This is a genomic window from Bartonella sp. AP19HLJMH, assembly GCF_042196245.1.
Lineage (GTDB): Bacteria > Pseudomonadota > Alphaproteobacteria > Rhizobiales > Rhizobiaceae > Bartonella.
This window is the reverse complement of the sequence record NZ_JBHIPX010000001.1, coordinates 230,685-346,027: the sequence shown is the minus strand read 5'-3', so window position 1 is coordinate 346,027 and position 115,343 is coordinate 230,685. Positions and strand designations below refer to the sequence as shown.

At 37.2% G+C, this 115,343-nt stretch carries 90 protein-coding genes, 1 tRNA gene and 1 pseudogene (1 of these 92 only partly in view); 61 read left to right on the top strand and 31 right to left on the bottom strand.

Annotation, left to right across the window (positions count from 1 at the left end):
- A protein-coding gene (locus ACFINR_RS01385) for an ATP-binding protein (RefSeq protein ID WP_375652351.1) crosses the window boundary here: on the top strand, window positions 1-1,552 show its 3' portion. 155 nt of this gene lie to the left of the window's left edge; 1,552 of the gene's 1,707 nt are visible here — the last part of the coding sequence; its start codon lies off the left edge, out of view; the stop codon is at window positions 1,550-1,552.
- 18 nt (window positions 1,553-1,570) lie between these two features.
- Here ACFINR_RS01385 and mscL read toward each other — a convergent pair whose 3' ends face one another.
- Complete coding sequence (gene mscL, locus ACFINR_RS01380; RefSeq protein WP_026500234.1) at window positions 1,571-1,978, bottom strand: large conductance mechanosensitive channel protein MscL; 408 nt, start codon at window positions 1,976-1,978, stop codon at window positions 1,571-1,573.
- Window positions 1,979-3,294: 1,316 nt separating this feature from the next.
- Here mscL and ACFINR_RS01375 point away from each other — a divergent pair.
- The 4 genes from ACFINR_RS01375 (at window position 3,295) to ACFINR_RS01360 (ending at window position 6,754) form a co-directional block, all read left to right on the top strand.
- Complete coding sequence (locus ACFINR_RS01375) at window positions 3,295-4,377, top strand: quinone-dependent dihydroorotate dehydrogenase (RefSeq protein ID WP_375652350.1); 1,083 nt, start codon at window positions 3,295-3,297, stop codon at window positions 4,375-4,377.
- A 137-nt stretch (window positions 4,378-4,514) separates the two neighbouring features.
- Window positions 4,515-4,591: transfer RNA gene (locus ACFINR_RS01370), tRNA-His, on the top strand.
- A gap of 717 nt (window positions 4,592-5,308) precedes the next feature.
- Entirely contained in the window at window positions 5,309-5,812 is a 504-nt protein-coding gene (locus ACFINR_RS01365; protein ID WP_375631507.1) for a hypothetical protein, read from the top strand.
- An 813-nt stretch (window positions 5,813-6,625) separates the two neighbouring features.
- Window positions 6,626-6,754: a DUF2924 domain-containing protein gene (locus ACFINR_RS01360; protein WP_375631508.1), complete on the top strand. Its 129-nt coding sequence runs from the start codon at window positions 6,626-6,628 to the stop codon at window positions 6,752-6,754.
- Window positions 6,755-7,168: 414 nt separating this feature from the next.
- On the opposite strand, the gene ACFINR_RS01355 is transcribed toward ACFINR_RS01360, so the two are convergent.
- Window positions 7,169-7,495: a hypothetical protein gene (locus tag ACFINR_RS01355; RefSeq protein WP_375637995.1), complete on the bottom strand. Its 327-nt coding sequence runs from the start codon at window positions 7,493-7,495 to the stop codon at window positions 7,169-7,171.
- A gap of 371 nt (window positions 7,496-7,866) precedes the next feature.
- On the opposite strand from ACFINR_RS01355, the gene ACFINR_RS01350 reads away from it, so the two are divergent.
- The 8 genes from ACFINR_RS01350 (at window position 7,867) to ACFINR_RS01315 (ending at window position 18,331) form a co-directional block, all read left to right on the top strand.
- Window positions 7,867-9,783, top strand: a complete 1,917-nt coding sequence (locus ACFINR_RS01350; protein WP_375652349.1) for a site-specific DNA-methyltransferase — start codon at window positions 7,867-7,869, stop codon at window positions 9,781-9,783.
- Between the two features lie 28 nt (window positions 9,784-9,811).
- A complete protein-coding gene (locus ACFINR_RS01345; protein WP_375652348.1) occupies window positions 9,812-13,009 on the top strand; it encodes a DEAD/DEAH box helicase family protein in 3,198 nt (1,065 codons plus the stop codon).
- Window positions 13,010-13,419: 410 nt separating this feature from the next.
- Window positions 13,420-13,920, top strand: coding sequence for a hypothetical protein (locus ACFINR_RS01340; protein ID WP_375652347.1), 501 nt, complete (start codon window positions 13,420-13,422; stop codon window positions 13,918-13,920).
- Window positions 13,921-14,216: 296 nt separating this feature from the next.
- On the top strand, window positions 14,217-14,468 hold the full coding sequence (locus ACFINR_RS01335) for a hypothetical protein (RefSeq protein ID WP_375652346.1): 252 nt from the start codon (window positions 14,217-14,219) through the stop codon (window positions 14,466-14,468).
- 1,013 nt (window positions 14,469-15,481) lie between these two features.
- Window positions 15,482-16,825 carry an MATE family efflux transporter gene (locus ACFINR_RS01330; RefSeq protein WP_375652345.1) on the top strand — a complete coding sequence of 448 codons (1,344 nt, stop codon included), beginning with the start codon at window positions 15,482-15,484 and terminating at the stop codon, window positions 16,823-16,825.
- Between the two features lie 544 nt (window positions 16,826-17,369).
- On the top strand, window positions 17,370-17,543 hold the full coding sequence (locus tag ACFINR_RS01325) for a hypothetical protein (protein ID WP_273790372.1): 174 nt from the start codon (window positions 17,370-17,372) through the stop codon (window positions 17,541-17,543).
- Between the two features lie 423 nt (window positions 17,544-17,966).
- On the top strand, window positions 17,967-18,140 hold the full coding sequence (locus tag ACFINR_RS01320) for a hypothetical protein (RefSeq protein ID WP_375652344.1): 174 nt from the start codon (window positions 17,967-17,969) through the stop codon (window positions 18,138-18,140).
- Entirely contained in the window at window positions 18,125-18,331 is a 207-nt protein-coding gene (locus tag ACFINR_RS01315; protein WP_375652343.1) for a hypothetical protein, read from the top strand. The genes ACFINR_RS01320 and ACFINR_RS01315 overlap by 16 nt, the downstream gene beginning before the upstream one ends.
- Before the next feature lie 623 nt (window positions 18,332-18,954).
- Here the strand turns inward: ACFINR_RS01315 and ACFINR_RS01310 are convergent.
- The 4 genes from ACFINR_RS01310 to ACFINR_RS01295 all read right to left on the bottom strand — a co-directional run bounded on the left by ACFINR_RS01310 (window position 18,955) and on the right by ACFINR_RS01295 (window position 21,999).
- Window positions 18,955-19,251 carry a hypothetical protein gene (locus ACFINR_RS01310; RefSeq protein WP_375652342.1) on the bottom strand — a complete coding sequence of 99 codons (297 nt, stop codon included), beginning with the start codon at window positions 19,249-19,251 and terminating at the stop codon, window positions 18,955-18,957.
- A 95-nt stretch (window positions 19,252-19,346) separates the two neighbouring features.
- Window positions 19,347-20,567, bottom strand: coding sequence for an MFS transporter (locus tag ACFINR_RS01305; RefSeq protein WP_375652341.1), 1,221 nt, complete (start codon window positions 20,565-20,567; stop codon window positions 19,347-19,349).
- A gap of 10 nt (window positions 20,568-20,577) precedes the next feature.
- A complete protein-coding gene (locus tag ACFINR_RS01300; protein WP_375652340.1) occupies window positions 20,578-21,321 on the bottom strand; it encodes a hypothetical protein in 744 nt (247 codons plus the stop codon).
- Between the two features lie 24 nt (window positions 21,322-21,345).
- Entirely contained in the window at window positions 21,346-21,999 is a 654-nt protein-coding gene (locus ACFINR_RS01295; RefSeq protein ID WP_375652339.1) for a radical SAM protein, read from the bottom strand.
- A 460-nt stretch (window positions 22,000-22,459) separates the two neighbouring features.
- Here ACFINR_RS01295 and ACFINR_RS01290 point away from each other — a divergent pair, with 460 nt between their 5' ends.
- The 7 genes from ACFINR_RS01290 to edd all read left to right on the top strand — a co-directional run bounded on the left by ACFINR_RS01290 (window position 22,460) and on the right by edd (window position 30,894).
- Window positions 22,460-23,065, top strand: a complete 606-nt coding sequence (locus ACFINR_RS01290) for a hypothetical protein (protein WP_375652363.1) — start codon at window positions 22,460-22,462, stop codon at window positions 23,063-23,065.
- A gap of 116 nt (window positions 23,066-23,181) precedes the next feature.
- A complete protein-coding gene (locus ACFINR_RS01285; protein WP_375613552.1) occupies window positions 23,182-23,478 on the top strand; it encodes a class I SAM-dependent methyltransferase in 297 nt (98 codons plus the stop codon).
- Between the two features lie 458 nt (window positions 23,479-23,936).
- Window positions 23,937-25,364, top strand: coding sequence for a glutamine synthetase family protein (locus tag ACFINR_RS01280; RefSeq protein ID WP_273790377.1), 1,428 nt, complete (start codon window positions 23,937-23,939; stop codon window positions 25,362-25,364).
- Window positions 25,365-25,375: 11 nt separating this feature from the next.
- Window positions 25,376-26,659 carry an NAD(P)/FAD-dependent oxidoreductase gene (locus ACFINR_RS01275; RefSeq protein ID WP_375637536.1) on the top strand — a complete coding sequence of 428 codons (1,284 nt, stop codon included), beginning with the start codon at window positions 25,376-25,378 and terminating at the stop codon, window positions 26,657-26,659.
- Window positions 26,660-26,779: 120 nt separating this feature from the next.
- The gene (gene zwf / locus ACFINR_RS01270) at window positions 26,780-28,252 is read left to right on the top strand and encodes a glucose-6-phosphate dehydrogenase (protein WP_375652338.1); all 1,473 of its coding nucleotides are present in this window, start codon (window positions 26,780-26,782) and stop codon (window positions 28,250-28,252) included.
- A gap of 10 nt (window positions 28,253-28,262) precedes the next feature.
- The gene (gene pgl / locus ACFINR_RS01265; RefSeq protein WP_375631536.1) at window positions 28,263-29,015 is read left to right on the top strand and encodes a 6-phosphogluconolactonase; all 753 of its coding nucleotides are present in this window, start codon (window positions 28,263-28,265) and stop codon (window positions 29,013-29,015) included.
- Window positions 29,016-29,070: 55 nt separating this feature from the next.
- Window positions 29,071-30,894, top strand: a complete 1,824-nt coding sequence (gene edd, locus ACFINR_RS01260) for a phosphogluconate dehydratase (protein WP_375638021.1) — start codon at window positions 29,071-29,073, stop codon at window positions 30,892-30,894.
- A gap of 66 nt (window positions 30,895-30,960) precedes the next feature.
- On the opposite strand, the gene folD is transcribed toward edd, so the two are convergent.
- Window positions 30,961-31,860, bottom strand: a complete 900-nt coding sequence (gene folD, locus ACFINR_RS01255) for a bifunctional methylenetetrahydrofolate dehydrogenase/methenyltetrahydrofolate cyclohydrolase FolD (protein ID WP_375629801.1) — start codon at window positions 31,858-31,860, stop codon at window positions 30,961-30,963.
- Window positions 31,861-32,176: 316 nt separating this feature from the next.
- Here folD and ACFINR_RS01250 point away from each other — a divergent pair, with 316 nt between their 5' ends.
- Complete coding sequence (locus ACFINR_RS01250; protein WP_375652337.1) at window positions 32,177-34,057, top strand: AsmA family protein; 1,881 nt, start codon at window positions 32,177-32,179, stop codon at window positions 34,055-34,057.
- A gap of 315 nt (window positions 34,058-34,372) precedes the next feature.
- Here ACFINR_RS01250 and ACFINR_RS01245 read toward each other — a convergent pair whose 3' ends face one another.
- Window positions 34,373-34,516 (bottom strand): hypothetical protein, encoded by a 144-nt coding sequence (locus tag ACFINR_RS01245; protein WP_273790383.1) that lies wholly within the window; start codon window positions 34,514-34,516, stop codon window positions 34,373-34,375.
- A 235-nt stretch (window positions 34,517-34,751) separates the two neighbouring features.
- Here ACFINR_RS01245 and ACFINR_RS01240 point away from each other — a divergent pair, with 235 nt between their 5' ends.
- A complete protein-coding gene (locus ACFINR_RS01240; RefSeq protein WP_375613542.1) occupies window positions 34,752-35,495 on the top strand; it encodes a 16S rRNA (uracil(1498)-N(3))-methyltransferase in 744 nt (247 codons plus the stop codon).
- 68 nt (window positions 35,496-35,563) lie between these two features.
- Window positions 35,564-36,937: a glutamate--cysteine ligase gene (locus ACFINR_RS01235; RefSeq protein ID WP_375612076.1), complete on the top strand. Its 1,374-nt coding sequence runs from the start codon at window positions 35,564-35,566 to the stop codon at window positions 36,935-36,937.
- A 980-nt stretch (window positions 36,938-37,917) separates the two neighbouring features.
- Here ACFINR_RS01235 and ACFINR_RS01230 read toward each other — a convergent pair.
- Window positions 37,918-38,516 (bottom strand): annotated as a pseudogene (locus tag ACFINR_RS01230) (type ISP restriction/modification enzyme); the annotation flags it as partial.
- 797 nt (window positions 38,517-39,313) lie between these two features.
- On the opposite strand from ACFINR_RS01230, the gene ACFINR_RS01225 reads away from it, so the two are divergent.
- Complete coding sequence (locus ACFINR_RS01225; protein WP_375631545.1) at window positions 39,314-40,669, top strand: L-cystine transporter; 1,356 nt, start codon at window positions 39,314-39,316, stop codon at window positions 40,667-40,669.
- 7 nt (window positions 40,670-40,676) lie between these two features.
- On the opposite strand, the gene ACFINR_RS01220 is transcribed toward ACFINR_RS01225, so the two are convergent.
- Window positions 40,677-41,555 carry a methyltransferase gene (locus ACFINR_RS01220; RefSeq protein WP_375652336.1) on the bottom strand — a complete coding sequence of 293 codons (879 nt, stop codon included), beginning with the start codon at window positions 41,553-41,555 and terminating at the stop codon, window positions 40,677-40,679.
- 195 nt (window positions 41,556-41,750) lie between these two features.
- Between ACFINR_RS01220 and ACFINR_RS01215 the strand changes: the two genes are divergently transcribed.
- Both ACFINR_RS01215 and grxC read left to right on the top strand, forming a co-directional pair.
- Window positions 41,751-42,536, top strand: coding sequence for a ComF family protein (locus tag ACFINR_RS01215; RefSeq protein WP_375613539.1), 786 nt, complete (start codon window positions 41,751-41,753; stop codon window positions 42,534-42,536).
- 47 nt (window positions 42,537-42,583) lie between these two features.
- The gene (gene grxC, locus ACFINR_RS01210; protein ID WP_375652335.1) at window positions 42,584-42,838 is read left to right on the top strand and encodes a glutaredoxin 3; all 255 of its coding nucleotides are present in this window, start codon (window positions 42,584-42,586) and stop codon (window positions 42,836-42,838) included.
- A 20-nt stretch (window positions 42,839-42,858) separates the two neighbouring features.
- Here the strand turns inward: grxC and ubiG are convergent, their stop codons facing one another.
- On the bottom strand, window positions 42,859-43,602 hold the full coding sequence (ubiG, locus tag ACFINR_RS01205) for a bifunctional 2-polyprenyl-6-hydroxyphenol methylase/3-demethylubiquinol 3-O-methyltransferase UbiG (RefSeq protein WP_375652334.1): 744 nt from the start codon (window positions 43,600-43,602) through the stop codon (window positions 42,859-42,861).
- A 189-nt stretch (window positions 43,603-43,791) separates the two neighbouring features.
- Here ubiG and ACFINR_RS01200 point away from each other — a divergent pair, with 189 nt between their 5' ends.
- Window positions 43,792-45,048 (top strand): aspartate kinase, encoded by a 1,257-nt coding sequence (locus tag ACFINR_RS01200; RefSeq protein WP_375629782.1) that lies wholly within the window; start codon window positions 43,792-43,794, stop codon window positions 45,046-45,048.
- A gap of 2,624 nt (window positions 45,049-47,672) precedes the next feature.
- Here ACFINR_RS01200 and nhaA read toward each other — a convergent pair.
- Window positions 47,673-49,031: a Na+/H+ antiporter NhaA gene (nhaA, locus tag ACFINR_RS01195; RefSeq protein ID WP_375618444.1), complete on the bottom strand. Its 1,359-nt coding sequence runs from the start codon at window positions 49,029-49,031 to the stop codon at window positions 47,673-47,675.
- A 146-nt stretch (window positions 49,032-49,177) separates the two neighbouring features.
- Entirely contained in the window at window positions 49,178-50,884 is a 1,707-nt protein-coding gene (locus tag ACFINR_RS01190) for a hypothetical protein (RefSeq protein WP_375638035.1), read from the bottom strand.
- A 354-nt stretch (window positions 50,885-51,238) separates the two neighbouring features.
- On the opposite strand from ACFINR_RS01190, the gene ACFINR_RS01185 reads away from it, so the two are divergent.
- The 8 genes from ACFINR_RS01185 to ACFINR_RS01150 all read left to right on the top strand — a co-directional run bounded on the left by ACFINR_RS01185 (window position 51,239) and on the right by ACFINR_RS01150 (window position 59,477).
- Window positions 51,239-53,011 carry an SLC13 family permease gene (locus ACFINR_RS01185; protein ID WP_375652333.1) on the top strand — a complete coding sequence of 591 codons (1,773 nt, stop codon included), beginning with the start codon at window positions 51,239-51,241 and terminating at the stop codon, window positions 53,009-53,011.
- Between the two features lie 573 nt (window positions 53,012-53,584).
- Window positions 53,585-54,256: a tetratricopeptide repeat protein gene (locus ACFINR_RS01180; RefSeq protein ID WP_375612087.1), complete on the top strand. Its 672-nt coding sequence runs from the start codon at window positions 53,585-53,587 to the stop codon at window positions 54,254-54,256.
- A 4-nt stretch (window positions 54,257-54,260) separates the two neighbouring features.
- Entirely contained in the window at window positions 54,261-55,685 is a 1,425-nt protein-coding gene (der, locus tag ACFINR_RS01175) for a ribosome biogenesis GTPase Der (protein WP_375652332.1), read from the top strand.
- 1,090 nt (window positions 55,686-56,775) lie between these two features.
- Entirely contained in the window at window positions 56,776-57,210 is a 435-nt protein-coding gene (locus ACFINR_RS01170) for an AtpZ/AtpI family protein (RefSeq protein ID WP_375612110.1), read from the top strand.
- Window positions 57,211-57,217: 7 nt separating this feature from the next.
- The gene (locus tag ACFINR_RS01165) at window positions 57,218-57,976 is read left to right on the top strand and encodes a F0F1 ATP synthase subunit A (protein ID WP_375612111.1); all 759 of its coding nucleotides are present in this window, start codon (window positions 57,218-57,220) and stop codon (window positions 57,974-57,976) included.
- Between the two features lie 54 nt (window positions 57,977-58,030).
- Complete coding sequence (locus ACFINR_RS01160; RefSeq protein WP_005773968.1) at window positions 58,031-58,261, top strand: F0F1 ATP synthase subunit C; 231 nt, start codon at window positions 58,031-58,033, stop codon at window positions 58,259-58,261.
- A 143-nt stretch (window positions 58,262-58,404) separates the two neighbouring features.
- On the top strand, window positions 58,405-58,971 hold the full coding sequence (locus ACFINR_RS01155; RefSeq protein ID WP_273790398.1) for a F0F1 ATP synthase subunit B: 567 nt from the start codon (window positions 58,405-58,407) through the stop codon (window positions 58,969-58,971).
- Window positions 58,972-58,982: 11 nt separating this feature from the next.
- Entirely contained in the window at window positions 58,983-59,477 is a 495-nt protein-coding gene (locus ACFINR_RS01150) for a F0F1 ATP synthase subunit B (protein ID WP_375612090.1), read from the top strand.
- Between the two features lie 124 nt (window positions 59,478-59,601).
- On the opposite strand, the gene glyS is transcribed toward ACFINR_RS01150, so the two are convergent.
- The 4 genes from glyS to ACFINR_RS01130 form a co-directional block, all read right to left on the bottom strand.
- Complete coding sequence (gene glyS / locus ACFINR_RS01145) at window positions 59,602-61,824, bottom strand: glycine--tRNA ligase subunit beta (protein WP_375652331.1); 2,223 nt, start codon at window positions 61,822-61,824, stop codon at window positions 59,602-59,604.
- Entirely contained in the window at window positions 61,824-62,765 is a 942-nt protein-coding gene (locus ACFINR_RS01140; RefSeq protein ID WP_375621090.1) for a glycine--tRNA ligase subunit alpha, read from the bottom strand. The genes glyS and ACFINR_RS01140 overlap by 1 nt, the downstream gene beginning before the upstream one ends.
- Before the next feature lie 91 nt (window positions 62,766-62,856).
- The gene (locus ACFINR_RS01135) at window positions 62,857-64,551 is read right to left on the bottom strand and encodes a tetratricopeptide repeat protein (RefSeq protein WP_375612092.1); all 1,695 of its coding nucleotides are present in this window, start codon (window positions 64,549-64,551) and stop codon (window positions 62,857-62,859) included.
- A 95-nt stretch (window positions 64,552-64,646) separates the two neighbouring features.
- Complete coding sequence (locus ACFINR_RS01130; protein WP_375613529.1) at window positions 64,647-65,723, bottom strand: polyprenyl synthetase family protein; 1,077 nt, start codon at window positions 65,721-65,723, stop codon at window positions 64,647-64,649.
- A 179-nt stretch (window positions 65,724-65,902) separates the two neighbouring features.
- Between ACFINR_RS01130 and ACFINR_RS01125 the strand changes: the two genes are divergently transcribed.
- The 7 genes from ACFINR_RS01125 to ACFINR_RS01095 all read left to right on the top strand — a co-directional run bounded on the left by ACFINR_RS01125 (window position 65,903) and on the right by ACFINR_RS01095 (window position 72,762).
- Window positions 65,903-66,691, top strand: a complete 789-nt coding sequence (locus ACFINR_RS01125) for a tRNA1(Val) (adenine(37)-N6)-methyltransferase (protein ID WP_375612094.1) — start codon at window positions 65,903-65,905, stop codon at window positions 66,689-66,691.
- Window positions 66,692-66,883: 192 nt separating this feature from the next.
- The gene (locus ACFINR_RS01120; RefSeq protein WP_375612095.1) at window positions 66,884-67,732 is read left to right on the top strand and encodes a S49 family peptidase; all 849 of its coding nucleotides are present in this window, start codon (window positions 66,884-66,886) and stop codon (window positions 67,730-67,732) included.
- A 237-nt stretch (window positions 67,733-67,969) separates the two neighbouring features.
- Window positions 67,970-68,878 (top strand): 4-(cytidine 5'-diphospho)-2-C-methyl-D-erythritol kinase, encoded by a 909-nt coding sequence (locus ACFINR_RS01115; protein ID WP_375652330.1) that lies wholly within the window; start codon window positions 67,970-67,972, stop codon window positions 68,876-68,878.
- Between the two features lie 199 nt (window positions 68,879-69,077).
- A complete protein-coding gene (locus ACFINR_RS01110; RefSeq protein WP_375652329.1) occupies window positions 69,078-69,719 on the top strand; it encodes a ribonuclease HII in 642 nt (213 codons plus the stop codon).
- A complete protein-coding gene (locus ACFINR_RS01105) occupies window positions 69,716-70,678 on the top strand; it encodes an L-threonylcarbamoyladenylate synthase (RefSeq protein WP_375652328.1) in 963 nt (320 codons plus the stop codon). The genes ACFINR_RS01110 and ACFINR_RS01105 overlap by 4 nt, the downstream gene beginning before the upstream one ends.
- 2 nt (window positions 70,679-70,680) lie before the next feature.
- Window positions 70,681-72,090 carry an FAD-binding oxidoreductase gene (locus tag ACFINR_RS01100; protein ID WP_375613033.1) on the top strand — a complete coding sequence of 470 codons (1,410 nt, stop codon included), beginning with the start codon at window positions 70,681-70,683 and terminating at the stop codon, window positions 72,088-72,090.
- A gap of 144 nt (window positions 72,091-72,234) precedes the next feature.
- Window positions 72,235-72,762: a DUF6101 family protein gene (locus ACFINR_RS01095; RefSeq protein WP_375613032.1), complete on the top strand. Its 528-nt coding sequence runs from the start codon at window positions 72,235-72,237 to the stop codon at window positions 72,760-72,762.
- 1,083 nt (window positions 72,763-73,845) lie between these two features.
- Here the strand turns inward: ACFINR_RS01095 and purD are convergent.
- Complete coding sequence (purD, locus tag ACFINR_RS01090; RefSeq protein ID WP_375652327.1) at window positions 73,846-75,120, bottom strand: phosphoribosylamine--glycine ligase; 1,275 nt, start codon at window positions 75,118-75,120, stop codon at window positions 73,846-73,848.
- 90 nt (window positions 75,121-75,210) lie between these two features.
- Between purD and ubiA the strand changes: the two genes are divergently transcribed.
- Window positions 75,211-76,215, top strand: coding sequence for a 4-hydroxybenzoate octaprenyltransferase (ubiA, locus tag ACFINR_RS01085; protein ID WP_375652326.1), 1,005 nt, complete (start codon window positions 75,211-75,213; stop codon window positions 76,213-76,215).
- Between the two features lie 237 nt (window positions 76,216-76,452).
- Here ubiA and pdxH read toward each other — a convergent pair whose 3' ends face one another.
- Window positions 76,453-77,076, bottom strand: a complete 624-nt coding sequence (gene pdxH / locus ACFINR_RS01080) for a pyridoxamine 5'-phosphate oxidase (RefSeq protein WP_375631578.1) — start codon at window positions 77,074-77,076, stop codon at window positions 76,453-76,455.
- Window positions 77,077-77,401: 325 nt separating this feature from the next.
- On the opposite strand from pdxH, the gene ACFINR_RS01075 reads away from it, so the two are divergent.
- The 8 genes from ACFINR_RS01075 (at window position 77,402) to ACFINR_RS01040 (ending at window position 86,030) form a co-directional block, all read left to right on the top strand.
- Window positions 77,402-78,307, top strand: a complete 906-nt coding sequence (locus ACFINR_RS01075) for a DnaJ C-terminal domain-containing protein (protein ID WP_375620646.1) — start codon at window positions 77,402-77,404, stop codon at window positions 78,305-78,307.
- A gap of 127 nt (window positions 78,308-78,434) precedes the next feature.
- Entirely contained in the window at window positions 78,435-79,253 is an 819-nt protein-coding gene (gene fabI, locus ACFINR_RS01070) for an enoyl-ACP reductase FabI (protein WP_375619738.1), read from the top strand.
- Window positions 79,254-79,401: 148 nt separating this feature from the next.
- Entirely contained in the window at window positions 79,402-80,490 is a 1,089-nt protein-coding gene (aroC, locus tag ACFINR_RS01065) for a chorismate synthase (RefSeq protein ID WP_375652325.1), read from the top strand.
- Between the two features lie 15 nt (window positions 80,491-80,505).
- On the top strand, window positions 80,506-81,609 hold the full coding sequence (gene ribB / locus ACFINR_RS01060) for a 3,4-dihydroxy-2-butanone-4-phosphate synthase (protein ID WP_375631583.1): 1,104 nt from the start codon (window positions 80,506-80,508) through the stop codon (window positions 81,607-81,609).
- 7 nt (window positions 81,610-81,616) lie between these two features.
- Window positions 81,617-81,871: an exodeoxyribonuclease VII small subunit gene (locus ACFINR_RS01055; RefSeq protein WP_375611123.1), complete on the top strand. Its 255-nt coding sequence runs from the start codon at window positions 81,617-81,619 to the stop codon at window positions 81,869-81,871.
- 241 nt (window positions 81,872-82,112) lie between these two features.
- Window positions 82,113-84,020 (top strand): 1-deoxy-D-xylulose-5-phosphate synthase, encoded by a 1,908-nt coding sequence (dxs, locus tag ACFINR_RS01050; protein ID WP_375631585.1) that lies wholly within the window; start codon window positions 82,113-82,115, stop codon window positions 84,018-84,020.
- Window positions 84,021-84,036: 16 nt separating this feature from the next.
- Window positions 84,037-84,780 (top strand): TlyA family RNA methyltransferase, encoded by a 744-nt coding sequence (locus ACFINR_RS01045; protein WP_375613026.1) that lies wholly within the window; start codon window positions 84,037-84,039, stop codon window positions 84,778-84,780.
- Window positions 84,777-86,030, top strand: a complete 1,254-nt coding sequence (locus ACFINR_RS01040) for a class I SAM-dependent RNA methyltransferase (RefSeq protein WP_375652324.1) — start codon at window positions 84,777-84,779, stop codon at window positions 86,028-86,030. Before ACFINR_RS01045 ends, ACFINR_RS01040 begins: the two co-directional genes overlap by 4 nt.
- A gap of 559 nt (window positions 86,031-86,589) precedes the next feature.
- On the opposite strand, the gene tldD is transcribed toward ACFINR_RS01040, so the two are convergent.
- Window positions 86,590-88,014 carry a metalloprotease TldD gene (gene tldD / locus ACFINR_RS01035; RefSeq protein ID WP_375611127.1) on the bottom strand — a complete coding sequence of 475 codons (1,425 nt, stop codon included), beginning with the start codon at window positions 88,012-88,014 and terminating at the stop codon, window positions 86,590-86,592.
- Window positions 88,015-88,124: 110 nt separating this feature from the next.
- On the bottom strand, window positions 88,125-88,664 hold the full coding sequence (locus ACFINR_RS01030; protein WP_375611128.1) for an invasion associated locus B family protein: 540 nt from the start codon (window positions 88,662-88,664) through the stop codon (window positions 88,125-88,127).
- Between the two features lie 344 nt (window positions 88,665-89,008).
- Between ACFINR_RS01030 and cyoE the strand changes: the two genes are divergently transcribed.
- From cyoE to rnhA, 4 genes are all read left to right on the top strand, one after another.
- The gene (cyoE, locus tag ACFINR_RS01025) at window positions 89,009-89,944 is read left to right on the top strand and encodes a heme o synthase (RefSeq protein ID WP_375652323.1); all 936 of its coding nucleotides are present in this window, start codon (window positions 89,009-89,011) and stop codon (window positions 89,942-89,944) included.
- Between the two features lie 182 nt (window positions 89,945-90,126).
- Window positions 90,127-91,182, top strand: a complete 1,056-nt coding sequence (gene ispH, locus ACFINR_RS01020) for a 4-hydroxy-3-methylbut-2-enyl diphosphate reductase (RefSeq protein ID WP_375611130.1) — start codon at window positions 90,127-90,129, stop codon at window positions 91,180-91,182.
- Complete coding sequence (locus ACFINR_RS01015) at window positions 91,182-92,141, top strand: homoserine kinase (protein ID WP_375631592.1); 960 nt, start codon at window positions 91,182-91,184, stop codon at window positions 92,139-92,141. The genes ispH and ACFINR_RS01015 overlap by 1 nt, the downstream gene beginning before the upstream one ends.
- A gap of 5 nt (window positions 92,142-92,146) precedes the next feature.
- On the top strand, window positions 92,147-92,614 hold the full coding sequence (rnhA, locus tag ACFINR_RS01010; protein ID WP_375652322.1) for a ribonuclease HI: 468 nt from the start codon (window positions 92,147-92,149) through the stop codon (window positions 92,612-92,614).
- Window positions 92,615-92,640: 26 nt separating this feature from the next.
- Here the strand turns inward: rnhA and ACFINR_RS01005 are convergent, their stop codons facing one another.
- On the bottom strand, window positions 92,641-93,519 hold the full coding sequence (locus ACFINR_RS01005) for a protein-disulfide reductase DsbD domain-containing protein (RefSeq protein ID WP_375628302.1): 879 nt from the start codon (window positions 93,517-93,519) through the stop codon (window positions 92,641-92,643).
- Between the two features lie 71 nt (window positions 93,520-93,590).
- On the opposite strand from ACFINR_RS01005, the gene ACFINR_RS01000 reads away from it, so the two are divergent.
- Window positions 93,591-94,175 (top strand): YqgE/AlgH family protein, encoded by a 585-nt coding sequence (locus ACFINR_RS01000; RefSeq protein WP_375631595.1) that lies wholly within the window; start codon window positions 93,591-93,593, stop codon window positions 94,173-94,175.
- 42 nt (window positions 94,176-94,217) lie between these two features.
- Here the strand turns inward: ACFINR_RS01000 and ACFINR_RS00995 are convergent, their stop codons facing one another.
- The 7 genes from ACFINR_RS00995 to ACFINR_RS00965 all read right to left on the bottom strand — a co-directional run bounded on the left by ACFINR_RS00995 (window position 94,218) and on the right by ACFINR_RS00965 (window position 105,065).
- Complete coding sequence (locus tag ACFINR_RS00995; RefSeq protein WP_375652321.1) at window positions 94,218-97,103, bottom strand: EAL domain-containing protein; 2,886 nt, start codon at window positions 97,101-97,103, stop codon at window positions 94,218-94,220.
- Window positions 97,104-97,501: 398 nt separating this feature from the next.
- Complete coding sequence (locus tag ACFINR_RS00990) at window positions 97,502-98,776, bottom strand: M16 family metallopeptidase (RefSeq protein ID WP_375652320.1); 1,275 nt, start codon at window positions 98,774-98,776, stop codon at window positions 97,502-97,504.
- A gap of 83 nt (window positions 98,777-98,859) precedes the next feature.
- Window positions 98,860-100,257: a threonine synthase gene (gene thrC / locus ACFINR_RS00985; protein ID WP_375631597.1), complete on the bottom strand. Its 1,398-nt coding sequence runs from the start codon at window positions 100,255-100,257 to the stop codon at window positions 98,860-98,862.
- A gap of 636 nt (window positions 100,258-100,893) precedes the next feature.
- A complete protein-coding gene (locus ACFINR_RS00980) occupies window positions 100,894-101,256 on the bottom strand; it encodes a hypothetical protein (protein ID WP_375652319.1) in 363 nt (120 codons plus the stop codon).
- Between the two features lie 209 nt (window positions 101,257-101,465).
- Entirely contained in the window at window positions 101,466-101,828 is a 363-nt protein-coding gene (locus ACFINR_RS00975; protein WP_375631599.1) for a hypothetical protein, read from the bottom strand.
- 189 nt (window positions 101,829-102,017) lie between these two features.
- On the bottom strand, window positions 102,018-102,374 hold the full coding sequence (locus ACFINR_RS00970; RefSeq protein WP_375628294.1) for a hypothetical protein: 357 nt from the start codon (window positions 102,372-102,374) through the stop codon (window positions 102,018-102,020).
- A gap of 1,995 nt (window positions 102,375-104,369) precedes the next feature.
- Entirely contained in the window at window positions 104,370-105,065 is a 696-nt protein-coding gene (locus tag ACFINR_RS00965) for an HAD family hydrolase (protein WP_375620663.1), read from the bottom strand.
- 371 nt (window positions 105,066-105,436) lie between these two features.
- Between ACFINR_RS00965 and ACFINR_RS00960 the strand changes: the two genes are divergently transcribed.
- Window positions 105,437-106,525 carry a site-specific DNA-methyltransferase gene (locus ACFINR_RS00960; RefSeq protein ID WP_375613050.1) on the top strand — a complete coding sequence of 363 codons (1,089 nt, stop codon included), beginning with the start codon at window positions 105,437-105,439 and terminating at the stop codon, window positions 106,523-106,525.
- 756 nt (window positions 106,526-107,281) lie between these two features.
- Here ACFINR_RS00960 and mutY read toward each other — a convergent pair.
- Complete coding sequence (gene mutY / locus ACFINR_RS00955) at window positions 107,282-108,340, bottom strand: A/G-specific adenine glycosylase (protein WP_375631602.1); 1,059 nt, start codon at window positions 108,338-108,340, stop codon at window positions 107,282-107,284.
- Window positions 108,341-108,543: 203 nt separating this feature from the next.
- Here mutY and ACFINR_RS00950 point away from each other — a divergent pair, with 203 nt between their 5' ends.
- The 4 genes from ACFINR_RS00950 to ACFINR_RS00935 all read left to right on the top strand — a co-directional run bounded on the left by ACFINR_RS00950 (window position 108,544) and on the right by ACFINR_RS00935 (window position 113,531).
- The gene (locus ACFINR_RS00950) at window positions 108,544-109,044 is read left to right on the top strand and encodes a DUF721 domain-containing protein (RefSeq protein WP_375611142.1); all 501 of its coding nucleotides are present in this window, start codon (window positions 108,544-108,546) and stop codon (window positions 109,042-109,044) included.
- An 82-nt stretch (window positions 109,045-109,126) separates the two neighbouring features.
- Complete coding sequence (locus ACFINR_RS00945; RefSeq protein ID WP_375611143.1) at window positions 109,127-109,783, top strand: DsbA family protein; 657 nt, start codon at window positions 109,127-109,129, stop codon at window positions 109,781-109,783.
- A gap of 176 nt (window positions 109,784-109,959) precedes the next feature.
- On the top strand, window positions 109,960-112,626 hold the full coding sequence (ppdK, locus tag ACFINR_RS00940) for a pyruvate, phosphate dikinase (RefSeq protein WP_375631606.1): 2,667 nt from the start codon (window positions 109,960-109,962) through the stop codon (window positions 112,624-112,626).
- Between the two features lie 704 nt (window positions 112,627-113,330).
- Complete coding sequence (locus tag ACFINR_RS00935; RefSeq protein WP_375652318.1) at window positions 113,331-113,531, top strand: hypothetical protein; 201 nt, start codon at window positions 113,331-113,333, stop codon at window positions 113,529-113,531.
- A gap of 847 nt (window positions 113,532-114,378) precedes the next feature.
- Here ACFINR_RS00935 and ACFINR_RS00930 read toward each other — a convergent pair.
- Entirely contained in the window at window positions 114,379-115,212 is an 834-nt protein-coding gene (locus tag ACFINR_RS00930) for a peptidoglycan-binding domain-containing protein (protein ID WP_375613011.1), read from the bottom strand.
- Window positions 115,213-115,343: the final 131 nt, after the last annotated feature.

The following is a 115,343-nucleotide window of genomic DNA, read 5'->3' as shown; positions in this document are numbered from 1 at the left end:
AGTTGTTGGTCCTCTCTCTTCTTCTATTTTAGGGTGTAGTTTTCATGAGCTTGCTCATCAATTTAATGATGATCGATATCTGGTTCTCAGTCGTTTTATTGAAGCGGCTATGCCTTGGAGTAAAGAGATTGTTCAATGGCCTGTTGATGGTTGCTTACAATGGCTTGATGTTGAATTGTCGGCTTTGCCAATTTTTGATGTTAAAAAGCAGCTTAAGGGGTTTCGTGGCTTTGGTGTTTTAAAAATACAAAAAAAAGTCCAAGAAAAAAGAAATGAAAAGCTAGAAACAGAAATGCTATGTCTTACGGAGATAGAACGCTCAGCTTTTCGTGAAATTGCAGAGCAATTGCGTGATGAATTGAATTCATCGGTAAAAGAAGAAAATTTAGTTGAAGAAACAGCTATTCAGTTACCATATGCACAAACATTGCCGGTAAATGCTATAGAACAAGCTCTCGTAAAAGAGCCCGCTGCAGTTTTATCATTGTTGGATACAGCAACAGATGGTGTTTTATGGTTGGATGAAGAGGGCTTTGTTCAATCAGCGAGTAGGGCAGCCTTAGCATTAATGGGTTATGAAATAAATGAACTACGAGGACAACCATTCTCTTCATTATTTACTTTGCAAAGCCGACTTTTGGTTGAAAAGTATTTTAAATCAATCCGTATGGAGGAAAAAAATCAGGTTTTAAATCGCAGTGAAACCGCTGATTTAATGACAAAAAATCATAAAAATATAACCGTTTTGATAACGATTGTATTTTTGGCAAAGCAAGGCAATTATGCTGTTATGTTGCGTGATAGGACACAAACAGTTCCATCAGGAGAAAAAAAAGCAGAAGAGGATAAAATCGTTGGAGTTGTTCATGAAATACGAACACCTTTGAATGCTCTTATTGGTTTTGCAGAAATTATGAGAGAAGGCCGTTTTGGTTCGATAGAAAATGAGCGCTATCATGGATATTTACGCGATATTATTTCCTCTGGAAAACATATATTATTGCTGATTAATCAATTACTAGAGTGCTCGAAGATAAATTATTCTGGTTCCGATAACCAGATTGATTCTTCCCTTATTTCTGAAACATTTGATGTAATATCTTGTTTACGTGCGACGATAGCTTTTCTTGAAACTCAAGCCAATCAGAACGGCATTATCATGCGTATTGTTGCTCCACCTCACGTTCCATTTATTCCTGTATCACAACAAGTGTTTCGCCAGATTATATGGAATCTTCTTTCCAATGCTATTCGTTTTACACCTTTGGGTGGACAGATTATTGTTCACGTTTCTTATAGAAAAGAACGTGTAAAAATTTCAGTGAGTGATAATGGTATAGGGATGAACGAAGAAGAGATTATACAGGCACTGCAACCTTATGGTCAAGTAGAGCGCAAAGATGGACGATCTGGTGATAGCGCTTTTATGGGAACAGGTTTAGGCCTCCCAATGTGTAAAGCAATGGTGGAAGAAAGAGGGGGACAATTTTTACTGTTCTCAAAACCCAATCATGGAACAACTGTGGAAATGTTTTTTCCTCGTGTTCCATGATGTAAATCTTGCATAAAATTATTTTTTCTTAGCCAAAAGATCTCTAATTTCTGTTAAAAGTTGTTCTTCTGAAGACGTTTTTTTGGGGCTTTCTTCTTCTTTTCTACGAATTTTATTCATAGCCTTAACGAATAAAAAAAGAACCCAAGCAATAATGAGAAAATTGATAAGTAAAGTAATAAAGTGTCCATAGCTAATGGTTGCTCCAGCTGCTTTGGCGGCACTCAATGTTGCTTGTTTTTCGCCAGCAAGTTGAATAAACATATTAGAAAAATCAATCCCACCTGTAATCAGCCCAATGATTGGCATAAAAATATCATTGACAATTGAGTTGACCAAGCTACCAAAAGCACCCCCTATAATCACACCGATAGCAAGATCAATCATATTACCTTTTAGGGCAAATTCTTTGAATTCTTTAAGCATTGCATTTTCCCCTTTATATAAGCGATATACGGTAATTTACTTACCGCTTTTGATGAAAAAGGAAAGGGCAGATTTTATTTTTAGGATTATATTACGATATTAATATTATTTTCAAAGAACTTTATAAGGTTTAATAAAGAGCTTTAGGGCTCTATTTGAATGTACATAGAATATTTCCTAGAAAAAAGCTTTTTTGATAAAAACTATATCTGCTTTTTCAACAGAAAGTAGAAAACTGTAGCTTAATTTATATAATTGCCTCAAGATTTTTATGTTAACATTAAAAAGAGAGGTTTTTACACAATACCACAAAATAAGTAGTGTAGAAAGTTGAGCTATCAGAAAGCTTTTCAAATGAAGTACATATATTAGCATAACATTTTGTCATAAAAAGAGAATTTAGGAATAAAAAATATATTTCAGCACTGATAGAAGAAATAGATAGATGAGACAGGAGTAAAACTTATAATTTAATTCCTCTTAATTTAGTAAGCGATAATAGCAATTAGGAGGGCATTATGGCTTATCTAAAAGCTATTTGTATTGGGTTACATGAGCTAAAATGGCGATAATTCGGATGGAAGAAACACATTTCATCTGCTGGAAGATTGTATCAGTTTATAAATAGCAGAGCTCTAGGGTTTGCAAGATCATTTTGGTTTGGAAGTCGTTGGTATGATGTTTGAGTTCAATAATCAACTGTCATTACTTAAAATATATGTTAGGCAGAGCACTTAATAGATGCAAAATTGTATTTAATACATCAGAAATGGCAAAGAAAACAACGCAGATTATCAATAGAGTACAAATTGATTGAACATTCTGTTGCTCATAAATAGTGCAACAATAGTATGAATTTAGATGATTTTATGAACTATGTATCCTATAAATGCTAGGAAAAAATAGCTTTATAGAACAAGCTTTGTTTCTATTGAAAACAATATTACACAAAGGAACTTTGGGAATAGAGATAATTTGCCTGCATTTTTAAGAAAATTATGAGCGTGCCTGCATGAGATGTCACAAAACCATGGTTATGGTGAAGAGCCATTGATGTTTCAATTCATGCTGCATTCTATAAGATTAGAATTCACATTTTAATCTTTAAAAAATGTCGAAAAAGAGAAACGTTTTTTAAGAATAAAAATTTTTTACACAGTATACATCAAATAAACATGTATGGCTATTGTGTAATGAATTTTCTTCTAGAAGGGGAATATTATTTGGATAATATGCTCTCTTTGATTGGAAATCTTTTGTGTTAAAAGATATAGGTGAGGTGCGATGGATTATTTTTATGTTGTGGAGAAGGATTGATGAGTTTGTTTCGTTGTATTGGCCGTTCTGCCTTATTTATGTTGGATCCAGAGCAAGCACACAGTTTAGCGATTCTCGGGCTGAAAAGTGGATTAAATGGCTGTCAAAAGGTTATCGATAAACGTTTGTGTGTAACTGTTGCTGGGCTTGCGTTTGAAAATTTTATTGGTCTCGCAGCGGGATTTGATAAAAATGCAGAGGTTGTGGATGGTATTTTTCGTTTAGGATTTGGTTTTACTGAGATTGGGACAGTGACACCAAAGCCTCAGATTGGAAATCCTAAACCACGGCTTTTTCGTTTAAAAGAAGATGAAGCGATTATTAATAGAATGGGCTTTAATAATGATGGACATCAAGTTGTTTACAACAGATTGCGTGCGCGTAAAAAAACTGGTGTTGTAGGAGTCAACATTGGAGCCAATAAGGATACGGTCGATAAGATTGATGATTATACTGTTGGTATTGCTCATTTTTATGATGTTGCTGATTATTTTACGGTTAATATTTCTTCTCCCAATACACCAGGTTTACGTGATTTACAGGCCCGTGACAGTTTGCATCTTTTGTTGAGTGCAGTTTCGAAAGCGCGAAATGAGCAAGAGAACAAGCATGGATTCTCCATTCCTATTTTTTTAAAAATTGCTCCCGATTTATCAGAGAAAGAATTAGATGATATTGCTGAAGAAATAAAACTTTCTGATTTTAATGGATTGATTGTTTCTAACACAACTCTTTCACGCCAGGGGCTTAGCAATAGTCACTTCAGTAATGAACAGGGTGGGCTTTCTGGACGTCCACTTTTTGAGCGTTCTACTATTGTGCTTGCAAAAATGCGTCAAAAATTAGGGAAGGAGATTGCCATTATTGGTGTTGGCGGTGTAAAGGACGCACAAACCGCTTTGGAAAAAGTAAAAGCTGGTGCAGATTTAATTCAATTATATAGTGGGATGGTTTATGAAGGTCCAAATCTTGTCATAACTATTCTGCAAGAGATTTTGCAGATGATGCAACAAGACGGTGTTGATAACATAAAAGACTATCGTGATCATAGTCTTGAGCATTGGGCAAAATTTCCTTTGTAAAAAACGCTTTTTTCTTCACAAAAAATTGCGAGATTTTTTTAAAGGGGCTTGCAAACTTTGTTGATCTTCCTTATGTCACATAAGCAAAGAATAAATGTTTACGAAATCGTGAATAGTTATGATACATTTGATTTTATGCGGTTGTAGCTCAGTTGGTTAGAGCGCTGGTTTGTGGCACCAGAGGTCGTAGGTTCAAATCCCACCAACCGTACCATTGATTTCCTTACAACTTTTCTCATTCTCCTTTCCAGTGTTTTGTAAAGCGGTTAAAAGACGCAGTTTTCGGCGTTTTTTGCCTTTGACTGATAACAGAGCCGAGGCCTTGCGCGGGTGTATTTTCCTCTTTTTCGCCCAAAATGGCCAAAACGTCTCATTGAGCGGAGACTTTTTTAAAAAGGTCTCCGCTCAATTTGTATTTATTTTTCAATATGTTATAAAATTGCTCATTTTATGGTCGGTATGCATCTTGTGGGTGGCGCGCGTGATACGAACCTAAGGCCTCTGTTTAAGTAGAATCGCTATAATTCCCCTATAAGGTTTTGTTTTTTTACAGTAAGCTTGCAATATGCATGAAAATAAATATTCTATTCTTCTATACTGAGCATAAGGGGAAATGCAGTGATGAGTATAATAGCGGGTGAAGATAAAATTGATTAGCCTTTTACTAAAGAAACCCTTTACTATTTTTTATGCCAGTGCTGGTGTCTGTGAGGAAAAACGTAGACATATTATGTTGTATCTCATCAATAAATATATTACATGGATTTGGGTTATCATATTTTTTGCTAATGGGCTGCCCAATGTTTTTTTGAAGGGACTCCCCAGCTTTGGTGGATCAATATGGGTTTAGTTTGTGTTGGTATCTTTTTTTCTAAATATTTTCCTAACATGATGCGATATTTTTATCGCATCAAACATCATGGAGCATAATATGTCATTGTTTAACATTCTGACTGGAACTCCTTTATGGGCCTGGATTTTGCTTATTTTTCTCATTGCGAGGGGAATAATCGCATTGAAAGATAGGGAAATGAAGGTTAACCGCCTTTTTCTATTGCCGTTAGTCTTTCTTTTTTTGGGCGCAAGCGATGTGATTAAAGAGCTGGCGTTCCTGCGCTGGGGAGCAGTCTCAATGTTGGCAGGGCTGATGATCGGCGTTGGCGTTGGCTGGTTGCTCTGGCGTGCTACTGCGCGTTTAAAAATCAAAGAAGGAACGGATTTCATTATTCTGCCTGGTACGCCGTTGACGCTGACATTTATTCTTATCGCTTTTGTCATCAAATTCACATTGATTGTTTTTCTCAAGGTTGTACCTGATTTGAAATATGCATTTGATTTTAACCTTCTTTTTGGTCTTTTAAGTGGGTTCACTGGTGGTGTGTTTTGGGGCGGCACATTAAATTTATATATAACATTTCGAAAAAATATAAATTAGTTCCTATATCCTTAGCTGTTGATGCTTCTGTCAAGTATTATGATACAGAAGCGTCCGCTGTTTTACGTTGAAACTGCGGCTGCTATACGACTAAGTGGCCTTACGTCTGAGTATGCAAGAGCGGCAGAGTTTATACAGTCTACGCCATAATATGTGGAGCACTCTTGCGGGAATGAGTGCATTATTATTGCGATATACATGTAACCCTCTAGCTAATATTATATTAGTAAGGCTGTTTTTTGAAGCCGCTTGTAATTACGGTGTGTTTTTAAAGAGAACGTTCGAACCGATGTATCGCTTGCAGTACCATTTCTCTTTATAAAACTATTCTCATTTTTTTTAGAAATCTGCACTTCTCAGCTTTTTTTGCGTATGATCGATAACGTAGTTAAGATCCTTGAGATAGTGAATTTTTATCTCTTTTTGCTAAAAATGCTCAAACCATCTTATTTAGTCGAGACTTTGTTTAAGAAGGGATCTTCTAAATTTATTTTTTCAATAGGATATAAATTTCTCGTTTTGGGTGCGCGGTAAACTTATAGCAGCAATAAGCTTAGGTTTATTGGTTCTAAGCGTGGAGGGAGTTGAGCTATCCAATGAAAAAGAATAAATTGCATTTTTGTCTAACTTTGTGAACACACACTATTTTCTGGACTAATCGAGGAAATAGAACATTCCTGTGTTGAGAGGATTAGACAATGAGTTGTAAACAATTAGAGCAAGAAATAGCCACTGTAAAGTATACGTTAATGTAGGAGCCCAAAGCCTTATGGCACACTTATTTCAGTGACGATTATTTAGGACAAACGCATCATGTGCTTGTGGTGTCAAAAGGCTATCAATGAGGGCAAGATTTACAAAAGCTTGAAAGCTATTGCTAAGCATATTACCGGCATCAATTGGAATGGCCATTTGTTTTTTGGCCTTGTAAGGCGGGGATGAGAGGATGACTGGGGACAAGAAAGGTGCTTAAACAAGCGATAAAACCAATACGCGGCGCTATATATAGACGTAAAACCGAAGAAGGTTTAAAGCAAGAGTTTAACTAACGGGACGACAAAAAGAAGCAGACGAAAGCTTTGTTAAAGCTTACCGTCATGAAGGTTGGCAATTAATACCAACGTTGCTGATAATGTAAAAATCATGCCGCAATATATTTAAGGAGCGAGTGCAAGAGATTAATACATTCCTATGGCAGATTGTAAAAGCATGGTTTGTACATGAGCCTAATTATATGATTGATAAGGCAATACAAATCACTCAGGGACAAAATGATAAGAGCTATATTTTATTATGAATCTGACACACAGTATAAAACCTATAAAGGCAAAGCGTTTTATGGCATGGGAAGGATTTTCAGCTTGCTGGTGGGCGTTTGAGGGTGTTTTTACACACCGTGAAAGGTATTTTAGCAAATCTTGCTTGTGCGGACAAGGGAGAACTAGAAGTGGATGCTGACATAATCCCTTGTGAAATGGTTTTTATTGCGTCAAAATAAATGATGAAGAAATTTATGTTTTCGTTGGCAGTGATAGTACTTGTATGTGCTTGACCAAGCCACATGTGACGCAATTTTAAAATTACCCATGGTGGCATGTCGTCAAATTGACGATACAGCTCTTCGATTTGTAAGAAATATGACAAGGCTAAAAGATAGACATATTTTGGATGTGCTTGTGCCAATTGATAAGCTTATTGATAATATTTGTAAGTGCCATAATAGCACACAAGAAAAAATATAAAATAACCGCCTTTATTATGCCAAACAGTACGCCAATTTAGAGCGCGAAATTATTGCTTTTGCAAAGTAAATCAAAGAAAAGCAAAATGATCAAAATGTGGTAATGCGAATTGATCTAGCTGACTTGCGTAAGCAAAAAGAAATAAAACAAGCACAAGAAACTTTAAAAAATAAAGAGAACAGCTTATACGACATTTTTCATGAAAGTAAATTTGCAGAGGATATAGAAATAAATAGGATAAAAGGAATTGCGACGTACAAAAGAAATATTCATAGACATATTTTATACTAAGCGTAACGGAGAAGCGCAAAGATGAGTATAATAGCGGGTGAAGATAAAATAGAGGGCATGAGTCAAAGCCCTATTAATCCAAACATAGAAAAGTTAAAAGCAGCCTTTCCGCAATGTTTTGCTGAGGGAAAGCTGGATATAGATCAGCTTCTTAATCTATGCGGCGAATATATTGATAATGATTTTGAGAAGTTCAAATTTGAATGGAAGGGCAAAGGAGCAAGTTTAAAGCTTGCGCAAAAGCCTTCACTTGCGACATTGCGCCCGAAGCGCGAGGAGAGCGTAAACTTTGATAATACACATAATCTTTATATTAAGGGCGATAATCTTGAAGTGTTAAAACTTATCCAGCGGGCTTATTTTGGCCAAGTGAAGATGATCTATATCGACCCGCCCTATAATACGGGGAATGATTTTATCTATGATGATGATTTTAAAGACCCATTGGCGCGATATAAGGAAGTGACCAAGCAGACAACGAAGTCAAACCCTGAAACAATGGGGCGGTTTCATACGGCGTGGCTCAATATGATTTATCCGCGCTTGCGTTTGGCTCAGACCTTATTGCGTGACGATGGGGTGATATTTATCTCAATAGATGATCACGAGGCGCATAATTTGCGCAAAGTGTGCGACGAGGTTTTTGGCGAAGAGAATTTTGTTGCTCAATTAGTGTGGGAGAAGGTTCACACGCGCAAGAATTCAGCGAAATATTTTTCTGTCAGCCATGAATATATTATATGCTACGCAAAGTATAAGGAAAATTTTAAGAGGAATTTACTACCACGGCAGGATAGCTCTGCGTATAAGAATCCAGATAATCACCCCAAGGGTCCTTGGAAAGCAGACCCTATTACTGCGCATAAGCCTTATGCTGCAGATTATACAATTACCAAGCCGAATGGAGTGGTTCTGAAAAGGCCGCAAGGCCGTTACTGGGCTTTTAGCGAAAAAGTTTTGAAAGAAAAAATTGCTAATGATGAGATCATATGGGGCGAAGGCGAATCCTATCCTATGATTAAAAGATTTTTAAATGAGACTCAAGATGGGTTGGTTCCTACGACTTTTTTCGGCAAGGAGATCGATGCCAATTTTGATGAAGAATTTGCAGGAATTTTTAAACGAGAGTTTTCAGGTGATACCGCTTTTTCCAAACGTGAAATTGATCAATTAATGCATGTTCAAGGATTGTTTGAATATATTAAACCTACCAAACTCATAAAATTGCTCATGCAAATCGGCATGAACAAAGACGACATCATTCTCGATTTTTTTGCTGGCTCTAGTACAACAGCGCATGCAGTGATGGCTTTGAATTCCGAAGATGGTGGCAATCGCAAATTCATCATGGTGCAATTGCCTGAATTGTGTGATGAGAAGAGCGAAGCTTATAAGGCTGGTTATAAAACTATCTGCGATATAGGTAGCGAACGTATTCGCCGCGCTGGTGCACAAATCAAGCAAAAGCATGAAGCAGAATTCACAAGCAAGCAGCCTTTAGACATCGGATTTCGCGTGCTAGAGCTCGATAGTTCCAACTTTTCCATATGGGACGATAGCCCGATTGATCCGAATGCACTTGATGTTAAAGAACAATTGCAAATGCGTTTGGATCATATTTTACGGGGGGTGAATTCCGAGCGCTCTCATCAAGATATTATCTTCGAGATCATACTTAAATATGGTTGGCCATTGGATTTAAAAATTTATCCTTTACCAATCAATGGCAAAAAATTCTATTATATAGGTGAGAGCGAAGGCGATGTCTTAGTGATTATAGCCATAGACCCGCCCTTTGACCCCGAAGATGCGGAAGAGATGATAAAGTATTTGCCCGTAAAAATCGTAGCGCTTGATGCGGCCTTTAAAAGTGATGAGGCGCTTATTAATTGCGACTTTATCTTTAAAGACAATGAAGTAAGTTTTGATAAAATTTAAACTATAGAGAGACGATTGGGGCGGCGATATGAAACTTAAATTTAAACAACAAGAATTTCAAAATGATGCCGTTAAAAGCGTCATTGATTTATTTAAAGGCCAACCACGACGAGATTCTTCTATTTTCTTGTGTTCAGAACAAGGACAATTAGCGTTAAATGAATTTGGTTATGGTAATCAATTATTGATTAGTGATGAAACTATATTAGCAAATTTACAAGAGGTGCAACAGAACAATAAACTCGTGGCGAGTAAGGCGCTAGAGCAAAAGCAGTTTTCTATTGAGATGGAAACGGGAACAGGCAAAACTTATGTTTATAGCAAGACGATTTTTGAGTTAAATCAACGCTATGGCTTTATCAAATTTATTATCGTCGTACCAAGTGTTGCTATTCGCGAAGGGGTATATAAATCACTTCAAGTAACAAGGGAGCATTTTCAAGCAGAGTTTGATAATCTGCCCTATCGTTATTTTATTTATAATTCAAAAGATCTTTCGCAAATTCGCCAATTTGCAAGCTCTACCAATATTGAAATTATGATTATCAATATTGATGCATTTAAAAAAGCAGAAAATATTATCAACCTTCCGCAAGATAGACTGAATGGCGAAAGTGCTATGCGCTATATCCAAGATACAAATCCGATTGTGATCATAGATGAACCGCAATCGGTGGATAATACAGCAAAAGCGAAGGAGGCTATTGCGAGCCTTAATCCACTTTGTGTTTTCCGCTATAGTGCCACGCATAAAGATGAGATTAATCTTTTATATCGTTTAACACCTGTTGATGCTTATAAAAAAGGACTGGTAAAGCAAATTTGTGTCTCTTCTAATCAGATAGAGCAAAATTTTAACCGTCCCTATATTGCCTTGAAATCCGTATCACACAAACATGGCTTTAAGGCGCGCTTAGAGTTGGATATTGCGGGAAAGAATGGCATTGTGAGCCGCAAAACAGTTACAGTGAGACAAGGCGATGATCTGTATCGCGTTACGGGCGGGCGTGAGCTTTATAGGGGTTATATTGTTTCGGGTATCAATTGCATGGCGGGGGATGAAGCCGTTGAGTTTTCTGATACTGAAATTGTCAAATTTGGCCACGCCCTTGGTGATGTGAGTACAATAGAGCTTAAACGCGCGCAAATTTATCGCACTATAGAAACACATTTAGATAAAGAATTGCGGCTTGCGCCTTTAGGGATTAAAGTTTTATCACTTTTTTTTATTGATGAGGTGGCTAAATATCGTAGCTCTGATGAAGAGCCAGCACTTTATGAGCGTATGTTTGAAGAATGTTACGAAGAGCTGTTGGCGAAAAAGAAATATGCCTCCTTGCGAACTAAGTTTGCGCAAAATGTTCGAAACGTGCACGGCGGTTATTTCTCGCAAGACAAAAAAGGCGTCTATAAGGATACAAAGGGCGACAGCCAAGCTGATGATGACACTTATAACACGATTATGCGTGATAAGGAGTGGTTATTATCTTTTGCATGCCCCTTGCGTTTTATCTTTTCGCATTCGGCCTTGAGAGAAGGCTGGGATAATCCGAATGTGTTTCAAGTGTGTATGTTGATTGAGCAAAAATCGAATTTTACCGCACGGCAAAAGATTGGTCGCGGTTTGCGCTTGTGCGTAAACCAGCACGGTGAACAGGTAGAAGATAAAGATATAAATGTGCTGCATGTTATGGTGAATGAAAGCTTTGCTGAGTTTGTGAGTACATTGCAAAAAGAATTAGAGGCGGATATTGGTTATAAACTTGGTACATTGCAGATGGAGCATTTGGTTGGCCGTATTTATGAAGATGTAAAATATGTGGCCGCTAAAGTGGAAGTATCGCAAGCACAAAAAATTGTTAAAATACTTGTTGCAAAAGATTTTATTGATGAGGCGGGTGTCGTTAAAGTAGATCAAGATTTAGTGGCGAGCGAATTTGAGGCTATAGGGGCGGAGGAAATGCCACGCGAATTGCGTCAAGAAATTGTGAAAAAAACTGATGCGGGCGCGCTTATTAATGTTGAGACGCTGCAAGATCTGATTTATATGACAGCTGTGACGGAAACAAAAATTCTGTCTTCGCAAGAGGCTGCTGATATATTGGTTGAGTTGCGTGAAAAAGCCTTGCTTACATCAGCAGGAAAAATCACAGATACATTAAAAGCGCAATGGGCGACTGGGACGTTAGATTTAAGTGAACGTTTTAGTAAAGGGCAGAAGCAGGCTGTGCTGCAGGCGCTAGAAGCGAGCCAAGCCATGCCGATTATTCGTAATGCTACGCGCGAGGTGCGGGTTAAGCTTAAAAAGCAAACAGTGGCTTCACCAGAGTTTTTGGCCTTGTGGGAGAAGATCAATAAAAAGACCACTTATCGTGCAAAGCTTGATCGCACAGAGTTTGTTGCCAAAGCAGTGGATGCAGTGGAGAAAATGGCGCCAGTTGCGCCCGCGCATTTGGTTTATCAGACAGCAGAGATAGAACTGGATAGTGCTGGTGTGACCTATGAAGAGCAGTTATTAAAGCAGAGTGCGCTTGATTATAGTTTTTGTGCACTGCCGAACATTGTACATTATTTGACCTTAAAGCTGAAATTAACCACAAAGACAATTATTGGTATTTTGACCAAGAGTGGCCGTGAGCATGAGTTTGTAAAAAATCCACAAGCTTTTTTAGAGCGCATAGAAGAAATACTCAATAAAACCCATGTTAATCTTACAATTGATGGCATTAAATATTTAAAGCTGGTCGGGCAAGAATATAGTGTGCAAGAGCTTTTTACCAGTGAAGAGCTTGTGGCAAATTTAGAGCGTACAGCTGTTGTGAGTGAGAAGAGTGTGTATGATCATGTGGTTTATGAAAGCAGTGTGGAGAAAGAGTTTGCACAAAGTCTTGAAAATGATCCTGAAGTCAGATTGTTTTTTAAACTACCAAGAAGTTTTAAAATAGCCACTCCCATTGGTTCTTATACGCCTGATTGGGCAGTTTTTTTAGAGCGAGATGGCGAACAAAAGCTTTACTTTGTGCTGGAGACAAAAGGGGCAAACAGCGAGTTTGATTTGCGACTTAAAGAAATACTGAAGATTAAATGCGGCAAAGCGCATTTTGCTGCACTGCAAACGAGCGTTGCGTTTAACGACCAGCCGGTGATAAATTGGCGTGAATATAAGCGTACTTTGCCCGAAGGGGCGCATGAGTTTCCAAGTGCTGCGGTGGTTGTTACAGAATGATTGGAGCATGAAATACTTAAGGGGGAAGGGAGAAAAGCTTTTTATATCAAAATAATAAATTGATAAAAGGTAGTTATAATGTACACTTCATGTTGAATTTAATTGTTTTCATTTAATACAGGAGGTAAAGTTATGAAAACTAAAGATATGTATAAACCACTGAAAAAAAATTAAACAGGTTGATGTTGCTGCGCTCAAAGCCCGAGCAAGTGAGCAGAAAATGGCTGCTTGAGGCGCTTCTATGAATTGAAGTTTTAAAATATACAAAGCTGGCGGCAAAAAAAGCTGCCAGCTTTATAGCTTTTGGATATATTAATGACGATAGATTATGAAGTTAAAAAGTTGCTCTATGGCTGTGGGGCAATGAGCGGGGTTCGGTTGATTACAGGTTCCTTCCATGCTTTTTTTTCTTGTCTATGGGTGTTAGTATAGCACAGTTATCCTTATTACAAATTGTATTTAGCGCGGCTATTTGTATTTTTGAAGTGCCTTGTGGGATTTTAGGAGATAAAATTGGCGTTAAAAAAAATGTTATCTTATCATGTTTCTTTTTTTCGCTCTTCTTCTTTTTATGTATTTACGCGCCTAATCTTTCTGTCTTAATTCCGGCAGAAATTATATATGCTTTAGGCTTTGCTTTATGCTTTGGCGCTGATAGTACATGGATTAAAGGCTTAATCGACGGCGGTGGATACAAGGGTAGTTTGATCTACCACCAAGTAAACGTCTATAAGCGGGAACTGATGGCATTCATGAATATGGTTGCTGGTGCGCTAGGTGTTCTTATTGTTTTGTGTATGGATAATTATCAGTCGGCATATTATTTTTGTTCTTTCGGGTTTTTCGTGCTTGTATTCTTGTTTAGTCGGGTGACGGGGATAGGTATTGCATCCGCTTCGGATAGTCAGTAAATAGACTCGGGTTCTTTGTTGCATGCAACAGAAGCTTTTACTTATTTAGTTACCTCAAAAATCGGGTTATATTACATATTGATATGTGGTTTTATTGTTGCTGCATTGCAGCCAATATTTCATTTTTGGCAACCTTTTATTTTGGGACAGACAGGAGTATTAGACAATGCGACAGGAAAGACTAAAATTCTTATTCTTGGCCTGTGCTTTGTGTCTTATACTCTCGTAAAATACTTATTTAATCGCTTTGTGATTAAATATCTTATGCAAAAATATGCTCCTATGGCGATAACTTTGTGCTCACTCGTCCTAAGTGCTGTTGTTATGCTTGCTCTGCTTCTCGTTGCAAACAGTTGGGCTCCTATTATTTTATTCACCGTATTTCACAGTTTTTTTCTGTTCCTATGACGCAGTTTGAAGCAGAATTTTTTAAACATATTCAACAAAAGAATGCAAATACGGTTTTATCCATTGTTAGTTTTTTTGCGCGTATTTTGGGTATTTTAGCGCTTGTGCTGATTGTTGGTTGGCAAATAATGTTTGTATAGAAGCAGCTTTTTGTTTTGCCTTGGTTTGTATATGTTCAATTATCCCGCTTAATTTGGCCTAGCTTTATACTGATAAAAAGTTAATAAAAAACGAAGAGGTCTGAGAGTGAAGATACAGTTGAATAGGGACTTGCCTATGACTTACATAAAGACACAGGAAAAAATAGTGTGTGGGTCATCTTATATGGATTGAGTCGAAATTAATAGCTGTCCATCGTTTTTAGCAGAGATGCTTACCGATTTGAATGCGCCAAATGATTGTGCTGTTATTCTCCAGAAATATCGCGAACGAGTATATCAAGAGGATATGATATTGATGTGTTGTTAAATGAATACTTCAGATTGGATTCGGAGGAGGCCAAAATTATTATTTTTGGGGAGGGCAATCATTCATATGAAGCCTCTATAGGTTTTGTGATGTGGACATGGTGCGTATAGTTATAGAATGCTCTCCTAGTGAGTGCTAGATGGTGCTTTTGCGTTCGTAAAATATTGTGCGTTGGTTGTTGAACTAAAGTTTCATAATTTTAGATCGTAGAGCGGTGGGGCATCGAGGTGCCTTATGTATCATAAACGCTCTTTTTTAATTGGTGTATAGGCACAATGGATTGTAAAAATGCTAATACCTGTGTTTTTTGACAACTTGGTCGGCTTTGTTTTTTTTACGTATGTAAGCAGCGAGTAAGCAAAGGTTAGCACAGGTGTATTACTTGCAGTACCAAAAAGTTTGATTAAAAATACTAAAAATGGATATACAAGACGAACAAACGGCTCGCTGAGGATCTTTTATCAATGACTGTAGTTGCTTGGGGGCATAATATTGTACAAAAAACCAATAAAGGTGCATTGCGCTTCTTTTTTAAGAACTGGGCATCTCCTCTTACCTTAATGCGTTCTCATTATGCAGCCTTTACACAAGACTTGCGATGGAAAGACTTTACGGAAAAAATCAATGTGTTTTGTTTAAAAGATCTGAGCTTAATATGCCCTTCAATATGGAAGGGTATTTCACAATGTTTGTTGTGATGAAGCAATTGCTCTCTCTTGGCATGCCACTGGCTGTTGGGTTGATCTCTCAGATGATGATTTCCTTCACAGATGCAGCGCTTGTAGCGCATTTAGGCGTGCAAGCCTTGAGTGGTACAATGTTAGCTCTGAGTATATTTAGTTTTGTTATGTTGTTTGGGCTAGGTATTATTACCGCGGTTGCACCAAAACTTGCGGAAAGTTTTCGCAGACAAGATAGATATGCATTAAAGGCATGGTTTGATCAAGGAATATGGCTTTCCCTTGTGATTGGAATGATGAGTGCAATCATTTTACTCAATACGAGGAATATTTTGTGTCTTCTCGGCCAAGATGAGACAATTGCCAATATAGCACAGGAATATAATAGTGGCGCTGCTATAGGAGTGGTGTTTTTTTATCTTTATGTGAATAGCCGAGGATTGCTGTCAGCAATTGGTAATCCAAAGCCCTTAACTTGGGTTATGCTTGCGGCTATCCTTGTGAATTTTCTTATCTCTTGGCCGCTTATTTTTGGTATAGGTTCTGCAAGCGGATTAGGTGTCTTTGGTGCAGGAATTGCGAGCAGTTTGATCCGTATTTTAATTGTTATTGCAGCAGCAATAATTTTGTCCCGCAATTCTGCTTTTCATTCTTTTCGCTTTAATTATTTGAGACCAAAGTTAGAGATTTCACGAATAATAAAATTGCTGCGAGTAGGGCTACCCATTGGTATACGTATTCTTATTGCGGAGGGCTTTCCTTCGGTCATTGCATTTATGATTACGGCTTATGGGGTCGAATCTTTGGCCGCGCATACGATAGGGATGCGTCTCGATATGCTTATTTCTGTGGTGGCTTTGGGGATTTCCAGCGCAGCCGCGACAATAGCAGCGTGGTATAGAGCAGATAGGAATAATATGGCTCTAAAACAGCTGCGTATGAGTGTCACTGTTTTTGCTGTAGCTTATGTCTTGTTTTTATCAGGGATTGTTTATCTCTCTTATGGATTCATCCTTACAACCATCTTTAATATTTCTTCAGAACGCGTTGTTGTTTTCTCTTGGAAGTTGCTTCCGTTCATTTTATTGTCTTTTGCTTTTGGCACTTTAGGAGCTATGCTCAATGGCATACTTGTGGGTTTGCTTGATACGTTTTGGTCAACAATTGTTGTAGCAATAAGTTATTGGGGGTTAGGCCTATTTGGGGGAGCACTAATGGCGCATTTTTTTGAATATGACTTTATTGGCTATTGGCTTGGCATGATTGGTGCAAGCTTAATCGTTTCTCTCTTTAATTATATGCGCGTGGGTTATTTAATAAAATGCAATCCTATATTTGGGGCAGAGTGAGTGTTATAAAAGCGCTTGTAAAGCACTAGCTGTGAAGGCTTAGCTACTCATCGTCCATAGAGGCTGTTTTACTTCTATGGAGATAACAATATAGGTTACAAAACTTGCTTAATATTGAAAAGAAGTGTCTTTGATTGTAGCCTCAATATTATTTGTTGAGTTTTTAAAATAATATGGGTTTATTAAAATCATTCGGCTACAATTTAAGAGTAAGTTCGGTAGATTGGAAGAGTTTAATACCTTAAAAAATGACGAGAAAAAACGTGCTTATATTCATACGCCGTTGAGGAGGCATTTAAAAAAGTTGTTGTTTTTATAAGTCATTACCATTGTGATGCTAAAACGCATGCATTTGTCAAAACAATCGCAGACGCTCACGATGTTATTCTTGCAAGCCCTGTTTATCACGGGTCTTATTCAGGGTGATTGAAGAATGCTCTTGATAATTTAGAGTATAATGCTTTTGGGATAAAGTTTTTGGTCATCTCTCTCATGACAATATAACCCAAAATGCGCACTGCCCTGTGTATATTTGGTACCAATTGTGCATACGCTTTATGGACAGGCGCTGCAATATCAAGTTGCTTCGGCTAAAGATGATTTTGCGTTTGAGAATGAAAACCGTACACGGAGACTTAGCAGCGTAAATGTACGGGCTTGCTGCGCACATCTTGCTGATAAAATGTACAATAAGGGTGGAGGATATGATCAAAAATGATAGGAAATACCGTTAGTTAGTCGTTGGTGGTACAGGAATATTGGCTCCCTTCGCCGGTTATTAGGGCTGAGCAACGTGATTATCGCAGCGCGTTTTCGTTTTCATCAATCCAAAATTGAGTTATTTCAGACAAGGGCTAAATATATACTTTGGAGATTATTATAAGCCATAGGCACAATTTTTAAAAGGGGTACCCCTATGGACGGGCTTGAAATATTGCATATTATGGGGGGCATTCGCCTGCACATGTATTTTCGTGTAGGTTGAGATTGAGCGGTTGGCCTTCTTACCGAAGCCTCTGCGTATTGTTCATGTTTTTGGTTCTAATGCAGAGGATAAAATAATCTCTGGATGTGCGCATCACAATAAGATTGATTCTACATCTGTAAAATTAGGTCGGAAAAGGCGATCATAGGGCCGACGGTGGTCAATGAGAAAAGTATTTATGATCATGAGATTTGTGAGAGCCGTATTGAGAAAGAGTTTGCGCAAAATCTCGATAATGACTCTGATGTAAGATTGTTTTTTAAACTGCCAAGAAATTTAAAAATAGCCACTCCCATTGGTTCTTATACGCCTGATTGGGCGGTTTTTTAGAGAGGGATGGCGAACAAAAGCTTTACTTTGTGCTGGAAACAAAAGGAACGAATAGCGATTTTGATTTGCGCCTTAAAGAAATGCTGAAGATTAAATGCGGCAAGGCGCATTTTACCGCTCTTGAAACTGGTGTGGTGTTTAACGAGGCACCGGTGATGAGTTGGCGCGATTCTAAGCGGGGATGGTGGTAGAGAGAGTGGTGGCTGTGGTAAGAGTGGGCGGCACGAATGACGCTGTCTTTAGTTGCGTACCGCCCCAAGCTAATTTTGTGCTTTGCGAAATTCGCTAAGGCTTTTGGACGTACCGCGTTTACCGCGTAATAAAATCTTATGAATATCATGCAGAAGGCACGCAGAAATGGGTGATTGCGTGTCTAGCTTCCCAATGCCGTAATTAGGTACAGCTACATAATGAGATAGCTCTTCAATATCATCAGTTACACTGATACTTTTTCTTTATTTTCAAACAATAATAGGTCAGATGGTAACGATTATGTCCTTTCTATCTAAGAAAAGAGTAGCACCGCTTGCGTATATGTACGAGTAAAAGTCAATCAACATTGGTCTGAGGTAAAAACCGTCAATTATTTCTAATACACCTAAGGATTTCATAGCTTGCTCTAACGGTTTATATAAAGCCGCCCTTTTAAAAGGTGGATTGGGTGGAAAATTTATTGGAATATAGGCTTTATGAATCTCTCGAACTAAGCTTTCTACTATGCAGGCCCTAAGGCGTGATTGCATATATGGTCGCATCTGTTGCTGCGTTGTGTAGGCAAAGATCCTAAACTAGGAAAGGAGGGCTGCTCTTTTGATTACAAAGGAAGAATACGGCTAATTACAAAGGAAGAATACGGCGCGTAAGTGCAGCAAAATGTATTTTGAGGAGCAGAGGGGTGAGGCATTTGATGTCCAGCGGGTAACGGATTAACTGGAGTATAAGTGGGTATTGCTAGGGCGGAGTTTTTGGTTAAGAATTGCACTTCGTACGCTATAAGCTCTCTGCATCCTTCATATAGGCGTTGGATCATCGCCCAATCAACGTAAAGGGGCTGTTTTGTCTTTAGCGTTTGTTTGGCTGCTTCTATAGTGCCGCTGGCTCTATCAGCCATTATGGTGATAATTTTCTCGTCCAAAGAATAGATCAATTGATTGCGTAATAGGGTATGTGTGCCTTTTTGACCGTGTCTTTTTTTTAAAGCAGCTGTTACCTCGTGGAAGGATTGGGTGTGTCTATATGATCAGCCTGCCAAAGAAAAGGAAGCGTTATTGCGATAGCCACCAATAGGAGTCCAGCGATAAAGGTGGCAGCAAACTGCAATGATATAAAAGAACCAAGGACGCCGACCAAAAAGCTTCCGACCGGCGTTCCAGCATAGCCTATCACTCGAAAAGCAGAATTAGCTCGCCCGAGAAGTTGCTTTGGTGTGAGGCGCTGCCTGAAGGCGGTAACACCAATAAACCATAAGCTTGCTCCAACGCCAGCAATAAAGGTGACGCCCCATACGACGACAGCACTTTTTGAAAAGGCTGGAATCAGCAACAAGACAACAGTTCCTAAACCGTCAGTGAGAACAGCTAGGCGCACCGGTGCATAACGTATACGCGGTGCAAATAGGGCACCTGCCATTGTTCCAAGCGCGTAGGCTGCAAACATCACGCCATATTGGCTGCTATGTAGGCCCAGATACCGACTGTCGGTAACGAAGAAGATGAATGAGGTTAGGAATGCTCCAAATACCACCGATAGAAAGAATGTGAGTAATGTAAGGGAGGTAAGATGCCGATTTGAAAAAATAAAATGAAAGCCGGCAATGATATAACGGAAAGTGATGTTTTCTTTATCAAGTGCTGGCGATGTCGGAACAGCACGGCGAGCGGTAAAAATCAATGCGATAAAAAGCACGATTAACAGGCCGAGAAATAGCAGGGTGCTATGCGCTAAAATGCTGCTTGTTATGACAGGGGCAAGAAAATAGGAGACCCCGAAATCTAAGAACAAGACAATAGAGTAGAAGGTCATCAATCGCTCTCCCTCCATGATAAGTGGTGGAATCGTCATTATATAAGCTTCGGCAGAAACGACGATGAATCCAGCAATGGTTGCATAGAAGAAAATTTGTTCGGCTGGAGTAATCTGTATCATAAGTAGTATGAACAGGACAATATGCAGTAGCATGAAGATGAAGAGAGCTGTGGTGGCAAGTTTTATTTTGTCGCAGCGATCAAGTAAAACGCCTGCAAGGATGCCGAAAATTGGCCACGCTAATGAGAAGAGACCTTGCGCCCAACTTACTCCGACTACGCCATATCCAGATTGTCTTGCTAATAGCGGGATGGCAGTGCGCAAAGCACCGCTGAGTAAGGCGAGCAGACTAACGGTTAGGCAAAAATAGCGTATGTTCTTGTTGGCAAAAAGCGTGAACATTCTGTTCTCCTTAAGATGCCACACAGGTTTCCGCTGGTCCATCAAGTACGGCGGTTGTATTCAGCATGTTTGCGACATAGCCGTCCAAGATATTCCTATCTGCCTGAGGTAGAAGAAAATACATAAGGTTGGAATACCATTGCCAACCACGCTGAGTCAGCTGGAGATCGTTATCACTTTCTGCGATGAGACCTGCACCTATGAGCTGTTGTAGGTTATTGTAAACGAAAGAGGGGAGTGCGGTCCAGTCAATTCTTTCTTTTTTGGCATAACCGTTATAAGGTAGCCTCATACACAAAGCCTTGGAGGCTTGTTGCTCTGCTGATACCCAATTGTAGTATACTTTGGATTTTCCTTTAAGTTGTATGTCGGTAATGTATCCGCTTCGACTGGGATTGGCTCGTGTGACGAGTGAGCTGGGAATCGACAGTGCTGACGCCCCAAAGCCAACGACATAATCGTCATGATAACCATGCAAATATTTGTGATAGCGGAAATAATTAGCTGAACTCGTTTTAGCGAGCGTTAGAGGAGTGTTATTGGCAATATTGATATAGGAATGCCCATTACACGGCGCATAGCCGCAGCTGCGCATAACGATATCGCTAAATAATCGAAGCATTTGTCGATGCTGTAGGCTGGACGGTTTTAGCCCTTTTTGTGCGTAAGACTTATGCAGTTGCGACGTGATAGCCAGATTGTTGATTGCATGAAGGTTGATGGTTTCAGGGTGAAGCTCGCTGGCTTGCTTCAAATCGTATAATAGTTCTTCGGCTTGCTAGCTGTGCATGCCATATAGTAGGTCGAAACCGACATGTCCAATTATCTCTTGTGACAAAGCCACGGTATTGTTGATTTGTTCACGTGTTGAGGTGAGGTTAAACAATGATCGGAAACGCTCAATGAAACTCTGTACACCGAAGTTCATCCGGTTAACGCCGATCTCACGGGCAGCATAAAGTTTATCACGTGTGACGCTCTTCGGTTCGCTTTCCAGTGTAAATTCGGTTAAGGAAGAGAGCTCAAATTCGGCATGCAATACTTTTCCGATGTGTCGGATATTATCTGCCGACAAAAGCGATGGTGTGCTGCCCCCTATATAGATGCTGCGGATGGGCCCTCTAAGCGAGCGAATGAAATTTCCTTTGGTTCTGATCTCTGTGGTAAGCGCTGACATATAAGATTCGATTTGTTTAACGTGCTTGTAGTCCCCTTTCTGAAAGGGACAAAAGGAACAGATGGTTTCACAAAAGGGAATATGCAAATAAAGAGAAATAGTATGCGCTTGTGGAATCTGCTTACTGTGCGCTAGTTTATTAAAGTCTAGGTAATCGTAAAATTCATTTGAAATAGTGCGAAATAACGGATATGTGAAGTTGTAAATCAGCTTGAGTTGATCGAATTTCACAAAAGGATGATCCACGAGTTGCATAGCTTATCTCCCCCAATTTCTTAACGCGCACTATATTATTGACGGGCGACTGGTGATCCAATTATCCGAGTGTATTACCAAAGATTTTCACGGAACATAATGAATCCTCCTTTTGTAGAAGTTATATGTATTATACATATAACTCATTATATGAACAGATGAGCTTGTTTAAGAGGCAATGGAAAGATAAAAAAATGTCTATTTATAAAAAAACTTTCTCTTGCAGTCTTATGGTCTGATATTGTAATTGGTATCCTGTTTTACGTGGTCGGGCTATGGATGCCTAGGGCGAGAAAAAGCAGGGTATTTTAATGGACGTGCGGGGCATCATTGTTATGTTGCTGGGACTTGGAATTTGCGTCTGGTTATGAGATATCATTAGCGCAAAAAGATGGTTTTAAAGGTAGAGATACATTTTTTAATATCCCTGTAAAACTTCGAGAAGAGATAGAGTTATCCTATTAGAAAACATATAAATATCCAGTGTGATAATATTATCGAATTACATGACATCATCACTCTTGCACGCCATTTTGATATACTACCTAAAATCTCATTGAGATTGTGCCATGTACTGGCAAACAGGGATAGATCGTGTTTTGGTATGACTGCGGCGAAGTTACGTGCCGCATTATCTTTGCTAGAATCCAATAGGATTAGGCTTAATGGGGTGCCTTTGCATGTGGGCTCTAATTTGAATTCGACTGAGTTAATAGTATCCACCTTAACTAAGGCTGGAAAGGATATTTACGCATTGAAGGATCAAAAAAGTTTTATCAGTCTAGGCGGGGGATATTCGACTTCCACAGCGTTCTGCGATGCCATGACGGTCAATGACGAATACCCTCGTAAAATTTATGAGGCATTGTCACAATTGGGTTGTGATTTACATAAGCTTACGGTAATTATTGAATCTAGGCGTATTATATCTGAAGATTATGGTTATTTATTTTCAAATATTAGCTCTATAAAAGAGCAGAATGGTACGAACTTAATTATAATCTGGGCTCTGGGGATGTGTACTCAATCTGCACAGTATCACGAGATCATAAGTCAAAGTATGTGAAAGAAACTGATACAAAATAGATTTTACGATGGTGGAAGACCGACGATAAAGGACGTTAGTTCAAAGGAAATTGATATTATTGTGTTCTCATATCCTGATTTTTTGGCTTTTTAGATATAAACAACACACCTCCTAGTGGGCTGGAGACTATCAGATGTTGGATCACGCATGGCGCAATTAGCAAAAAATCCTATCTATTGGATTTGGTATGCTCTACTGGATTCTCAACTCTAAATATTGTGTGTGAAGTGCAATGTCAAGCGGTGGGAATTGATATAAGTGCAGAGTTTGTACCATCCGCTCAGAACAAGGTTGATAGCTCTGTTATGCAGGCGATGGTTAAGTTTCATATTGGAAATGCTGAGCGTATGTCTTATCCTGAAAATACATTTACGCATATTATGGCGGGGTGAGTGTTTGTAAGCACTAGCTGTAAAGGCTACTCACCATCCTAGGGTGTTTACTTCTATGTGGATAATAATAGAGTTACAAAACTTGCTTCATAATATTAAAAGAAAAGTTGCCTTTCTTTTAATTAAGCATTGCTACAACCAAAAGGAAATTAAATATCTCGCCTTTATTATTCTCGCCAATGTTTGTTTATATATGATTATTTGAATCGGAATTAGGTTACGTACAATATGGTATTTCTCGCTGTTTTATATAAGGAGAAGGTTCGCACCGATGTATCGCGTGCAATATCAATTTTTTCACTATGGTGATAGGATAGCTTGTTGAGCGTAAAGTTCTTTTACCTTGATGGATCTTATAGTATTATTCAAAATATCAGTTGATAAATTTTTTTCGTGTCGTTTATGCATGGGCTGATACAATAAGAATAGGACTTGATTGTTTTTAAAGTTGGTATGTTATGGATGTAAAAAATGGTAAACAAACGAAAAGTAAGAATTTTAAACCTGTTTCTCGTTTTCTCAAAAGTTTACGTGGTGTGCACAATTGGGAACAAGTTTCACAATGGCTTGCTTTCCGTAAGGTAGAGGATATTGAATGTATTACGCCTGATCAAGCAGGGGTACCACGGGGCAAGATGATGCTTTCTAAAAAATTTACATCGGAAACATCATTGGCATTGCCTTCAGCAGTTTTTATGGCAACAATTTCAGGGGATTATCCGGAAGATGGTCATGGTTTTGAATATCCTAAAGCAGATGGTGATTTACGCCTTGAGCCTGATCTTTCTACGTTAAGCATTGTTCCATGGGAAGATGCTCCTACGGCACAGGTGATTTGTGATCTTGTGTATCAAAATGGTCAGGTTGTAGATTACACACCACGCAATGTTTTACGAACGGTGGTTCACTTTTACACAAAAATGGGTTTAAGCCCTGTTGTTTCACCAGAAATTGAGTTTTATTTGGTACAAAAAAATCCCGATCCTGATTATCCGTTAGTTCCACCGGTTGGTCGTTCTGGGCGTTCAATTGGTGGTGGACAGGGGTACTCCATTGCTGGTGTTAATGAATTTGATGATTTGATTGATGATATTTATCAATTTTCAGAGGCACAAGGATTGGAAATTGATACCCTCATTCATGAAGAAGGAGCAGGTCAGTTTGAAATTAATTTACGTCATGGTGATCCTATTGAGTTAGCGGATCAAGTTTTTATGTTTAAACGAACAATTCGTGAAGCAGCACTAAAACATAATATGTATGCAACTTTTATGGCAAAACCCATTCAAGGGCAGCCGGGTTCTGCTATGCATATTCACCAATCGGTTGTTGATAAGAAAACCGGTATGAATATTTTTACACAGGAAAATGGTGAAGAAAGTATCTGTTTTCGCCATTTTATTGGTGGATTGCAAAAACATATGCCAGGGGTACTTGTGATGCTTGCACCTTATGTGAATTCTTATCGACGTCTTGTCCCTGATAATTCGGCTCCTGTTAATTTGCGATGGGGATATGATAATCGTACTACAGCTTTTCGAGTTCCCCGTTCTGCTCCTCAAGCGCGGCGTGTTGAGAATAGACTTCCTTCATCAGATGCGAATCCTTATTTAGCCCTTGCAGCTTCTTTAGCGTGTGGTCTTATTGGTTTGCAACAAAAAATTGAGCCGGATGAGCCAGCGACAAATAATGTAAACGCTGATAATATTGAGTTGCCGCGTGGACTCATTGAGGCAGTCAATTTGTTTGAACAAGATACAGTGATACGTGCTATTTTAGGGGATGTGTTTGTCAGTACTTATGCTGCAATCAAACGCCAAGAGTTTGAAACTTTTATGGAAGTAATCAGTCCGTGGGAGCGTGAATATCTCCTGCTGAATGTTTAAATTTTATGACGATGATTGATTATAATTCAATTTCTCCAGGAATTTCTTGGTATGAGGATGCTTTAAGAGAACGTCCATCGTATCCTTCTTTTTGTGAAAACAGACAGTGTGATGTGGTCATTATTGGAGGCGGATTTACGGGTCTTTCGGCTGCTTATCATTTAGCCAAAGCTGGAGTAGATGTTGTTTTATTTGAAGCATCACGTTTTGGTGATGGTGCTTCAGGGCGCAATGGTGGACAGCTGGGAACAGGGCAACGGCAATGGGTAGAAACATTAGAAAAAAAGTATGGTTTTGAGCGGAGTAAGGCTCTGTTTGATTTGGCAGAAGAAGCTAAAAGAGATATTTTAGCTTTATGCGCAATGCCTAATTGTCCGTGTGATTTGATAGGAGGACAGCTTTCTGTAACTCATAAAAGGCGTGAGCTTCTCTCTTATCAACGGCATATTGAGGCGATGCAGCGTTATGGCTATCACGCGCTTACTTTTATGGATAAGGCTGAAACATTTGAGCGACTTGGATCAACTTTTTATTGTGGTGGTATTTATGATGCGGATACCGGTCATATAAATCCCTTAAAATTGATTATTGGGTTGGCAAAAAGAGCACAAGATGCTGGTGCTAAGCTTTATGAGAAGTCACAAGTAACGACCGTAAGGCGCAAGGGAGCACATTGGAAAGTAATAACAGAAAAAGGTAGTGTAACAGCAGAGCATGTTTTACTTGCAACAAATGGGTATAAACTTGGTCTGGAGCGTTTTATTGAAAAAAATATTGTTTCTATTCGCTCTTATATTGGAGCAACGGACCCATTACCAAAGCATAGTTCAATTCTTATAGGGGGGGAATCGGTTGATGATTCCCGTTTTATGGTTCGCTATTTTCGCAAAAGCATTGATAATCGTCTCTTATTTGGTGGTGTAGAAAGTTATGATAATAAGCATCCTCTAAATTTAGATGAACGTATAAAACGGCAAATTGTTGAAATTTATCCTCAATTACATTCTATCAATTTAAGCCATCGGTGGGGAGCAACGGTTGCCATCACAGTTGAACGCATGCCCTATGTTCGCCAAATTTTTTCAAGGATGACTTATTGTGGTGGTTATTCAGGGCATGGCGTTATGCTGGCTCCTTTCGTGGGAAAATTATACGCAGAATGGTTAACTGGAAAATATGAACGTTTTTCCTATTTCCAAGACTTAAAGATTTCATCTTTTCCGGGGGGAAGAGTTTTGCGTTATCCGCTTATATTTTTAGCAATGCGTTGGTTTTCTTTATTGGATCGCCTTTAATGTAAACATTGCTTGAAATGAAGAAAATTAATGGCTTATTTAGTATCTGTCTGCTTTAATGATGAAAGCTTTTATAAGTGATATGGGATTTCATAATCGAATAGAAAAATAAACAAGTTCATGGTGCGTAAAATTATTCCAGTTTCTTCCTTTGATTGTATTGTTTTTGGTGGCAATGGTGATCTGGCGTTGCGCAAGCTTTTGCCGGCTTTGTATCATTGTCAGTGTGCTGGGCAATTCAGTGAGCCAACACGTATTATTGGGGTTTCGCGCACTTCCTTAAGTTGTGAAGAATATCAAAATTTTGTCCGCATTTCTTTAGAAAAACATATCCATCCAAAAGATCTAAATTCAACAGAACTCAATCGTTTTCTTGCACGTTTAACTTACGTTTCTGTTGATGTTACCTCAAATCGAGGGTGGGAGGATTTAGCCCTTCTTCTGTCACAAGATTCAGCGGATGTTCGAGCTTTTTATTTGGCTGTTGGTTCGTCACTTTTTGCTGATATTGCGATGAAGTTGGAAAAAAATGATTTGGTGACACCACAAACACGGATTATCATTGAAAAACCAATTGGTTGCGATGTAAAAACAGCGGTTTCACTTAATGATGTATTTGCAAGCGCCTTTAATGAAGAACAGATCTTTCGTATTGATCATTATCTTGGGAAGGAAACTGTTCAAAATTTAATGGCATTGCGGTTTGTTAATACACTTTATGAACCGCTATGGAACTCCAATTATATTGATCATGTTCAAATAACCGTTGCTGAATCTTTAGGGTTAGAGGGCCGTACAGAATATTATGAAAGCACTGGTGCTCTACGCGATATGGTTCAAAACCATATGCTACAATTACTTTGTTTGGTTGCGATGGAAATACCATTTACCAACAGTGCTAATGCTGTGCGCGATGAAAAACTTAAAGTTTTACATTCTTTAACACCGCTTGATGTCCATAATGTAGGGCAGCATACTGTACGTGGGCAGTATCTTTCTGGTCTATCAAATGGTATATCGGTAGAGTCTTATTTTGATGATCTGGGAAGAGTGAGTAAGAGTGAAACATTTGTAGCACTTAAGGTTAAGATTGATAACTGGCGTTGGGCTAATACGCCTTTTTATTTACGAACAGGTAAGCGCATGTTCACGCGAATGTCTGAAATTGTTGTGGTTTTTAAACCTATTCCTCATAATATTTTTAATGTGGATTTAGATGAAATTTTTTCTAATCGGCTTGTAATTCGTCTCCAACCTGATGAAGGTGTAAAACAATGGTTGATGATTAAGGATCCAAGTTATGGCGGTATGCGATTTCGTCACATTCCATTAGACATGAGTTTTGCTTCCGCATTTTCTGAACGTAATCCTGATGCTTATGAACGTTTATTAATGGATGTTATTCGTGGAGATCAAACACTGTTTATGCGTCGTGATGAAGTTGAGGCTGCTTGGCGTTGGATTGATCCAATCATTGAGGGATGGGAAGCAATAAAACAGCCTGTTCACAGTTATAACGCTGGTTCGTGGGGGCCGTCTGCTTCGATGAGCCTCATGGAACGTGATGGGCGTATATGGAACAATTTAGTTTAGAGCAATAAGTATGTATAGAATGAATATTGACCGTTTAGATTTTGAAACCCCTCAGACTTTAGCCTTGGCATTAGCAGATCGAGTAGCCGCAGAGCTTAGTGTATCTGTTCTTGAGCGCAAGAGAGCAGTTTTAGCGGTGTCTGGTGGTAAAACACCAGAATTGTTTTTTCATTATTTGTCAAAAGCGGATATTGATTGGCAAAATATTATTATCACTTTGGTCGATGAACGTTTTGTCCCTACACACGATGAACGTTCAAATGAACATATGGTACGGTGTCATTTGTTACAAAATTTTGCCGAAAAAGCACGTTTTGTAGGGCTTTATCATAAAGCAATTACTGCTGAACTTGCTGCTTTTTCAGCGGCGAGTCGTGTTAATACTTTGCCTAAACCCTTTGATGTTGTTGTTTTAGGAATGGGGGAGGATGGACATACAGCTTCCTTTTTTCCTGATGCTGATCGTTTAAAGCAAGCGCTTGATCTTCGAACGCAAGCACTTGTTTTACCCCTTCATGCCAAGAGCGCTGTTGAGCCAAGACTCTCACTAACTTTGCCAGTTATTATGCAATCTCGTTGCGTTATTCTCCATTTCGAAGGTTTTCAGAAACGCGATTGTTTTGAAGAAGCTTGTCAAGACGGGTCTGAAATAGAAATGCCTATTCGGGCAATTCTGCGTAATTCCCCTCATCTCGTTCAGGTTTATTGGTCGCCTGCAGAAAATGAAATAAGTGAATCAAAATATGTGACACAAAGTGAATAAAACGTAATCTCTCTCAATGAATGAGGGGAAGAAACAATGAAAGGGGGAGAGAAATATGGCACTTTCCAAGACAATTGCCACAGTTACACGAAGAATTTATGAACGTTCTCGATCAACACGAGAAATTTACTTAGATCGTATTGCGAAAGCACAAGTTCATCGCCCCAAACGGAGTTTTTTAGGATGTGCCAATCAGGCTCATGGGTTTGCTGCTTGTGGTGCAATAGATAAAGAGCGTTTGAAGGGAAATATCGTTGGGAATATTGGCATTATCACGGCATATAACGATATACTTTCAGCACATCAACCTTTTGAAAAATTTCCTCACTTAATTAAAGAGTCGGCCCGTATGGTTGGTGGTGTTGCACAGGTTGCAGGTGGTGTTCCCGCGATGTGCGATGGTGTTACGCAGGGAAATGCGGGGATGGAGCTTTCCCTTTTTTCGCGTGAAGTAATTGCAATGGCAACAGCTATAAGCTTATCACACGATGTCTTTGATGCAGCATTGTATCTTGGGGTGTGTGATAAAATTGTGCCAGGTTTATTGATTGGTGCCCTAACATTTGGTCATTTACCAGGAATTTTTATAGCTGCTGGTCCTATGACAAGTGGTCAAGGTAATGATGAAAAAGCGAAGATACGTCAACTTTACGCGGAAAATAAAATAGATCGTCAAACACTTCTAGCATCAGAAGCACGTTCTTATCATGGACCAGGAACATGTACATTTTATGGAACAGCTAACTCTAATCAGGTGATACTGGAGATGATGGGGCTTCATATGCCGGGAGCTTCTTTTATTAATGCGAATACACCGTTGCGTGATGCTTTAACAAAAGAAGCCACGAAACGTGTACTTGAAATGACAGATCTTGGTGATCATTATAGTCCACTTGGTATGATCATTGATGAGCGTTCTTTTGTGAATGCCATTGTAGGATTAAATGCAACAGGAGGTTCTACCAATCATGCGATTCATTTGATTGCTATGGCTGCTGTTTGCGGTATTAAATTGACATGGCATGATATTGCAGAAATTTCATCCGTTGTGCCTCTTTTAGCGCGCATTTATCCTAACGGTTTAGCAGATATTAATCATTTTTACGCTGCGGGGGGAATGGGATTTATTATTCGCGAGCTTATCGAGGCAGGTTTGGTACATGAAGATGTTTCTACGGTTTTTGGTAAAGATCTCAATGCTTATGCAATTGAAGCAAAGCTTTCTGCTGATGGTCATGTGGTGCGTGAAGCGGCTCTTAAGGAAAGTGGTGATCATAAGGTGTTAGCGGGGTGGAGAAAGCCATTTCAGCTTGATGGTGGTCTTCGTGTTTTATCAGGAGATTTGGGAACAGCTATTATAAAAGTTTCCTCTGTTAAACCAGAGTATTGGCAGATTAAAGCACCAGTCTTTGTTTTTAATGATCAAGAGGAACTACAAAAATCTTTTAAATCTGGAGTGTTGCATAATAAAGACTTTATCGCTGTCATTCGCTATCAAGGACCAAAAGCCAATGGTATGCCAGAGCTTCATAAATTAACGACCATTTTAGGCGTTTTACAAGATCGCGGTCAAAAGGTAGCATTGATAACCGATGGGCGTATGTCAGGAGCGTCAGGAAAAATTCCTGCTGCTCTCCATGTGACACCAGAAGCAGTGGATAATGGCCCCATTGCACGTTTGCAGGATGGTGATATTGTTTTTCTTGATGCTCATGAGGGTAAATTAACTCTTTTGGAGGATTTAGCAAAATTTAACGCGCGAAAAATCATACCTCCGGATCTTTCAAAAAACGAACATGGTGTTGGACGCGAACTTTTTCATGTTTTTCGTCAATCCGTTAATCGTGCAGATCAAGGGGCATCTGTTTTTATGACATGAAAAATGCAAAAATAAATAAGCTGAATCATATACAATGAAACCATATACAAGGAATTGTTACAATTTTTAGAATTTTGGTATCGGCAGATTGTGTGATCGCGCGGCGGCTTTGAGTGTATTAACCATAAGCATGGCAATTGTCATTGGTCCAACGCCTCCTGGAACAGGGGTGATCGCAGCAGCTTTTTCTTTTACGTTTTCAAAATCGACATCACCAACAAGACGTGTTTTCCCTATACCTTTTTCTGGTGCAGCAACGCGGTTAATACCGACATCAATAACAATTGCACCATCTTTTATCCAGTCTTTTTTAATCATTTGTGGGCGGCCTACAGCTGCTACTAGAATATCAGCGCTTCGACACACATCATCAAGGTCACGGGTACGACTATGGGCAATTGTCACAGTGGCATTGGCTGCTGTTAAAAGGGCAGCCATAGGTTTTCCAACAATATTAGAGCGTCCAACAACGACAGCATCAAGTCCAGATAAGTCTCGTCCACAGTGTTGTTCAATCATCATCATGGCACCAGCTGGAGTGCAGGGAATAATTGCATCTTCAAGTGCATTTGCCGCGAGTTTTCCTACATTAATATAATGAAAACCATCAACATCTTTTTGGAAAGCAACGGCTTGTGTTATGCGATTTGTATTCATATGAGCAGGGAGAGGCAGCTGTACCAAAATACCATGAATTTTGGGATCAGAATTTAATGTTGCAATAAGTTGAAGGAGTTCTTTTTCTTGCGTTTCTTTGGAAACGACATGTTTGATTGAAAGAAACCCACATTCTTCGGCTTTTTTATTTTTTGAGGTGACATATACTTGACTTGCAGGATCATCTCCAACGATAATAACAGCGATACTAGGTTGTATATTATAGTGATGGCGGAGCTTTGCTGTTTCGGCCTTAACTTTCACAATAATCTCTTCAGCAAGTTTTTTTCCGTCGATAATATTATTCATTCAGAGATCCTTTCGGTAAGGCTGTTTGTTTTTTTTTGTAAAGCATTTTCTAATAATACGATAGAGTTTTATAGCAATATTCATATGAGAACAGTAAGAATGGTTTTATAATGTTGTGGATTTATAGTTTTGAAGACTTTTAAATAATTGCTTTATAAAGAAGCAGCAACATTGCTGTTTGAATAAATTTTGGATAAAGAACAAAAATAATGAAGATACAAAGTGGATATAGTGAATTATAGGGTTATAAAAACTTTTTATGATCATTTAAGTTTGTTTTTAATCTGTTATAGGGGGATAAGTATAGAGGGATAATGTGCGCATCAGAATAATAAAATTTTTGAGCGGAGTTTTTATTACAATTATCTTTTTATTTGGAGTGGGGATTCTCGTTTTACCTTATCTTATTTCTACAGATGCGATTCGTATTCGTTTAGCGCAGGATTTAAGTGCATGGACGGGTTACAATGTGCAATTGCGTGATCCACCGCGGTTACATCTTTTTCCTTATCCTAAAGCATTTCTTTCTGGCGTTACTTTAACATCAAAAATGGATGATGTTGCGCCATTAATGGAAGCTGAATCAATAGAAGTTGATCTTTCTGTCGTCGATCTTCTTTGGGGACATATTTCTTTTTCAGAGACGCGGATTATGCGTCCTCAATTTGTTATGGAAAAGCCTGTTAAAACAATAGCAGATTTTTTTGATCGGTTTTCTCGCTCACAAGGTGCATTAGGGGTGGCAATACGTAATACGCGTGAAATATTAAAACATAATCCTGAGCATCCAGAGATAGAGCACCTTTTAAAACAACCTTTTGGACGGATTGTCATTAAAAATGGTGTTCTTGTGTATCACGATAGTTTTTCAGGAGTAGCAGAAAAAATAACAGGATTAAATGCAACTTTAGATTGGCCGGAATCAACTCAGGAAGTACGGTTACGTGCAGATGCGCGTTGGCGCGGAGAGTTTACAAAATTATCACTTGATGCTTCTCAAGCATTACTGCTTCTTGCTGGAGGCAAAAGTCATATTAGGGCAAGTCTCAATTCTGTACGTGGGGGAATAACTTTTACAGGAAAGGCTCGATTATCTGAATATTATATTTTTGACGGAAAAGTGTCAATGCGTTCTCCTGGATGGAATCAGACATTGTCTTGGGTTGGTGGAAATCAGTTTTGGGGACATAAATTAAAAATACCCATTGTATGGGAATCTCATTTTTTAGCGCAGCCAATGCATATCCAAATGAACAATGTTACATTTACGATGGGGAAAGCCAATGCGCGAGGAGCTTTAAAACTCGATTTTCAAGATTATGTACCAAATGTCATGGGCTCTTTAGCCTTTGATAATCTAGACCTTAGCCTCTTGGGTTCAATGTTTTTTTCAGGTAAAAAGAAAAATGCCTGCTTTGACATGAGAACTTTTGATTGTATTGGCGTGGATATACGACTTTCTGCGCCACAAGCTAAAATAGGAAATATTTCACTCACAAATTTAGCTGCTGCAATACAAATAAGAGATGGTCATGGTATTTTTGATCTTGGACATGCGAATATTTTTGGTGGATCTGTGCAAAGTAATATTGAAGTTACCTCAGCTGGACAGAAAGTGCGTATTGGAGGAAATATTTCAGGTGCTTCTATTGATATGCAGGAGACTTTAGAAATCTTGGGATTTATTCCATTTATACAAAGCAAAACGAATTTTACTGCAACGGTACGAACACTTGCTGATTCTTGGCCAGAAATTTTTACGAAAATGCAGGGTGAGTTAACACTGAAGATGTCTTCTGGTCGGCTATTAGGGTATGATCTGAATGAATTACAAACAAGACTTTCAAATAAACAACAATTTCTTTTAATGAATAATGATACTTTTTCAACAACATTTGATCACTGGGATATTCAGACAAGCTTTTCAGAAGGTATGATGAAGGTAACAGAGTCATTAATGCGTACAGCAGACTTGAGCTTATCCATTCAAGGAACCATTGCAACTGCTATTGCGCAAGGGAAGGAAAATGAACTGATATTACAGGCACAACTACGCAAAAACTATAGATCAGAAACTTTATGTAAAGATGTCCAATGTCTTGCTAATAGCCTTGCATGGCCTTTTACATTTTCTCTAAGCTCTAAAGGACAAAATCATGGTGATTTTTGGGTTACAAAAGATATTAACGCAGATTGAGTATCGTTTTTCATCTGTATAATATTCTATCCTATAATGGTAATTCGTCTTTTTGCAACTTAAAATTGTCTTTTAAATTTAAATCAGAGCTCCCATTATCGGAAGATTCTCTCATTTTAAATCCGTTCGTCGTGAAGCAGTAAAAACCATCCTCACCGTCATAATAAGTGAGGTTGGTATAGATAAATGACTGAAGAGAGGAATAAAAAACCTTCTTATGGAATCTTTCAAATACAAGAGATTCATAATATCGGTGCTAATCTTATAAAAATTGCTAAAAAACATTAAAATTTTAAGGAGGATGTTGGCCAGTGCTTATTGAATCGCAGAAGAAATACCATAGCCATCTTTGGTAATTGTATGCTTCCCGTCGGCTCCAACAGAACCAATTCCCACTGTAATCAAAATAAAGGCTAAGAGGGTTGTAATCGTAATAATTGTAGCTTTTTTAGCAGACATATTTTTCCTCCACGGATGCATCAATGACTGAATGCAAAGATGAATGGTGCATTATTTAAACTTTTATGAAAGCAGAATCACTTAAGGATCTATAAGTTCCTATTATTATCTCATAAAGCTAAAAAAACTCTATAATTCTTTAATATATTATAGTTCTATAGATATAATTTTTTCTTTTTGCTATATATTTTTCTTCATTTTCTCGATGACGATAGTGAGCATTGGCAAAATTTTTATGCGCATAAATTATAAACTTAAAAGATTATTTATCCGACAGACATTGGCTTTGAATGAAGAAATAAAGATAGAGGGGGCACAAGCTTCTTATCTTATGCATGTTTTGCGTATGAAAGAAGGAGCAGAAATTTTACTTTTTAATGGACAGGATGGTGAGTGGCTTGCTAAACTTATCACTGTTAAGAAAAAATTTGTTGTGGTTCAGCTTATCCATCAAGAAAGATTACAAACGACGCATTCCAATCTTATTTATTGCTTTGCTCCACTCAAAAATGCGCGGTTGGATTATATGGTGCAGAAAGCTGTTGAAATGGGGGTATCGATTTTGCAGCCTGTTATAACGCATCATACGCAGGTTACGCGTATCAATATGGCGCGTATGGAAGCCAATGTTATTGAAGCTTCTGAACAGTGTGGAATTTTATCTCTTCCTGAATGCGTATCGGCTCTATCATTAGCAGAACTTTTAGCACAGTGGGATGAGACACAGCCTTTATTCTTTTGTGATGAAGAGCATAAATCGCATAATCCATTACCTTCTTTTAAAAAGCGTGACGTTACAACACCTGGTATTCTTATTGGACCGGAAGGTGGCTTTAGTGAAGAAGAGCGGAGCTTTTTAAAAAAACATCCTTTTGTGGTTCCAATATCACTAGGTCCGCGTATTTTACGCGCTGATACTGCCGCTGTTGCTGCTTTGGCTCTTCTTAATGCTACCGTGGGGGATTGGGCAATGGATTGAGAAATCTGTAAAATCATTCTAAACAATTTATTTAAGATGATGATACCAATTATAGGATACGGTAAGTTATGGCGCTTGATATAACTGATGAAAGTGAAATTTATAACTTAGATTCTTTGGTTAGCTATTTCCAAGGGGGGTATAAAGCAGAAGATGATTGGCGCATTGGTACAGAACATGAAAAATTTCCGTTTTATAGAGATGGTTTTCACCCTGTTCCTTATGAAGGAGAGAGGGGAATCCGAGCGCTTTTAGAGAGGATGCAAAGCGCCTTAGGATGGAAACCTATTTTAGATGAAGAGAATATTATTGGGCTCGTAGGATCAGTTGATCAGGGAGCCATTTCTTTGGAACCTGGGGGACAATTTGAATTATCTGGTGCACCATTAAAATCAGTAAGCCATACATATTACGAGTTGATGGAGCATTTAACTCTTCTCAAAAAAATTGCAGAACCATTAGGTATAGGTTTTTTAGGTCTTGGAGCTAGTCCAAAGTGGACTTTAGCTGAAACGCCGCGAATGCCTAAATCACGTTATCAGATTATGACTGATTATATGCCTAAAGTGGGGTATAATGGTCTTAATATGATGTATCGCACATCAACAGTTCAGGTTAATCTTGATTTTTCATCTGAAAGTGATATGCGGCGAAAAATGCAAGTATCCATGAAGTTACAGTCCATTGCAACGGCATTATTTGCAAGTTCGCCCTTTACAGAAGGGCGCCCAAATGGCTTTTTATCGTGGCGTTCTGAAATTTGGCGTAATACGGATAATCAGAGGACAGGCGTTCTGCCCTTTGTATTTTCTGAGCGTTTTGGTTTTGCTGATTATGTTGAATGGGCCCTTGATGTTCCAATGTATTTTGTTGTGCGTGATGGTCGTTATTATGATTGTACACACATAACGTTTCGTCAGTTTATGAATGGAGCATTAAAAGGACAAGTTGCAAATTCAATTCCAAACATGGGAGATTGGATTAATCACTTATCAACGTTATTTCCTGAAGTCCGCTTAAAAAGATTTTTAGAAATGAGGGGAGCTGATTGTGGTTCTTGGAAGCGCATTTGTGCGTTGTCGGCTTTTTGGGTTGGGCTTCTTTATGATAGGGAAGCACTTAATGAGGCAGAGGCTTTGACAAAAGATTGGTGTTTTGAAGAAGTTTTAGAGTTGCGCCAACGCGTTCCTAAAGAAGGGTTAAGAACTCCTTTTCGTCAAACTATTCTTTTAGAGTTAGCACGTCAAGCTCTCGCTATTGCTCGCAAAGGCTTAAAAAATCGCAAACAGTATGATACGAATGGTTTTGATGAAACAAATTTTCTTAATCCTCTAGAAGAGGTTGTTGCAATGGGGCAAACAGATGCTGAAAAATTTTTGTCCCATTACTATTCTATTTGGAATGAGTCGGTAGAACCTTTATTTTTAGAATGTGCCTATTAAATTTGAAGCAAAGATACTTCCTACTTTTTTAAAAATGCATATCACCGTGGTGGTTCATTCACTCATTTTCTCTAGAGAGCATATCCTACCTTGCTTTTAACATTTCTCATAACGGAAAGGATACAATACAAAAATCTCTTGGGCAGTGTGATTTTTATACCCAATAATATCACGATATTTCCGTAATCGTAATGTTGTCCCTTTGTACTAAAGATAGTTCATAAGAGATAAAGCTTATTATCAAACATTTTTTATTCACTTGGCTAAGCCTACTTATGAATAGGTCTGAAAATTATATTTTTTACTTTTAAAAGGGATAAAAAATATAATTTGCGGCTAATAGTCAATTATTATAATTCAATATACGATGCTTATATGAAAGAGTATTTTATTATACAAAAATTACGATATCAATCTTTCAGTGCGCTAAAAAGACAGTAGAAAAAATACCGATAGATCTATGTATGTATAACTCAATTTTATTTTTATAAAAAAAGAAATATATTATGTAAATAGATAGAAATAAAGATTATTATATATAATGAATGTGTTAATTACATCATTAAATATTGATAAATAAAAAATATTATCTTCATAGAGTTATATGAAATTATAAGCTATTCATAGATAAGAAATAACTATTTGTATGCAAAGGGGTATTATATTAAAATACTATTATTCTTGATAAAGAGGCACGAGATAAAGAGATTGAGCTTGTAACGAATGAGTGTTTGAATACGCACAAAAATTCAAAAAAGCACAACATTTCTATAGCAGAATAATCTTTATCAGTATGAGCGCAACTTATTATAGGCAATTAATTATCCCCATACATTGTAAATCTGCTGTAAGACTGCTTTTAATGCTTTAAACTGTACTATTCATAAAATTTATAATATTTGTAGGCTTAAAGCCTCTCATTTTAATCATATATCCTCAGTCTTTTCCATTGTTTTCATTATCTAGAAATTTGTAATCGTCTTTGTTATGCTCTCACTAGGATAAGCAGCTTTAAAATGTGCTCGTCCTTCATCCGTAATGGCATCACGCCTCTGTAAACCAGATGTTTTTCTTTCCTTTATTGAATTTGCAAACAAATGGGATTGTTTTTCATCATGAACAGTTACAGAGATTCAACGTTTTTATAAAGATACCGTGGAAAGCATTGACCTGTATCTATTGCATCTAGATTAGGCAAATTCTTAGCTATCAATACAGAAAAAACGCTTCGTGCTCCTATGCCTGTAATTTGTATCATCCTATTTTCAACTTTTTGTCCTATCAGGACTATACGAGGCATTTGGTAAATTCCATCGTTGAGATTCCGATTATAATAAAACCACTGTTGCGTAAAAGGATGATATGAACTCTGAGTGAGGCATGCCTCTTCAAATTCAAAAACCTTTCCTCTTATTAGTTCTTGCGTAACATTATAACTCCAACTTATCTTTTTTATATCTAAAGTGACAAAATTATCTATAGCACGTGCACGTGTTGTTCGATCAGCATATGAATAGGTATCGTTAAAACGTTTTACTGCGCTATTATAAAAAGCAATCATATTATTTATATTTTCTGCTCAAGCTCCGCCCTCCAATGTTACGGCAACTCTTGCATTAAGATGTTTCATAAGAGGTCTTTCTACTCCTTTCTTATACATTTTTACTCATACGCCAGCCCTGCTTGTGACGTGCAAGCAAATGATTTTGATTGATTCAAGATAAACAGGTTTGAAATGAGAGAATCTTACGTTATTCGGGACTCTCATTTAATATGCAAAACAGTAAATTATGATTATAAATCAACATGTTGTATTTCAAAGCCTTTTTATGATTATAAAAAGAGTTTTGAAAAATAAAAAAGCTTTCATTGAGAGCAAAGAAAGAATGTATAAAAAGTATTTTCAATAAAATAATTATATTTGAAGTGCTGATCAAAGCTATTGAGAGTGCAGTCCATAAAATGAGCAGAAGTAGCTTGTTGGTGTATTTTCTAGAAAAATCATGAATGTTCGATTGTTAATTCATCCTTGCTTGGAAAGCTCGCTTCAGTTCAAATAGAAAAAGAGAGAGGTAAGGAGATTTATAGGATAAGATATGCTGGAATTATTCAGTATTAAGATGCAATGAATGCTGCTTATATTTCTCTTTTTTAACTATTTTATGAGAGTGAAAATTTAAATAATAAGAAAATAATTTTATTTATTTTCTTTAAACAGTTATTAGTAGATAAAAAATTCTCTTTTAATCTATAAATTAAAAAAATAATGATTTTGTAAAAGCCTTGTAAGCTTTATAGGTTAATTTTAAATATCATGCATTGATTTTGAATTATGCAGATTATTTATGTCAACCATAATAATAGTGAGCATAGACAATGACATTTAATTTTTTCGTCAATTTATTTCTATTTGTTATTTTTTTATTGTTGGTTTTTCAAAGTAAGAAAATGCAATGGAGTCTTTCACTACGTGTTATGCTATGGCTTATCCTTGGCTTGATTTTTGGAAGTGTTTTGCAGTTTATTTATGGAGAGGGTGAAAGCACTTTATTGAAATCCGTTGAATGGTTTAACATTGTCGGTGAGGGCTATATTTTATTGTTGCAAATGATTGTTATGCCACTGGTTTTTATCTCTATCGTTTCAGCAGTTGCTCATTTACATTCTGTTTATGCTGTCGGAAAGATGAGTATAATAACAATTTCAATATTGCTTTTTACAACGGCTCTTTCAGCATTGGTTGGTGTGCTTGTGGTTAATTTTTTTGGATTAACAACCGATGGTTTGGTGCATGAAGGGCAAAATGTTTCTGCTCTTCTTGAAGGTCATATTTCTAAACTTGGAGATATGAATATACCAAAGATGATTTTGTCTATGATTCCTAAAAATCCATTTGCTGAGTTGAGTGGAGCTAAACGTACGTCAATTATTAGTGTTGTGATTTTTGCGTCATTTTTAGGTGCATCGGTTCTTCTTTTAAAGAAAGATGAGCCAGAAAAAGGAGAAAAAGCGCTTTTATTTATTCAAGTGGCACAAGCTTGGATTATGCGGTTAGTCCGTATTGTGATTGCTTTGACGCCTTATGGTATTTTTGCACTTATGACGAAAGTAGGAGCAATATCGCGTATTGCAGATATTTTAAATTTACTGGTTTTTATTATTGCTTCTTATGTCGGTATTATTTTAATTTTTGGAATTCATGGTGTATTGCTTGGTATTTCTGGGATTAATCCCTTTCGTTTTTTCAAAAAGGTTTTACCAGTTTTAACATTTGCTTTTAGCAGTCGTTCAAGTGCTGCAAGTATTCCTTTGAATATTGAAGCGCAAACACAGTGGATAGGTGTACCACAATCCATTGCGAGTTTTGCAGCTTCTTTTGGGGCAACAATTGGACAAAATGGTTGTGCTGGTCTTTATCCAGCGATGCTTGCGACCATGATTGCACCCTCTATGGGTATTAATCCTCTTGATCCTACTTGGATTGCTACGCTTATTGGTGTTGTAACGTTGAGTTCTATTGGTGTTGCTGGTGTGGGGGGAGGTGCTATTTTCGCTGCATTGATTGTGTTACCAATTATGGGGCTTCCTGTTACTTTGGTTGCTGTACTTATCTCTATTGAACCGCTAATTGATATGGGACGGACTGCTCTAAACGTGAGCGATTCAATGATAGCTGGAACGGTCACCAGTCAAATATTACGGACAACAGATAAAAGTATTTTTAAAAAATAATTTTAGATTATATTTTTTGGGGCTGTAAAACATCTGTAAGAGATATTTGCGCTGAACCAGGTTGTAGCGGTTTTTGTTGATTGGGATGAGGAGCCCAACCAGAGAGCCAGATGAAAGAAAAATGTGCACGAATACGTCCATCAGGATCACTAAATCGTTGTGCATAGATTTCAGCTGCGCGGAGAAAAAAACGTTTGGATACAGGGCGTCGTGAACGATTGATGAGTGCATTTTGCATTCCCATAGCTTTAAGATCGTGCATAAGGTCAAACATTGTATTATAACGTATTGTGATATCTTCAACGTCTGCTACAGGCAGGGCAAAGCCAACACGCTGTAAAAGAGCGCCTGCATCACGAATGTCGGCAAAAGGGTAGATTCTAGGGCTTGCTCCATCATAAATTTCACTTTCAGCTTGCAGCAGGCTTTCGCGCAATTCTCTTAATGTACCAGCTCCTGCCATAACAGCAAGAAATAAGCCATCTGGTTTAAGGGTATTTTTTATCTGGCTTAGAACACCAGGGGTATCATTGGTCAATTGTAATGAAAGAAGTGAAACAATAAGGTCACAGTAACTTTGAGGTAAATCAAGAAATTCTCGATGACGTAAATGAAATTTTTTATCATGGCTTTGATAAAGCGTATCGGTCTCAATGCGTTCTATGGAACAAACTTTTCCAGATTTCATTAAAGCTTGCGCAGCAAGGTCTGTATGGCTGTGTAAATCGAGAGCTAATGTAAAGAGGCGATCAACAGTGCTAAGGCGTTTATAGAGATCTTCTGCCATGTGAGAGAGTAAAAAGTCACATCCTTTTTTTGCTTTTTGAAAGGCACGTTTTCGGAATTGTTCAATGCGGTTATGATCAAAAATTAAAGGATGCGACATATTGTAGAACACTTTCGATCTATGAAAGAATATATTTTGAAAAGGTTCATTATTTGTGCAAGCTCTGTCAAGTTTATAATATGAAAGAAATAAATTTATAGAAGGTAAGAGTTTTTAAAGGAATTAAAATTATAAATTGAGGAAATACAAAGGAACTTTTGTTCTGAGGGAAACTTGTAAAAGCCTAAATTTATAATGTTGTATTTTCGAGAAGCGGCGTTAAATAGTGGGGATATACTAAGTAAGTTCGTTGAACGCTTGAAAACGATGCTTTATCCACCAATTTGTCCTGGATGTAAGCAAAATGTTTCTACTTATGGTACGATTTGCTCCGAATGTTGGAAAGATCTTCAATTTATCACGAAACCTTATTGTCCTGTTATGGGGACTCCTTTTGTTTGTGATATGGGGGATGGTTTTCTTAGTGGTGAAGCACTCCGTAACTCCCATCCTTTTTCACGTGTTCGCTCAGTCATTGTTCATAAAGGGCTTGCACGAACTTTAGTAACGCGCTTAAAATATGGTGATCATATAGAATTGGCATCATTTATGGCCAATTGGATGATGTTTGCTGGACGCGAGGTTATTGATGATTGTGATGTTATTATTCCCATTCCATTGCATTTTCGTCGTTTTTGGGAGAGGCGTTATAATCAATCTGCTGAGCTTGCACGTTATATTGCAGCATCACAAAAAAAGCTTTTAAAACCGAGTTGGCTTGTTCGTTGTCGGCATACCCGTCCGCAGGTTAGTCTTTCTTCGAGAGAGAGAAAACTTAACGTAAAAAATGCTTTTAAGGTTTCGCATAAAGTTAAAAAATATCTCAAAGGATGTTCTGTTTTGCTGATTGATGATGTATTTACAACGGGTGCAACAGTTACAGCAGCAGCTGCTGCATTAAAAGATGCAGGTGCACGACAGGTTGATGTGCTAACATTTTCGCGTGTTCTCAAAGAAGATTCTATTTTTCCCTCTTCTTAAGAGGAATTTAAAATGAATATTATTAAAAAATATTGGAGGATAATACTATGAAAGAGGTAATAATTTATACACGCCCTAACTGTCCTTATTGTACAAAAGCACGTGATTTGCTTAATAAAAAAGGCGTAAAGTATACAGATATTGATGCTTCCACATCCCTTCGCCAAGAAATGGTACAGCGTGCAAATGGACGTAATACATTTCCACAAATTTTCATAGATGATTATCACGTTGGCGGTTGTGATGATCTTTATGCTTTAGAAGCTGAGGGAAAGCTCAATTCTTTATTACAAGGCATATAATATTTGTAAATTACATATTCTTAAGACCGTTTTGCAAGAAGGAGATAGTTAACGCCCATGTCTTTTGAGCGATTCCAGCTGTCGTTTAATGGGTTATAAGTAATACCTATCTCATCAATGACAGTCAGAGCGTTTTTTGATAAGAAGTTTTTAAGTTCTAGAGGTTTTAGGAATTTTTTATAATCATGGGTTCCTTTAGGAAGCCAACGTAGAATATATTCAGCGCCTACAATAGCAAGCCCCCATGCTTTCCATGTGCGGTTGAGTGTTGAGACAAACATCAACCCTTGTGGTTTCAGCATTTTTGCTGTAGCTTCTATGAAGAGATTAACGTCAGCGACATGTTCAACAACTTCCATATTAAGGATGATATCAAATTTCTCTCCTTCGTTGGCAAGTACTTCTGCTGTCGTCGTGCGGTAATCAATGGAAAGGTCATTTTGGGCTGCATGAATTTTTGCGACTTCAATATTTGTTTGTGCAGCATCAACGCCTACAACCATAGCACCAAGACGTGCCATTGGTTCAGATAACAAGCCTCCTCCACAGCCAATATCAAGAATTTTCAAATTGTGAAAGGGCGTAAGTGAAGAAGGGTCACGATTAAACTCTAAACAGATTTTTTCTCTGATGTAAGCAAGGCGTGTTGGGTTAAATTGGTGAAGAGGTCGAAATTTTCCTTGTGGATTCCACCATTCTGTAGCAATACGTGAAAAGTGATCAATTTCACTTTGATCAATAGTTGTCGGCGTTTTATCTATCATTTTGCTTTCCTTTTATTTTTAATGATCAGGTCAAGTAGATTTTATACAAAGTCAAGAGAAATTAATATAATCATAATGAAACTTGCACAAATGATAGATATTCGCTATGTCGAGAAAATGGTTAGTTGATACAGCATCTAATTCTCATTACTGTTTGAGATAAGAGATGTAAAGGTAAGAGTGTTATTAATGGCGCGCATTGTCATGAAATTTGGTGGAACATCTGTAGCAAACATGGAATGTATTCATAATGTTGCAAGGCATGTCAAAAGAGAGGTTGATGCAGGCAATGAGGTAGCCGTTGTCGTATCTGCGATGGCTGGTAAAACAAATGAACTTGTTCAGTGGACAAGTGATGCTTCCTCTATGCATAGAGATGCTCGTGAATATGATGTTGTGGTTGCTTCTGGTGAACAGGTTACGTCAGGTTTGTTGGCTTTGACACTTCGAGAAATGGGGGTGAATGCACGTTCATGGCTTGGTTGGCAAATTCCTATTCATACAGACAATGCGCATGGCCGTGCACGTATTACTAATATTGATGGATCTTTTTTAATCGAGTGTTTTCAGGAAGGTCAGGTTGCCGTTATTGCTGGTTTTCAGGGGTTATCTCCGGATAACCGGATTTCTACCTTAGGGCGTGGGGGATCAGATACAAGTGCTGTTGCTATAGCCGCTGCTGTACAAGCTGATCGCTGTGATATTTATACGGATGTGGATGGTGTTTATACAACGGATCCACGTATAGAGCCGAAAGCGCGTCGTTTACCAAAAGTAGCTTTTGAAGAAATGCTAGAAATGGCTTCTCTTGGTGCAAAGGTTTTACAGGTTCGTTCTGTTGAATTGGCAATGGTTCATAAGGTTCGTACCTTTGTGCGTTCAAGTTTTGAGGATCCTGATGCGTTAGGCATGGAGGATCCAATGAGTTCTTCTGGAACACTTATTTGCGATGAGGATGAAATTGTGGAACAACAAAATGTTACTGGTATTGCTTTTGCTAAGGATGAAGCACAAATTTCCCTTCGTCGACTTGCCGATCGTCCAGGGATTTCGGCAGCAATTTTTGGTCCCTTGGCTGAAGAAAGCATTAATGTTGATATGATTGTGCAAAATATTTCTGAAGATGGCTCAAAAACTGATATGACTTTTACTGTACCATCATCAGATGTAGAAAAAGCCGTTACACTTCTTGAAAAGAATCGCAAAGAAATTGGATTTGATGTTCTCCAGTTTGAAAGCGATCTCGCCAAGGTATCTGTGATTGGTATTGGAATGCGTAGCCATGCAGGTGTTGCCGCTACAGCATTTAAGGCTTTGGCTGAAAAGGGTATTAACATTCAAGCAATTACGACCTCAGAAATTAAAATTTCTATTTTGATTGATAGTGCTTACACTGAACTTGCGGTTAGAACATTACATGCTGTTTATGCACTTGATAAGGGATAAGTATTTTTTAGTTTCAACAGAGTTTCAATAACGTAAAGCTTTAATATATATTAATAATTTTTGTTAAGGATATTTATATTTTTAATTTAAATGGAATATTTAATACAGCAGGACTCTCTCATTTTAAACTTGTTCATGATGAATTTAAAATGGTCACTTATACATTACAAGAGAAAGATGTTTGGGTAAAAAACGGTTTAAGAAGGGATATAAAATATGCCGTCTATAAACGTTTTAGAGCCTATAGAGAGGGATGGAGAAGTCTTTACGATAAGCCTTAATAGAACTAAGGAACAATGCACTGCGTTTATTCAAAAGATGCATGTTACATGAGGGACAGCCTCGTGAATACAGATTTAATATTATAAATCTTAGAGAAATTAGAGCTCATTAGATTAGTGACGGAATTACCAAAATAGAATTGATGATGTATTTTCTAGAGATGTTTAGTTTGTTATCAAATGATTGTTTATGACTTTATGTATATCTTGAAAATTTAATTTTTTCCATATTACGAGGCAATAAAAAAATATATCTCTATAGATAATATTTATGTTGCACTATAAGTTATAAAATTACCATGTCTTATGCGTTTATAGCTTTTTCAGAAGTACTTTTCATAAAATCATGTAAATATAGATCAAAATTAATGATAATGTTATAGTGTGTTGCTTTTATGATTTTATTACTTAAATTTTTTTCATGTCTATTTCTTTTTTTTGAATTATGATTAAGATTTTCAAAGTTTTTGATACCTCCATATGTTTTTTAGGTTAACTTTCTTCCCTTAACTACTCTATTATAAGTATTTTCTGTGTCATACTGCCAATCACACATGAAATACATTCTTTCGTTTTTGCAGTATATTGTGCTAGTTTCTTATCATGTTTACATATTTTGCAAATGGTGGTCTTTGTAAGTAAAGCTCTTCTTGTGAGAAATATAGCCATATTATTTTACTCTTCTTGTATTTTATGTGGCGTTGTATAAATTCGAAAGTCTCGGAAATATTGCTTTTTAAATTATCTATGAAGAGTATTTTATGGTATCAAGAAATATAGAGTGAGCTCTTTAAACAAAAAGAAAATAAATATCAAATAAGAGCGGGAAAAGGGGAGAACAACGATATACATGCTCTATTTTTCCACCAATCATATGTTTTAGAATAGTCTAAATGACTAGGGTTTTCTTTTTTTCCGCGAGTTAATTACGTAAACTAGAGTGCTCCCTATGGAAGCATGCTTCAAGTTTAATTCTTTCATGGAGTGAGACAAGCGATGTGTCGATGATAAAAAACGGGAATATTTTTCCACTCCATTGTCAATCTAGTAGTGATGTTATGACGTTGTTATTCCAAATAAATCTTTTGTTTTTTGTTACCTGTATCAATATCTAATGTCAGTGCAGATGCATATTTGATGGTATATTGAGACGGATAAGGGGCCTACGAGCAACTCCTGTTTTTGTATACCAGATAGGAATAAGGATGTTGCGTATACCTGGTGGGGTAATTTCTGAAATGGAGATAAAACCTAATTGGGTGAGATGAAGCCATAAAAGTGAAAACCAACTTCCATTTTACAACTTCCTTTTAATTCTGCTTTACAATTTTCAAAGGTATTGACAGCAATATCTTTTAAATAATGGATATTACACATTGGTTCACGTTTTTGTTTATTTGCGTTATTTAAATCTATATGCCTTTCACGTAAAACAAAACGCTATTATAGAGCCAATTTACGCGCTTGTTTTGAAAAAATATCTCTCTCCCCAAGCCCCCACATTATGGCGCCTGTGGATGGCGTAACGTAAAGTTTATGGGGGACCACCATCTCCTTTACTTAGATCAAAGGTGTCAGCTGGTCGTCATCATTTAATTTTTAGTTTTCCTGTTGAACAGCGCTTATATGGATATGATGAAGCATTCTTATTTCTTTCTTCAAATAATCCATACTTCTCCTCGGCTTGTGACGTGTAAGAGAATAGTCTTGATTGATTCATCATGTACAGATTTGAAATGAGGAAATCATACGATATTTAGACTCCATTCAAGATTTATAATGATAAATCAAATATTTTTTATCCAAAAATAATGTGCTTTTAAGAAGATAAAAATTAAAGTTATTTAGAATACCGCAATAAAATCAGTAACGAGGAGGGTGGTTTATTGGAAAAAAATAAACCATGGAATTACTTAACTGATTATTGAATTTTGCTTATTCTTATCTGTTTCGTATGATTAAACATAAGATATTGATTTATAATAATTAATTTTTTCTTTATAGTGAATAATAGTCCCGACGAAAGGCAGCTTTTCTGAAACCACGAAGCCTTTCATATTGAAACAATTAAAATCATTTTTGTGCACACCATGAGTGGAGCTGGTGCATGAGTAAAAGAATATTGAAGAAAGGAATAAAAATATCTCTTATAAGTCTTCTTAAGAGTCAAAGGTGTTGTAACATTAGAGGCTCGTAAATAGTATGATGATGTTAGTTTTCTCCTTCATAAGTGTAAAGATGAGGCGAGACAACAGCTTTTACATTAAATATCGTCCGAACCCAACAAATGAGCGAAATCGCTTTTTAAAAGTTCTGCATAAAAATGTATTTTCAGTTAGTTTGTTAGGAACTATGAGAAATTCCTTTATTGCGCTTAATATAAATAAATCCATATCCCAGACCGATAAGGGCAGATAAACCTGAGCCACAAAGGACCCCAATTTTTGCCGCATCAAGCAGAATAATATCTTTAAAAGCGAGCATTGAAACAAAAATAGACATTGTAAAGCCAATTCCTGCTAAAAAACCAATGAGTAAAACGCCTGTCCAGGTCATATGAGGGGGGAGGCGGCATAGCCCTGATTTTACAGCTATATAACTGGCAGTGATAATACCAAGAGGCTTACCGATGAAAAGACCAATGACAACACCCAAAACAATCAAGAATGATTTGTCAGAAGAAAGATCAAAGTTTGCAAAACTTACTCCTGCATTTGCGAAGGCAAAAACTGGCATGATACCGTATGCAACCCATGGATGCAATGCTTTTTGAACACGTGTTACTGGGGCGATCATGGCCCGTTGTCCTTTGCGCATCTTTTTCAATGCTGTTGAAATATGATGCAGATCTGTTTTTGTATTTTTTTCTTGAAGAATTTGCATAGCGTTACTGAGCATGGTGAGTGGCGCTACAAGAGTACGGGTAGGAAGAACGGGAGTCATCATCCCTAAGATTACGCCAGCAAGCGATGGGTGAACGCCTGTTACCATTAAACCCCACCAAATGATTGCACCAGGTAAAATGTAAAGCCATGCTGATGCAAGCCCGATCCACTGAAAAAATAGTACCAAAGCAATACCCGCTCCTGCAATCATTAAACCGCTAGGATCAATGTTTGTTGAGTAGAAAAAAGCAATAATAAGAACAGCGATAATATCGTCAATAATTGCTAATGATAGAAGAATAATATGAAGATTAGAAGGAATTTTTTTCCCTAGAAGAGCAAGAATACCTAGAGCAAAGGCAATATCTGTTGCTGTTGGCACAGCCCAACCGCGGATATGTCCCTCGTTAAAATTGAAGATAAAGTAAATAATTGCAGGAACACAAACGCCCCCTATTGCAGCAACAATTGGTAAGATTGCTTGTTTAAAATCGGCAAGAGCCCCTTCATGAATTTCGCGTCGAATTTCCATTCCTGCGACGAGAAAGAAAATGGTCATAAGGGCATCATTAACCCAGAAATGTAAATCCCATGAAAGAGTGAAATGACCCAAATTAAAGCCAAGAGGTGTATGCCAAAAAGATTCATAGAAAGCAGCATATTTAGAATTGGCAAAAATAAGTGCAGAAGCAGCAGCTAATAAAAGAACAACACCACTAAGAGCTTCAATATGGAGAAAACGCTCGATAGCAGAAAGCGCTTGATTAGTGACACGAGAAGCGCGATTAGGCAGGCGATTTGAAGATAAATCAGACATGAACAACTCCAAGCATCGTCAATTTTAGATTCTATACTCTCTGTATAAATGACTTTGTATGATACCTTCTGTATCATACAAAAGAAAAAAGAGGAATAAAGTTCTTAATTTATAGACAAGATCATCATGTTTAAAGCACAAAATGTTTAACGCGACGCTTCATTTTTAATAGTGAGATGTACTTTGCTTAAAGCCTTAGATAGATCATTTTGTAGAGCAGATTCGAGATCAACTATTGCGAGACCTTTATTATCTTTTGCTTTAATTTTAACGATCAATGTTTGTGGATTTTTAGCAAATTCTCCTAAGGATTTTGAAATTTTTTCTGCTTCGTCATGATTTTTTAGCAGAATTTTTGGGGTCTGCGTCATCATTAGATAGAAATCGTCATAAAGTTCCTTTTTTAGATCATGTTGGCTGTCATTAAGATTTTGCGCAAGATAAGAAAAAAGCTTATCAATGAAACCTGCATCCGTATATTGTATATCAATTTCATTGATGCCAAGGTCTTGAGACGCAGCAATCATTATATTTTTCTGACCAGAAAAAAGCTTTTCATCAACATCAATAACCTTAGCCGAGATGTTCCCAGATCCAACGTTTTTCATATTGAAAGACATTGTATCAAGAAAGAGCATACGTTTTTTTTCATCGTAAGAAATATCAATTTTTCCTGAAACATTAAAGCGCTCAAAGTTCAGATTTTTGAAGAACTCTAAGTCTTTTTCATTCATTTTTTTAGGTAAAACGGAAAGGTTATTGAGAGAAAGAAAAAGCTTTTTAGGGATAGGTTGTTTCCACAAACTTGGTTTGAATTGGAATGATTCGAGCGTTGCTTTCAACTGCGGTATATCAACGGTGATATTATCAACTTTGGCATCCGCTGAGGTAATGGCGAGCAGTATGTTTAGAAGAAGACCATTTTGTGCTACTTTTTCAGCGATTTTATTATTCTCTTTTCTTGCATTAAGATAAGCTTTGATTAATTTTTCAGGAGTTTGCTCAAGCGGTTTCATCTTTAAACCAGATGTTTTAAACTGCCCAAGGAAGAAAGAGCTGTTTTTTTCTGCTTCTTCAAAAATATCGACACTTATATTATTCAAAGAAATGGGGCCAGTAACGGTTTTACCTTGATTGAGAGCATTGTTTTTTCCAAAAATGATAGAGTAGGCATAGTTGATGTCGATATCATGGGCTTTTATTGTATTACTTTTAGCCATAAGTTGCATCTGTTTGGCACCATTTGCTACGATCGTTTTAAGATCCATATTTTTGATACTAACTGAATGGATATGGTTATTTCTAAAATCAGAAAGCTGGAAATTCTTGATTTCAACCGTTTCTGTTCGGTTATTTTTATTTTCTATAGAAAGTTGTATATTGGGAGCAATAATTGAGGAAAGCTCAATACGCATCATTGATTGTAAAAGACGTGATGTTATCGTTCTATCTTTTTCTTTTAAGGATACATTCCGAAGGGAAATTTGGGGAATTTGCACATGAATATTATTATACTTTAAATCAACATTATAAAATGTAAAAGTTCCGGGAATAAAGGAAAGAGGAGGACGGGCAGAAATGGCACCAATTTTAAGTGATGTACCAGCTGGAACAGGTATTGTCACATTCTTCAAATTGATTTTACCTAGAATGCTTACTTCAGATGTTTCGGCTTTTATGGAATGACGGGCTATTTCTTTTCTTACAAAACCGTCAAGATAGGGTTTTGCAATATAAAATCCACCAACAATTATAATTGCCAAGATAGCAACAAATCCAATAATGCAAGTGAGCCAATATCTGAGGTTACTTTGATACCCACTATTAAGATTGACCATTCTTTCTTCTTTCATTTTTATCACTCTTTGAATTGAGAGTGAAGATAAATTCTTTTAAGCAACGACAAAGGTTTAAATATAGCGTGTACCAGTTTCAACAATTATCTACTCTCTATATTAGAGTTATTCTCATCTTTTTTGCAATATAGCTTTATCAACTTTTATCAATTTTCTTTGGGTTCAGCACTTTATAGAAAAGCACGCATAATAAGGAGAGGCAAGTTTATGCGCATCATAATTTTTTATCACTTTAAAATTATCCTAAAATATTTCGATGTCTGCTTTTATCTTGCTGCTGTTTATAGGAATATTTAAAACATAAAAAATATGTTCTTGTTCATTATAATTTAATGGGGAGAGGTAAGTGTTATGACAGAAAATCAAATAATGGCTTTTTCGATCATTGGTCTCATGATGGTTGTTTTTATTTGGGATCGATTTCGTTATGATCTTGTTGCTATTTGTACTTTATTAATAGCTTGTGCCCTTGGTCTTGTCAGTCCGAAGGAAGCTTTTAGCGGTTTTAGTAATGATATCGTTATTATCGTGGGGAGTGTGTTTGTTGTCAGTACGGCTGTATCTCGCTCTGGTATAATGGAATTTATTATTCAACGGATATGGCCAGACGTGAAATCGGTGCGTCTTCAATTAGCGTTTTTGGTTCTTTCTGTTGTCGTATTATCAATGTTTGTTAAAAACATTGGTGCTTTGGCGATTATGCTTCCGATAGCTTTTCAGTTTGCACGTCGTTCTCAGGTTTCTCCTTCTGTCTTTTTGATGCCCATGGCCTTTGGTTCTTTGTTGGGGGGGCTTATGACACAGATAGGAACATCTCCCAATGTTGTTATTTCAGCGATGCAAGAACGTTTAGCAGGAACACCTTTTACTATGTTTGATTTTACACCAGTTGGTGCGGTTGTTGCGACGGCTGGTGTTGTATATTTGGTTCTTTTTTATTGGCTTTTGCCTGTGCGTGTGCGTTCAGGTGTATCATTTGATGATGCCATTGATATTCGTAATTATGTTGCAGAAGTACATATTCCAATAAATTCACCGATTGTGGGAAAAAATATTGTTGATTTGGTTAAGCCATCAAGTGGTGATGTTATGGTGATTCAAATCATCAGAAACAAAGTATCTATTTCACCATTACCAGATTTTGTTTTGTCTGAAAATGATATTATTTTGCTGGAAGGATCACATACAGGGTTAGATAGCGTGATGAATTCTGCTCGTTTAGAGTTTTCTAAGGGGCGAACTATTGTTGCAGGTGATAAGGACAGTGATATTGATATTATTGAAGCAGTCATTACCCATAATTCACCTCTTATCGGTATTAGTGCGAAAGAGTTTTCCTTATTTGATCGCTATAATGTAAATTTGCTTGCGTTAAGTCGTCAACATGAAAGGGTGCGGGGAAGACTTGATGATATTATTTTCCATCTTGGAGATGTGATTGTTTTGCAAGGACAGGATGCAGTTATTCCAAATTTATTAAGAGAATTGAAATGCTTGCCCCTAGCAAAACGAAATATTGTGTTTGGAAATTTACGACATGGTTTCATCTCTTTAGCTGTTTTATTTATAGCAATTATTTTTACAGCTTTTCATATTGTTCCAGTTGCTTTTTCTTTCTTTTCTGCTGCTGCTGCAATGGTGATCTTTCGTGTTTTGCCCGCGCGTGATCTGTATCAGGCATTAGAAGGCTCAATATTAGTGCTATTAGCGGCTCTTATTCCAGTGAGTGAAGCGTTAGAGAAAACAGGATGTACGGATCTCATTGGTCAATGGCTGAGCCAATTGGCAATATTTTTCCCGCCATCCGGTGCTTTAGCGCTTATGTTGGTGACAGCTATGTTGGTTACGCCATTTTTGAATAATGCAGCAACAGTGATGATGGTAGCACCAATTGCGTCAAGTTTTGCTCATTCCCTTCATTATAAGCCTGAAGCTTTTTTGATGGCTGTTGCAATTGGTGCGGGCTGTGAGTTTCTTACACCTATTGGACATCAAAGTAATATGCTCGTGATGGCGCCAGGAGGATATCGTTTTAGTGATTATCCACGTTTAGGTGCTCCATTGGCGGTGTTGATCGTTATTATTGCTGTTCCAATGCTTATGTGGGTTTGGCCTTTACAATAGGATATTTTTAGAAACTTTAAGAATCAATTATAAAAGGTTGTTAATCGTATGAAGATAAGTTGAAGGGATATACTTTATATAAAGAGCTTTAACTGAAGATTTGGAATTATACCACACTGTAATCATGGCGCTTCGGTATTTTTGATACAGATAAAAATTTATCTATTTGGTTTTAGTAGATATTCATGGAAATTTACTGTTTATTCAAGTTTTTTCAAGAATTGGTTTTTCTATTATAATTGTATAATCCAATACAACCAACGATTGCGGTTGAAGACTTTAAAAGATTATTCCTCTATATAATGGAGAGAAAGTTCGCTTGAGATGATAGGCAATCATGATAAATATTAAGGCAGTGAATTTTTCATAATATGTAAAAGCTGTAATGTGAACAAACAGGGTGCTTACATCATTTTCGATTAAGACTGTTGCAAAAATCTGATTGAATTGGCTACATGTTGATTTAAAATAAATAAACGAGCAATTTAAAGATTTTTAGTTAATTAGGGCTACCATCTTTATCCATTTATGCGTAAAAGCACAGGTGAAGTAACTTTTTTCAAGGTATGATATATGTCGTATGATAGTTTTATTGCTGAAGTGAATGCAGAATTTCGTCAGGAAAAGGCGCTTGCTTTTTGGAGACGGTATGGTTTTTCAATTATTGGAGCGGCTGTTCTTTTTATATTCATGATAGTTGCTTATCAAGTTTATCATCATACACAAATAAAGAAAGCTGGTTATATTGGTGATGCATTTGTAAAGAGTCTTGATCTTGCGGATACACGTGATTTTGATAAAGCGATAAAGCAATTAGAAACTGTTAAAACCTCTCATTTTGGGGGGTATCCTTTTCTTGCTCGTTTACGTGAGGCTTCTTTACTCATGGAGAAAGGTGATATTATTAAGTCAGTGGAGATCTTTGATTCTGTTGCAGCGGATGAGAAAGCACCGCAGATTTTGCAGAAAGTTGCAAAAATTCGGGCGGCTTATATTCTGGTTGATACAGGGACATTAGCTGATGTTGAAAAGCGCATCAAAGATATGGCAAGTGATACCGATCCTATGCGTATGTCTGCAAGAGAAGCTTTAGGCTTAGCTGCTTATAAGGCGGATAAAATGGATGAGGCGGTTTATTATTTTAAGAAAATTTCTGAAGAAGGTTCTTTGGGTTTAAAAATAACAGATCGGGCTCGAATGATGCTTGAGCTTATACAAGCTGAGGGCAAGGCAAATAAGGAATAAATCGATGAGCCTTACCATTGCTATCGTTGGTCGTCCCAATGTTGGGAAGTCAACACTATTTAATCGTTTGGTTGGGCAAAAATTGGCTTTGGTTGATGATAAGCCTGGTGTAACACGTGATCGGCGTATTCATGCGGCAAAACTTCAAGATCTACGTTTTGATGTGATTGATACGGCTGGGCTGGAAGAAGCAGGTGATCATACACTTGAGGGGCGTATGCGTTCTCATACAAAAGTTGCAATTGATGAAGCGGATCTTATTTTATTTGTATTTGATGCAAAGAGCGGAATAACACCAAGTGATTTAAATTTTTCTTCATTGGTTCGCAAATCAGGAAAGCCAATTGTGCTTGTTGCCAATAAGTCTGAGTCAAGAGCGGCAACAGGAGGAGAGTATGAGGCGTGGTCATTAGGTTTGGGAGAGCCATGCCCAATATCGGCTGAACATGGTTTGGGACTTAGTGATCTGCGTGATGCAATTATAGATGCTGTTGGGTCAGAGCATGTTTTTGGCAACAACAAAGAAGAAGATAGAATGATACAACCTGCATCTGTTGGTGATGATGTAAAGGATTTGGAAGAAGAGGAGCTTATTTACGATGAAAGTAAGCCCATTAGGATTGCAATTGCGGGGCGTCCCAATACAGGAAAATCCACTCTTATCAATAGTATGTTGAAACAAGAGCGATTGTTAACAGGACCAGAAGCAGGACTCACGCGTGATTCTATTTCTGTAGATTGGGAATGGCGTGGTCGTCATATTAAACTTTTTGATACTGCAGGTTTACGTCGAAAGTCGAGAATTCAAGAAAAATTAGAAAAACTATCTGTTGCAGATACTTTGCGTGCTATTCGTTTTGCAGAAGTGGTGGTCATTGTTTTTGATGCAACGATACCTTTTGAAAAGCAGGATTTACAAATTGCTGATCTTGTGATTCGTGAAGGGCGTGTTCCAGTTATTGCTTTCAATAAGTGGGATCTTATTGAAAACAGTCAGACCACATTGATTGATTTGCATGAAAAATGTGCGCGATTTCTTCCTCAAGTTCGTGGTTTGAGAGCTGTTCCTTTATCAGGACAATATGGTCAAGGGTTTGATAAACTGATGGAAAATATCATGATGATGCACCGTGTATGGAATCGTCGCATTTCGACGGCTAAATTGAACCAATGGCTTGGAACTGTTGTGGCACATCATCCACCTCCTGCGGTTTCTGGACGTCGACTTAAGGTTAAATACATCACACAGGTTAAGACACGTCCTCCTGGATTTATGATTTCCTGCTCGCGCCCCAAAAGTATGCCTCAGTCGTATTTGCGTTATCTTGTCAATGGGTTACGTGAAACATTTGATATGTCTGGTATACCCGTTCGCATATCATTACGAGCCTCTGATAATCCTTTTGCGACACGTTCCAAGAAGAAATGATAACTCTTTAATTTTTTAAGTGAATGAAATCTATACTTAAGAATCTTAAAAATAAGTTTTTTAAATGATCGTTCTTTTCATAAAAGAAAAAGTTTTATTTGCTAAAGTTTTAATTTTATTGATAATCATTTATCATGAGCGCTATTGAATAGAGTTCTCTCATCTTGATAAAGATCATTTATTTGCATGTCATGAGAAGAGTTTAATAGGGAGTATTTAAGAAAGAGTACATAATCCTCTTAATGGGTTATTAAAGTGCAAGAATAGATGCAATATGAGGGTAGGGGAATGTAATTATGATGCTTGTTTGAAAAGCAGCATTAGATTATCGTTTCATAAAAATAAAGCTTATGAATAAGCGCTTTTGCTTACGATAGTTTGTCTGAATAAAAAGCAAAAATATTTGCTGAATCTACGGATATTCAATTGTAAAGAGCGAAATTCAAAAAAGTGGATTAAAATTGTATAAAGTAGTATGGTGATCTTATTTAAAATTTATTGTGTTCTATTGGCTTGACCTATTTGAAATTTTAGATTTATTAATATCTCGTATTTAAAGAAACCTCTCTTAATACCCTCAAGCTCATTGAGTGATGGGTTCTGTGATGGCATATGTAAAATACTTTGCGAATAGGATCATATAAAAACCATTGATTATTATCATTTTCATAAAATAAAAAGTGCAAGTTTATTTGAATAAAAGGAACAAAAAACGCTCTCATACTGTTTTTAGCTTTCTATGTTCTCTTTCAAAACTAGGACTGATATAACATTGGGAGTCGGAAAATAAGATGGTATTGGTTTACACCTTTTGTTAAGTGTAAAAATGGTTGTTCTATGAGTTTTATATTATTCACGTGAACTTTTCGTTATACATTCACGGGTGCTGTCGTGAAATCGGTTTAGGTGCTTGGAATATCTTTTTAAGAAAGCATGTAAATTGAAAAATACGTTATTTCTGCAATAAAATTTATACGATAATTTGTGATAGATTTCTTTTAGTATCTTGACGAATAAATTCGGGAACAATATGATGCACACGGTTTTATGAAATGTATTCTTACGTTGCTTTTTAATTAAGGAGCCAATGATGGCGATGGGCGAGAAACCCGTTATGAGCCGTAAGGAGGCTGAAGAGGAAAAGCAAGGAGAGTGTCTTCATTCAGAGGATTTGGAATGTCGTAGTAGGAACTTAAGCGTAGCTTTAGTGCGCAAGCAAGCATTAAAGAAGCGGGAGCATAGGAATAAGCGGGAAAAATCACAAGGAAGGATGGCAGGTGCAATTAAGCTTTCCAGTGAGTTTCTGGCAAGTATTATAGTTGGTATTGTTTTGGGGTTGGGGTTTGATAAGTTAGCAGGTTCATGGCCTTGGGGATTGGTATTTTTTCTCTTCTTTGGATTTGCTGCTGGTGTATTGAGTATTCTTCGGTCTGTGGGGTATGTTTCCTCCAGTCAATTAGGAAAAAAAGGCGTATTGCGCCAAGATAAACAAAATAAAGGGGCCAATGAGAGGTCCGATAAATGAGGTTGAAGTGACAGCGCACGCTCCAGATCCTATTCATCAGTTTGAGGTTTTAAGGCTGATTAAGATTTCCATAGGAAATATGGATTTATCGTTTACAAATGTATCATTGTTTACAGTTCTCACGGTTGTTGTAACTTCTATTTTTCTCTTTATTTCATCATCGAGTCGTGGATTGGTTCCAACGCGGATGCAGTCTCTTTCGGAAATGGCATATGAATTTGTAGCATCGACTCTGCGGGAATCATCTGGTGTGCAGGGAATGCAGTTTTTTCCTTTAGTTTTTTCTCTGTTTACTTTTATTTTGGTTGCTAACTTTATTGGTCTCTTTCCTTATTTTTATACGGTTACGTCTCAAATCATGATCACGTTTTCGTTAGCAATGGTGGTAATTTTGACGGTGATTGGTTATGGCTTTTATAAGCATGGGGTCAGTTTTTTGAAACTGTTCGTTCCCAGTGGAGTTCCTGTTGTGGTTTTACCTCTGGTGACAATGATTGAGGTTATTTCTTTTCTCTCCCGTCCAATTAGTCTTTCTCTTCGTCTTTTTGCGAATATGCTTGCTGGTCATATTACGCTTAAAGTGTTTTCTGGGTTTGTTGTTTCAATGATTGGGGTAGGAATCGTAGGTGTGGGTGGTTCGATTTTACCGCTTATTATGACTGTAGCAATTACTGCTCTTGAGTTTTTGGTCGCATTTCTTCAGGCTTACGTCTTTACGGTTTTAACTTGTATGTATCTTAATGATGCAATTCATCCAGGACATTAATAGAACTGGCGGTTTTCCGTCGAATAATGCAATTTCGCTTTAAAGGAGAATAACATGGAAATGGTGCTTGCAGCAAAATATATTGGCGCTGGTCTTGCTTGCTTTGGTATGGCTGGAACAGCTTTAGGACTTGGTAATATTTTTGGTAGCTATCTTTCTGGTGCATTACGAAATCCATCAGCAGCAGATAGTCAGTTTGGACGTCTCGTCTTTGGTTTTGCTGTAACAGAAGCTTTGGGAATTTTTTCATTGCTCATTGCTTTATTACTTCTTTTTGGGGTTTAATCATTATCAAAAGGGTATATCTGTTCTTGCATGAGGAAAGATTTACCCTTTTAGGCTCTTAACTAGAGAGATGCCAGAGAGATGTTTGTCAGTTATCATCGGTTATAGAGGGCTTTAATAAGCTATTTAAAGGATGAAAGAAGATGTTTGTTTCAAGCGCTTATGCACAGAACACTGAAACGTCGATAGAACATATTAAAAAGGTAGCAGAGCATGCAAATCGTGTGTTTCCGCCTTTTGATTTTGTGCATTTTGGTTCGCATTTTTTCTGGTTGGCAATTTCTTTCGGACTGTTTTATCTTTTTATCTCCCGTGTAATTGTACCACGTATTGGCGGTGTTATTGAAACACGGCGAGATCGAATCGCATCTGATTTAGATCAGGCAATGCGCATGAAGCAAGAAGCAGACATTGTTGTTGAAACTTATGAGCGGAAATTAGCAGAAGCGCGTTTGAACGCGCAGGCTATAGCGCAGGTAGCTAGTGAAGAATTAAAAGAAAAGGCAGAGCTTGAACGGAAAGAAATTGAAGAGAGTCTAGAGAAAAAACTCGCAGATGCTGAAAAACAGATAGCAAAAATTCGGGATAAAGCGATGCAAAATGTTGGTTCTATCGCTGAAGAAGTAGCTCTTGAAATTGTGAAAAAATTGATTGACGTTGATATCAGCAAAGAGGCTGTTCGTTCAGTTGTTAAAACTGCGGATTATTGAGGAAGACAAAGATGACTGATACTTTTTGGGCATTTGTTGGGTTAGTTCTTTTTTTGGCTCTTTTAGTCTATTTCCAAATTCCACAGAGGGTTATACACCATCTTGATGCGCGCGCGAAACGTATCAAAGATGAACTGGATGAGGCTCTGCGTCTTCGTGAAGAGGCACAGGAAATATTGGCTGAATATCAACGCAAACATGCAGAAGCAGAAAAAGATGCGCAAGAAATTATTGCAGCAGCAAAGCATGAAGTTGAATCTGTTATTGCTGAGGCCCGTGCAAAAGCAGAAGAATATGTAAAAAACCGCAATAAATTGGCAGAACAAAAAATTGCCCAAGCAGAAGCGGATGCAATACGCATGGTTTCTTCATCGGCGATTGATTTGGCAATTTCTACAGCACGTACCCTTATTGCAAGGGAAATAGATTCTAACAAGGCAGATGAACTTATCAAAGAGTCTCTTGAGAAAGAATCATTTATCAAAATGAAAACATATCTTAATTAATGATATTTGAGAGATAAAGAACAGTCTCTTTGGTTGCATAATTTTCTCAATATTAATTAATAAAAGTCATAAAAAAGAAAAAATTATCTTCATTGTTTTTATCAGTTAATAGGGTATTTTGATTTTAAATGACAAGTTTTGAGAAGTCTGCAACCGATTGTGTAACAATGTGAGTGCGTTTGAGAAGAGCAAGACGGTTAGCACGAACATCAGTTTTTTTATCATTCACCAATACTTTTTCAAAAAATATATCAATCAATTTTCCAAGTGGCGCTAGCACACTGAGTGCAAATGATAAATTTGTTGCATTGATGGGAGCAAGAACCTTTCTTTCTACTTCACAGATTGCATGATAGAGCTGCTTTTCTTCTTTCTCGACAAAGAGCTCAGGATTAATTTCATTCGCTATTGTTGTGCTTTTTTGAAATTCATTTTCAAGAATATTGGCAGTACGTTTTACAGAGGCTACAAAGTTCATTCCATCGTGGGTATTGATAAAAGCGATAAGCGATTCGACACGACGTGCAACCAATAAAAAATCATCAGAATCTTTATTTAAAACGGCTTCAAGGGCATCGTAACGAGCGCCTTCCTCTTTTAGATAGATTTTCAAACGGTCATGAAAAAAGAATAACAGATCTGATAAAATATATTCTGTTTTTTCTGGAAGCAGATTCTGCAATTGTGAATTTTCTCTTTGAGAGATTTCATATTTATTTTTTTGTTGTAAGAAAAGATTCGTTGCTAACTGGAACAGCGGCATAAGATTGATTTTCCAATCTCGCGAAAGTACAAGCCTAATAATTCCCAATGCTGCTCGTCTTAACGCATAGGGATCTTTTGAGCCCGTTGGTTTTTCATTAATGAGCCAAAAGCCAACGAGCATGTCAATTTTGTCGGCGAGCATAACGGTTATAGCAAGTGGTTCTTGTGGAAGACGATCTGTTGGTCCTTGAGGTTTATAATGGTCTTCGATTGCTACAGCTACGCGAGGATCTTCCCCTTGAAGAAGGGCGTATTTTTGCCCCATAACACCTTGTAGTTCAGGAAATTCTCCGACAATTTCTGTTTGCAAATCAGCTTTTGCAAGGATGGCTGCACGTTTTGCTAAAAGAGGATCTGTTTGTATCAAAGGGGCAATTTCTTGTGCGAGTGTAGCAATGCGTTCTACTCTTTCACCTTGTGTACCTAATTTAGCATGAAAGGTTACATTCAAATGATCAAGTCGCGCCATTCTTTGATCGAGAGGTTTTTTTATATCAAGCTCAAATTTTTTTATAGAAGATTCCAATTGTTGAAGATCAGGCAAATCATGCTGATCGGTTTGCCAAAAATGAAGTGCATCAGAAAGACGGGCACGGACAACCTTACTATTTCCTTTCGAAATTTCTTTGCCTTCATCATTTGCAAGAATATTAGAAACGAGAATAAAATGATGAGAAAGTTTTACTTTTTCTCCTTGTTTGCGGGTGACAAAACATTTTTGATTGGCTCGAATGGTCAAGCGAATAATTTCTGGAGGAATATCAAGGAATGATTTGTCAAAATCACCCATCAGGATAACAGGCCATTCAACAAGACCAGCAACTTCTTCTAGGAGGGGATTATCTTGAACCAGTTCTAAACCGTTTGCAAAGCAGAGATTTTGGGCATCAGCTAAAATAATATTCTTTCGTCTTTCGGCATCCAGAATGACTTTATGGGTTTCAAGTTGAGTAACATAGTCATCAAAGCGGCGCACTTGAAATGGCTCTCCATCACTTAAGAAACGATGACCATAAGTTAAATTATTGCTTTTAAGAGAACCAATTGTAAACGGAATAACATGTGTTTCACCAATTTCTGGTCCGAAGATGCAAAGAATGTTTTGTAAAGGTCTAATCCACTTCAAAGTACCACTTTGTGCTGAATCTTTTCCCCAACGCATAGATTTCGGCCACGGAAAGTTGCGGATAATATCCGGTAAAATATCGGCAATAATTTCTTCTGCAGCTCGACCTTTTTTAACAATTTTAGCAATATAAAAATGACCTTTTTTATCATCATGTCCAATATGCGCTTCAGAAACATCATTTAATCCTGTTGCACGTAGAAAACCATCAATTACATGCTGTGGTGATTTTATACTGGGACCTTTGCGTTCTTCATGGACATCTTTGGAGCGTGTGGAAAGTCCGCGTATGTCCAATGTTAGCCGCCGAGGTGTCCAATATTCACGAGCAGCTTCATAGATCAATCCAGCATTCACAAGTTGATCTGTAACAGATTTCTTAAGATCAGCAGCAGCTTTTCGTTGCATACGTGCGGGGATTTCTTCACTGAAAAGTTCAAGAAGAAGATCAGACATTAGGCTTCTCCAGTATATATTTGTCCAGCTTCTGTGAGTAAGAAGGCTTCCCCACAACGGCGCGCGAGATTACGAACGCGAAGAATGTAATTTTGTCGTTCGGTTACAGAAATAACGCCACGTGCTTGCAAAAGATTAAAGATATGGCTCGCTTTAATACATTGATCATAGGCAGGAAAAACACAGCGATGGAATACATTTTCTTTATTTGGTTTTCCAGCATCAAGAAGTGCGCTGCATTCACGTTCTGCATCGATAAAGTGCTGATGGAGCAGTTTTGTATCAGCAAATTCGAAGTTATAATATGAGTATTCCTGTTCTGCTTGTAAAAAAATATCTCTATAACTTATTTTGTTTTCTCCCTCCAAACCATTAAAGTTAAGGTCATAGACGTTATCAACCCCTTGGATATACATCGCTAGACGCTCAAGACCGTATGTGAGTTCCCCTGAAACAGGAGTGCATTCAATGCCGCACACTTGTTGAAAATAAGTAAATTGAGAGACTTCCATTCCATCGCACCAACATTCCCATCCAAGCCCCCAAGCACCAAGAGTGGGACTTTCCCAATCATCTTCAACAAAGCGAATATCATGCAGTTTTGTATCAAGCCCGATAGCTTGTAGCGACTTTATATAAAGTTCTTGTAGATTGAGCGGAGAGGGTTTGAGAAGCACTTGGAATTGATAATAGTGTTGTAAACGATTTGGATTCTTACCATATCGGCCATCTGTTGGACGTCGAGAGGGTTGGACATAAGCAACTTTCCAAGGGCGTGGTCCTAGAGAGCGTAATGTTGTTGCTGGATGAAAAGTCCCAGCTCCGACTTCCATATCGTAAGGTTGCAAAATTGCACACCCATAGTGTGCCCAATAATTTTGCAAAGTTAATATTAGTCCCTGAAAAGAACGTTTGGGGTTAAGATGTTCAGGCAGTTTCACGCTTTATACTCTTTATATTGAACTAAACAAAAAACAAAGTAATTTTAGTTTCTCTATTTATTATTTCATGTGGTTTATGGTTAAGCATCGTTTATTGCAAACCAAATTTCAACTTTTCTTGAATTTGTTCAGAATTTTCTGGTTTTCCGTCAATTGCGTGGTTCCATTGAAAGATTGCTTCACGTTTACGCCCAACTTTCCAATAGGCATCCCCTAAATGATCATTTAGTGTTGGGTCCTCAGGTTGTAATCTGACAGCATTTTCTAATATTTGCACTGCTTTATTATATTCTTTTAGTTTATAATAAGCCCACCCTAAAGAATCGAGAATATGACTGTTGTGAGCTTGTAAAGCAGAGGCTTTTTGTAGCATACGGAGCGATTCTTCAAGCTTCTCACCACGTTCCACAAGGGAATAGGCTAAATAATTAAGAACCTGCGGTTGATTTGGGAAAAATTCAAGAGATTTTCGCAAGTCAAGTTCTGCTTTTGGCCATTGCTTTAAACGTTCAAAAGCAATACCACGCTGATAAAAGAGTTTCCAATCGTCCTGCTGAAAGTTTTTTATCTTTGTAATAGCGTAGTCTAGAGTTTTAATGGCTTCAAGAAATTTATTATCCTGCATATAAAAAGCAACGAGCGTTATCAAAATATTACGATCATTGGGAAATTTTTTATTTAACAATGTGAGTAATTTTATTGCTTCTTTGTAATTGTTGTTATTGGCAAGAAGGAATGCAAGATGAAGTTGTCCATCTTTATAATAAGGAGATTTAGGGGATAAAGCGCGATAAAGTTTAATTGCTTGATGTGGATCGTTCAATTTAGCAGAAATGTGTGCGAGCTGAAACAGTGTTGCGTCATTTTGAGGGTATAATGCGAAAGATAATTGCTTAAAAATACGTGCAATTCGCCCTGAGTTTTTGTAGTTGAGGGCTGTTCCAAAATTATATAATACCTCGGCTGCTCCTTGTTGAGGTGTTTTAATAACTCTCTCTAAGAAAGAATTTTTTTCAATTTTTTCTTGAAAGTTTTTAAGGACTTCTCGACCTGACAACATTTGTTCGCCATGCTGGATTGTTTGAAGAGCTTGGTTGCGCATATTATGGCGCAATTGGAATGAGGCATAGGCTATGATAATACGCTCATAAGTATTAGGAGCGATAAGAGTTCCCTGTTTGTTACTCAGTGCTTTAATGAAATATTTTTTTGCATCCTTTGGCCGTTCTGCAAGGTCGCTCATAAGTGCTAGATGATAAGATATAAAAAGATCATACCAGACAGGACCTTTGAGTTTCTTAAGATCATCGATTGCCTGAGATTTTTGTCCAGATCCAAATGTAATCCAAGCGCCGATGAGTTCAGGTATTGGATTATTGGACGTAGGAAGTTCCTTTAATTTCAGAAGAGCCTTGGCATTCTTATAATCTTTTTTGATGAGACTTTCTACTGACAAAGTTAAGGAAACAAAGGGAGTTATAACATCGTTCTCTTTGAGTTTTTGGGCTTGTTGGACAGCTTCTTTAAAGTTTCCGACCGAGAGCATAGCTTCAAGGAGCTCTTTTTGTGTTTCAATGTTATCAGGTTGATAAACCAGTGCTTGTTTAAAATAATTGATAGCAAGTTCTGTTTTATTTTCATGATTTGCAACCCTTCCAGCTAAATAAGCACCTGTAAATGAGCTTGTATGAGTTGCTGCACTTATTTTACTGTAGGTGAGGGATGGCATCAGCATGATACCCACGATAAAGAGGGCAAAAAGTCGAGATACCGTTGCAGAGCACATGGAGCTAATCCTTTTCAAGATAATCAATTGATGGTGTTGTTTATAGATCATATCTCATTACTTTGTTGAGAAATACTGCGATTCTTGCAAAGAATTCAGTTTACGCGCGCAATACAAAATTCAACAGTCTCAACGAGAGCATTATAAGCAAGATTTTCATTCATGGGAACAAGAGCATCAATTGCATATTTTCCATAGATGCGTGCTTGTTCTATTGTATCTGTGATACTATCATACTTTTCCATTAAGTGTTGCGCGTGTGCGAAGGATTCATCATTATTATTGCCATCTTCAAGCGCTTTTTTCCAGAAATCTTTTTCTACCATATTCCCACGCTCATATGCGAGAATAACAGGCATTGTGATTTTTCCTTCTCTAAAATCATCCCCTATATTTTTTCCTAAGTTTTGAGCACTACCGCTATAGTCAAGTGCATCATCAATTAATTGGAAAGCTAAACCTAAGGATGTTCCATATTCACGTAATGAAGAACGCTCTTTATTTCCATAGCCAGCAATAATGGGTCCTACTTCAGCGGCTGCTGAAAAAAGTGCTGCTGTTTTTGCATCGATGATTTTGAGATATTCTGAAGGGCTGGTTTTTATATTTTTTGCGGCAGAAAGTTGCATAACTTCTCCTTCAGCAATAATTGCAGCAGCGTTGGCTAGGACAGAGAGCGCTTCTATGGAACCGACATCGACCATCATTTTAAAGGCCTGGCCCAATAGGAAATCACCAACAAGTACACTTGCTTGATTCCCCCAAATCATCCGTGCTGTAGATTTTCCACGTCGTAAATTACTTTCGTCAATCACATCATCGTGTAGCAATGTTGCTGTATGCATAAATTCAACAGCTGTTGCGAGTTTTATATGCCCGTCACTTTGATAACCAAACATATGAGCAGAAGCGAGCGTAATCATTGGGCGTAATCGCTTTCCACCTGATGAAATAAGATGGTTAGAAATTTCAGGGATCATCTCAACCTCTGATTTTGCCATAGAGAGAATAAATTGATTTACGCAATCCATATCTTTTTGAGTAAGATTGACAAGAGATTGAAGAGAAATTTGATTATTTCTTATTTGTTTTGGTTTGATAGCTGCACTCAATGTGTTTACTCCTAGAGTATTGCAATGGACATATATAAAATTTACTTTATTCATTAGCATAAAGGGGGTTTGGTTTTGACTCAAGCTTTTGATGTCGTTTAAAAGTGTTAGCTTGGAATGTTATTGGCAAGAAATGTTCTTTAGCGAGTGTAATCTTATTGTTATGAAATAATAAAAAATTTAAAATAGTAGCTGAATGGCAAAAATGCAATTTATAAAGGTGAGCATTAGGCTTTTAAATGGATAAAGCAGCGAATCAGAGTGGTGAAACAATTGACAGTTTTCACCGCGGAAAATTTTATTTGGTTCAACCCCATAAATATGGTCATCGTTCTGGAATGGATGCGATGTTATTAGCTAGTTTGGTTCCGAGTGATTTAAAGGGCAAGGTTGTTGATTTAGGTGCAGGTGCTGGAGCTGCGGGTTTGGCTGTTGCTTCGCGTTGTCTGAAAGTTCATGTTACCTTAGTTGAACGTTCAGCTTTTATGGTATCTTACGCTCAAAAAACGCTTATGCTAAAACAAAATAAACAATTTGCTAGCCGAATTTGTTTGCTAGAAGCAGATGTTACCTTCAAAGGGAATGCCCGTATAAAAGCAGGTTTGATAGATAATAGCTTTGATTTTGCGATTATGAATCCACCTTTTAATAATCCCACCGATCGTAAGACACCTGATAAACAAAAATCTGAAGCACATGTTATGTCTGAAGCAATGTTTGATAACTGGTTGCGGAGTGCAGCAGCTATTGTTAAGCCAGGTGGATACTTAGGGCTCATTGCACGTCCACAATCGTTGACAGATATCTTGCATGCTTTAGAAGGGCGTTTTGGTGGTATTTGTATAATTCCTGTGCATGCCCGTGCGAAAACAGCAGCAATTCGTCTTTTATTTTACGCAAAACGAGGAAGCAGAGCAGCTTTATCTATTTTACCGGCATTGGTTATACATGAAGGTAATGACCATACTTTTTCACCTCGAGTTGATGCAATTAATAATGGATATATAAGCTTGTGGGAACTTTTCTAATAGTATCTTGTGTTTTTTAGTTTATTATTTAAAGTCTACACTTTGTCATTAGGGAGGCTTAGCTTTTGGGTGAAGTTATATTTCTGATTGTAATGTGGGGGTTGATTGGCGCTTTTGGATGGTATCACGTTGTTCCTTTTTGTTGTCCTTGCCTATTTAATTGTTCTTAATTTATAAGGAGATTTTGTTTTGATGGATTTTATTAAAAGTTTTATTCCACGCCGTTTTTCTTCCGATAAACTTGAAATTCCTGTGGTGCGCCTTCAAGGAGCAATTATGGATTCATCAGCATCTATATCTCGTACCCTTTCCCTCAGTAGGTGTGCAAATCTTTTAGAGAAGGCTTTCGCACACAAAAAGTCACCGGTTGTTGCACTTATTATTAATTCTCCTGGTGGTTCACCTGTACAATCGCGTTTTATCTTCAAGCGCATTCGTGACTTGGCAGAAGAAAAAAATAAAAAGGTTCTTGTGTTTATTGAAGATATTGCAGCATCTGGTGGTTATATGATTGCTTGTGCAGGGGATGAAATTTTTGCAGATCCTTCTTCAATTGTTGGTTCCATTGGAGTGGTTTCAGCTTCCTTTGGTTTTCCGGAACTTTTGAAGAAAATTGGTATCGAACGGCGTGTATACACAGCAGGAAAGAACAAAGTTACATTAGATCCATTTCAGCCAGAAAAAAAGGCGGATATTGAGCATTTGAAATCTCTCCAACTTGAAGTGCATCAAACTTTTATCGATTTGGTTAAAGAACGGCGTGCTGAAAAATTATCAGATGATTCGAATCTCTTTACAGGAATGTTTTGGAGTGGAAAACAAAGCGTTGGGCTTGGTCTGGTTGATGGATTGAATGATGTACGTTCTGTTATTAAGGAGCGCTTTGGTAATGATGCAAAACTTCGACTTATTATGCCTCCAAAAAGTTTTTTAGGACCTAAAACGCCTTCAGGAGTGACGGCACATACGGTTTATACAGTCGTTGATAGTGCATTGATGGCAGCAGAAGAGCGAGCTCTTTGGCAGCGTTATGGTTTGTGATGGAAAGGATCATTCAAGCCAGAGAGATTTTTATCTAAAAACAGATACTAGAAGAAAAAAGGCTTGCAATGATACGAATGAGAACATGTCGTTTATTTTGTATGAGAACTCTTTATATTTATTGTTTTTTAGAAAACGATTAAGAATATTCCAAGCTGTTTATAGGGCTCGTGCTAAAAGTATGGGTAAAAGGGGGAAATTTTTAAAAGAACCCTATGTAAGTGAATATTACGTCATATGATATCAAATGTACAAACTTCGTTCCAAAGACATTCCTATTTATTTACACCTATTAAATTGAATTTAGCTCTACATGTTGTGGGGCAACGTGCTGATGGGTATCATTTAATAGAAAGTTTGGTTTATTTTAGTCTTAGCGGTGATTGTCTACACTATGCACCTTGTGAAAATAATCAGTTTGTTTTGACGGGGTCGTTTGCAAAAGGGCTTGTTTCTCATTTAGACAATTTGGTTATTCGCGCAAGGGACTTTATGCATAAGACTTTTCCGGAATGTGCTCAACCTGCTTTTTTTCGGCTTGTAAAAACATTACCTGTTGCTTCAGGCATTGGTGGTGGCTCAGGTGATGCAGCTGGGGTTATCAGCATGTTGCGTCGGCAGTGGAATCTTGATTGCCCTTACGAAGAATTAGCAAAAAAGAGCTTAGTTCTTGGTGCTGATGTTCCCATGTGCCTTTGTGCATTAGAATATCAGCAGCCGCTTTTGGTCAAAGGAATTGGTCAAGAGATGATACAAATAAAAGAAGCTTGTTCATTAGCAATGGTATTGGTTAATCATGGACAAGAGATTTCAACACAAGCTGTTTTTAAAGCGTTAGAGAAGCGTCATAATCCTTCTTTAAAAATTAATACAGACGCTTTAAAGAGTGTTGATTCATTAGTTGAAGTTTTACAAGAAACGCGTAATGATCTTTTTTCTCCTGCATTAAAAATAGCACCTCAGTTAGCTGAAGTGTTATCTATATTAGATGAATGTGGGGCTCTTTTTTCCCGTATGTCTGGAACGGGAGCAACTTGCTTTGGCATTTTTAAAAATAAACAAACGGCGCAACAAGCAGCTCTTTTTATCAAATCAATGCACCCAAATTGGTTTGTAAAACCTATCATGACTTTAGGAAATATTTGATAAATAAATATAAAAGCTTTTATTTTATCATGATTTTATTATACATAATAAAAGAGGGTAACCAAAGAAATGTGTTTTTTTATTTTTTGTGCAAGAATTCGTGGAATGTTTGAAGAGCCATTTAAAACTGTAATGCTTGCAAAAAATGATCAGGCTACAGAAATAGATGTATGTTTGTTGTATTTGTGATGTATCAAAGATGTTTAATTTGCCGCTTCAACCAAATTTTTCGTGCGAATTGGATTTGCAAAAACAGGGTTTTTTTCACATAGCAGGTGTTGATGAAGTAGGACGGGGTCCTCTCGCTGGACCTGTGGTAACAGCAGCCGTTATCTTGGATAAAGATCGTATTCCTAATGGGTTAAATGATTCAAAAAAACTTTCTTTTTTCCAACGAAATAGACTTTATCATGAAATTTTGCAAAGTGCATTAGCGGTTTCAGTCGCCAGTCTTTGTGCTCGTACAATTGATCAATCTAATATTAGAAAAGCAACTTTAGAAGCAATGCGTCGCTGTATTATAGGATTAGCCATTCCAGCCCACTATGTCCTTGTTGATGGGCGTGATATTCCTTCTGAGTTGTCCTGTCCTGCAATGGCATTGATTAAGGGCGATCAGCGTTCAGTTTCAATTGCAGCCGCATCTATTATTGCGAAAGTAACGCGTGATCGGATGATGGAATGTACAGGACAAGTTTATAAAGGGTATGGTTTAGAGAAGCATGTAGGTTATGCAACGCTAGCGCATCGTACAGCTCTTGATAAATATGGACCAGTTATAGGGTTACATCGTTATAGTTTTGCACCACTAAAAGAGTGTTATAGAAATGATGTGTCATGACGATTTTACCACTCGATAGTGCTTCGATAAGAGAGGCAATAGCGCTTCTTGAACAAGGGAAGTTAGTAGCGTTACCAACAGAAACTGTTTATGGATTAGCGGGCGATGCAACCAATAGGAGGGCAATTTCTTCTATTTATTCTACAAAGGGTCGTCCACAAATTAATCCTCTTATTGCGCATGTTAGCAGCATCGAAATGGCGGAACGTTATGTTAAAATTGACTTTCTTTCACGCCAATTAATAAAGGAATTTTGGCCAGGGCCTTTGACATTGGTTTTGCCTTTAAAGGAACAGCATAATATCCATCCTTTAACAACCTCTGGTTTGAATACCTTGGCTGTTCGTTTTCCAGACAGTCGTTTTGCGGAAGTGGTACAACATTTTGGCCGTCCACTTGCTGCTCCTAGTGCGAATCAATCGGGGCGTCTTAGCCCTACTTCAGCTGAGGCTGTTTTTGCATCTTTGGGGGAATCTGTTCCTTTGATATTGGACGGAGGACCTGCTAAAATAGGGCTGGAATCAACGATTATTAAAATTTGTGGTGAAAATATTTATCTTTTGCGTCCAGGGGGGCTTGCGGCTGATAAAATTGAAGAGGTTGTGGGGAAGCCTTTAAAACGGATAGATCAAAGGGCGGCGATTGAAGCTCCTGGGATGTTAAAATCGCATTATGCTCCCAATGCTACGGTTCGTTTGAATGTAGAAAAGGTGGAAAATGGTGAAGCGCTTTTAGCATTTGGTTCAAAGCGTGTTATGGGGGCTGAAAATGCCGTTTCTATTTTAAACCTTAGCGAAGATGGAAAGTTGGAAGAGGCAGCCTCTCATTTATTTCAATATATGAAGGAATTAGATTCATTTAAAGTGAGATGTATCGCAGTAGAACCTATTCCATCATACGGATTAGGAGAGGCTATCAATGATCGTCTTATACGGGCTGCGGCTCCAAAGGAGAAATGAACATGGAGCAGGAATTAATTGAAGGGTTTAGGGAAATTGTTGGTGCTAAGCATGCTATAACGGATCAAGCTTTGATTGCACCGTATTTGCTTGAAGAGCGTGGGCTTTTTCATGGAAAAACACCTTTACTTTTACGTCCATCTTCTTGCGCAGAGGTCTCATCGATTATGCAGTTCGCGAGCAAAACGCGCACACCGATTGTGCCACAGGGTGGAAATACAGGGCTTGTGGGGGGACAACAACCAGATGAAGGAGGAGGGAGCGTTCTTTTATCCATGGAGCGATTAAATAAGATTAGAGCTATAAATCTTGAGGGAAATTTTGTTGTTGTAGAGGCTGGTGTTATTTTACAGGATTTACAGAAAAAAGTGGATGAATCAGGTCGTTTTTTCCCTCTTTCTTTGGCATCTGAAGGTTCTTGCCAAGTAGGAGGCAATCTTTCGTCGAATGCTGGAGGGACAGCTGTTTTAGCTTATGGCAATATGCGTGATCTTTGTCTTGGTTTAGAAGTTGTTTTACCGGATGGGCGTATTTTAGATGATTTGCGTTTTGTTAAAAAAGACAATAGCGGTTACGATTTAAAAGATCTTTTTATTGGTGCAGAAGGCACATTGGGAGTTATAACTGCAGCCGTTTTGAAGATGTTTCCAAAAATAAAAGGAAAAGCTGTTGCTTTGGTGGGATTATATAGTCCGGCGAAGGCTTTAGAGTTTTTATCTCTGGCTCAAGAATATGGAGGAGGGATGTTGACAGGTTTTGAGCTCATGGGAAATCTCAGTTTGCAAATGGCTTTAGATTATAAGATGTGTGAGAAGCCTCCTCTTCAGCGGAAACATGAATGGTATGTATTAATGAACATTTCATCGTTGCAAGGCAATGATGAGGCGTTATCGGTATTGAGTACTATTTTAGAAGAAGCTTTAAAGAATGCGGTGATAGAAGATGCAGTTGTTGCGCAATCTTTAAAACAGCAAGATTTTTTTTGGCAATTACGAGAAAGTATATCATCAGCACAAAAGTTAGCAGGAGGGTCCATTAAGCATGATATTGCAATCCCACTTGCTTCTATTCCTGATTTTATTGCTGAGGCAGCGCTTATTGTTGAAGATATTGCTCCAGGAGCAAGGGTGATTTGTTTTGGACACATGGGCGATGGAAATTTACATTATAATATTACACAACCTGTAGGAGCTGATACGACAGTGTTTTTGCAGTTATGGTCAACAATGAATCATCGCATTCATAGTTTAGTGGTGGACTATAGAGGTGCATTTTCTGCTGAGCATGGAATTGGTCAGCTTAAGCGCGAAGAACTTCGTTCTTTTAAATCGCCTGTCGCATTGGATATTATGCAAGGGATTAAAAAAACACTCGATCCTTTAGGGATAATGAATCCTGGAAAAGTATTATAATTCAAGAATGGTGATCATGCATTTTTGTTTAGATTTTAATAACCAAAAAAGAAACCAGTTGTTTTTTATTCAAACTTTTAATAATCCAATGAGAAAAAGCTGCTAAAGGGTGTATGTTATTTAAGATAAATTGGGATAATGTATATGGCTAATCAATGCTTTAATCAGGCAAAAGCGGTGCTTGAATTTCGGTTAGATCCGTGCCATTTGCCACAAACGACGACATATTTTTCATCCAAAACGGGTAATCAGGTTATTTGTTCGTTAAATGAGCGTGGTGTTTCTTTTAAAACGGATATGCCTTCAAGCTTATCGCATTTAATACCCCCTTATCATTTTCAAGGAATTGCAGCACGTACCGTAAAAACGCGTTCAGGAGAAAGAGCTGTTGCATTAGAATTACTTCATACCGATGAGGAAGCTTGTATACCGCTTTTGGTTTCCAGAGATTTGAATAATGTTCTTCTGGATTGGCGGTTATGGGCGGATACTTATGGCCTTCCCATGCTTATGATCAATGAAGATAATCGCATTCTGGTTGTAAAAGATCGTTCTGATTTACATCGATTTTTTGGTACAACAGCACATTCTAAACAAAAGCATTTTTTACTTCGTTATAGCAATCCGTTAGGCTTGCGTTTGGTGATTGCGAATCGAATTGCACTCCAGTAAATTAACATGCATTCATTTTTGTACGACCGTCAGCATTTATCTTGTTGTGCTGTAAAACATCGTTGTTTGGGGAGGTAACATAAGGCATGTAAACTTCACACATGAAGTGTTTTTAGAAGATATGGCGAATATTCTAAGTTTGCTTGTAGGTCTTTGTGTAAGTGCAGCATATGAGTGGGAAGCAAGAGGAACCCGCTTAATGAGAATTCAGACCTTTACAGACGGGATTTGGTGTGACTTTTGGTTCTTGAAAACAAAGAGAAAGTCAATGATTGTAAATGAGAGTTTTTTGACACCATACATTGGCAGCAGGAATCGATGATGTAGAACGCTTTTTTCAGAGAGGTAAAAACGGTTTTCATAACAATAGAAACTGTTTTTTTGCGGTATAATTTTGGGTTTTTGCCACATTATTAAAAACACCAGAAGATTACTGGAAGTGTTTTTGAATTTTTTTTATAAATCATTTCTCCATGTTGAATGAAAGCTTTGAATATTGCAGAATATTCTTATTTCATCTCTCTTTTATAATCAAAATCATTTAGATAGAAAGGGTTATCGTAATATTGAGAATTGGAAAATACAATGATGGTATAGGTTTTTATTTTTATTCCAGAAAGCTGGCAGAATGGATTTATACTATTTGCAGGTAGTGTCGTAAAATGGGAATGATAAGCATGAGAGATATTGTTTAAGAATTTGTATGTGAATAACATAACTATCTTTTTTGGGCATTTTATTTTTCGTAAAAGCGGAGTTTCACTAAAAACGCGATAAATAAAAGAAATGATAGTATATACGTTTTTCCTCAGGATTTTATAAGAAAGAAAGTGTTTATAAAAATGATGAGAAAATGCGTTTAAAGTAAAGACAACAGTAAAATGATTATTTTATATTACATCTTCAGATTCAGAAAATTTTCCTATTTTATCATGAGTAGATATCCTATTTACAATATTTGATTGTTCAAAGGAAAGCACACTTATTTTTTCAAAATTATGGCAACGTAAAACAGTGAGAAAATTTTTGTATCATGCTCTTATATAAAATAATAAAATCGTAAAAAAAGAATATTCAAAGGATTTAATTTTCTCGCGCAACGGCTCTCCATCCGATATCTCGACGAACAAAACCTTCTGGCCAATCAATACAATCAACAGCTTCATAAGCACGTTTTTGTGCATGCGTAATCGTTTTTCCTGTTGCAGTTATATTGAGAACACGTCCACCATTTGCAATGAGTTCTCCATCACGCAACACTGTACCAGCTTGAAAAACTTTCACATCGGGAAGAGAGTTTACTTGATCAACGTTACGGATAACAGTACCTTTTTGGGGAGAGTCTGGATAACCATTAGCAGCCATAACAACGGTGAGAGCAGCTTTTTCAGACCACCGAAGAGGCTTATTTTCAAGTTTTCCTTGAGCAGCAGCAAGAAAAATTGGCAAAATATCATCTTTGAGGCGCATCATTAAAACTTGACATTCAGGATCACCGAATCGTACGTTAAATTCAATTAATTCGGGTCCTTTTTGCGTTATCATTAATCCGACGAAGAGAATACCTTTAAAGGGGGCGCCCATTTCTTTCATGCTTTTTAAAGCTGGTTCAACAATTTCTTTGAGAGTACGATTCACTATTTCTTGGGTCATGATGGGCGCTGGTGAATAAGCACCCATACCACCGGTGTTTGCTCCAGTATCCCCATCACCTACACGTTTATGATCTTGAGCAGATCCAAAAGGAAGAGCAACTTTACCATCACAAAGGCAGAAGAAGCTTGCTTCTTCACCTTCAAGAAAAGATTCTACAACAATTTTGTTTCCTGCATCTCCAAATGTACTTTTGAAGCAGGCATCAACTGCGTTAAACGCTTCTTCCATAGTTGTTGCAACCACGACACCTTTGCCAGCTGCTAAGCCATCAGCTTTAATAACAATGGGAACACCTTGTTGCTGAATGTAAGCTTTAGCTTTAGAGGCATCATTAAAGCATTGGTAACTTCCTGTAGGAATGTTATTCTTCCGACATAAATCTTTTGTAAAGGCTTTTGAACCTTCTAGTTGAGCAGCTTTTTGAGTAGGACCAAATACACAGATGTTAGCGCTATTAAGAGAGTCTGTTATACCCGCCACCAAGGGTGCTTCTGGTCCTACAATTACAAGATCAATAGAATGTGCCTTACAAAAATCAATAACAAGGGGATGGTCATCAATGTTTAAATTAATATTTTCACCAAATTCTGTTGTTGCAGGATTTCCAGGAGCACAATATAACTTTGTTAGCAGTGGTGATGCTGCTATTTTCCATGCTAAAGCATGTTCTCGTCCACCTGAGCCAATAAGAAGAATATTCATTGCTTGCTCCTCTCATAAAAGATAATTAATCTCATCCCCTTCTCATAAGAATGAAATGTCTCTATCGCAAGACCAAAGGTAAATCATTTGATGAAAAAAAATAAAAATATCGCGCATGTTCAGTCCTATGATAGCCAAGGACGGGTTATGGATGCATCTTCCAAACAATGGGTCTACAGCTTCCTTCCCCGTTCTTTATGGTTTTATGCGCAATTGGCGCGTTGGGATCGACCTATCGGTTGGCAATTGTTGATGTGGCCTTGTTTTTGGTCAACAACAATGGCTTTTTTCTCTTATAACATGCATTACGATACTCTTTTATCAATGTCTCTTCATTGGGTTTGGTATCTTTTTCTTTTTTTTCTGGGATCTATTGCTATGCGAGGGGCAGGATGTACTTGGAATGATCTTATTGACCATAAAATTGATGCTCAGGTAGAAAGGACACGTTCTCGCCCATTGCCAACAGGTCATGTGAGTCGGTTTCAAGCGAGAGTTTTTATCCTTGTGCAATGTTTTGTTGGTTTAGTTGTTTTATCACAATTTAATAGGTTTAGTTTTTTTCTAGGTATTTCGTCATTAATAGCTGTTGCATTTTATCCTTTTATGAAACGCGTAACATATTGGCCGCAGTTTTTTTTAGGCGTTGCATTTAATTGGGGGGCATTAATGGGGTGGGCTGTTGTCTTTGGAAGTTTAAGCTGGGCACCAATCTTGCTTTATGTGGGATCAATTTTGTGGACTATAGGATACGACACAATCTACGCACATCAAGATAAAGAAGATGACGTTACTGTTGGTGTCCGTTCTACGGCTCTTCTTTTTGGTAAAGCAACCAAGCGTGCTTTAGTATTTTTGTATGGTGGTTTTGTGATGTTCATTAGTCTAGCATTTTATTTAGCTGGAGTCCCTGTTCTTAGTTTTTTGGGGATTTTTGTGGCAAGCATCCATATGTTTATTCAAATTAAAGTCATTGATATAGATGACAGTTCACAATGCCTCAGGCTTTTCAAATCTAATTCGCTTATTGGTTTTGTGATTTTTGCTGGTTTAGTATGTGGGGGTATATGGATGATATTTTATCCTGCGGTCTAAAAATAAGTTAGCTAAAATCATAGTTTCTACTGAATACAGTATGTTTTTTTTAATAAGCTTGTTGCTAATCTATTTTTAAGCAATACAGTAGAAAATATTACTAATCAACTGTTACAGTGAAAATAAAATTCTTCTATTTAAATAAAATAAATCATCTTCTTTTAGAATTTTTCGAATAAAAAATATTTGTTTAATTGTTGCGAAGAAAAAATCTTCATAACGATGAAGTTTGAAGGATTAGGGATAAAGTTTTTGTCTTTTCCAATCATTGTTTTCAATACAATCGCGTGTAAAAAGCAGACGATCATGTAAACGAAATGGGCGATCGCACCAGAACTCTATAGAAAGGGGTTTAACACGAAACCCAGACCAATAAGGTGGTCGTGGAATATTGCCTAGAGCATAACGCGCAGTATATTGAGCAATTGCTTTTTCGAGCACAAAACGATTGTCTAAAGGTTGAGATTGTTTAGATGCCCATGCACCAATTCGACTACCACGTGGTCGCGATTGGAAATAGGCATCGGCTTCCTGTTGACTTACTTTTTCAACAATTCCTCTAATTCTGACTTGACGACGGAGCGATTTCCAATGAAAACCTAAGGATGCTTTCATTGATTTTAAAATTTCTTGTCCTTTACAGCTTTCATAATTGGTATAGAAGACAAAGCCTTGGGGACTGTAGTCTTTGAGGAGAACCATACGAACATTAGGGAGTCCTGTTTCGTCAACTGTTGCTAATGCCATAGCATTCGGATCATTTATTTCACTTATCGTTGCCTCTTCAAGCCACTTTGCGAAAAGTTCAAAAGGTTTTTGCATTTGCATAAAATGATCATCTGTTGGTATTTTTTTGCTCATAGTTTCTCCAAATATCAGTGAGCATGGGTGAGGCATTTTCTCATTTACTTTATCATCAAGAAGTCACAGTACCATTTTTTCTTATTTTCAAAAAGCCAATGCTATCGTGTATTTCTATGGTAGTTTAATTATTTTTACTTTAGCATAGACTACAAGGAGCTATATTAAATAAATATCTCATTTTATCTGGTATTTTAGTTTATTGATAGACATATAAAGAGAAAAGAAGAAATTATTCTTTAGAATAGACTGATGAAGCTATAAGGGATATTGAACAACGTATCAGTTGATATTTTGAAAACGAAGAAATTGAAAAGAGGGCAATATGCGTGATCCCTACACGATTCTGGGTGTGGCACGTACCGCAAAATCGCAAGAGATTAAATCGGCATTTAGAAGATTAGCGAAGAAATATCATCCAGACCATAATAAAGATGATACAAAGGCTAAAGAGAAATTTGCTGAAATTAATCAAGCCTATGAAATTATAGGTGATAAAGATAAAAAGGCACAATTTGACCGCGGTGAAATTGATATGGAAGGAAAACCGCTTTATCAAGCCTATGGTGCTGGTGAAAATTTTAGCAATAAACAAAATCCCTTTTCAGGAAGAGCAAAGGGATTTGATTTTTCCTCTTCAGGTGGTGCAAGTTTTGATGCGAGTGATATTTTTCGGGATCTGTTTGGAGGAGGTGGTAGCTTTTCGAATTCCACACACTATAACCGTCCCCAACAAGGAGCACATGTTCGTGCTAATCTTGCCATAACATTAGAGCAGATGGTTGGCGCAGAAAAGGTGGAAGCTGTTTTTCCAAATGGAAAAAAGTTAAAAATTAAACTGCCAGATTATATTGAAGACGGACAGACTATTCGTTTAAAAGGTCAGGGAGAAGAGGTACCTCACGGGCAAGCAGGAGATGCATTAATAACCATTCAGATTCAAAAACATCCTCGTTTTCGGGTTGAAGGAAGAGCACTCCATCTTGATTTACCAGTTTCTCTTAAACATGCTGTTTTGGGAGCAAAAGAAGAAGTTGAGACGTTGGAGGGGCGTGTGGTTTTAACGATTCCTGCGTGGTCAAGTTCTGATCGCGTTTTACGGTTGAAAGGGAAAGGGCTTCGTTTAAAAAATGGTACAAGAGATGATCTTTATGTGCATGTTCGCATTATGTTGCCGGGAGATGAAAATGCCGCCGCACTAGAACAGTTTTTGCAAATGCAACAAGATTAATTTTAAAAATTTTATATATAAAAGCGTAGTTTTTGTTTGATTTTAAACCAATTGCTTGAAGAAAAAGTTGACCTGTGTCATAGGCAGGTGAATAATACTAATTTTAAGTAACAATGGGGCAGTGCTGATGGCTAAGGGTAATGGTTTATTGTACGGTAAGCGTGGTTTAATTTTGGGGTTGGCCAATAATCGCTCCATCGCTTGGGGAATCGCTAAAGCGGCAAGTGGCGCAGGGGCAGAGCTTGCTTTTACCTATCAGGGTGAAGCAATGAAAAAGCGTGTCGAGCCTTTGGCTGAAGAATTAAAGGGATTTGTTTGTGGACATTGTGATGTTTCTGACAGTGTCTCTATTGATACGGTCTTTAGAGAAATAGAGAAGAAATGGGGAAAACTTGATTTTTTAGTTCATGCTATTGGTTTTTCTGATAAAGATGAATTAAGTGGTCGTTATATTGATATCAGCGAATCAAATTTTATGATGACCATGAATATTTCCGTTTATTCCCTAACAGCTCTAACGAAGCGTGCAGAAAAATTGATGCCAGATGGTGGTTCAATCTTGACACTAACCTATTATGGTGCAGAAAAGGTTGTTCCCAATTATAATGTAATGGGGGTTGCCAAAGCCGCTCTTGAAGCGAGCGTGAAATATTTAGCGGTAGATTTAGGTCCCCAAAATATTCGTGTTAATGCTATATCTGCTGGACCAATTAAAACGTTAGCGGCTTCTGGTATTGGTGATTTTCGTTATATTTTAAAATGGAATGAATATAATGCTCCATTACGTCGTACGGTAACAATTGAAGAGGTTGGTGATTCTGCGCTTTATTTTCTTTCAGATTTGTCTCGTTCTGTTACCGGTGAAGTCCATCATGTCGATTCGGGTTATAATATCATAGGTATGAAGGCAGTTGATGCACCAGACATTTCTGTCGTTAAAGAATAAAGTTTGGTTTATAAGATTTTATTAGACAGCAGTAATTTGACCAAATTTAAGGTGTCCAAGAGTATTTGGGAGAAAAGAGCTGTTTTGTGTATAGCACACAACATACGTTATCGTTGTATATATTTGACAGAGAAATGGATCTTTTTTCATGTCGCATAATACATTTGGTCATTTGTTTCGTGTAACAACATGGGGTGAAAGTCATGGTGCTGCTCTTGGTTGTGTCATTGATGGTTGTCCACCTGGAATTATTTTTACTCTTGCAGAAGTTCAAGCTTATCTTGATAAACGCAAGCCAGGACAATCAAAATACACAACGCAGCGCCGAGAACCAGATGAAGTAGAGGTCCTTTCAGGAGTTGTTGTTCAAGACGATGGAACGACATTGGTGACAACAGGTACACCAATTTCTCTGTTGATTCGAAACACAGATCAACGCTCTCAAGATTATGGAGCAATTGCTCATCAGTATCGTCCAGGACATGCGGATTATACTTATGATATTAAATATGGCATTCGTGATTTTCGAGGCGGGGGACGTGCTTCGGCACGGGAGACGGCAGCACGTGTTGCAGCAGGTGCATTTGCTCGTAAAATCGTTCCTGGTTTGATTGTACGAGGAGCAGTGATAGCAATTGGTCCTCATAATATTAATCGTGATCGTTGGGATTGGTCAGAGGTTAATAATAATCCTTTTTTTACAGCTGATGCAGAGATGGTTCACATTTTTAGTGACTATATCAGTAAACTCCGTAAAGAGGGGACATCTGTTGGTGCGGTTGTTGAGATCGTTGCAGAAAATGTTCCGGCAGGTTTAGGAGCCCCTATTTACGCAAAGCTTGATCAAGATATTGCCTCGTTACTTATGTCGATTAATGCGGTAAAAGGTGTGGAAATTGGTGATGGTTTTGCGGCAGCCCGCTTGAGGGGAGAAGAAAATGCCGATGAAATGCGAATGGGAAATGATGGAAAACCGCTTTTTTTATCAAATCATGCGGGAGGTATTTTAGGGGGAATATCGAGTGGACAGCCAATTGTTGCGCGTTTTGCTGTAAAGCCTACTTCATCAATTTTAACACCTCGTCGTTCCATTGATGTTGATGGTCATGATATAGACGTTATAACAAAGGGACGTCATGATCCATGTGTTGGGATTCGTGCCGTTCCTGTTGGTGAAGCGATGGTTGCTTGTGCTATTGCTGACCATTATCTAAGACATCGCGGTCAAGTTGGGTGATTGAAAAGGTGAACAATGGCGTATGATGAAAAAAAAATTGTTTCTGCACTTAAAGCTTTTGAACGCGGTGAAATTGTTGTGGTGACAGATGATGATGACCGTGAAAATGAGGGTGATTTAACTGTTGCTGCAGCGCATTGTACAGAAGAAAAGATGGCGTTTATTCTTCGTCACACAACAGGTATTGTGTGCACACCTATGCCAAAAAAAGAAGCAAAACGGTTTAATCTTTCTCCTATGGTACCAGATAATAACTCTGCACATGGGACGCAATTTACGGTTACTGTTGATTTTAAACACGGCATAACAACAGGGATCTCAGCACATGACCGTACATTAGCTGTACGTAATCTTGCGAATTCAAATGCAAGTGCGGATGATTTTGTTCGTCCAGGGCATGTTTTTCCTTTAATTGCGCATGAAGGGGGAGTGCTCATGCGTTCAGGTCACACGGAGGCTGCTGTTGATTTATGTAAATTAGCTAATTTGCCGCCGGTTGGTGTTATCGGTGAGTTAGTTAATGATGATGGAAGCGTTAAACATGGCGATCAGATTATGAAATTTGCGCAAGAACATCGGTTGCATATTATAACGGTTGCAGATTTAATTGCTTACCGCCAACGTAAGGAAATATTGATCAAGCATGTTGGAGAAATGCCTATTGAAACATTCGTAGGTCCCGCTATTGTTCAAAGTTATCAACTTCCTTGGGAAGTCGTTCAGCATATTGCAATTGTTTTTGGTGATGTCCGTGAGGGTGAGAATATTCCTGTGCATTTACATCATGAAAACATTATAAGTGACGTTTTTTGTCAAACTTCAGATATTATGGTGATGATGCGGCGTATGATGGAAAAAGAAAAACGTGGCGTATTTATTTATTTGCGTGAAGGATCTGTTATACAATCAACTGTTGGTATTCAAAACATGACAAGAAACAATTCAGAAAACCATGTGCAGGCGATTGAACGCGAAGAAGAATGGCGCAAAATTGGTTTAGGATCACAAATTTTAAAATATTTAGGAATAGGCTCTGTTATTGTTTATGCTTCTAAAGAGCATCATTATGTAGGTTTGGAAGGTTTTGGAGTTCGTATATCCAGAACAGATATTTTTTGAGGTTCATATGAAAAAAGAGATACAAGAGGGGGATATTACGACCTTAAGCTTTGAGCAAGCGCTTAAGCAACTTGAAGTTATTGTCGAAAATTTGGAACGTGGCGATGTGCCTTTGGAACAATCCATTGATATTTATGAACGCGGTGAAGCGCTTAAAAAGCATTGTGAAAAACTCTTAAGAGTTGCTGAAGCTAAAGTTGAAAAAATCCAGCTTTCAGAAGAAGGTTTTCCAGAAGGAGTGGAACCACTTGATGCTAAATAATTTAAATCTTTTTGGATATTTATTGTGGGACTTAAGAGAAGCAATAACCTTAGTTTATAAACAGAAAGTTTTATTGATTTCTTTTTTATAAAATAAGTTAAAAATGAGGAAATTATAGCTCATCTCAAATAGAAAAGAGCATTTTTCAGTAAAAAAGATGCAAAACTGTAAATAAAAGAGTAGAGAAGATATATTTTTATCATTGTGTTTTCTTGAGTTAAGATAATAGGAAGGATTTTTTTTGTCTCAGGTCTTAACACCATTGCTTGACCGTGTTTGTTTTCCGCAAGATTTGCGGGCATTGCCTGAGTCTGATTTGGTACAGTTGGCTGATGAGTTGCGGACCGCAACAATTGATGCGGTTTCTGTAACAGGTGGTCATCTTGGGGCGGGACTTGGTGTTGTTGAGCTCACTGTTGCATTACATTATATTTTTAATACACCAGAGGATAGGATTATTTGGGATGTTGGTCATCAAACCTATCCACACAAGATTTTAACGGGGCGTAGAGAAAAAATTCGCACATTACGTCAGGAGGGCGGATTATCTGGTTTTACAAAACGTTCAGAAAGTGTGTATGATCCATTTGGAGCGGGGCATTCGTCTACTTCTATTTCAGCGGGGCTTGGTATGGCAGTGGCAAGTGCTTTGAAAGCAGAGACAAGACGCAATATCATAACTGTCATTGGTGATGGTGCAATGTCTGCGGGCATGGCTTATGAAGCCATGAACAACGCTGGTGCTTTGAATGCACGCTTGATTGTTGTTCTTAATGATAACGATATGTCTATAGCACCACCTACAGGTGCTATGAGTGCACATCTTGCACGATTAGTGTCTCGTCCTTCTTATCGTCATTTGCGTGAACGCGTAAAGATGTTGAGCGAAAAATTGCCAAAGTTTTTTTTGGATAAAGCCCGTCGTTCAGAGGAATTTGCGCGTGGCCTTTTGGTTGGGGGAACTTTATTTGATGAGCTTGGCTTTTATTATGTTGGACCCATAGATGGGCACAATTTGGGGCATTTATTGCCTGTTTTTAAAAATGTTCGTGAATATCCTAATGGTCCTGTTTTGGTGCATGTTGTAACCCATAAGGGAAAGGGATATCCACCTGCAGAGGCCTCGTCTGATAAATATCATGGTGTTAATCGTTTTGATGTCACGACAGGAAAACAGGTAAAAGCATCAAGTAATATTCTACCCTATACCAAGGTATTTTCTAAAGCTTTAATAGAAGAAGCTCGCCATGATGATAAGATTGTTGGCATAACAGCAGCGATGCCAACAGGGACAGGCCTTGATTCTTTTGCGAAAAAATTTCCTGAAAAAATGTTTGATGTTGGTATCGCTGAGCAACATGCCGTAACTTTTGCGGCAGGACTTGCTTGTGAAGGGTATAAGCCTTTTGTTGCAATTTATTCTACTTTTTTACAGCGTGCTTATGATCAAATTATTCATGATGTATCAATTCAAAAATTACCGGTACGTTTTGCTATTGACCGAGCAGGTTTTGTGGGGGCAGATGGTGCAACACATGCTGGAAGTTTTGATATTGTTTTTTTGGCGACTCTTCCTGAGTTTGTTGTTATGGCACCTTCTGATGAGCTTGAACTGATGCATATGGTGCGTACAGCTGCAGCTTATGATCAGGGACCAATTTCTTTTCGTTATCCGCGTGGTGAGGGGATTGGTATAGATTTACCGCAACGTGGTGAGTTATTAGAAATTGGAAAAGGGCGCGTTCTGCGTGAAGGAAATAGAATCGCTTTGGTTTGTTTTGGAACGCGGATGTCAGAAGTGTTGCAAGCTGCTGATGCGTTGGAGGCTGAAGAATTGTCTACAACGGTTGCAGATGCACGGTTTGCAAAACCTTTAGATAAAGATTTGATGCGTCGTTTGGCACGTGAGCATGAGGTATTGGTGACAATTGAAGAAGGGGCAATCGGTGGATTTGGAGCGCACATATTACAATTTTTAGCGCAAGAAGGGCTCTTAGAGCATGGTTTGAAAGTTCGTACACTAAAATTTCCTGATGAATATTTGAATCATGGTTCACCAGAAAAAGTTCTTTCACGTGTCGGACTTGACGCTATGGGTATTTTAAACACGGTTTTTGCTGTTTTGGGACGCGAGATTCGAACAGGATAGAAAATTCGAGTATGAGATGGCTTCCAGAAAAAGACTCGATATTTTTTTAGTTGAAAAAAACTTTTTTACGACACGTTCACGCGCACGTGATGCAATTATGCGCCAAACTGTTAAAGTTAACGGAGAAATCGTTTTTAAAGCTGGGCAAATTGTTTTTGATGATGCAGAGATTACCGTTTGTGATCCAGCGCAGAATTATGTTTCTCGGGCAGCGTTAAAATTGATTGCTGCACTTGATGCATTTCCAATTGTAACGGACAAAGTGACAGCCATTGATGTTGGTGCATCAACAGGTGGTTTTACGCAAGTTCTCTTAGAGCGTGGAGCAGATCATGTCATTGCCGTTGATGTTGGGCATCATCAATTTGATAAACGTTTATTGGGCAACAGTGCTATAACGTTATTAGAAGGCTTGAATGTCAGAGATTTTAAACAGGAACATTTAGGTGGGCGAGAAATTGATCTTATCGTTTCAGATGTTAGCTTTATTTCGCTCAAACTTGCGTTGCCTCCCGTGTTGTCTTTAGCCAAGAAGGGTGCCCAAGCTGTTTTACTGGTAAAGCCTCAGTTTGAGGTTGGTCGTAAACACTTTAGTAAGGGAGGAATATTAAGTCCATCAAGTGCTAAGGAAACTGCTGAGGCGCTTTTTGTTTGGTTAAATACACAAACAGGGTGGAGTGCAAAAGGTTTAATTTCTTCCCCTATTACAGGTGGTGATGGCAACGTGGAATATTTACTATTCGGAGAAAAACAAGAGTGAATGACAATGTCATAATCGATCATATCGGAGCAAATGGTTATGGTATTGCTAAGACGTCTCACGGCTTCGTTTCTGTTCCTTTTACTTTACCAGGAGAGTGTGCTGAAATTACTGTTCATGGAAAATATGCAACATATATAACATTAAAAGAAAAATCATCAGAACGCATTGATACTCTTTGTCAGCATTTTGGAGAATGTGGAGGGTGTACTCTTCAGCATTGGCATATGGATGCTTATCGCGTATGGAAACAACAATTGGTTGTTGAGGCGCTTAAAAAGTATGGACTTAATAATGTTGTTGCGCCTTTAATAGAATGTAAACCTTATAGCCGACGGCGGATTACTCTAACAGCATCCATGACCCCACAGGGGCAAAAAGTTGGTTTTAACCGTTATCTCTCTCATGAGATTGTAGCTCTTGAGGAATGCCCAGTAAGCCGTCCAGAGCTTATTTCTCAGTTGCATAATATCAGAGAGCTCTGTGCTTTTCTAAAGAGCTCTGCCAAACGGTTTCATGTTACGATAACATGTGTTGAAAATGGTTTAGATGTTGCTTTAAGCGGTTGCATTATACACCATGAATCACTTCGTCAGAGAATGATCAGTGCTGCTCTTTCATATGGGATTATACGTTTATCTGTTGACGGTGAAGTTTTGGTTGAACGAGAAAAACCAGAGATTTACTTTGGAGATGTCCGTGTTGAATTTCCTTCTGGTGGTTTTCTGCAAGCAACTTGTGAAGCTGAAAATATAATGGGCAATATTATTTTGACTCATTTAAAAAAAGCAAAGAATGCTGTTGATTTGTTTTCAGGGGTAGGAACATTTACCTTGCGTATGGCAAAAAAGATGAATGTTCATGCAGTAGAAAATAACGAAGATGCATTAAGAAATCTAAATACAGCAGCACGTTTTGCGACTGGTTTAAAAACGGTCACTTGTGAAAAACGTGATCTTTTCCGACATCCCCTTTCTGTAAAGGAACTTGAATGTTTTGAGAGTGTTGTTTTTGATCCTCCCCGTGCTGGTGCAGAGCAACAAGTACGTGAATTAGCGAAGACTACAGTATCACGTGTTGTGGCAATTTCTTGTAATCCTACTACATTTGCTCGTGATTTATCTCTTCTTGTTGCAGGGGGGTATACAGTAGAAAAAATCATACCGATTGATCAATTTTTATGGTCACCACATGTCGAAATTGTTGCTGTTTTGAGCAAAAAGAAAAAAAAGAAAGGTTGGAAACTTTAGCCTAAAATTTTTTAAATGCCATGAAGATTTTTTTAAAAGTTTACCTGAGTATTATTATAAAATCTCTCCAAAATTTATCTATAATAATAACCTTTTTCTCGTTGAGTTAAGAGCACTGAATGTAGAAAGTGCTTTTTTCTTTTAAGCTTTTTTATTATGAAATATAAAAGACAAGTTACCCCACACAAAAAAACCACACAAAAGACTAATATCTTACGAAAAAGATGTGTCTGAATAAGCCTGTGCCGTCGTTATATTTGCCATCCCCTAATGTTTCTTAAAACTCTTGGTACTTGAGACGGCCCATAAGAGGAATCTTTAGTCTTTTCTTGTACAGTTTTTATCCATATAACTCTCCCCGCCTGTAACGTATAAACGAATGATTTTGATTGATCGAACAGACACAGATTTAAAATGAGAGAATCTTGCGGTATTCAAGGTTCTAATACAATATGAATAACGCTAGATTATCTTTATAAATCAATTCATTGTAATCTCCCCCTCACAAAATGGTCGTAATAGACGAGAAGGAGGCAATACTGGGAAGGAATGAGCAAGCTTATTCCTCTATAAGCGCAGTTCCACCGATTGTCATATTATTGATTCGAAGATGAGGTTGACCAACACCAACAGGGACATTTTGCCCTGCTTTTCCGCACATACCAATACCATTATCTAGTTTACTATCATTACCAATCATTGTGATACGTTTCATAGCATCCGGTCCATTTCCAATAAGAGTTGCACCTTTGATTGGTGCACAAATTTTGCCATTTTCTACTCGGTATGCTTCAGTACATTCAAAGACGAATTTTCCGGAAGTAATATCAACTTGTCCTCCACCAAATGAAACAGCATAGATACCACTTTTAAGTGACGAAAGGATTTCTTCAGGTGTTTTATCTCCTCCTAGCATGATTGTATTGGTCATTCGTGGCATTGGTGCATAAGCATAAGATTCACGCCGTCCATTTCCAGTTGATTTACCTCCCATAAGCCGTGCATTAAGCCTGTCTTGCATAAAACCAACGAGTTTTCCATCTTCAATGAGAACGTTATATCCTGAAGGGGTCCCCTCATCATCGACAGTGAGAGAGCCACGGCATTGTGGAATTGTTCCATCATCAACAACTGTAACACCTTTTGCTGCAACTTGTTGTCCTAAAAGTCCAGCAAAAGCCGATGTTTTTTTACGGTTAAAGTCACCTTCTAAACCATGACCTACGGCTTCATGGAGCATAACACCAGGCCATCCGTTAGCTAAGACAACATCAAAAGATCCAGCAGGTGCTGCTTCTGCTTCTAAATTTGTTAAAGCCATACGTAAGGCTTCATCCGCGGCTTTTTTCCAATTGTCTTCATGAATAAATTGGTTAAATGCTTGTCTCCCTCCACATCCATAAAAACCATTTTCACGACGATTGCCTTCAGCTGCGACCACAGATATAGAAAGTCGCACAAGGGGACGAATATCACGAACCAAATAACCATCTGCACGTAAAATTTCAACATGTTGTAGAGAGCCGGAAAGAGAAACAGTCACCTGATGCAATTTATCATTTTTAGCACGTAAATAGGCATCAATTTTTTGCAAAAGAGCACTTTTTTCTTCAAATGATGGAGCATCAAGGGGATTATGCGGTTGATAAAGTCTTTTGTTTGTTTGTTGAGGTGCTATGCTATAAGTCCCTGCATGATTATTATAGGTAACAGCTTTAGCAGCTTCACTGGCACGTTTGAGTGCAGCAGCTGATAACTCACTAGAGTGAGCATATCCAGTAGCCTCTCCAGCAACAACGCGTAGTCCAAATCCCATATCTTGATGAAATGAACCGTTTTTAAGCTGTCCATTATCAAATAAAAGAGCTTCGCTTTCTGTATACTCAAGGTAAAGCTCACCATCATCAGCATGATGAAGTGTTTCCTGTATAAGTGATTGCACTTTAGAGGAAGCAATATCAAAATGATCAATCAGCGATTTCATAAGAATTATCCTATTTTTATGGGGGCTCAGAAGATTTTTATCAATCTAATTTTAAGAATCTTTCAAAATATACGATGAGATTTTGATTGTTTAAAATGTATTGATTTCATTCATGTCGGTAAGGTTGCATAGGCGTCGCCAAGACCATGAAGGTCAACAAAACCTCCAATCCCTTGTTCCGGAGTTGTAAAGATAAAATAGGTTGCCATTTTTCCTTTTAAAAAGAGCTGCAATATGTCTTCTTTAAGAAAGGCTTCAGCAACACAATTATCACCAAGACAACGACGATATTCCATTCTACCCATATTTTTATCGTCAATTTTAATTCCAACGCCAGGACGTAATTCAACGCGAATCGGAACAAAAACACGCATCAAGGCACCTTGCTTTTGAGGAAGTTTATAAAATGTAACGCGCAAGGTAATATCTTGACGCCCTTGTGTGTGAACGTTTTGTACAACTTCACACTGCATGTTAGGTGTACCTGGTGGTAGAGAACACACTTTTGTCCATGCACCATAGGTTTGCGGAGCAGGGACATCTTGTGCATAGGGTGTTTGTGCAAATGCATGACTGATAAAACTACTATAAAGCGTGTAAAGAACAGCACCAATAAAAAAAGTTTTTTTGAGTAATTTATAAAGTATCACAGAAAATCCTATCCGACTCAACACCCACAACCATGCATAGATTTACATAAAAAAATGAATTCCCCATAAAAAACCATAACACAAAATCAGTATTTACCCAAATATATTAATTCATATGATATATTTTTATGATACATTTGTAATGTGGAGAGAACGTTGATTGAAAAAATGTATTTTTATTGCCAATATTTCCATTTACTTTTAGGGGATACGTGCGAAAGAGATATTTCATATTTTCTCAAAAATACGATTGGTCTTAATGGGTCATTTCCATACGCTAGATAATATTTGTCAGATAATATTGGATTTGTGAATGACAGAAATGGAAAAGGGCTTTGAGTGGAATGTCAGTTTCAGAAGAATTATCGGTTGTGAATGGTAAATCAACGCCACCAAAATCCGGTATTGGTGATTACATCACATTATTAAAGCCACGTGTTATGTCTCTTGTGGTCTTTACGGCTCTGGTTGGTTTGCTTGTATCGCCTGCTCCTATCAATCCGTGGTATGGTTTTTTAGCAATTTTATGTATTGCTGCTGGTGGCGGTGGTGCGGGAGCACTGAACATGTGGTATGATGCTGACATTGATGCTGTGATGGAACGGACTAAAAAGCGTCCTATTCCCATGGGTAAAATTAGCTCCCAAAAGGCATTTATTTTTGGCATGGTTCTTTCTATGCTCTCGGTATTGGTTATGGGGAGCTTCATTAATTGGTTTGCGGCATTTTTTCTTGCGTTTACGATTTTCTTTTATGTCGTTATCTATACAATTTGGTTAAAGCGTATCACACCACAAAATATTGTTATTGGTGGTGCTTCTGGGGCTTTTCCACCAATGATTGGATGGGCCGTGACAACAGGGACAGTGAGTATTGATAGCTTTTTATTATTTTTAATCATTTTTATGTGGACCCCCCCTCACTTTTGGGCTCTTTCTTTATTTTCATCTCTTGATTATGAGGCTGCAGGTATCCCTATGATGCCTAATGTACGAGGTGAACATTCAACAAAAAAACAGATTTTATTTTATACTGTTTTGATGGCATTGTGTGCTGCTGCTCCTTGCTTTACTGGTCTTGGCGGAATTTTTTATGGTATTTTTTCAACAATTTTAAGCATTATCTTTATTTATTTTGCCTATCGTTTATGGAAAGCTGATACACATAATGAAACTATTTTGATGGCCAAAAAAACGTTTTTCTTTTCGTTACTTTATTTGGCAGCTATCTTTGGAATTCTTTTGATTGAATCTCTTGTTTGGTATTTTATCGCTCTTTAGTTGCGTAAAATGAAAGAGCAAATTTTAAAAGAGCTTTTCTTCAAGAAAATGCTGTAAGAAAACACGATAGAGTGTGTTCTTATGCAAAAGATGATATTGCACGTTTTTTTACATTGCTTATTCATGTATAATAATAGGTTGTTTGAATATATAGCTAAAACTATAGAGATTAAGGATGATTTATGTCTGGACTTCCCCCTTTAACGATACGTCTTTGTGGTCCACGTGGATTTTGTGCAGGGGTTGATCGTGCTATCCAGATTGTTCTGCTTGCATTAAAAAAATATGGTGTTCCAGTATATGTTCGTCATGAAATTGTACACAACCGCTACGTAGTTGAGGGATTACAGCAACGGGGTGCTGTTTTTGTCGAAGAACTTAATGAGATTCCAGAAGAACATCGCAATCAACCAGTTGTTTTTTCTGCTCATGGTGTACCAAAATCTGTTTCAGAAGAAGCACGATACTATAATTTGTTTTATCTCGACGCAACATGTCCGTTGGTCTCGAAAGTTCATAAACAAGCGATACGACATCAACGTCATGGTCGTCATGTTATATTGATTGGTCATGCTGGTCATCCTGAGGTGATAGGGACAATGGGACAGCTTGAAGAAGGGGTTGTGACGCTTATTGAAACGATAGAAGATGCTTTGCATTATCAACCCAATGATCCAGATAAATTAGGATTTGTTACACAAACAACGCTTTCTGTTGAAGATACTGCAGGAATTATCGATATATTACAACAACGTTTTCCTACATTAGCAGCACCAGCGGCTGAATCAATTTGCTATGCTACAACGAATCGACAAGATGCGGTTAAAGCAGCGGCAAAGGGGAGTGATTTGTTTTTGATTGTTGGAGCACCAAACTCTTCTAATTCACGACGTTTAGTAGAGGTTGCCGAAAAGTCTGGTGCGCGGCAAGCTATTTTAGTTCAGCGCGCTGATGAAATTAATTTTGAAAACCTAAAATCTCTTTCTATAGTCAGTCTTTCAGCAGGGGCTTCGGCTCCTGAAATTATTATTGATGAAATTATTTCAGCATTTCGTGAGCGTTATGATGTCACAATAGAATTAGCTGAAACAGTGGTAGAAACGGAAAAATTTTTAGTGAGTCGCGAATTACGCGACGTCATTTTAACGTCTCAAGATATGGCTTTCGTTAATGGTCAAGCAAATAATGCAAAAAATGAAAATCAGAATACAGACATGTCTACAACGAAAGCAGAATAATGGCCGTTTATACAGATATTCACCCAAATGATTTAAAAGTGTTTTTAACACGTTATGCAATAGGATCACTTTTGTCTTATCAAGGTATAGAAGAGGGGATTGAAAATTCTAATTTTATGTTAGAGACAACACAAGGGCGATTTATTTTAACACTTTATGAAAAGCGTATTTCAAAAGATGATTTACCTTTTTTTTGTCGCTTGATGCAGCATTTAGGACAGCGTGGAATTCCTTGTCCTCAACCTGTTATTCAAAATGATGGAATGATGATCTGTGAACTAGCAGGACGTCCTGCTGCTATTATTACTTTTCTGGAAGGAGAGTGGATCCGCCAGCCCAATATAGATCATTGTGGCGAAGTGGGGACGGGGTTAGCACAATTACATTTAGCAGGACAGGATTTTACACTCAGTCGTAAAAATACTCTTTCTGTTATGGATTGGAAGGTATTGTGGCAACGTTGTCAAACCAAAGAAGATGCATTGTTAAAAGAATTTGGACAAAAAATTGAGTTGGAGTTGGCTTTTTTACAGGAAAATTGGCCATTTAATTTACCAATAGGCATTATTCATGCAGATTTATTTAATGATAACGTTTTTTTTGTGAATCATCGTCTTTCTGGGATGATAGATTTCTATTTTGCTTGTAATGACTTTTTTGCTTATGATTTAGCGATCTGTTTAAATGCTTGGTGCTTTGAGCCTGATCATTCCTATAATCTTACCAAAGCACGTAAGTTATTGGAAAATTATCAAAAAATAAGACCATTGATCCCTTTAGAATTGGACAAGATGGTCTTATTAGCTCGTGGTGCATCTCTACGTTTCTTACTCACACGTCTATATGATTGGTTTAATACACCGCCTAATAGCTTTGTTATTAAGAAAGATCCATGGGAGTATTGGCACAAGCTTTGTTTTTTCAGTAATGTAAATTCGCTAAGTGAATTAGGTTTTTAAATTTTATGGCAACTCAACAAAAAGTCGTTGAAATTTATACAGATGGTGCTTGCTCAGGGAATCCTGGAGTTGGAGGATGGGGAGCAATTTTACGCTGGAATGGTCATGAACGGGAGCTTTATGGCGGTAAGGTCCATACGACAAACAATCAAATGGAACTCATGGCGGCAATTTGTGCATTAAAGGCGCTTAAAGAGCCCTGTTTGGTCGATCTTTATACAGACTCAGTTTATGTACGTAACGGTATATCTAAGTGGATTGAAGATTGGAAAAAGAATAATTGGCGCACTGCATCAAAAAATCCTGTTAAAAATATGGAGCTATGGCAAGCTCTTGAGGATGCTAGTTCTTGTCATACAGTTAGATGGCACTGGGTAAAAGGGCATGCGGGACATCCAAAAAATGAACGCGCAGATGCCCTTGCTCGCAAAGCAATTACTCAATATCGTGAAAATGGACGTTTTCCAGCATAATTGCTTTTTGAGAGCTTTTTCTTTTATCACGGAGACGCAAGAGGGGTTGGCTGCGTATGGAATATGAATGTTCCACTTAAGGCGTGATCTTTAAAAGCAACTGTATAAAAAATTTTTTGGTTTATTTCTTCTGGTGTGAAATAGAGTGGAGCACTGAAGAGTGTATATTCTGCGTTATCACTGACTTTTCTTGCTGCTCCAATTTGCATTTCTCCTCCATCTAAAAAGAGAGAGGAAGGAGTGGTTTTGTTGTTATTTTGTATTTTTATAAGAAGGGTACTATTATTTTTTTCAGCACTTATTTTTAGTGCATTCTGCGTCATGCGGGGCAAAGAATTTTGCGCCTTTTTTAAGAAGGAAGCAGGAAGCTGTTTATTTTTAAGAGCAGATGGCGAAAAATCAAAGTTAACAGTAAATGGAAGACAGATTTTGTGACATAATCCAAGAGTGAAAGCACCACTTAAATTTTTGCTTGAACCAGAAAGATTGAAGGGCAATATTACTTTATCTTTATAACCTAATGACCAATCATTTTCTGTTTCAAAAAGCTGTGGAGTAGGATAAAAGATTTCATAAGAAATCTGTTGGTTGAAATTAAAAAATGGTGCCATGCCAGAATTACCTGGATTACGCCAGTAAGTTTTCCATCCTGGTTTAAGCTCAATTTCAATAATGCCTTCTCTTATTCCAGAAAGAGAAGGTTCAGTGATCGCTAATCGGATACGACCACCATCTGATTCATACCAAGATGTTGCGAAAAGCTGGAGTTTTTGTTCTGTTTGAGCATTTACAGGAATGTTAAGTAATTCTAAAACTATGAATGTTAAGCTTAAAGTAACTAAAAGCTTTTTATAAAAGAAAGTTGCGATATTTTGTAAATTTGTAAATATATAACTTTTTTTCATTGGAGTTTTATTTTCCTAGTGTGCTAAATGAACAAACTTTTATCATGTCAATTATGGAGAATAACAGATTAATGAAGCGGTGTAATGGCTTTTTAGGTGGACAATTACTCATAGCAATGCCTGGGATGAATGACAAACGCTTTATTCGTTCTGTTATTTATATTTGTGCGCATTCTGATGCCGGTGCGATGGGCATCATTCTCAATCAATTGCATCACATTGATTTTCCAGAGCTTTTGCTTCACTTAGGAATCATAGACAGTGGCCAAAAAAAAAGTCTTTCTGAACCAATAAAACAGTTTCCAGTTCGCTATGGTGGTCCTGTTGATCCTTCGCGTGGTTTTGTCCTTCATTCAGATGATTATGCTTGTGAAGAAACTGTTTTTATTGCGGATAAGATCTGTTTTACTGCGACAATTGATATATTAAAAGCGATCAGTTGCGAACAAGGTCCGCAACATGCACTGGTCGCATTAGGCTATGCTGGATGGAAAGCGGGGCAACTTGAGGCAGAAATTTCTGCAAATGGTTGGCTAATCAGTTCTACATCACCTAGTTTTCTTTTTGAAAGCGATTTAAGCTGCAAGTATGATAAAAGTTTAACACGCATGGGTATCGATCCAACTTATCTTGCTTCTGAAATGGGACACGCGTAGAGTTTTTTCTAAGCTTTTTAACTTTACACGTTATTTTATCCCTTATGTTTTTATTTTATAAGGGAAATGGCTCTGAACGAGCGTAATTAATTCTTCTATGGCAATCGGTTTCGTCACAAGTGTACTTTGAACATATTTACAGCCTTCTTGACGGAGGAAGATTGCTTCTTTTTCATTTTCAACTCCTTCTGCGATAATTTGCAAATTAAGATCTGTTGCCATATTAATGATAGACTTTAGAACAATTTTCTTCTTAAGAGAGTCGATTGAGATAAGTGAACGATCAAGTTTAACCATATCAAATGGATAACGTACGAGATAGGTCAGAGACGAATAACCTGTTCCAAAATTATCGAGTGCGAGATTCATTCCAAGTGTTTTAATTTGTTCAAGAAAGTGCGCTGATTGTTCAGGATTATTTCTTAAGACAAATTCAGATATTTCAATCATCAGACGCCCTTTGTGGAGCGGATGGCGAAGCAAAGCGGCACGCAATTGACTGATAAAACGAGGATGAATCATTTCTGCGCTTGGTAAATTAATTGAAATAAAGAAAGATTGTTGGGAAAACTTTTCTTGTACATTTATAAGATCAATAATGGCATTATCGATGATAAATTGTGACAAATCCATAACAATTTGTTCATTTTCTACGATTTTTATGAAATCAGAGACATTTAAATTTCCATAAGTGGGATGATGCCATTCTACAATTGTTTCAAAACCAATAATATGTCCGTCTGATAAATTAAGAATAGGATGGTAGAGGATTTTCATCTCATTACGTTTTATGGCATAATGAACATCTTTCTCCAGAGTATTATGTTCGAGACCCAAAGTGCGAAAATTAGGACGAAAAGGTTCAATATGGTTCCCACCCATTTGTTTTGCGCGAATCATCGCTAACTCACTATCATTAAAAATATCTTTAGCCGTCGATCGGCTTTCACTCCATGTAACCAATCCGATAGAGGTTGAAAGGATTATTTTATTTTCTGAAAGTGAAATAGGTGCTGAAATTGTTTTGTGCAAATGATCTGCAAATGCTGCAATTTTTTGTGGTTCGGTTTCACTGAGTAAAATAATTGCAAAGCGGTCTGCTGAAAGACGCGATAAGGTGTCTTGAAAGTTAATGAGACGATTTAAACGACGTGCGATTATAAGCAGTACAGTATCCCCAACTGCTATGCCTAATTTGCGATTAATTTGGCGAAAATTGTCAAAATCAATCATAAAGACAGTTGGTCTAATTTTGATATTTGCTTTCGCTAAAGAGGTATAATTTTGTAGTCTATCAAAGAAAATTTGTTGGTTAGGAAGTCCAGTTAAGCTGTCGTGGATTGCATCATGCAATAAGCGTTCTTCGGATTTTTTATGGTTAGTAATATTGACAATGGTTCCAATGACACGTGTGATTTTTCCATCTTTTTGCATAGCCGGACGTGCACGAAGAGAAAACCAATGATAATAACCACCACCGGAAGAAAGCCGAAAAATTTGATCAATGCGCCCTTTTTTATTTTTAAGAATGATATCCAATACGGCTTGAAAGCGTTCACGATCATCATGGTGCAAGGCTGAAATCCAGTTGCGCATAGGTCCATTGAGGTTATGAATTTCAGTACCAAAAAGGGTTGCCATGTTTGGATGTACAACAATACGATCACGCTCAATATTCCAATCCCAAATAATATTTCCAGCTCCCTTTGCTGCGAGTACTTGTTGTTCAAGGTCGGAAAATATTCCTTCATGGAAAGCGTCATTAGAAAAAGTTTGTTGCAGGACAGTAAAGCTTATGAGAAGAACAATGAGCACTAATCCTCCCGCTAATGCTGGCTGGATAATATCATTGTTTAAATGTCCAGCTATGCAGGCATAGGCTCCAACACACCAAAAGCTAATGAGCAACCATGTTGGAATAAGCATAATGGCGCGGTCATAGCTTCTGATTGAGAAATAGATGATTAATATTATACCAAGCACAGCGGTAAGGCCAAAAGACAAACGCGCAATTCCAGCTGCTCTGATGGGATCATAAATAGCAAAGGCTCCTAGACTGCAAAACGCAATGGTCCAAGCGATAGCACCGTAACTAAAATGATAATGCCAGCGGTTAAGGCTGAGATAGGTAAAAAGAAAAATGAAGAGTGTAGCAGTAAGTGCTACTTCTGTACCAGCACGCCAGATTGGTTGGGTTGTGAGTGTAACTGCAAAGAATTTATTTAAAAAGTTGAAGTCAATACCAATATAAAAAAGCACTGCCCAAGCAACTGCCGCTGTTGCAGGAAACAGCCCTGTTCCACGGACGACGAAGAGAACAGTTAACAAAAGCGCTAAGAGACCTGATATCCCAAGAAGAATACCATGATAAAGCGTATAAGAATTAATTGCATCTTTATAAGCTTCAGGTTGCCATAAATAGATTTGCGGTAGATTTGCAGAGTTAAGTTCGGCCACAAATGTAATAACAGCACCAGGGTTAAGGGTAATACGAAAGATATCAGAGTTTGCACTAAGTTGACGATCGAGGGAAAAACCTTCGCTTGGCGTTATGGATTGAATCCTTGATGATCCAAGGTCTGGCCAAAAAAATCCAGAACGTGCCATGCGGTAATGGGGGGCAACGATGAGACGATCAACTTGTTCATCTGTTGGATTTGCAAGAGAAAAAACTGCCCAATTTCCGGAAAATTTTTCATTTTTTGCCTGCACTTCAATACGCCATACAATACCATCTGGTCCTGGTGCTGTACTTGTTTGAAAAATAGAGTTGTTTGTATGGTGAATTTCAATTGCTTTTGAGAGATCAAGAGCAGCATCTTGAGAAGAAATTTTAATTGGTTCAATTGCTTGTGCTGATGTAAGATGGACAAAAGAACTAACGACTACAATGAAAATGATGTCAATTATTTTACGCAAACTCTTCACAATGTCCCACTCTCAATATTTTAGGATGTTTAATTTTCATTTCGACTTTTGAGAAAAAACGTCCACCTTTTATAATTTATTTACATAATAAATTGTTATCACTTTTTCTTAAGTTATGTGATTTTATATACAAATAGACCACACACCCATTTGCTTCAATGGAACCTGAAGCGAATGAAGTTTTATATTTTAAAAGGGCAAAGTTAAACCATGAATTTCCAGATTTCACGGATACACCTTCACTTATTAGAATCTTTATCACATGAAGTATGAATTGGGTAGTTTTGTACGCCTATTTGCCCAATATTTCCAAAACTTATTTAATGAGGAGAGCTTTTGTGGTAAATTTTATGATAAAATATGTGATGTTATTGTGATGCTGCTTTGAAAAGAAGTTTTTACTTTAGCTTGTATGAAAGAGTTGACGTTAAATCATCAAAATTTATGAGGGGTCCTACAGGTCCGACAGCAGTTAGTGTTGGAGTGGAGTTTGTAAAAAGACGATGTGCTAAATCAGTTAATCTTTTAGGAGTGATGAGATTGAGGCGTTCAATTGTTTCCGATATTGGAATTGGTCGACCATAAAGGAGTATTTGGCGAGCAATGAGATGTGCTTGACTAGAGGGATTTTCCTGTGACATTGTCAGATTTGCACGATATTGCGTTTGTGCTCGTTGCAGTTCGGTGGCGTGAATATTTTTGCTGACCTTGGAAAGTTCATCAAGAATCACAGGAATAAGTTCTTTGAGCCCTTCTTGTCCGGTAGCTGCGTGAACACCAAAAAGCCCAGTATCTGAAAATCCCCAATGAAAAGCATAAATAGAATAGCATAATCCACGTTTCTCTCTTACCTCTTGAAAAAGACGTGAAGACATACCACCACCAAGAATGATAGAAAGAATTTGAGCTGCATAAAAATCACGCGCGTGATAAGCACGCCCTTCAAACCCTAGAACAACTTGTGTATCCATTAAATCGCGATATTCACGAAAGTCGCCACCGACATAATTTGCAAGATTAGTAAGAGGTGCGGTTGAATGGGAGCGAAAAGTACCAAGACGACTTTCAACTTCTCGCAAGAAACTTTCGTGCTTTACAGCTCCTGCAGCAACGACAATCATACGATCTGCACTATATTGTTTATTGATGAAATCATGGAGATCAGTAGATGTAAATGATTGAATAGTTTTAGCTGTTCCTAAAATAGAGCGTCCAAGGGATTGATGACGAAAGGCTGTTTCTGTAAAGTGATCAAAAACAATATCATCAGGAGTGTCATGGGCAGCACCAATTTCCTGAAAGATTACTTGTTTTTCTCGTTCTAGTTCATCGTCGTCAAATTTTGAATGCATTAAAATATCGGCTAAAATATCTATAGCAAGTGGGATATCGCTTTTAAGAACACGTGCAAAGTAAGCTGTTGTTTCAATACTGGTTGTAGCATTGATTTCACCGCCAACATCTTCAATATCGGTTGCAATTTGAAAAGCAGTACGGTTTTCGGTTCCTTTAAAAGCCATATGCTCAAGAAGATGAGCAATACCATGCTGTGTGGAGGTTTCATTGCGTGAGCCCACTTTGACCCATATTCCGAGGGCAACACTATCAATTTGTTGCATTGTATGTGTGGCGATAGTCAAACCATTACTAAGGCGACATATATCTACATCCATGTATTTACAACTCCATTAAATAAGCTAAATACCTCATTGTAAGGGTATCAGAATATTCTTGATTTAAATTAATGCAGCTAACTTTAATAAGATGCACGCGATTTTAAAGAAATATAATCTTTTACTATTTTTTCATCATTAGCAAGATTTATAAAATGTTCTTCATGTTTCATTACATCATTGAGATGAGATGGCCATGGAGCATGAAGTCCACAAGCGCTTTTAATAGTATCAGGAAATTTAGCTGGATGAGCCGTGGCAAGAACGATCATTGGAATATGCGGTTTTTTGTTTTCACGCGCTACTTGAAGAGCGACCGCTGTATGTGGATCAACAAGATAGCCACTTTCCTTATAGACACTATCAATTGTTTGAGCTGTTGCAGCCATGTTGCTTTTTCCAGCGGAAAATAGGGAACGAATATTTTTGAGTTGCTTTTCATCAAGAGTAAAAAGACCCGTTTTTTTCAAGTTTTCCATTGCATTGCGAATCCACATTGGATCACGATTGCCACTTTCAAAGAGCAAACGTTCAAAATTAGAAGAGACCTGAATATCCATAGAAGGTGATGTTGTATGGACTATTGGTTGTGTTTTGTAAGTACCACTGGTCAATGTACGTACAAGGATGTCGTTATCATTCGTTGCGATGACCAGTTGAGCAATGGGTAATCCCATACGGGCTGCGACATAACCTGCAAAAATATCACCAAAATTTCCAGTAGGAACAGTAAATGAAACAGCTCTATCAGGTGCTCCTAAAGAAAGTGCAGATGAAAAATAGTAAACAATTTGCGCCATGATACGCGCCCAATTTATAGAATTAACACCTGAAAGTGCTCTTTTTTTACGAAAATTGTGGTCATTAAACATTGCTTTGACAAGAGCTTGGCAATCATCAAAATTTCCTTCAATGGCAATGGCATGAACATTGGAACAATGATTGGTTGTCATTTGCCGTTGTTGAACAGGCGATACACGTCCTTTAGGAAATAAAATAAAAATATCTGAGTGTTCTTTTCCAGCAAAAGCTTGTATCGCAGCTCCTCCTGTATCACCTGATGTTGCAGCAATAATCGTTGCACATCTATTTTTTTCAGTCAAAACATAATCCATCAGTCGAGAAAGAAACTGCATTGCTACATCTTTAAAAGCTAAAGTAGGACCATGAAAGAGTTCAAGGATAAATTCATCTGCTCCAGTTTGTCGTAAAGGACAGATTGCTGGATGGTGAAAGGTTGCATAAGATTCAGCGATCATATTTTCAAAAGCTGTATATTCGATTTCGTTATTCACAAAGGGCCACAGAATAGTTTTAGCAATTGTTGTATAGGACTGACCACGAAGTGCTCGTAACGCATCAAATGATAGCTGAGGAAATTTATCTGGCAAATAAAGTCCCCCATCACTTGCCAACCCTGTCATGATTGTTTCCGTAAAGCTTAAAGCAGGAGCTTCACCTCTCGTGCTGATATATTCCATAAGTCTTATCCTTTTTTATTTCTGGCAAATTGGTGAAGTTATTTATTTCACGTTTTTCATAATATTTAAATTATTAAATGGATAGAGCTTCTTTTCTTCTTTTTAATTCAATAATGAAAGGAAATAGCCTTAAGCATTTTTATTTTTGAGATATAAACACCAAATGTTCACAGAAAATCTGTTACAGTCAAAAATTTCCTCTCTATTATTCATTCACTTAAATTTTACAACGTATCTTCACTTGTACACCTTCTTAAATAATAAAATTAAATAGATAGAATGGTATTTACTGAAGAACTTTTGTATAAAACTCAATCATTTATAGTTATTTTATGCTCTTAATACTTTGTAACAATTAAATCTGCTAAACTGAATGTTAAAATGATACATCTCAGGACTCACATTGGAAGATTTATAAGGTAATTTTATGGCATTTCGTGTGCAAATCTATACTTTGAATAATCTTTTTTAGCTTAATTTATCACTTTGTATAATAATAGATATTATATTTGTGCTATACAGTATGGTAACCTAAAGTTTATCCATAGAAAACATACAACAGCCTGCTAAATGATGGGAAGCAGGCTGTAAAGTATTTTCATTTTAAATAGAAAAAAATAACTAAGTATCTTTGAATTATTTGCCTTTAATTTTTCCTATTGCCCATCCAATTATCCCGCTAAATATGGCCATAACAGATCCAGTCAAGAATCCAAAACCCAAAGCTCCTACTGTAGAAAAAACTCCTAGCGTAATTGGTTCAAACACTTTCTCAAATTTTCCTTCAAAGGCAGATTCACTTTTTGCTTTATGAGTGAAACTTGGGACATAAAGAGCAGCTATATCGATAGCTTTTTTCTTTCCTTGTTCTATTAAAGAGACAGTTTCCCATTGAGTATCATTTTTCAAATGATTGGCATGAACATTTATAACTTGTGAAAGCAAAAAAGCAACTGCTATAAAAATATTTAATACGTAAGTTTTCAATACTTTAGTCATAGTTTACCACCAATACTTTTATTTTAATCTGAATTGAATAGATGCATCGGCAGAATTAGTGCACATTGAGAGAAACAGAAGCATTTAAAGCTTTTTTCACTCTTAGTGTGATAATTCATTAGTTTTTGTCATCAACAATGGATAAACACGGAATATGTTCATAGTTTATATTTCATATGAGAAGGTCTTATTCTGATGAAATTTCAATTTTAACGAGATTTAAAATACAATATTATTTTACTTATTATCCATCCTAAAAACATGCCTATCGTACTTGATGCATATCCAAGTGCCATCCCCATACCAAAAGCCCCGAGTGTAAGAGGTTCAACAACCTTTTCAAATTTTCCTTCAATAGTAGCTTCATTACCCACTCCATGATTTAGACTAGGTCTATAGAGAGAAACGGTATGGACTGCATCCTTTCTTTTCTGTTCTATTGCAGAAACAAAAATATTCTCACGATGAGTACTATTTTGTAAAGAGTTTGCATGCACATTTACAACCTGAGAAAGAGAAAAGGCAGATATAATGAAAATACTTAATATATGATTTTTAAATAATTTAATCATAATTTACCTCAAAGATTTATACTATTCAATATATATGAGTAAATTTATACTTAATTTATACTTTGGATATTTGGATGTAATCTACAACATTTATATTTTGTAGCATAATGAGCTTCATTATGTAATTATTTACAATGAATTATAGCCACATAATAAAGCTATTATTATAGAGTTCTAGACGAGGTTGAATTATTTGAACATCAATACTATGTCCTTTATCCAACTTATTATCGATCCTATAAAGCTCATTACATGTCCAGTAAACAATAGCCCCATTCCTATAGTCATAGGCTCAACGACCTTTTCAAATTTTCCTTCACCTATTGTTCCATGTTCTGTTTGATAATTTACAGACGGAGCATAGAAAGCAGTCGTAGAAACTACATCGGATTTCGCATATTTTACTTGTTCCATTGGGAAAACAGAAAATTCCTCTTTTGGATTATCGTTTTTCAAATAGTTTGCATTAACATTTACAGTTTGTGAAATAAAAAAAGTGCTCGCTATAAAAATGCTTAAAATATAATTTTTAAATATTTTCACCATAACTTTACCTCAAATATTTTTAAGTTATATATGTAATAAATATACATAATGTTTATGTATATCACACTATATACAAGCCATATAGTTCAATATGTATTTTTAGTCAATAATAAAAATACATATAAAAATATAACTATAATTTTTATAAACGTTATTGTAAAAAAGTAACAGTAATAATTACAAATTATATTTTTTAAAAACTTTATACAATATTTTATTATGTGTTATATATAAAATAACATATGGTTATCGTATAATTTTTATAAAATGACATTAATATATTTTTTAAATACATTTATAGATAATAAAATTGATCAAAATTTTTACATATTAAATATATAAAAAATTATTTATTATCGATAGTATAATAGAAAAAATGAAAATTATGATGTGGTTATAAAAATATTATTAACAATTAAAATATGAATGGACACGCTAAAATTTTATTATTTATAGTATTTATCATAGATAGTCATTATTGTAGAATGTGTGTTCTATAGATATTATTAAATTATTATTCAATGGTTATTTAATTGCATCGTGATAGCAGAATAATAATTCTTACTTTACTATTAAATATATACATTTATCTTATAGATAATAATATGTTATAGATACTAAAAAATGTACAATTTTCTCATAGTGTAAAGTAGAGTTCCAAATTGGATAGAGATAAATGATATTATCTTTTTATCGCCAATGTGAACAGCATATTACTATGATGCAAGGCAGTGTATAGAAGAATATAATTTAGACATATTTATGAGTGCCAAAAGATCAGCATTGGATAATATTTTTCAATATTTTCTTCTTTCCAAACTGAAAAGCCGCTTTTATTTTTAGAAAGTGGATTACTTTTGAAAAGATCTGATTTCATTGCTTATTTAAAAAGGCTATTAAGTGCTTTCGGAAAATTTTAAGCAACTATTGGTATCTCTGTCGCTTGTTTAACATGATTATATGTTTCATATTTATGTGCTTTTTTAAAGAAACCGTTCTCAAGGTACTCAAGCCTATTTTGCAATGATAGATATGATGATAAAGCCCCCATAATATAAAATTCTTAGGGCATCAGAATTTTTGACGTTTATAAAGAAGAAAGATGGCATTGCCATACACTTTTCTCGCTCCTAATGTTGCTACAATTTTTGCCTTTTGAGATGATTCATTAAAAGGCATTTTTATTTCTTTATTTATTTAATTCAACATATCCAGATTTGAAATGAGAGAATCTTACAATATTCGGTTTTTTTGCTTAATTTGAATAATGATAAATTATGATTATAAATCAATATATTGTCTGTAAATTACTTGGTATGAAATGTTTTTTATAAAATGCACATCTTCATAAGAGTGTATTCTTTTTGTTTTTTGTAATCTTAGGGAGGTTGTACCAATTGATGCTGTTAAAATACTATTTAAGCAGCAAAGTAAATAAGCCTTCAACAAGTTTATGAGATTTGGATTGAGTAAATATAAGCCTTTGTAACTCAACAAGGACGCATTTGTCATTTTCAATAAAGTCTTGTGTTCCATAGATTCCGCGAATTTTAATATTTTTTCCATGATCAATATGCACATCCCTTACAATTTTACCATAGTGTGTGTTTTTTTGATCAGATGAAAGAGGTTAGCAATTTTCACATCTTATCGAGCAAGGCATCGTAATATTTCTTTTTTGACAAATATAATAATTTATCAGGATGAGCTGCTGTGGTTGGGAGTGGGATATTGGATTTGAGATAGATAAGCAGGGTTTAATTTTTATGAGTTTGCACCCCTGTTTTTTGCTTTTTTTTAAGTACGTGCAATGGTTAACAGACTTATGATCTCAATGAGGTGCTATATTTTTCCTTCACATTGAGATGCAATTCACCCGTGTCGTGAATTGCGCATTTATTGAAGTTATTATAAAAGGAGCAGCGAGAAGAGCAGGACATTTGAATAAAAATGCTTCTTACAAGAGTTTACAAATTGATATATTCAAGAGATTTTTTATAATAGATCTCGCCATACTGCCATTGCTTCTAAGACTTCTCCTAAATGAGCATGTTTTGCAATAACTGTTTCTGCACCAGCTTCTGCAAGTGCATTAGAGTGGCCAAGATAGCTATGTGATCCTCCCGTAAAGCCGATGACACGCATGCCTGCTGCTATGGCTGCGTGTACACCATGAAGTGAATCTTCTATAACGATAGTGTTTTGGGGCTCTGCCTGTAATTGTTGTGCGGCAAAAAGGAAAACATCAGGGGCCGGTTTCGTTCTTTTTGTTCCAACTTCAGGTGCTGAAAATATTTTACCTTCAAAAAGGTCATAGAGATCAACCGTGGTGAGCATCTCTTTTATATCTACGCTTTTTGCATTAGAGCAGATACAGTAGGGATAGCGTGTTTGGATAATTTCTACAGCTTCTCTTACATCATCAATAGCCCGTAATTTAGTTTTTATTTGTGTACGAAAAATATTAGTCATTTGATCTATGAGATGAGCAGAAATAGGTTTTTCTGTTTCCTGTTCAACGTGTTTAAGAATATCGCGAAAGATAAGCCCTGCAAAACGCTCACTCAATTCTTCGGGTGATATTTCATATCCTGTTTGTTTGAGCAATTGAGATCCAATTTTTGCTGCAAGATATTCAGAGTCGACGAGAACTCCGTCACAATCAAAAATAATAAGATCTATCTGAGGCATAAGATATTCCTTTACATGTTACGAGATGGACAACTTTCATGAAAACGATATTGAGAAGATCTTATTTCATAAAAATACGCTTTGAAAATGATTCTTAATTCTTTTACGAAATAAAAGATATGGGAACAGTACATTGAAAAAAAGAAAATTAAGGTTTCATTCATATGAAAGTTTTTTTTACTAAAAAAACAAAAACAATCATCAATTTTATAGAACTTTAACGATACGTTTACGCTATTTTGTAAATATAGATTGGTAATGCGGGCCTATAAACTATTTTGGTTGATTATAGGGCAAATTCAGTTAATTTTGTTGGGTTTTTCATGACAGTTATTCAGCTTCAAAAAGATTTCCTTCGTACTCCCTCACAAATGCCATGGCGCAATAAAATTTTTAAAGGAGATTGTGTTTCCGTTTTAGAAAAACTTCCAAAACATTCTGTTGATATGATTTTTGCGGATCCACCCTATAATTTGCAATTGGATGGAGCTTTATACCGTCCAGATCATTCGCTTGTTGATGCGGTTGATGATGCATGGGATCAGTTTGAGAGTTTTGCTGCTTATGATGCTTTTACTCGTGCATGGTTGCTTGCTTGTCGTCGTGTATTAAAACCCAACGGAACACTTTGGGTTATCGGATCTTACCATAATATTTTTCGGGTTGGGACGGCATTACAAGATTTAGGTTTTTGGATGCTTAATGATATTATTTGGCGCAAGAATAATCCGATGCCTAATTTTCGAGGGCGCCGTTTTCAAAATGCTCATGAGACGCTTATTTGGGCCGTGCGAGATCAAAAAGATAAAAAGTACACATTTAATTATGATGCCTTAAAAGCGGCAAATGAAGATCTACAAATGCGTTCAGATTGGCTTTTCCCTCTCTGCACTGGAGCTGAACGTTTAAAGGATGATTCGGGGCGTAAATTACATCCAACACAAAAACCGCAAGCGTTATTAGCGCGTATTATTATGGCTTCTAGTAAACCTGGTGATGTTATTCTCGATCCGTTTTTTGGTTCGGGAACAACAGGTGCTGTTGCCAAGCTTTTAGGGCGTGATTTTGTTGGGATTGAACGCGAGCAAGATTACATCGATGCAGCATGTGAGAGAATTGCAGCGGTTCAACCTTTAGCGCAACCAGAACTAGCGATTTTGGATAGAAAAAAAGCAGAACCACGCGTAGCATTCAACAGTTTGCTTGAAGCAGGTTTACTCTATCCTGGAGAAGTTCTTTATGATCGTAAGAAGCAAGTATCTGCTATTGTAAGAGCTGATGGTACGATTATGCATGGTGGTGAAGCGGGCTCAATTCACGCAATGGGAAGAAAGGCTCAAGATTCGCAGAGTTGTAATGGTTGGACCTTTTGGTATTATGAGGAAAATGGACGGTTGAAGTCCATAGATCATTTAAGAATGATCATACGTTCACAAATGTTAAAAACGGGTGTTTTATGAACTAAGCTGATCGCTTCATTCTATTGACCACCAATGTACCTGATCTTGATTGAGATGGACGTGAGGGCGTTTTATGCCTTTATTAGATGTTTTTTATTGACACACTAATCTCGCTTGTAAGCGACAAGCGAGTATTTTTATGCTTCTTTTAGAAGAAATTAAAATGAGAAATTTTCACTCTATGTTCTCGTTTTAGTTCCAAAACAGTAAAATTTCAATATAAGCTTATAAAAATGAAATATCAGAATTAAAAGGTTCATTCAGAAGTTCAAAATTAAGTGCTTTTTTGAGTACGTACATCTGTAAAGTGCGTAAAATGTATTTATTTATAAAGATAATTTAGCACAACTCATATTGAATTGCCTTCGGAATATCGTCAAGTTTTTTCATTTAAAACTTGTTCCATATTGAATCGATGAAAATTACTTTCTTGCATGTCATAAACGGGGTTGGCGTGTGAATAAAAATTGTTAACGAAAGAACTAAAAGTACCTCTTATAATCCGTTTCACGTACCAAGGGATGTTGAGGGGGCTGGTAAATATAACGATGGAGCCGACTTACTCCTTCATAAGCGAAAAAAGGATAGAACCTGAAATTTAAATTTAAGATTTTTAAGCTTTTCTATCCCTCCTTAATTTTTGTCTGTAGAAAAAATTGGTTATTTCATTTTTTAAATTTTTCTTTTACAGATTAATAAATGATCGCTAGAGATACAAAAGTCTCCATTAGAAAACATTTTTATGAATAGGGAAGGTTATTTAAATCTAAAAGAATTGGGAAGTGCTACGGAAATGGCTTTTTTCATAACAGTAGGTAATGCTTCTTCGGCAAGATGTTGAATGTTACACCACCAACCATTTTCACAATTCATTTCATGAACATCTTCGGTATAGTAAACATCAAGTTTTAGAGAAAAGTGAGTAAAAACATGCGTAATTTGTCCTTTGAATTGCCAATTGGCAGTAAAGGGTGCGTTTTGTAGCCCATTTTCGTTGTTTATGCCAATATTGTTAGGAATTTGGGTCATTCCACCAAGGAGCTTTTGCGTCTGTCGTTTTTCCAAATAAATTTGTTTCTTTTTATTAAGAACCACAAAAGCAATACCTGTTTTTGAAGGGCGTTCTTTTTTAGGGGCTTTAACTGGAAAAGACTCCGGTTGTTGCATCTTTTCTGCTTTGCATAAACATTGAAGAGGGCAGGTATAACAAGATGGTTTGCGTGGAGTACAAATTGTTGCTCCCAAATCCATCATTGCTTGAGCAAAGTCACCAGGACGATTTAAAGCAGTAATTTTTTGTGTTTTTTCTTTAATTTCACCTTTTGCTTTTTGCAATATTGAAGTGATAGCAAAAAGTCGCGCTACCACACGTTCGACATTACCATCAACCACTGCTACAGGGTGGTTAAAAGCAATCGCAGCAATGGCTGCGGCAGTATAATCTCCAATACCGGCTAGAGTTCGCAATTCTTTTACAGATTGTGGAAATTGTCCCGCGTAGTTTTCAACAAGCTGTTGCGCACATTTTTTAAGATTACGTGCGCGTGAATAATAACCAAGTCCAGCCCATGCTTTCATGATATCATCTTGGGAGGCTTTTGCTAAAGAGGAAAGATCAGGCCATAGTTTTAGAAACTTTTTAAAATAAGGCTTAACTGTTTCAACGGTTGTTTGTTGAAGCATGATTTCAGAAAGCCAAACTTGATAGGGATCAGGACGGATACCTTGTTTTTGCTTTTCGGGGGTAATCCGCCATGGAAGATGTCTGTGATTTTGATCGTACCAAGCAAGGAGGTGCGAAGAAATTTCATACATGATTGCTTTCAAGCATAGGGAGATATAAAATGCAAAAGAAAAAATTATTTATTTTGTAATTCATGTTTTTTGCTCTTTTATTGTCAAGGCTCTGGTGAGAAAAGGCTTTTTATTTTGTTGATATTTCATAAATTGAGGAGGCAACAATTTTTAGATGAAACAAATGATTTTAATTTAGTAAGCGGTTGAACAATGATCTAAAAATGAGAAAACAACTTAAAAAACGTATCTTTTATTCTCTTTCTGAGGCGGTATACAAAATACTTGATCCAGTTTTACGCAAACGGACAGGGCTTAATGTAGCGCTTATAGAACATTGGCCACAGATTGCGGGCTATGATATCAGTGAACATACAATGCCGCTTAAAATTATTTGGAAACGTCGTGCAGATCAAGATGAAGTTTTTCAGCCAGCAACACTTGTTGTCGCATGTGAAGGATTTGCTGCGTTAAAATTGATGCATGAAACAGAGGAATTACTTCATAGAATTAACGGATTTTTTGGCTACATTGCTATTGATCGCATCAAGATTGAGCAAAGGAGTATGTCGGTTTTTATGAATCACTTGCCTCTAAAACCGCCTTTGAGTGAACAAGACAAAAAATACGTGGAAAAAATGCTTGAAGGAATTGAAGATAAAAGTTTGCACCAAGCACTTTATCAACTTGGCTGTTGCATTTTTTTGGAAAAAAATAATAAATAGAAAGATATTTTATATATTTTTCTTTAATATATGAGAAAGCATAGGATTCCTATTCGTTAATAACAACAGAAAAGTATTATTTATGGTAAAATATCGTTCTTTTTTATCTTTCGGGATAATTTTTCTCTTCATAACGATTGTACAAAACAGTGTAACAGTTGCTTTAGCGCGTGATCCCAAATCAGTGGCGACTGTTGATATGGCAGAGCTTCTCCAATCGGGTAAAGTAAAGGATCGCTTTGAGGGAGAGGCGGATGCACCAGTCGTCATTGTTGAGTATGCTTCGTTGACATGTACCCATTGTGCGCATTTTTATAATGATATACTTCCCCAAATTCGTAAAAAATATATCAAAACAGGAAAAGTAAAACTTATTTTCCGAGAATATGCTTTTGATCCTCGGGCAACAGCAGGTTTTATGTTGGCACGGTGTGCACCGGAAGATCGCTATTTTCCTTTGATAGAAGTTTTATTTCAAAAACAAAATGAATGGGCTTTCGGAAAAAATGCTCTAACACCATTGAAGAAAATTGGCTTAATGGCTGGTTTTACAGATGAAAGTTTTACTGCGTGTTTGAAAAATCAGTCCATTTTAGATGAAGTAAATGCATCTTTTGAACGCGGTAAAGAGCTTGGTGTCACAGCAACACCTACTTTCTTTATTAATGGTAGTAAATATGAAGGTGCCATGAAAGTAGAAGAATTTTTTTCGGTGATTGATAGTTTTCTTAAAAACTGAATCTTAATCTTCCAGAAGATGGATAGTGATACTTTTGGCCATTATCTCCTTTGGAAGGATTAATATTATGCATTTATGAAGCGATATTGTTTTTGAGCCAATTTTGATCAAATCATTGCTTTTAAGTGAGCCTCGGTTGAATGATGTTTTGATGCTGATATGGGAGGATTTGTACAGTGAAAAAATGGGTTTATAGTTTTGGAGATGGAAAGGCAGAAGGAAGTGCAAGTGAGCGTAACCTTCTCGGAGGTAAAGGGGCTAATTTGGCAGAAATGAGTAATCTTGGTTTGCCCGTACCGCCAGGATTTACGCTGACAACAGAAGTTTGTAATTTTTATTACGCCCATGACAAATCATATCCAGAAGAGCTACAGGAATCTGTTAAGCAAGCACTAAGACGTGTTGGTGAACAAACAGGACGTGAATTTGGGAGTGAGCAAAAGCCACTTTTGCTGTCTGTTCGTTCAGGGGCTAGGGCTTCTATGCCAGGGATGATGGATACAGTGCTTAACCTTGGCATGAATGATGAGACTGTAAAAGCCATTGCTTTACAAGCCAATAATGAACGTTTTGCTTATGATAGTTATCGGCGTTTTATCCAAATGTATTCTAACGTTGTTTTGGGGCTAGACCATTCGTATTTTGAAGAGATTCTTGATGAAGCAAAGGCATGCAATGGTTACACTATTGATACAGAAATGACAGCAGATGATTGGAAGAATGTTATTATTTCTTATAAAGCCTATGTTGAAGAAAAATTAGGAACCCCTTTTCCACAAGATCCTGAACAACAGTTATGGGGGGCAATTGGAGCCGTTTTTTCAAGTTGGATGACAGCACGTGCAGTTACTTATCGCCGTTTACATAGCATTCCTGAAAGTTGGGGAACGGCAGTTAATGTGCAAGCTATGGTTTTTGGTAACATGGGAGAAGATTCGGCAACAGGTGTTGCTTTTACACGCAATCCATCGACAGGGAAAAAAGAACTTTATGGTGAATTTTTAGTTAATGCGCAAGGGGAAGATGTTGTGGCGGGCATTCGAACGCCTCAAAATATTACAGAAAGTGCGCGTATTGTTGCTGGTTCAAATAGACCGTCGTTAGAAAAAATTATGCCTGAGGCTTTTTTGAAATTATGTCAGATTGCGCAGAAGCTTGAGCAGCATTATCGGGATATGCAAGATCTCGAATTTACCATTGAAAAAGGTAAATTATGGATGCTTCAGACTCGTTCAGGAAAACGCACGGCTCGTGCGGCTCTCAAGACGGCAATTGAAATGGTTGAGGAGGGGTTAATAAACCGTGAAGAGGCTGTGATGCGTATTGATGCAAAGTCGCTGGACCAACTTTTGCATCCAACACTTGATCCTAAAGCAGAACGTTTTGTTATAGGACGTGGTTTACCTGCTTCTCCTGGAGCCGCAACTGGTGAAATTGTTTTTACTTCAGAAGAGGCAGAAACTGTGTCGGCGGAAGGTCGCAAAGTTATTTTGGTCCGGGTAGAAACAAGTCCAGAAGATATTCATGGTATGCATGCTGCAGAAGGAATTTTAACAACGCGTGGCGGTATGACAAGTCACGCTGCTGTTGTTGCGCGGGGGATGGGAAAACCATGTATTTCTGGTGCTGGCAGTGTGCGGATTGATTATAACACAAATACATTGTTTGCCTCAGGAGAAAGCCTAAAAAAAGGTGATGTTATCACAATTGATGGTGGAAGTGGAGAAATTTTCAAAGGGAAAGTTGCAATGTTGCAGCCTCAGCTTTGCGGAGACTTTGCAAAATTAATGGAATGGGCTGATGGGATGCGACGTATAAGAGTTCGCGCTAATGCTGATACACCATCTGATGCCCGTATGGGGCGCTCTTTTGGGGCTGAAGGTATAGGTCTTTGCCGTACGGAGCATATGTTTTTTTCTGATGAACGTATCGTTGCCATGCGTGAAATGATTTTAAGTCATGATGAAAGTGGTCGTCGTAAAGCACTAGATAAGCTTTTGCCAATGCAGCGTTCAGATTTTAGTGAATTATTTGAAATTATGTGTGGTTTACCTGTTACTATCCGCTTGCTAGATCCACCATTACATGAATTTTTGCCTAAAACGAAAGCAGAAATTCTTGATGTTGCAACAGCTATGGGTGTTTCTGCTGAAGTGCTTGCTGAACGCACTCAGCAGTTGCACGAATTTAATCCTATGCTTGGATTACGAGGATGCCGTTTAGCTATTACTTATCCTGAAATTGCAGAAATGCAAGCGCGGGCGATTTTTGAAGCAGCAGCAGAAGCTGCCCAAAAATCTGGATCTCCTGTTATGCTTGAAATTATGGTGCCACTGGTTGCGCTTAAATCTGAACTCGATTTTGTGAAAGCGCGTATTGATCAGGTTGCTGAGGAAGTGATGAAAGAAAAGGGAAGCACTATTCAATATATGGTTGGGACGATGATTGAACTTCCAAGAGCGGCGCTTCGAGCAGATGAAATTGCTGAAACTGCTGAATTTTTTTCATTTGGAACAAACGATTTGACACAAACTACTTTTGGGATTTCCCGTGATGATGCAGCTCCTTTTTTGGCAACCTATTTTCAAAAAGGTCTTTTAGAGCAAGATCCTTTTGTGTCTATTGACCGTGATGGAGTAGGGGAACTTATTACCATTGCTGCACAGCGTGGACGCTCAAAGCGTGCAAAAATAAAATTGGGAATTTGCGGTGAACATGGAGGCGATCCTGCCTCTATTGCTTTATGCGAAGAAAATAACCTAGATTATGTTTCGTGTTCTCCTTTTCGAGTGCCAATTGCTCGTTTAGCAGCAGCTCAGGCCGCAATAGCAAAAAGGATGTAATGGGTTAATATTTTTTGTTGTATCGTTATTACTGAAATAAATTTTTATATATTCTTTTATTTTCTTTAATAAAGGGAATAAAAATGCTTCTAAAATGCACGATAAGTTGTGTTACGCGTTAGAGGTTTATGAGAGAAAATATAAAGCACAGGATAGACAAAGATGTATTATTAATGCACTTTTTATTGGCGAACCTCTTGATAGAGAGAAACGTGTTATTGTGCAGTCAATTTACGCGTTTGCTTTTTTATAGGGGAATGAGCTCCTCACGCAAAGTAGAATGCTGCAAACAAATGCATTTTTTTTGCGCATCATGCTGTTTGAGATAGACATTTCTCAGTGATGCCCCATTTCACATTGATATTCGTGGAATGGGGATTATGTAAAACTCCCCGTAAGTTTATAAAAATCTTCCCAAAATTTATAAACTCCATTATGCACTCCCATCTTTACATTTATAAAGGAATATCAAAGTTACACAATCTATTGATTTATAAAGATAATTTTTTATTTCTCATATTGAATGAAAGCTGTAAATATCATAAGATCTTCTTATTTCGACTTCTTTTATAATGAATCAATCAAAACCATGTTTTTTGTATGTTACAGGCGGGATGAGCGTCTGTAGGTAAAAAAATAAAGCAAGGATATGCCTCTTATGAAACGTCTCAAGTGAGAGCTATCACAAATTGAAGGTAGGTACAGTGTGTAATGGTGCCGGCTTGCTTCTTCACAAGCGTAAAGATGATGTGCGCTGTCGCGCAGTTGTTGTGGGGGGGGGGCCTGCTATTATTATTCACGGGTGTTGTTGCGAAGTGGTTTTGGGTGCTTTAGAGATGTTTTTTAAGAAAGCCCGTGAATGGCAATCCAAGTATATTCCGTTTGGGACATTTTGTTTTAGGTGAGGGGGAGTGAGACCAAAAAGACATGTGATAAAGTAAGAGCATGAGGCAATAGGTAATTTCCGTTATTTTAAAGATATTGCTTTAGATGTCTTTGAAAGGCGTAAAGCTGAATTAAAAGGAAATGGCAAAGATGAAAAATGGTGTTTACCTTAAAATTTCATATTCTTCCCAAATTAGGCTGTTTTCCTGTTTTAAGAGATTATACAAACAGAGATGCGCAATATTCTTGCCTCCATTTGGCATATAAAAGCTATAACAGCTGAGAGAAGTACTAAACTGTCTTAACATTTTTTTCAAACATACTGCTGCGGTAAGTTTGGATGTTGATTTATAGACAATACTAAACGCACACGCTCTCTTAAGAAGACAATGTCATAAAACACATAACTTTCCAGCAATAGATTAGAGAGAAGGCCGGTTTTTTATCATACACTTTGCAAAACAACAACCATAACACAATTAGCTTTACGTCTACTTATCCTTACAGGTGTTTGCACAAATTCTTTGCATCATATTTATAAAGATCAAATTGACGATAATATATGGACAATTCGTGGTTCGATAATATGAAAGGTTTACGTGATACTACAAAAATTTCGTGTCCTTTTATCATCAGAGGCAATAAAAATGCTAGAACAAGCGCGTTTGCTATTTTGCAATATTCTTTTTTCTGCAATCGGTTGTGGTTTTTTTGAAGCAAATTATACGGCTCAATATGTAATGTGTAAGAAAACCATTCTGATTGATTGAAAATAAGAGGGCTTGAGATGAAGGAATGTTTGAGGGGAGCATTAAACAAACGAAAGATGAATTATCATTATAAATTAAGAGATTATTATGATTAGATTCAATTTAATAAACCAATTTCACGCATTTTCATTAAAATTGTGTGATTAATTTTACCTGTTACAGGAAGATCAAATATTTTTTGAAACTGTTTTAAGGCTTCTATCGTCTTTTGATCTTCTATTCCTGTGACAATAACCTCCTCATTCCCAAAAATATGTAAAGCTTTTTGCACTTGTATAATATCTTCAACAGAAGGCTCTAAAATAGCTTCTTTTAAGTGTGTCATATTTTTTGTATTGTTTGTTTCTATTTCGCTTTGCTTAATTAATATCGCGATTTCATCTGCTGCGGGATTAGATAGAACATTCTTTTGCATTCTCTGAGCAGTTTGCTGTTTCCATAAAGTGATGGCTCGGCGTGTTTTAGGTCCTTCCAGTCCATCTAATGGTCCATCATAAAGTCCTAATTTTGCTAGTTCTTTTTGCTTTTCCAGCATGCTTGCTGATTGAGAGGGTAAAGGTGAATTTGTGTGCTTATGGCTTTGAGAATGTACAGAAGTTACACGGGAGAGTTCTTGTGATTTTTCTTCTTTTTCCGATAAAGTAGAGCTCTTACCTATACTTTGAACAGAGGAAAATTTCATTTGAGTTAAAATATTTTGATGCGTTGTCATTTGCGAAAATAAAGCATTAAATGAAATAAATAAAAAACTAATGCTAAAAAGAAAAGATCCAACAAAAAATAAAGTATTTTTTCGTGTATAGAAATAAAGAGTTTTTGCACTCCAAAAAATAAAATGAAAAATTATAAGAAGAAGTGTTATAACAATACTACTATAGTATTTACGGTGTTTTACAGTTTTTTTTCGGTAGGTCTTTCGTTTTGTTGCCATTACTTTTATTTTCAGTTGCGTTTATTTTTTACAAAGAAACAAATATAAATTAGGAAACGAATATGAATCAGTTTTTACTTCCAGCCAGAGAGAAGTGCATTGACATTATTGATTTTTCCTTTCAAACTCCT

Coding starts and splice junctions, on each gene's coding strand:
- mscL (WP_026500234.1), bottom strand. CDS start 1,978: ATGCTTAAAGAATTCAAAGAATTTGCCCTAAAAGGTAATATGATTGAT.
- ACFINR_RS01375 (WP_375652350.1), top strand. CDS start 3,295: ATGAGTTTGTTTCGTTGTATTGGCCGTTCTGCCTTATTTATGTTGGAT.
- ACFINR_RS01365 (WP_375631507.1), top strand. CDS start 5,309: ATGTCATTGTTTAACATTCTGACTGGAACTCCTTTATGGGCCTGGATT.
- ACFINR_RS01360 (WP_375631508.1), top strand. CDS start 6,626: ATGTGCTTGTGGTGTCAAAAGGCTATCAATGAGGGCAAGATTTACAAA.
- ACFINR_RS01350 (WP_375652349.1), top strand. CDS start 7,867: ATGAGTATAATAGCGGGTGAAGATAAAATAGAGGGCATGAGTCAAAGC.
- ACFINR_RS01345 (WP_375652348.1), top strand. CDS start 9,812: ATGAAACTTAAATTTAAACAACAAGAATTTCAAAATGATGCCGTTAAA.
- ACFINR_RS01330 (WP_375652345.1), top strand. CDS start 15,482: ATGTTTGTTGTGATGAAGCAATTGCTCTCTCTTGGCATGCCACTGGCT.
- ACFINR_RS01310 (WP_375652342.1), bottom strand. CDS start 19,251: ATGGCTGATAGAGCCAGCGGCACTATAGAAGCAGCCAAACAAACGCTA.
- ACFINR_RS01305 (WP_375652341.1), bottom strand. CDS start 20,567: ATGTTCACGCTTTTTGCCAACAAGAACATACGCTATTTTTGCCTAACC.
- ACFINR_RS01295 (WP_375652339.1), bottom strand. CDS start 21,999: ATGCAACTCGTGGATCATCCTTTTGTGAAATTCGATCAACTCAAGCTG.
- ACFINR_RS01280 (WP_273790377.1), top strand. CDS start 23,937: ATGGATGTAAAAAATGGTAAACAAACGAAAAGTAAGAATTTTAAACCT.
- ACFINR_RS01275 (WP_375637536.1), top strand. CDS start 25,376: ATGATTGATTATAATTCAATTTCTCCAGGAATTTCTTGGTATGAGGAT.
- zwf (WP_375652338.1), top strand. CDS start 26,780: ATGGTGCGTAAAATTATTCCAGTTTCTTCCTTTGATTGTATTGTTTTT.
- pgl (WP_375631536.1), top strand. CDS start 28,263: ATGTATAGAATGAATATTGACCGTTTAGATTTTGAAACCCCTCAGACT.
- edd (WP_375638021.1), top strand. CDS start 29,071: ATGGCACTTTCCAAGACAATTGCCACAGTTACACGAAGAATTTATGAA.
- folD (WP_375629801.1), bottom strand. CDS start 31,860: ATGAATAATATTATCGACGGAAAAAAACTTGCTGAAGAGATTATTGTG.
- ACFINR_RS01245 (WP_273790383.1), bottom strand. CDS start 34,516: ATGTCTGCTAAAAAAGCTACAATTATTACGATTACAACCCTCTTAGCC.
- ACFINR_RS01240 (WP_375613542.1), top strand. CDS start 34,752: ATGCGCATAAATTATAAACTTAAAAGATTATTTATCCGACAGACATTG.
- ACFINR_RS01235 (WP_375612076.1), top strand. CDS start 35,564: ATGGCGCTTGATATAACTGATGAAAGTGAAATTTATAACTTAGATTCT.
- ACFINR_RS01225 (WP_375631545.1), top strand. CDS start 39,314: ATGACATTTAATTTTTTCGTCAATTTATTTCTATTTGTTATTTTTTTA.
- ACFINR_RS01220 (WP_375652336.1), bottom strand. CDS start 41,555: ATGTCGCATCCTTTAATTTTTGATCATAACCGCATTGAACAATTCCGA.
- ACFINR_RS01215 (WP_375613539.1), top strand. CDS start 41,751: ATGTTGTATTTTCGAGAAGCGGCGTTAAATAGTGGGGATATACTAAGT.
- grxC (WP_375652335.1), top strand. CDS start 42,584: ATGAAAGAGGTAATAATTTATACACGCCCTAACTGTCCTTATTGTACA.
- ubiG (WP_375652334.1), bottom strand. CDS start 43,602: ATGATAGATAAAACGCCGACAACTATTGATCAAAGTGAAATTGATCAC.
- ACFINR_RS01200 (WP_375629782.1), top strand. CDS start 43,792: ATGGCGCGCATTGTCATGAAATTTGGTGGAACATCTGTAGCAAACATG.
- nhaA (WP_375618444.1), bottom strand. CDS start 49,031: ATGTCTGATTTATCTTCAAATCGCCTGCCTAATCGCGCTTCTCGTGTC.
- ACFINR_RS01190 (WP_375638035.1), bottom strand. CDS start 50,884: ATGAAAGAAGAAAGAATGGTCAATCTTAATAGTGGGTATCAAAGTAAC.
- ACFINR_RS01185 (WP_375652333.1), top strand. CDS start 51,239: ATGACAGAAAATCAAATAATGGCTTTTTCGATCATTGGTCTCATGATG.
- ACFINR_RS01180 (WP_375612087.1), top strand. CDS start 53,585: ATGTCGTATGATAGTTTTATTGCTGAAGTGAATGCAGAATTTCGTCAG.
- der (WP_375652332.1), top strand. CDS start 54,261: ATGAGCCTTACCATTGCTATCGTTGGTCGTCCCAATGTTGGGAAGTCA.
- ACFINR_RS01170 (WP_375612110.1), top strand. CDS start 56,776: ATGGCGATGGGCGAGAAACCCGTTATGAGCCGTAAGGAGGCTGAAGAG.
- ACFINR_RS01160 (WP_005773968.1), top strand. CDS start 58,031: ATGGAAATGGTGCTTGCAGCAAAATATATTGGCGCTGGTCTTGCTTGC.
- ACFINR_RS01155 (WP_273790398.1), top strand. CDS start 58,405: ATGTTTGTTTCAAGCGCTTATGCACAGAACACTGAAACGTCGATAGAA.
- ACFINR_RS01150 (WP_375612090.1), top strand. CDS start 58,983: ATGACTGATACTTTTTGGGCATTTGTTGGGTTAGTTCTTTTTTTGGCT.
- glyS (WP_375652331.1), bottom strand. CDS start 61,824: ATGTCTGATCTTCTTCTTGAACTTTTCAGTGAAGAAATCCCCGCACGT.
- ACFINR_RS01135 (WP_375612092.1), bottom strand. CDS start 64,551: ATGTGCTCTGCAACGGTATCTCGACTTTTTGCCCTCTTTATCGTGGGT.
- ACFINR_RS01130 (WP_375613529.1), bottom strand. CDS start 65,723: ATGCTAATGAATAAAGTAAATTTTATATATGTCCATTGCAATACTCTA.
- ACFINR_RS01125 (WP_375612094.1), top strand. CDS start 65,903: ATGGATAAAGCAGCGAATCAGAGTGGTGAAACAATTGACAGTTTTCAC.
- ACFINR_RS01120 (WP_375612095.1), top strand. CDS start 66,884: ATGGATTTTATTAAAAGTTTTATTCCACGCCGTTTTTCTTCCGATAAA.
- ACFINR_RS01115 (WP_375652330.1), top strand. CDS start 67,970: ATGATATCAAATGTACAAACTTCGTTCCAAAGACATTCCTATTTATTT.
- ACFINR_RS01110 (WP_375652329.1), top strand. CDS start 69,078: ATGTTTAATTTGCCGCTTCAACCAAATTTTTCGTGCGAATTGGATTTG.
- ACFINR_RS01105 (WP_375652328.1), top strand. CDS start 69,716: ATGACGATTTTACCACTCGATAGTGCTTCGATAAGAGAGGCAATAGCG.
- ACFINR_RS01100 (WP_375613033.1), top strand. CDS start 70,681: ATGGAGCAGGAATTAATTGAAGGGTTTAGGGAAATTGTTGGTGCTAAG.
- ACFINR_RS01095 (WP_375613032.1), top strand. CDS start 72,235: ATGGCTAATCAATGCTTTAATCAGGCAAAAGCGGTGCTTGAATTTCGG.
- purD (WP_375652327.1), bottom strand. CDS start 75,120: ATGAATATTCTTCTTATTGGCTCAGGTGGACGAGAACATGCTTTAGCA.
- ubiA (WP_375652326.1), top strand. CDS start 75,211: ATGAAAAAAAATAAAAATATCGCGCATGTTCAGTCCTATGATAGCCAA.
- pdxH (WP_375631578.1), bottom strand. CDS start 77,076: ATGAGCAAAAAAATACCAACAGATGATCATTTTATGCAAATGCAAAAA.
- ACFINR_RS01075 (WP_375620646.1), top strand. CDS start 77,402: ATGCGTGATCCCTACACGATTCTGGGTGTGGCACGTACCGCAAAATCG.
- fabI (WP_375619738.1), top strand. CDS start 78,435: ATGGCTAAGGGTAATGGTTTATTGTACGGTAAGCGTGGTTTAATTTTG.
- aroC (WP_375652325.1), top strand. CDS start 79,402: ATGTCGCATAATACATTTGGTCATTTGTTTCGTGTAACAACATGGGGT.
- ribB (WP_375631583.1), top strand. CDS start 80,506: ATGGCGTATGATGAAAAAAAAATTGTTTCTGCACTTAAAGCTTTTGAA.
- ACFINR_RS01055 (WP_375611123.1), top strand. CDS start 81,617: ATGAAAAAAGAGATACAAGAGGGGGATATTACGACCTTAAGCTTTGAG.
- ACFINR_RS01045 (WP_375613026.1), top strand. CDS start 84,037: ATGGCTTCCAGAAAAAGACTCGATATTTTTTTAGTTGAAAAAAACTTT.
- tldD (WP_375611127.1), bottom strand. CDS start 88,014: ATGAAATCGCTGATTGATCATTTTGATATTGCTTCCTCTAAAGTGCAA.
- cyoE (WP_375652323.1), top strand. CDS start 89,009: ATGTCAGTTTCAGAAGAATTATCGGTTGTGAATGGTAAATCAACGCCA.
- ispH (WP_375611130.1), top strand. CDS start 90,127: ATGTCTGGACTTCCCCCTTTAACGATACGTCTTTGTGGTCCACGTGGA.
- ACFINR_RS01015 (WP_375631592.1), top strand. CDS start 91,182: ATGGCCGTTTATACAGATATTCACCCAAATGATTTAAAAGTGTTTTTA.
- rnhA (WP_375652322.1), top strand. CDS start 92,147: ATGGCAACTCAACAAAAAGTCGTTGAAATTTATACAGATGGTGCTTGC.
- ACFINR_RS01005 (WP_375628302.1), bottom strand. CDS start 93,519: ATGAAAAAAAGTTATATATTTACAAATTTACAAAATATCGCAACTTTC.
- ACFINR_RS01000 (WP_375631595.1), top strand. CDS start 93,591: ATGAAGCGGTGTAATGGCTTTTTAGGTGGACAATTACTCATAGCAATG.
- ACFINR_RS00990 (WP_375652320.1), bottom strand. CDS start 98,776: ATGGATGTAGATATATGTCGCCTTAGTAATGGTTTGACTATCGCCACA.
- thrC (WP_375631597.1), bottom strand. CDS start 100,257: ATGGAATATATCAGCACGAGAGGTGAAGCTCCTGCTTTAAGCTTTACG.
- ACFINR_RS00980 (WP_375652319.1), bottom strand. CDS start 101,256: ATGACTAAAGTATTGAAAACTTACGTATTAAATATTTTTATAGCAGTT.
- ACFINR_RS00975 (WP_375631599.1), bottom strand. CDS start 101,828: ATGATTAAATTATTTAAAAATCATATATTAAGTATTTTCATTATATCT.
- ACFINR_RS00970 (WP_375628294.1), bottom strand. CDS start 102,374: ATGGTGAAAATATTTAAAAATTATATTTTAAGCATTTTTATAGCGAGC.
- ACFINR_RS00965 (WP_375620663.1), bottom strand. CDS start 105,065: ATGCCTCAGATAGATCTTATTATTTTTGATTGTGACGGAGTTCTCGTC.
- ACFINR_RS00960 (WP_375613050.1), top strand. CDS start 105,437: ATGCCATGGCGCAATAAAATTTTTAAAGGAGATTGTGTTTCCGTTTTA.
- mutY (WP_375631602.1), bottom strand. CDS start 108,340: ATGTATGAAATTTCTTCGCACCTCCTTGCTTGGTACGATCAAAATCAC.
- ACFINR_RS00950 (WP_375611142.1), top strand. CDS start 108,544: ATGAGAAAACAACTTAAAAAACGTATCTTTTATTCTCTTTCTGAGGCG.
- ACFINR_RS00945 (WP_375611143.1), top strand. CDS start 109,127: ATGGTAAAATATCGTTCTTTTTTATCTTTCGGGATAATTTTTCTCTTC.
- ACFINR_RS00930 (WP_375613011.1), bottom strand. CDS start 115,212: ATGGCAACAAAACGAAAGACCTACCGAAAAAAAACTGTAAAACACCGT.